At 56.6% G+C, this 115,081-nt stretch carries 115 protein-coding genes, 3 tRNA genes and 1 other annotated feature (2 of these 119 only partly in view); of the genes, 23 read left to right on the top strand and 95 right to left on the bottom strand.

All coding sequences use genetic code 11. From position 1 onward, the window contains the following. The 5 genes from GMET_RS18135 to GMET_RS19155 form a co-directional block, all read right to left on the bottom strand. Positions 1-174, bottom strand: partial view of an alpha-1,2-fucosyltransferase gene (locus tag GMET_RS18135; protein WP_004514699.1) — the 5' portion only. The gene continues 711 nt to the left of window position 1, outside the view; 174 of the gene's 885 nt are visible here — the first part of the coding sequence; the start codon lies at positions 172-174; the stop codon falls past the left edge of the window. A 202-nt stretch (positions 175-376) separates the two neighbouring features. Continuing rightward, on the bottom strand, positions 377-1,240 hold the full coding sequence (locus tag GMET_RS06690; RefSeq protein WP_238378986.1) for a glycosyltransferase: 864 nt from the start codon (positions 1,238-1,240) through the stop codon (positions 377-379). 393 nt (positions 1,241-1,633) lie between these two features. Continuing rightward, positions 1,634-2,902, bottom strand: a complete 1,269-nt coding sequence (locus tag GMET_RS06685; protein WP_004514701.1) for an O-antigen translocase — start codon at positions 2,900-2,902, stop codon at positions 1,634-1,636. Next, a complete protein-coding gene (locus GMET_RS06680; RefSeq protein ID WP_004514702.1) occupies positions 2,899-4,005 on the bottom strand; it encodes a DegT/DnrJ/EryC1/StrS family aminotransferase in 1,107 nt (368 codons plus the stop codon). The genes GMET_RS06685 and GMET_RS06680 overlap by 4 nt, the downstream gene beginning before the upstream one ends. Next, positions 4,002-4,931, bottom strand: coding sequence for a WxcM-like domain-containing protein (locus GMET_RS19155; RefSeq protein ID WP_011365808.1), 930 nt, complete (start codon positions 4,929-4,931; stop codon positions 4,002-4,004). Before GMET_RS19155 ends, GMET_RS06680 begins: the two co-directional genes overlap by 4 nt. A gap of 273 nt (positions 4,932-5,204) precedes the next feature. Here GMET_RS19155 and GMET_RS18760 point away from each other — a divergent pair, with 273 nt between their 5' ends. Beyond that, a complete protein-coding gene (locus GMET_RS18760) occupies positions 5,205-5,351 on the top strand; it encodes a hypothetical protein (RefSeq protein ID WP_187148468.1) in 147 nt (48 codons plus the stop codon). Positions 5,352-5,423: 72 nt separating this feature from the next. Here GMET_RS18760 and GMET_RS06670 read toward each other — a convergent pair whose 3' ends face one another. From GMET_RS06670 to GMET_RS06655, 4 genes are all read right to left on the bottom strand, one after another. Beyond that, positions 5,424-5,654 (bottom strand): type II toxin-antitoxin system HicA family toxin, encoded by a 231-nt coding sequence (locus GMET_RS06670; RefSeq protein ID WP_004514704.1) that lies wholly within the window; start codon positions 5,652-5,654, stop codon positions 5,424-5,426. A gap of 1 nt (position 5,655) precedes the next feature. Then, entirely contained in the window at positions 5,656-5,886 is a 231-nt protein-coding gene (locus GMET_RS06665) for a type II toxin-antitoxin system HicB family antitoxin (RefSeq protein ID WP_011365806.1), read from the bottom strand. 204 nt (positions 5,887-6,090) lie between these two features. Then, a complete protein-coding gene (locus GMET_RS06660) occupies positions 6,091-6,387 on the bottom strand; it encodes a nucleotidyltransferase family protein (RefSeq protein WP_004514705.1) in 297 nt (98 codons plus the stop codon). Between the two features lie 59 nt (positions 6,388-6,446). Beyond that, positions 6,447-6,722, bottom strand: coding sequence for a hypothetical protein (locus GMET_RS06655; RefSeq protein WP_004514706.1), 276 nt, complete (start codon positions 6,720-6,722; stop codon positions 6,447-6,449). A 70-nt stretch (positions 6,723-6,792) separates the two neighbouring features. Here GMET_RS06655 and GMET_RS18755 point away from each other — a divergent pair, with 70 nt between their 5' ends. Beyond that, on the top strand, positions 6,793-6,999 hold the full coding sequence (locus GMET_RS18755; RefSeq protein ID WP_187148467.1) for a hypothetical protein: 207 nt from the start codon (positions 6,793-6,795) through the stop codon (positions 6,997-6,999). Between the two features lie 76 nt (positions 7,000-7,075). On the opposite strand, the gene hepT (GMET_RS18265) is transcribed toward GMET_RS18755, so the two are convergent. Together hepT (GMET_RS18265) and mntA are read right to left on the bottom strand one after the other, a co-directional pair. Then, entirely contained in the window at positions 7,076-7,492 is a 417-nt protein-coding gene (gene hepT, locus GMET_RS18265; RefSeq protein WP_011365802.1) for a type VII toxin-antitoxin system HepT family RNase toxin, read from the bottom strand. Then, positions 7,492-7,881 carry a type VII toxin-antitoxin system MntA family adenylyltransferase antitoxin gene (gene mntA, locus GMET_RS06635; protein ID WP_004514710.1) on the bottom strand — a complete coding sequence of 130 codons (390 nt, stop codon included), beginning with the start codon at positions 7,879-7,881 and terminating at the stop codon, positions 7,492-7,494. Before mntA ends, hepT (GMET_RS18265) begins: the two co-directional genes overlap by 1 nt. Positions 7,882-8,113: 232 nt before the next feature. Here mntA and GMET_RS06630 point away from each other — a divergent pair, with 232 nt between their 5' ends. Next, positions 8,114-9,283: an IS4-like element ISGme2 family transposase gene (locus tag GMET_RS06630; RefSeq protein ID WP_004514806.1), complete on the top strand. Its 1,170-nt coding sequence runs from the start codon at positions 8,114-8,116 to the stop codon at positions 9,281-9,283. Positions 9,284-9,334: 51 nt separating this feature from the next. On the opposite strand, the gene hepT (GMET_RS06625) is transcribed toward GMET_RS06630, so the two are convergent. The 11 genes from hepT (GMET_RS06625) to GMET_RS06575 form a co-directional block, all read right to left on the bottom strand. Then, positions 9,335-9,763 carry a type VII toxin-antitoxin system HepT family RNase toxin gene (gene hepT / locus GMET_RS06625; protein WP_004514783.1) on the bottom strand — a complete coding sequence of 143 codons (429 nt, stop codon included), beginning with the start codon at positions 9,761-9,763 and terminating at the stop codon, positions 9,335-9,337. After that, the gene (locus GMET_RS06620) at positions 9,753-10,154 is read right to left on the bottom strand and encodes a nucleotidyltransferase family protein (protein ID WP_004514784.1); all 402 of its coding nucleotides are present in this window, start codon (positions 10,152-10,154) and stop codon (positions 9,753-9,755) included. The genes hepT (GMET_RS06625) and GMET_RS06620 overlap by 11 nt, the downstream gene beginning before the upstream one ends. 12 nt (positions 10,155-10,166) lie before the next feature. After that, a complete protein-coding gene (gene fcl / locus GMET_RS06615) occupies positions 10,167-11,132 on the bottom strand; it encodes a GDP-L-fucose synthase (protein WP_004514785.1) in 966 nt (321 codons plus the stop codon). Next, the gene (gene gmd, locus GMET_RS06610) at positions 11,125-12,207 is read right to left on the bottom strand and encodes a GDP-mannose 4,6-dehydratase (RefSeq protein WP_004514786.1); all 1,083 of its coding nucleotides are present in this window, start codon (positions 12,205-12,207) and stop codon (positions 11,125-11,127) included. The genes fcl and gmd overlap by 8 nt, the downstream gene beginning before the upstream one ends. Before the next feature lie 216 nt (positions 12,208-12,423). Then, a complete protein-coding gene (locus tag GMET_RS06605; RefSeq protein ID WP_011365652.1) occupies positions 12,424-13,647 on the bottom strand; it encodes an ISL3-like element ISGme5 family transposase in 1,224 nt (407 codons plus the stop codon). Between the two features lie 141 nt (positions 13,648-13,788). Next, positions 13,789-13,863 (bottom strand) — tRNA-Glu (locus GMET_RS06600). A gap of 61 nt (positions 13,864-13,924) precedes the next feature. Beyond that, positions 13,925-13,999, bottom strand: a tRNA-Gln gene (locus tag GMET_RS06595). A gap of 58 nt (positions 14,000-14,057) precedes the next feature. After that, positions 14,058-14,612 carry a 2-oxoacid:acceptor oxidoreductase family protein gene (locus GMET_RS06590; RefSeq protein ID WP_004512057.1) on the bottom strand — a complete coding sequence of 185 codons (555 nt, stop codon included), beginning with the start codon at positions 14,610-14,612 and terminating at the stop codon, positions 14,058-14,060. A gap of 42 nt (positions 14,613-14,654) precedes the next feature. Further along, positions 14,655-15,398 (bottom strand): thiamine pyrophosphate-dependent enzyme, encoded by a 744-nt coding sequence (locus GMET_RS06585; RefSeq protein WP_004512058.1) that lies wholly within the window; start codon positions 15,396-15,398, stop codon positions 14,655-14,657. A 77-nt stretch (positions 15,399-15,475) separates the two neighbouring features. Continuing rightward, positions 15,476-16,534: a 3-methyl-2-oxobutanoate dehydrogenase subunit VorB gene (locus GMET_RS06580; protein WP_004512059.1), complete on the bottom strand. Its 1,059-nt coding sequence runs from the start codon at positions 16,532-16,534 to the stop codon at positions 15,476-15,478. Positions 16,535-16,632: 98 nt separating this feature from the next. Next, a complete protein-coding gene (locus tag GMET_RS06575) occupies positions 16,633-16,836 on the bottom strand; it encodes a 4Fe-4S dicluster domain-containing protein (RefSeq protein ID WP_004512060.1) in 204 nt (67 codons plus the stop codon). 190 nt (positions 16,837-17,026) lie between these two features. Here GMET_RS06575 and GMET_RS06570 point away from each other — a divergent pair, with 190 nt between their 5' ends. Further along, the gene (locus GMET_RS06570; RefSeq protein WP_004512061.1) at positions 17,027-17,527 is read left to right on the top strand and encodes a MucR family transcriptional regulator; all 501 of its coding nucleotides are present in this window, start codon (positions 17,027-17,029) and stop codon (positions 17,525-17,527) included. Positions 17,528-17,580: 53 nt separating this feature from the next. On the opposite strand, the gene rsmA is transcribed toward GMET_RS06570, so the two are convergent. From rsmA to GMET_RS06535, 7 genes are all read right to left on the bottom strand, one after another. Next, positions 17,581-18,408, bottom strand: coding sequence for a 16S rRNA (adenine(1518)-N(6)/adenine(1519)-N(6))-dimethyltransferase RsmA (gene rsmA, locus GMET_RS06565; protein WP_004512062.1), 828 nt, complete (start codon positions 18,406-18,408; stop codon positions 17,581-17,583). Then, a complete protein-coding gene (gene tsaD, locus GMET_RS06560) occupies positions 18,405-19,430 on the bottom strand; it encodes a tRNA (adenosine(37)-N6)-threonylcarbamoyltransferase complex transferase subunit TsaD (protein ID WP_004512063.1) in 1,026 nt (341 codons plus the stop codon). Before tsaD ends, rsmA begins: the two co-directional genes overlap by 4 nt. Further along, positions 19,430-20,749: a PhoH family protein gene (locus GMET_RS06555; RefSeq protein ID WP_004512064.1), complete on the bottom strand. Its 1,320-nt coding sequence runs from the start codon at positions 20,747-20,749 to the stop codon at positions 19,430-19,432. The genes tsaD and GMET_RS06555 overlap by 1 nt, the downstream gene beginning before the upstream one ends. 67 nt (positions 20,750-20,816) lie before the next feature. Then, positions 20,817-21,086 carry a hypothetical protein gene (locus GMET_RS06550; RefSeq protein ID WP_004512065.1) on the bottom strand — a complete coding sequence of 90 codons (270 nt, stop codon included), beginning with the start codon at positions 21,084-21,086 and terminating at the stop codon, positions 20,817-20,819. Positions 21,087-21,162: 76 nt separating this feature from the next. Then, a complete protein-coding gene (locus GMET_RS06545) occupies positions 21,163-22,308 on the bottom strand; it encodes an aminotransferase class V-fold PLP-dependent enzyme (RefSeq protein ID WP_004512066.1) in 1,146 nt (381 codons plus the stop codon). Positions 22,309-22,333: 25 nt separating this feature from the next. Then, a complete protein-coding gene (locus tag GMET_RS06540) occupies positions 22,334-23,671 on the bottom strand; it encodes a right-handed parallel beta-helix repeat-containing protein (RefSeq protein WP_011365800.1) in 1,338 nt (445 codons plus the stop codon). After that, a complete protein-coding gene (locus tag GMET_RS06535) occupies positions 23,668-24,729 on the bottom strand; it encodes a sensor domain-containing diguanylate cyclase (protein ID WP_004512068.1) in 1,062 nt (353 codons plus the stop codon). The genes GMET_RS06540 and GMET_RS06535 overlap by 4 nt, the downstream gene beginning before the upstream one ends. Positions 24,730-24,985: 256 nt before the next feature. Here GMET_RS06535 and GMET_RS06530 point away from each other — a divergent pair, with 256 nt between their 5' ends. Continuing rightward, positions 24,986-27,214 (top strand): vitamin B12-dependent ribonucleotide reductase, encoded by a 2,229-nt coding sequence (locus GMET_RS06530; protein WP_004512069.1) that lies wholly within the window; start codon positions 24,986-24,988, stop codon positions 27,212-27,214. Positions 27,215-27,306: 92 nt separating this feature from the next. Here GMET_RS06530 and GMET_RS06525 read toward each other — a convergent pair whose 3' ends face one another. Beyond that, positions 27,307-27,579 carry a Smr/MutS family protein gene (locus GMET_RS06525; protein ID WP_004512070.1) on the bottom strand — a complete coding sequence of 91 codons (273 nt, stop codon included), beginning with the start codon at positions 27,577-27,579 and terminating at the stop codon, positions 27,307-27,309. Between the two features lie 129 nt (positions 27,580-27,708). On the opposite strand from GMET_RS06525, the gene GMET_RS06520 reads away from it, so the two are divergent. Further along, positions 27,709-29,490 (top strand): M3 family oligoendopeptidase, encoded by a 1,782-nt coding sequence (locus tag GMET_RS06520; RefSeq protein WP_004512071.1) that lies wholly within the window; start codon positions 27,709-27,711, stop codon positions 29,488-29,490. 77 nt (positions 29,491-29,567) lie between these two features. On the opposite strand, the gene ahcY is transcribed toward GMET_RS06520, so the two are convergent. Both ahcY and GMET_RS06510 read right to left on the bottom strand, forming a co-directional pair. Then, positions 29,568-30,998: an adenosylhomocysteinase gene (gene ahcY / locus GMET_RS06515; protein ID WP_004512072.1), complete on the bottom strand. Its 1,431-nt coding sequence runs from the start codon at positions 30,996-30,998 to the stop codon at positions 29,568-29,570. Between the two features lie 159 nt (positions 30,999-31,157). After that, positions 31,158-32,246 carry an NAD(P)H-dependent flavin oxidoreductase gene (locus GMET_RS06510; RefSeq protein ID WP_100206445.1) on the bottom strand — a complete coding sequence of 363 codons (1,089 nt, stop codon included), beginning with the start codon at positions 32,244-32,246 and terminating at the stop codon, positions 31,158-31,160. A gap of 127 nt (positions 32,247-32,373) precedes the next feature. Here GMET_RS06510 and GMET_RS06505 point away from each other — a divergent pair, with 127 nt between their 5' ends. Continuing rightward, the gene (locus GMET_RS06505) at positions 32,374-33,330 is read left to right on the top strand and encodes a sensor histidine kinase (RefSeq protein ID WP_004512074.1); all 957 of its coding nucleotides are present in this window, start codon (positions 32,374-32,376) and stop codon (positions 33,328-33,330) included. Then, a complete protein-coding gene (locus tag GMET_RS06500) occupies positions 33,327-34,049 on the top strand; it encodes a response regulator transcription factor (RefSeq protein ID WP_004512075.1) in 723 nt (240 codons plus the stop codon). Before GMET_RS06505 ends, GMET_RS06500 begins: the two co-directional genes overlap by 4 nt. Positions 34,050-34,138: 89 nt before the next feature. Here GMET_RS06500 and metK read toward each other — a convergent pair whose 3' ends face one another. The 16 genes from metK to kdsB form a co-directional block, all read right to left on the bottom strand. Beyond that, a complete protein-coding gene (metK, locus tag GMET_RS06495) occupies positions 34,139-35,308 on the bottom strand; it encodes a methionine adenosyltransferase (protein ID WP_004512076.1) in 1,170 nt (389 codons plus the stop codon). A gap of 108 nt (positions 35,309-35,416) precedes the next feature. Further along, positions 35,417-37,183 (bottom strand): phosphoenolpyruvate--protein phosphotransferase, encoded by a 1,767-nt coding sequence (ptsP, locus tag GMET_RS06490; protein ID WP_004512077.1) that lies wholly within the window; start codon positions 37,181-37,183, stop codon positions 35,417-35,419. Next, a complete protein-coding gene (locus GMET_RS06485; protein ID WP_004512078.1) occupies positions 37,164-37,430 on the bottom strand; it encodes an HPr family phosphocarrier protein in 267 nt (88 codons plus the stop codon). Before GMET_RS06485 ends, ptsP begins: the two co-directional genes overlap by 20 nt. A gap of 21 nt (positions 37,431-37,451) precedes the next feature. Continuing rightward, a complete protein-coding gene (locus GMET_RS06480; protein WP_011365798.1) occupies positions 37,452-37,844 on the bottom strand; it encodes a PTS sugar transporter subunit IIA in 393 nt (130 codons plus the stop codon). Positions 37,845-37,848: 4 nt separating this feature from the next. Beyond that, entirely contained in the window at positions 37,849-38,706 is an 858-nt protein-coding gene (gene rapZ, locus GMET_RS06475) for an RNase adapter RapZ (RefSeq protein WP_004512080.1), read from the bottom strand. Positions 38,707-38,709: 3 nt separating this feature from the next. Then, positions 38,710-39,669 (bottom strand): HPr(Ser) kinase/phosphatase, encoded by a 960-nt coding sequence (hprK, locus tag GMET_RS06470; RefSeq protein WP_004512081.1) that lies wholly within the window; start codon positions 39,667-39,669, stop codon positions 38,710-38,712. A gap of 82 nt (positions 39,670-39,751) precedes the next feature. Further along, positions 39,752-40,297: a ribosome hibernation-promoting factor, HPF/YfiA family gene (gene hpf / locus GMET_RS06465; protein WP_011365797.1), complete on the bottom strand. Its 546-nt coding sequence runs from the start codon at positions 40,295-40,297 to the stop codon at positions 39,752-39,754. Between the two features lie 119 nt (positions 40,298-40,416). Then, the gene (rpoN, locus tag GMET_RS06460; RefSeq protein ID WP_004512083.1) at positions 40,417-41,868 is read right to left on the bottom strand and encodes an RNA polymerase factor sigma-54; all 1,452 of its coding nucleotides are present in this window, start codon (positions 41,866-41,868) and stop codon (positions 40,417-40,419) included. A 94-nt stretch (positions 41,869-41,962) separates the two neighbouring features. Further along, positions 41,963-42,703, bottom strand: a complete 741-nt coding sequence (gene lptB / locus GMET_RS06455) for an LPS export ABC transporter ATP-binding protein (protein ID WP_004512084.1) — start codon at positions 42,701-42,703, stop codon at positions 41,963-41,965. Next, entirely contained in the window at positions 42,684-43,193 is a 510-nt protein-coding gene (gene lptA / locus GMET_RS06450; protein ID WP_004512085.1) for a lipopolysaccharide transport periplasmic protein LptA, read from the bottom strand. The genes lptB and lptA overlap by 20 nt, the downstream gene beginning before the upstream one ends. Position 43,194: 1 nt before the next feature. Continuing rightward, a complete protein-coding gene (gene lptC, locus GMET_RS06445; RefSeq protein ID WP_004512086.1) occupies positions 43,195-43,770 on the bottom strand; it encodes an LPS export ABC transporter periplasmic protein LptC in 576 nt (191 codons plus the stop codon). A gap of 355 nt (positions 43,771-44,125) precedes the next feature. Next, positions 44,126-44,641: a KdsC family phosphatase gene (locus tag GMET_RS06440; protein ID WP_004512088.1), complete on the bottom strand. Its 516-nt coding sequence runs from the start codon at positions 44,639-44,641 to the stop codon at positions 44,126-44,128. Beyond that, a complete protein-coding gene (locus GMET_RS06435) occupies positions 44,641-45,606 on the bottom strand; it encodes a KpsF/GutQ family sugar-phosphate isomerase (protein WP_004512089.1) in 966 nt (321 codons plus the stop codon). The genes GMET_RS06440 and GMET_RS06435 overlap by 1 nt, the downstream gene beginning before the upstream one ends. 78 nt (positions 45,607-45,684) lie before the next feature. After that, complete coding sequence (gene kdsA, locus GMET_RS06430) at positions 45,685-46,503, bottom strand: 3-deoxy-8-phosphooctulonate synthase (protein ID WP_004512090.1); 819 nt, start codon at positions 46,501-46,503, stop codon at positions 45,685-45,687. A gap of 27 nt (positions 46,504-46,530) precedes the next feature. Then, positions 46,531-48,147, bottom strand: a complete 1,617-nt coding sequence (locus GMET_RS06425) for a CTP synthase (RefSeq protein WP_004512091.1) — start codon at positions 48,145-48,147, stop codon at positions 46,531-46,533. 83 nt (positions 48,148-48,230) lie between these two features. After that, positions 48,231-48,995: a 3-deoxy-manno-octulosonate cytidylyltransferase gene (gene kdsB, locus GMET_RS06420; RefSeq protein ID WP_004512092.1), complete on the bottom strand. Its 765-nt coding sequence runs from the start codon at positions 48,993-48,995 to the stop codon at positions 48,231-48,233. A 246-nt stretch (positions 48,996-49,241) separates the two neighbouring features. Between kdsB and GMET_RS06415 the strand changes: the two genes are divergently transcribed. Beyond that, on the top strand, positions 49,242-50,000 hold the full coding sequence (locus GMET_RS06415; protein ID WP_011365796.1) for a phosphorylase: 759 nt from the start codon (positions 49,242-49,244) through the stop codon (positions 49,998-50,000). Positions 50,001-50,021: 21 nt separating this feature from the next. Here the strand turns inward: GMET_RS06415 and GMET_RS06410 are convergent, their stop codons facing one another. The 6 genes from GMET_RS06410 to GMET_RS06385 form a co-directional block, all read right to left on the bottom strand. Then, positions 50,022-50,891 (bottom strand): carotenoid biosynthesis protein, encoded by an 870-nt coding sequence (locus tag GMET_RS06410; protein WP_004512094.1) that lies wholly within the window; start codon positions 50,889-50,891, stop codon positions 50,022-50,024. A gap of 93 nt (positions 50,892-50,984) precedes the next feature. Continuing rightward, positions 50,985-52,028 carry an MlaD family protein gene (locus tag GMET_RS06405; protein ID WP_011365795.1) on the bottom strand — a complete coding sequence of 348 codons (1,044 nt, stop codon included), beginning with the start codon at positions 52,026-52,028 and terminating at the stop codon, positions 50,985-50,987. Positions 52,029-52,118: 90 nt separating this feature from the next. Continuing rightward, positions 52,119-52,886 carry an MlaE family ABC transporter permease gene (locus GMET_RS06400; protein ID WP_011365794.1) on the bottom strand — a complete coding sequence of 256 codons (768 nt, stop codon included), beginning with the start codon at positions 52,884-52,886 and terminating at the stop codon, positions 52,119-52,121. Between the two features lie 5 nt (positions 52,887-52,891). Continuing rightward, positions 52,892-54,409, bottom strand: a complete 1,518-nt coding sequence (locus tag GMET_RS06395; RefSeq protein WP_004512097.1) for a hypothetical protein — start codon at positions 54,407-54,409, stop codon at positions 52,892-52,894. A 161-nt stretch (positions 54,410-54,570) separates the two neighbouring features. Continuing rightward, positions 54,571-55,098: a 3-isopropylmalate dehydratase small subunit gene (locus GMET_RS06390; protein ID WP_004512098.1), complete on the bottom strand. Its 528-nt coding sequence runs from the start codon at positions 55,096-55,098 to the stop codon at positions 54,571-54,573. 75 nt (positions 55,099-55,173) lie between these two features. After that, positions 55,174-56,457, bottom strand: a complete 1,284-nt coding sequence (locus GMET_RS06385; RefSeq protein ID WP_004512099.1) for a 3-isopropylmalate dehydratase large subunit — start codon at positions 56,455-56,457, stop codon at positions 55,174-55,176. A gap of 156 nt (positions 56,458-56,613) precedes the next feature. On the opposite strand from GMET_RS06385, the gene GMET_RS06380 reads away from it, so the two are divergent. Both GMET_RS06380 and GMET_RS06375 read left to right on the top strand, forming a co-directional pair. After that, positions 56,614-57,642 carry a TIGR00730 family Rossman fold protein gene (locus GMET_RS06380; protein WP_004512100.1) on the top strand — a complete coding sequence of 343 codons (1,029 nt, stop codon included), beginning with the start codon at positions 56,614-56,616 and terminating at the stop codon, positions 57,640-57,642. 206 nt (positions 57,643-57,848) lie between these two features. Further along, the gene (locus GMET_RS06375) at positions 57,849-58,049 is read left to right on the top strand and encodes a cold-shock protein (protein ID WP_004512101.1); all 201 of its coding nucleotides are present in this window, start codon (positions 57,849-57,851) and stop codon (positions 58,047-58,049) included. Positions 58,050-58,177: 128 nt separating this feature from the next. Here GMET_RS06375 and GMET_RS06370 read toward each other — a convergent pair whose 3' ends face one another. From GMET_RS06370 to rpsB, 16 genes are all read right to left on the bottom strand, one after another. Then, positions 58,178-59,716, bottom strand: coding sequence for a 2-isopropylmalate synthase (locus tag GMET_RS06370; protein WP_004512102.1), 1,539 nt, complete (start codon positions 59,714-59,716; stop codon positions 58,178-58,180). Between the two features lie 102 nt (positions 59,717-59,818). Next, positions 59,819-60,074: a binding site (T-box leader), on the bottom strand. Between the two features lie 133 nt (positions 60,075-60,207). Continuing rightward, positions 60,208-60,987, bottom strand: coding sequence for a CDP-diacylglycerol--serine O-phosphatidyltransferase (pssA, locus tag GMET_RS06365; RefSeq protein WP_004512103.1), 780 nt, complete (start codon positions 60,985-60,987; stop codon positions 60,208-60,210). Next, on the bottom strand, positions 60,984-61,640 hold the full coding sequence (locus tag GMET_RS06360) for a phosphatidylserine decarboxylase family protein (RefSeq protein ID WP_004512104.1): 657 nt from the start codon (positions 61,638-61,640) through the stop codon (positions 60,984-60,986). The genes pssA and GMET_RS06360 overlap by 4 nt, the downstream gene beginning before the upstream one ends. Positions 61,641-61,790: 150 nt before the next feature. Further along, positions 61,791-62,807: a ketol-acid reductoisomerase gene (ilvC, locus tag GMET_RS06355; protein WP_004512105.1), complete on the bottom strand. Its 1,017-nt coding sequence runs from the start codon at positions 62,805-62,807 to the stop codon at positions 61,791-61,793. Between the two features lie 64 nt (positions 62,808-62,871). Next, complete coding sequence (gene ilvN / locus GMET_RS06350; RefSeq protein WP_004512106.1) at positions 62,872-63,363, bottom strand: acetolactate synthase small subunit; 492 nt, start codon at positions 63,361-63,363, stop codon at positions 62,872-62,874. Positions 63,364-63,420: 57 nt separating this feature from the next. Further along, the gene (gene ilvB / locus GMET_RS06345) at positions 63,421-65,121 is read right to left on the bottom strand and encodes a biosynthetic-type acetolactate synthase large subunit (protein ID WP_004512107.1); all 1,701 of its coding nucleotides are present in this window, start codon (positions 65,119-65,121) and stop codon (positions 63,421-63,423) included. 70 nt (positions 65,122-65,191) lie between these two features. Then, positions 65,192-66,853, bottom strand: a complete 1,662-nt coding sequence (ilvD, locus tag GMET_RS06340) for a dihydroxy-acid dehydratase (protein WP_004512108.1) — start codon at positions 66,851-66,853, stop codon at positions 65,192-65,194. Between the two features lie 175 nt (positions 66,854-67,028). Beyond that, on the bottom strand, positions 67,029-67,721 hold the full coding sequence (gene tsaB, locus GMET_RS06335; RefSeq protein ID WP_004512109.1) for a tRNA (adenosine(37)-N6)-threonylcarbamoyltransferase complex dimerization subunit type 1 TsaB: 693 nt from the start codon (positions 67,719-67,721) through the stop codon (positions 67,029-67,031). After that, positions 67,721-68,788 (bottom strand): RIP metalloprotease RseP, encoded by a 1,068-nt coding sequence (gene rseP, locus GMET_RS06330; protein ID WP_004512110.1) that lies wholly within the window; start codon positions 68,786-68,788, stop codon positions 67,721-67,723. The genes tsaB and rseP overlap by 1 nt, the downstream gene beginning before the upstream one ends. Positions 68,789-68,820: 32 nt before the next feature. Next, positions 68,821-69,975 carry a 1-deoxy-D-xylulose-5-phosphate reductoisomerase gene (locus GMET_RS06325; protein ID WP_004512111.1) on the bottom strand — a complete coding sequence of 385 codons (1,155 nt, stop codon included), beginning with the start codon at positions 69,973-69,975 and terminating at the stop codon, positions 68,821-68,823. A gap of 18 nt (positions 69,976-69,993) precedes the next feature. Then, complete coding sequence (locus GMET_RS06320) at positions 69,994-70,782, bottom strand: phosphatidate cytidylyltransferase (protein ID WP_004512112.1); 789 nt, start codon at positions 70,780-70,782, stop codon at positions 69,994-69,996. Between the two features lie 41 nt (positions 70,783-70,823). After that, the gene (locus GMET_RS06315) at positions 70,824-71,564 is read right to left on the bottom strand and encodes an isoprenyl transferase (RefSeq protein WP_004512113.1); all 741 of its coding nucleotides are present in this window, start codon (positions 71,562-71,564) and stop codon (positions 70,824-70,826) included. 118 nt (positions 71,565-71,682) lie between these two features. Next, positions 71,683-72,240: a ribosome recycling factor gene (frr, locus tag GMET_RS06310; protein WP_004512114.1), complete on the bottom strand. Its 558-nt coding sequence runs from the start codon at positions 72,238-72,240 to the stop codon at positions 71,683-71,685. Position 72,241: 1 nt separating this feature from the next. Beyond that, positions 72,242-72,961: a UMP kinase gene (gene pyrH / locus GMET_RS06305; protein WP_004512115.1), complete on the bottom strand. Its 720-nt coding sequence runs from the start codon at positions 72,959-72,961 to the stop codon at positions 72,242-72,244. Positions 72,962-73,056: 95 nt separating this feature from the next. Further along, positions 73,057-73,707 (bottom strand): translation elongation factor Ts, encoded by a 651-nt coding sequence (tsf, locus tag GMET_RS06300; RefSeq protein WP_011365792.1) that lies wholly within the window; start codon positions 73,705-73,707, stop codon positions 73,057-73,059. Positions 73,708-73,803: 96 nt separating this feature from the next. After that, a complete protein-coding gene (gene rpsB / locus GMET_RS06295) occupies positions 73,804-74,559 on the bottom strand; it encodes a 30S ribosomal protein S2 (protein ID WP_004512117.1) in 756 nt (251 codons plus the stop codon). Positions 74,560-74,764: 205 nt separating this feature from the next. On the opposite strand from rpsB, the gene lptF reads away from it, so the two are divergent. Genes lptF through GMET_RS06280 form a run of 3 tightly spaced genes read left to right on the top strand, consistent with a single transcriptional unit; the run spans position 74,765 to position 78,017 of the window. Continuing rightward, positions 74,765-75,934 carry an LPS export ABC transporter permease LptF gene (gene lptF / locus GMET_RS06290; RefSeq protein ID WP_011365791.1) on the top strand — a complete coding sequence of 390 codons (1,170 nt, stop codon included), beginning with the start codon at positions 74,765-74,767 and terminating at the stop codon, positions 75,932-75,934. Further along, the gene (gene lptG / locus GMET_RS06285; protein ID WP_011365790.1) at positions 75,931-77,010 is read left to right on the top strand and encodes an LPS export ABC transporter permease LptG; all 1,080 of its coding nucleotides are present in this window, start codon (positions 75,931-75,933) and stop codon (positions 77,008-77,010) included. The genes lptF and lptG overlap by 4 nt, the downstream gene beginning before the upstream one ends. Before the next feature lie 56 nt (positions 77,011-77,066). Continuing rightward, positions 77,067-78,017 (top strand): IPT/TIG domain-containing protein, encoded by a 951-nt coding sequence (locus GMET_RS06280; RefSeq protein ID WP_004512121.1) that lies wholly within the window; start codon positions 77,067-77,069, stop codon positions 78,015-78,017. 51 nt (positions 78,018-78,068) lie between these two features. Here the strand turns inward: GMET_RS06280 and gptM are convergent, their stop codons facing one another. The 3 genes from gptM to GMET_RS06270 all read right to left on the bottom strand — a co-directional run bounded on the left by gptM (position 78,069) and on the right by GMET_RS06270 (position 81,624). Then, on the bottom strand, positions 78,069-79,367 hold the full coding sequence (gene gptM, locus GMET_RS06275; RefSeq protein WP_004512122.1) for a geopeptide radical SAM maturase: 1,299 nt from the start codon (positions 79,365-79,367) through the stop codon (positions 78,069-78,071). 106 nt (positions 79,368-79,473) lie between these two features. Continuing rightward, the gene (locus GMET_RS19150) at positions 79,474-79,602 is read right to left on the bottom strand and encodes a hypothetical protein (RefSeq protein WP_004512123.1); all 129 of its coding nucleotides are present in this window, start codon (positions 79,600-79,602) and stop codon (positions 79,474-79,476) included. A 111-nt stretch (positions 79,603-79,713) separates the two neighbouring features. Continuing rightward, positions 79,714-81,624 (bottom strand): TonB-dependent receptor plug domain-containing protein, encoded by a 1,911-nt coding sequence (locus tag GMET_RS06270; RefSeq protein ID WP_004512124.1) that lies wholly within the window; start codon positions 81,622-81,624, stop codon positions 79,714-79,716. A gap of 523 nt (positions 81,625-82,147) precedes the next feature. Here GMET_RS06270 and GMET_RS06265 point away from each other — a divergent pair. Then, positions 82,148-83,065, top strand: a complete 918-nt coding sequence (locus tag GMET_RS06265; protein ID WP_238378985.1) for an ABC transporter substrate-binding protein — start codon at positions 82,148-82,150, stop codon at positions 83,063-83,065. A gap of 8 nt (positions 83,066-83,073) precedes the next feature. Further along, the gene (locus tag GMET_RS06260) at positions 83,074-85,038 is read left to right on the top strand and encodes an ATP-binding protein (RefSeq protein ID WP_004512126.1); all 1,965 of its coding nucleotides are present in this window, start codon (positions 83,074-83,076) and stop codon (positions 85,036-85,038) included. Between the two features lie 60 nt (positions 85,039-85,098). On the opposite strand, the gene GMET_RS06255 is transcribed toward GMET_RS06260, so the two are convergent. The 10 genes from GMET_RS06255 to GMET_RS06210 form a co-directional block, all read right to left on the bottom strand. Next, positions 85,099-85,800: a carbonic anhydrase gene (locus tag GMET_RS06255; RefSeq protein ID WP_004512127.1), complete on the bottom strand. Its 702-nt coding sequence runs from the start codon at positions 85,798-85,800 to the stop codon at positions 85,099-85,101. Positions 85,801-85,884: 84 nt separating this feature from the next. Beyond that, positions 85,885-86,175 carry a mercury methylation ferredoxin HgcB gene (hgcB, locus tag GMET_RS06250; RefSeq protein ID WP_004512128.1) on the bottom strand — a complete coding sequence of 97 codons (291 nt, stop codon included), beginning with the start codon at positions 86,173-86,175 and terminating at the stop codon, positions 85,885-85,887. Positions 86,176-86,196: 21 nt separating this feature from the next. Next, the gene (hgcA, locus tag GMET_RS06245; RefSeq protein WP_250697415.1) at positions 86,197-87,351 is read right to left on the bottom strand and encodes a mercury methylation corrinoid protein HgcA; all 1,155 of its coding nucleotides are present in this window, start codon (positions 87,349-87,351) and stop codon (positions 86,197-86,199) included. A 3-nt stretch (positions 87,352-87,354) separates the two neighbouring features. Continuing rightward, positions 87,355-88,245, bottom strand: a complete 891-nt coding sequence (locus tag GMET_RS06240; protein ID WP_004512130.1) for an ATP-binding protein — start codon at positions 88,243-88,245, stop codon at positions 87,355-87,357. Continuing rightward, a complete protein-coding gene (locus tag GMET_RS06235; RefSeq protein WP_004512131.1) occupies positions 88,245-89,042 on the bottom strand; it encodes a M48 family metallopeptidase in 798 nt (265 codons plus the stop codon). The genes GMET_RS06240 and GMET_RS06235 overlap by 1 nt, the downstream gene beginning before the upstream one ends. A gap of 17 nt (positions 89,043-89,059) precedes the next feature. Next, a complete protein-coding gene (locus tag GMET_RS06230) occupies positions 89,060-89,584 on the bottom strand; it encodes a hypothetical protein (protein ID WP_004512132.1) in 525 nt (174 codons plus the stop codon). Positions 89,585-89,610: 26 nt separating this feature from the next. Further along, positions 89,611-90,465, bottom strand: coding sequence for an oligopeptide ABC transporter permease (gene opp4C / locus GMET_RS06225; protein WP_004512133.1), 855 nt, complete (start codon positions 90,463-90,465; stop codon positions 89,611-89,613). 3 nt (positions 90,466-90,468) lie between these two features. After that, positions 90,469-91,449, bottom strand: a complete 981-nt coding sequence (locus GMET_RS06220) for an ABC transporter permease (RefSeq protein ID WP_011365787.1) — start codon at positions 91,447-91,449, stop codon at positions 90,469-90,471. Positions 91,450-91,529: 80 nt separating this feature from the next. Next, complete coding sequence (locus GMET_RS06215; RefSeq protein ID WP_011365786.1) at positions 91,530-93,146, bottom strand: peptide-binding protein; 1,617 nt, start codon at positions 93,144-93,146, stop codon at positions 91,530-91,532. Further along, a complete protein-coding gene (locus GMET_RS06210; protein WP_011365785.1) occupies positions 93,143-94,864 on the bottom strand; it encodes a tetratricopeptide repeat protein in 1,722 nt (573 codons plus the stop codon). The genes GMET_RS06215 and GMET_RS06210 overlap by 4 nt, the downstream gene beginning before the upstream one ends. A gap of 295 nt (positions 94,865-95,159) precedes the next feature. Between GMET_RS06210 and GMET_RS06205 the strand changes: the two genes are divergently transcribed. From GMET_RS06205 to GMET_RS06185, 5 genes are all read left to right on the top strand, one after another. Further along, positions 95,160-96,737 carry an AAA family ATPase gene (locus GMET_RS06205; RefSeq protein ID WP_004512137.1) on the top strand — a complete coding sequence of 526 codons (1,578 nt, stop codon included), beginning with the start codon at positions 95,160-95,162 and terminating at the stop codon, positions 96,735-96,737. Continuing rightward, positions 96,734-96,985, top strand: a complete 252-nt coding sequence (locus GMET_RS06200; protein WP_004512138.1) for a hypothetical protein — start codon at positions 96,734-96,736, stop codon at positions 96,983-96,985. The genes GMET_RS06205 and GMET_RS06200 overlap by 4 nt, the downstream gene beginning before the upstream one ends. Beyond that, positions 96,982-100,284: a sodium:solute symporter family transporter gene (locus tag GMET_RS06195; protein WP_004512139.1), complete on the top strand. Its 3,303-nt coding sequence runs from the start codon at positions 96,982-96,984 to the stop codon at positions 100,282-100,284. The genes GMET_RS06200 and GMET_RS06195 overlap by 4 nt, the downstream gene beginning before the upstream one ends. Before the next feature lie 96 nt (positions 100,285-100,380). Then, positions 100,381-100,686: an STAS domain-containing protein gene (locus GMET_RS06190; protein ID WP_035468551.1), complete on the top strand. Its 306-nt coding sequence runs from the start codon at positions 100,381-100,383 to the stop codon at positions 100,684-100,686. Between the two features lie 9 nt (positions 100,687-100,695). Further along, positions 100,696-101,130, top strand: a complete 435-nt coding sequence (locus tag GMET_RS06185) for an ATP-binding protein (protein ID WP_004512141.1) — start codon at positions 100,696-100,698, stop codon at positions 101,128-101,130. Between the two features lie 9 nt (positions 101,131-101,139). Here the strand turns inward: GMET_RS06185 and lgt are convergent, their stop codons facing one another. From lgt to GMET_RS06150, 7 genes are all read right to left on the bottom strand, one after another. Next, positions 101,140-101,925 (bottom strand): prolipoprotein diacylglyceryl transferase, encoded by a 786-nt coding sequence (gene lgt / locus GMET_RS06180; protein WP_004512142.1) that lies wholly within the window; start codon positions 101,923-101,925, stop codon positions 101,140-101,142. Between the two features lie 597 nt (positions 101,926-102,522). Further along, positions 102,523-103,065, bottom strand: coding sequence for a DUF4124 domain-containing protein (locus GMET_RS06175; RefSeq protein ID WP_004512143.1), 543 nt, complete (start codon positions 103,063-103,065; stop codon positions 102,523-102,525). 52 nt (positions 103,066-103,117) lie between these two features. Further along, entirely contained in the window at positions 103,118-103,462 is a 345-nt protein-coding gene (locus GMET_RS06170; protein WP_004512144.1) for a histidine triad nucleotide-binding protein, read from the bottom strand. Next, positions 103,440-105,611, bottom strand: a complete 2,172-nt coding sequence (locus GMET_RS06165) for an ATP-binding protein (RefSeq protein WP_004512145.1) — start codon at positions 105,609-105,611, stop codon at positions 103,440-103,442. The genes GMET_RS06170 and GMET_RS06165 overlap by 23 nt, the downstream gene beginning before the upstream one ends. Beyond that, positions 105,611-106,741 (bottom strand): metallophosphoesterase family protein, encoded by a 1,131-nt coding sequence (locus GMET_RS06160; RefSeq protein ID WP_004512146.1) that lies wholly within the window; start codon positions 106,739-106,741, stop codon positions 105,611-105,613. The genes GMET_RS06165 and GMET_RS06160 overlap by 1 nt, the downstream gene beginning before the upstream one ends. 22 nt (positions 106,742-106,763) lie before the next feature. Next, positions 106,764-107,546 carry a TlyA family RNA methyltransferase gene (locus GMET_RS06155; RefSeq protein WP_004512147.1) on the bottom strand — a complete coding sequence of 261 codons (783 nt, stop codon included), beginning with the start codon at positions 107,544-107,546 and terminating at the stop codon, positions 106,764-106,766. Between the two features lie 5 nt (positions 107,547-107,551). Then, on the bottom strand, positions 107,552-107,983 hold the full coding sequence (locus GMET_RS06150) for a helix-turn-helix domain-containing protein (RefSeq protein ID WP_004512148.1): 432 nt from the start codon (positions 107,981-107,983) through the stop codon (positions 107,552-107,554). Between the two features lie 225 nt (positions 107,984-108,208). On the opposite strand from GMET_RS06150, the gene GMET_RS06145 reads away from it, so the two are divergent. Continuing rightward, on the top strand, positions 108,209-108,640 hold the full coding sequence (locus GMET_RS06145) for a response regulator (RefSeq protein ID WP_004512149.1): 432 nt from the start codon (positions 108,209-108,211) through the stop codon (positions 108,638-108,640). A 90-nt stretch (positions 108,641-108,730) separates the two neighbouring features. Next, positions 108,731-108,817 (top strand) — tRNA-Leu (locus GMET_RS06140). A 133-nt stretch (positions 108,818-108,950) separates the two neighbouring features. Here the strand turns inward: GMET_RS06140 and GMET_RS06135 are convergent. From GMET_RS06135 to GMET_RS06120, 5 genes are all read right to left on the bottom strand, one after another. Then, a complete protein-coding gene (locus tag GMET_RS06135; RefSeq protein WP_004512150.1) occupies positions 108,951-110,141 on the bottom strand; it encodes a sensor histidine kinase in 1,191 nt (396 codons plus the stop codon). Position 110,142: 1 nt separating this feature from the next. Further along, positions 110,143-112,944, bottom strand: a complete 2,802-nt coding sequence (locus GMET_RS06130; RefSeq protein WP_004512151.1) for a PAS domain S-box protein — start codon at positions 112,942-112,944, stop codon at positions 110,143-110,145. A gap of 281 nt (positions 112,945-113,225) precedes the next feature. Continuing rightward, on the bottom strand, positions 113,226-113,390 hold the full coding sequence (locus GMET_RS18750; protein WP_004512152.1) for a hypothetical protein: 165 nt from the start codon (positions 113,388-113,390) through the stop codon (positions 113,226-113,228). Between the two features lie 248 nt (positions 113,391-113,638). Further along, the gene (locus GMET_RS06125; protein ID WP_004512153.1) at positions 113,639-114,415 is read right to left on the bottom strand and encodes a pseudouridine synthase; all 777 of its coding nucleotides are present in this window, start codon (positions 114,413-114,415) and stop codon (positions 113,639-113,641) included. 97 nt (positions 114,416-114,512) lie between these two features. Beyond that, positions 114,513-115,081, bottom strand: partial view of an acetyl-CoA carboxylase carboxyltransferase subunit alpha gene (locus tag GMET_RS06120; RefSeq protein WP_004512154.1) — the 3' portion only. The gene runs 388 nt beyond the window's last position; 569 of the gene's 957 nt are visible here — the last part of the coding sequence; its start codon lies beyond the right edge, outside the window — the gene reads right to left on this strand; it ends in the stop codon at positions 114,513-114,515.

Genomic DNA, 115,081 nt, shown 5'->3' with positions numbered 1-115,081 from the left:
CAAATACCAAGGCAGTCCTTCTTTAAGACCGAATATACGATCAAGCTCGTATCCGTTGTGTTGCTTAAACGCGTAAAAAGCATAAGCACGCTGCATTAGTTGTCGCCTGTTAATGAAAAAAGCGTATTGAGAAAGCTGATTGCCCAATCCGTAGGATAATACGTGAATGTCCATTTAGTAAACTCTGCACAGAATCCTTAGAGATGAGTATTATATATATGATAAAACAATAAATTCAATATAAAGTGCTAATATAGTTAAGTTATGTTGTTACGATGTTGATGAAAAAAAGGTATGCAAATCGTTCAAAATATGTAATTTAAAACTACTTAATTCAGAAATGAGCAGTTATAAATGCCAATATCATAAACCGACATTAATTACCATTCGCATTATATTCACGTTTAATAAACTTCTTAGCTATAAGCGTAATTAGGACATTTAACGCTGCTAATAATTTGACAAGTAAATATGCATTTATTGTAAATAAATATGAAGTGTTTTGCCATAGTTTTGGCGCTATGACATCAATATTATAGCATTCCTTTATTATTCTATACGTGTAATCAGAATAATATTTAAATTCATCATTATTGAAATCTAGTGCTTTATTCAATAAGTTATAAATAGAGGGGTAATTATTACTTTTATCGTATATCTCTCCAATGTTTTTATAATTATCATGGAGAAAGCCAGCTGCATGATCAGACATTTGGTATGCAATAGCAACTATGCAAATTTTACTCATCTGAGCAGCATCAAGAATGGTTGTACCCATACCCACAAAAACGTCAGATTTCAAAATATATTCATTCAACTTACTATAAGGGACTTGGTCTATAACACTAATTTTTTCTGCAACCACTGGCTGCATGTCACGGATTGCCCTAAGCACAGAATCCTTTCCCTCCCCATAACCAATGATTGTTAATGATATGTTATTGTTAACGGTATAGAGTTTTTCAAATGATTTTATCAACCCGATAACATAACCCTTAAAAGGGAATTCGAATCGTGAAACAGTTAATATATTAAATATTTTATTTCTATTTGCAATTATATTTTCACAGTTCACTGATATGGGAAGCCTGAGTACTGTTAGATCATACTCTTCAGGTATCAGTCCGTAATAATTCACACATTTTTCAATGCAAGTTTCATCCATAAAAACTATAACATTTTTTTTCAACAAATAGTCTATCAATCCTTTCCCAATAAAAGCAATTTTCTTACTAACCATATAAGTGGAATACGGATGTACAATGTAGATAGTGTGTCTAAATTTACAACTATATTTTGATTCTGTTAACATAGAAAAACATTCAAAAAACTCTGGCATAAAATGAGTTATTATCAAACAATTGTCTTTTGAATTAAATGTCAATTTGTTAGATTTGCACGAATAAAATTCTCTTTTATTGTGATTATAAACATAATGTTCTATATTAATTTTTTTTATATCTTCTAGCAATGTCATGCTTGTTATTTCGTCTAATGTAAGAAGTATTGATCTGTAATTATTTTGTCTATACCAATTTAATAGACGAATGGTCAGGGTTTCTGTCCCTCCCATATTCATACATTTACAAAATATTATTACCGTATCTCTCATGTGTTTACGACCAATATACCGTCAAATTGCTGATATGTGCCTTCGTCCATTTATGAACTTTGGTATTAAATATATCATGGTAATCCAGTACACAACATAATTGATAAAATACCCTACAGTTGCACCTTTTAGCCCAACATATTTCGTAAAAACAAAAGTAAACCCAATAAATGTAGTGCCGAATAGAATCTCAGTAAAAATAAAGGTTCTCACCAAAGCCCGGCCTAACATTACATAAGCCAGCAACCAACTGCAAATTTTAACAACATCCCCGGAAAGTTGCCATGCAAACAACTCAGTCATTGGATAAAAGTCTTTTGTAAACAATATTTCAACTATCCAGTCTCGTAATAAATAAATAATACTAGCCCCACTTACAGTAAGAGGAAGAATAAGTTTATATCCTCGCAGGATTTCTTTCTTTATCTCTGTAATATCTCTGATCTCAGACAGCTTCGGGAGATAATAAACACTAAGAGTTGTTGTTATAAGCATCAAATAAATATCGCTAATTTTTGTTACTGCCTGCCAGTGGCCTGCACTTGTCCAACCGAATTTTGTTGCCAGATGATCCCGAACGATGATTTGGCTCGTTGGGCCAACAGCAGCAGTGGTAAGCGCCATGAGCATGAATTTGCCCAAGTTACGTGCTGCTATCAGGTCTATAGGACCGATGATATGGGCAACACGAAACCAAGCCGCTCGTTGGCACATTGCAAACGTGACTATAAAAACAATTGACTGATTGATGGCTAAGGCAACCAGCGCGCCATACAATCCCCAAACTTTGGCCAAGATGCCAGTTACTATCAACGATACCAAGCTTCCAGTAATATTTACCGTTACATAACGGCGAATATCTTTCTTACCGTTCAAAATAGCTAAAAGAAGCCCATTAAAAACCATAAGAATCAGCGTAGCAGCCAGCCAGAGGAATACACCTGCGTAGGCTTCATCCTTAAGAAACATTCGGGCTAGTGAACGGTGAAAAAGTGCAATGCCGAGTGAGGCAAACAATGAACCGCAGAAAACTATAGTTCCTGCAGTGCGCCATACTGTGTGCTGCTGCTCCTCATCATCAAAATATTCGGCAGTATACTTGGTTACACCGGTAGTTATTCCAGCACTGGCGAAGGAGGTTAACATGCCCATAGCATTCTGGAATTGACCGATAACTGCATAACCTGCAGGCCCCACATATAATGCAAGAACCTTGTTCAGGCCAATAGAAGTAAACAATCTAATTACAACAGCAATACCATTGAGCAGACTTGTTTTGATGAGATTCAAGGTATTAAAATCCGATTCATTGTTTTTATAACAAATTCCGCTTGTGCTTTTGACATCGACGGTCCCATTGGAAGGCTAAGCACCTCAACATGAATGTTTTCCGAAATTGGAAATGTTCCTTCAGAGAAACCAAGCTCTGAATACGCTGGCTGAAGATGCGGAGGGATCGGATAGTGAATCATCGTGCCGATTCCTGCTTCGTTTAACTGTCTTTGCAAAACATCCCTATTTTTGCACCTTAATACAAAGAGGTGCCAGACAGGATCCGCCCATTCAGGAACATGTGGCAAAACAAGATGCTCATTCGATTTCAAACCATCCAGATAACTAGCAGCAATCTGCTTACGCCTTTCATTCCATTCGTCCAGTTTTGTCAACTTCACTCTCAAAAATGCTGCCTGCAGTTCATCAAGTCGTGAATTATAACCTTTGATCTCATTATGATATTTTATTTGTGAACCATAGTTGCGCAACACCCGTATTTTTTTTGCTAATTGATCATCATTTGTGGTGATCGCGCCGCCATCACCAAAGGCGCCCATGTTTTTCCCGGGGTAGAAACTGAACCCGGCTGCGTCACCCAATGAACCGGCGCGTCGACCCTTGTAGCGTGCGCCATGTGATTGTGCAACATCTTCTACAACCTTAAGGCCGTACCGAGCAGCAATCGCATTTATCGGATCCATATCGGCGGTTTGGCCGTAAAGGTGGACCGGAAGTATCGCCTTGGTGTTTTTAGTTATTGCTACTTCAATCAAGACCGGGTTGAGATTATATGTAATTACATCTGGTTCAACTGGTACCGGAGTGGCGCCCGTATATGAGACGGCAAGCCATGTTGCAATATAGGTGTTGGATGGAACAATGACTTCATCGCCTGGTCCGATATCCATGGCCCGCAGAATAAGATGTAGGGCTTCAAGGCCATTCCCCACACCGATACAGTGCTTAACCTGACAGTACTCTGCAAACTCTGCCTCGAACGCTTCAACCTCTTTGCCTAGTATGTACCACCCCGATTCCATGACACGCCGATAGGCATCGTCCAGCTCTGCTTGCAGTTCAAGATAGGGGGATTTTAGATCGAGGAAGGGAATAATCATTTCTTCACCAAGGCAATAAACTGGTCATAATCCCTAATGTAATCTTCAGGTTTGTAGACATCCGAAGCAAGCACCATCAGAACTGCATCTGGAGAATATTTGTACTGTACGCCCCAGACCAGAGGAGGGATATGCAAAGCCGCGCCTGGCGTATTGAGGATATATTCTTCGCGACAGTTACCGTCATCAACCATGACCGAACAGGCCCCCTTGACACAAACCAGGAACTGGTGCAGTTCCTTGTGTGCATGCTCGCCGCGCACTTCACGACTCTGCACGTCAAAGACAAGAAAATAGCGTTTAGGGATAAAAGGGAGATATTGACCGAATTCTGCAAAGGAGAGACTGCCCCGCAGGTCAGGGATGATAGGCAAACGGACAAACTGCACGCCCGGAATTGCCGACTGACCAACAGTTCCTATATTCTCACCTACTTCAATCTCGGAATGCTTTTGCTGAGCAGGAATCGTCGAAACATAACCGGTTATTCGTGCTGGGTTCCCCACCACGATGGCATTTGGCGGGACGCTTTTCGTAACCACAGCACCCGCGCCAACCATGGCATTCCTGCCAATTGTGCTACCGGCAAGGATAGTGGCATTGGCACCTATAGAAGCGCCCTTTTGAATGACTGTTTTGGCAAACTCTTTAGGGTGTTGCTTGCTCCTTGGAAACAGATCGTTGGTAAACGTGACATTGGGGCCAATGAACACGTCATCCTCAACACGCAACCCATCCCAGATCTGCACACCACACTTGATCGTGACCCGATCACCGATAACTACGGCATTTTCAATGAAACAATGTGAACAGATATTACAATCTGAACCAATCACAGCACCCGGCAACACCACTACATACTGCCAGATACTGGTGCCCTGGCCGATCTGCTTTGCCTGCACGTCGGAAAGTGGATGGATTTTCAAAAGACACTCCCACAAAGTATTATTGTCAGTTCTCATTATGCTGTCATGAGGGAAATGAGGAGGAAATGGGAGGAAATGAGGGGGGGAAACGAGGGACTCTCTCCATTTTTTCCGACAATAAAGAGGGAGATGAGGAGATGAGGGACACTCCCCATATTTCTCATTGCCACATGTCCGCTTTTGCTACGTGCTACGTCATATAGAAACGGGCAGCACGCGGAAAAACGTACCCTCAATCCACACCTGTTATCCTTCCTTCACCCAACACACCCCATGATGCGCCTCGGCGTCGCACCGGTGGGCGGAAAGATCAGCTGCAACGGCGCTGATCTTCTTGTTCAGAGTCTCGATCTTCAGGTCAACAAGATCAAAACGATCATCAGTCTGGGGGAAATGAGGGGAAATGAGGAGGGGAAATGAGGGACACTCCCCATATTTCCCGGCAAAAAAAGCTCCCACTTCGCCCTTCACTCGGAAAATAACAGCATCATCTTACTTGCCGGTTTTCAGAAAATCTTCAGGATCTATTTCAGCCTGTTTCAGTATCGCCCTAAGAGTCCCTTCAGGCATGTCGCCGGCGTGGTTCGGAATCGTCGTATACTTGTCTTTATCAGGGTTGTACCAAATCTCGTGACTCCCTGCCGCCTGTCGATCGAAAACGAATCCGAAGGCCTTGAGACGTTTGATAATCTCACGATAACGAAATCCCGACAGGCGCCCCATATCAGTTTCCGACTACCAAATCCAGATCAAAACTCTTTCTGATGGGTTTCAGCTTTATGGTTTTTTTTCGTTCCGTCTGCGCTTCAATCAAGCGTCGTGCCACGTCACGAGCAATTTCCAATGTTTCACTGACGGTACGACCTTGGACAACGAGTCCCTGAATGTCATCTGACGTCGCTAGATACACCCCTTCAGGCAATTTCTCGATATGAATCTGAATCATGCGTTCCATGATACTTGACCTTTCCGGTGCCCCTTCGTAACGGTTCTGGATCCATTTCAGAGAACTGGCAGCTGCGGAGCCCCCCCCTACCCTTCCTTCACCCGATACACTCCATGATGCGCCTCGGTGTGTCGGCCCTGTGGGCGGAAAGGTAGGCCGCAACGGCGTCGATCCCAGATGATGTTGGTGATGTCAGCTACCAGCAGCTCGCGGTCAAACATAAATAGCATCCTGTTCAATCCGCTTTTTGAGCATGCTGTTCATATGAGGACGCAGTCGTACCACATCGACCTTTCCTCCGAACTCCTCTTCAACCGCTTGTTTGATGCCGATCAGATTGTATAAGTCTGGTTTCTCAAGTTCTACGACAAGATCAATATCACTTTCATCAGTGGCCGTACCGCGGGCAAATGAGCCAAAGACACCTAGTTTCTGTATGGTAAATTCCTGGCGAAAATCTGTTTTCTTGCTCTGCAAAAAAGCTAAAAGTTCTTCTTTTGTCGGTCTCATAACATCTCCGCAACCTTTGATCAATTAGGAGAATGAGAGGCACTTCCACTCTTTCCCTATTACCCTTCCTTCACCCGATACACCCCATGATGCGCCTCGGTGTCGGCGCGGTGGGCGGCAAGGTCGGTAGCAACAGCATCGAGCTTGACCTCCAATCGGTCCATCCGTCCTTCCAATCGGTCCATCCGCCCTTCCAGGCGGTCGGCCTTTTCGTTCAGCATCTGATGTCCCTCAACGACGATGTCGAGTTTGTGCTGAAAACTCTCATTCAGTATGCCGATCTGATGCTTAAACAGCTCCTCTATCTTTTTCAGGTCAATTTCGTCAAGTGCCATTTATCATCTCCATTGTGCCAGATGCCGGTTTAAAGCCCGGGAATTACCCTTACTTCACCCGATACACCCCGTGATGGACCGCAGTGTCGGCCCGGTGGACGCAAAGATCGGCAAATACAACATCTACTTTGACATCCGACGTATCAACCTTGGTGTCAAGACGATCCATCCGGGTTCCCAGTCGGTCTACCTTCTCCACAATCATCTGCTGTCCTTCAACCACCAGATCGAGCTTGCTCTGACAATCTTCAGAAAAGAACACCAATGTGATGCTTGAACTGTTCCTCAATCCTTCTGACCGAATCGTTATCCATGATGCAATATTCTCTTCCAACTGCTCTTGAGCAATTTAATCAACCAACTAACCCCATTGACTTACGAATATGTTGCAGGAAGATATCTACATCATTCAGGCTGTTCATTATCGCGCCACAAATTACTTCCTGATCAATCTTTTCATAGTCATGGGCGAGAAAGTTACGGAAACCGGCAATACTCGCAAAACGATAAGCGAAGTCCTCATCAAGTACCTTGCTCTCACCGAGGATATCGAACGATTCCGCATAAGACTGAGGGAGTCGTAACCCTTTATGCTTTATTACCAACTCTGCCAGCACGATGCAACCATCAGAAAGCAGATAGAGATAGTGGAGCAATGCACCGCGATATATCGGATCAACAGCAAATTTGCGACTGCAATCATCCTTGATTGCGCGAATTATAGAAAGATGTTCGTTGATTCTTCCTATCTTCTGCCGTATGCGCTCCACTAAACCCCCATGGCGTATCGACGCTGAAATTTGAAATCCGTGCACCTATGGAGAACCTTGAGCTCAAAGTCGTCTCGGGCATCATGGTCGGTCACGTAGAGAAGTTTCCCATTCCGGAGAATCTCATCATTCAAGATAAGATTGCCTGAAAGCCCCATCATCATCAAATCGATATCGTTTCTGTTCAGTTTTCGGCACAGGTCTGCGTATAGATGAAATTTCAGTGTTGCTCCACTCACTTTATCCGTGTTGCGCGGCAACACTGCAATATCAATATCGCTTAAAGAGGATGTCAGCCCACTGGCAGTCGAACCGAAAAGATAGGCGGCGACAATCTCGTCATGGTATTTTGCGAAAATCGGTGCAAGCTCAGTCTTCAACTGTTCCATATCGCAATCCATCAAGTTGACCGGCGGGAATCCTTGCTCACATTTTCCACATACCACTGATACGTCCGCCCTATCCTTCTGACCGAATCGTTATCCAAAATTACTACTGTCCGGTAAACTTTGATTGTACAGCTGTAACTTGTTGAACTTTATTGCTCTTTGGCACAATTGTTCTTTTTTCGACATGAATTCGTTCTGGGTGTAGCCTTCCTCCCTTTACAGGAGGGGAGCAATGCACACCGGTCCGACCGTTTTCAAACAACTTCTGCAGTTTCTGCCCCGGTACGAATTCAATCTCTGCGTTCGCCGACACCGTGGCGAGTATCGGGAGAAGAAGTTCTCGACCTATGACCAGTTCCTCTGCCTGGCTTATGCCCAGATGGCTGGCCGTGAGAGCTTGCGGGATATCGAGACCTGCCTGAACTCCCACCAGGAGAAGCTGTACCACATCGGCTTTCGTGGTGATGTCTCCCGCACGACCCTTGCCGACGCGAACGAGCGCAGGGACTGGCGTATCTTCCAAGACTTCGGTCATGTACTGATCGGCATAGCTCAGCAGCTGTACCAGGCTGATGCCATCGCCGTTGAGCTTACGCAACCGCTCTACGCCTTTGACTCGACCACTATCGACCTGTGCCTTACGCTGTTCCCATGGGCCGAGTTCCGCAAAACCAAGGCGGCGGTCAAGATGCATACGCTCATTGATCTGCGTGGTCCCATTCCAACCTGGGTCACTATTACCACTGGCAAGGTCCACGATGTCAGGATGCTGGACCATCTGCCGGTTGCAAAGGATGCCATTTACACGATGGACAGAGGGTATGTCGATTTTGCCCGGCTCCACTCCATCCACAAGCAGGGAGCATTCTTCGTAGTTCGGGCAAAGGACAACCTGAAATGCCAGCGGTTATATTCCCATCCGAAGGACAAGGAATCAGGTGTACGGGCAGACCAGATTATCACCCTGGTGACGCAGAAGTCGAAAAAGGGGTATCCGGAGAAACTGCGCCGGGTCAGCTATGTTGACAAAGAACGGAACAAGCGACTCGTATTTCTCACGAACAACTTCGAGATTCCGGCAGCGACGGTGGCTGCGATTTACAAGCAGCGCTGGCAGGTGGAGCTGTTTTTCAAATGGATCAAACAGCACCTGCGGATCAAGTCGTTCATCGGAACGTCAGTCAATGCCGTGAAGAGCCAGATATGGGTTGCCTTGTGCATCTATCTGCTGGTGGCGATCACGAAAAAGAAGTTGGGGGTTCCGTGTTCGCTCTACACTTTTCTACAGATTCTGGAGGTCAACTTGTTCGAGAAAAAGCCCATTTCATCGCTGGTTGCGGAGGCTCTCAAGCGAAATGCTGATTATCCTGAGCGCAACCAACTGAACTTATTCAACTATTAACCGGACAGTAGTGATCCAAAATAGGAAATTCTCTCATTCTCGCAAAAGCGTTTACGCTTTATCACTCACTTCCTGCACAGGCGACATGAGGAACTCCGTCACAAACCGGTACTGTTCATTTCTGACAAGTTCTAAAATCCGGCCCATGTCGATATTCATGTAGTCATGGACTAGCCGGTTACGCAATCCTATGGTGGCATTCCACGCAGCAAGGGAGCTGACCTTGATCACCCCCAGGTCAGCCAGGGCATGAAAGCTGTCATATGCCGATACAGGCACCTGCTTTCCGCTTGCCTTGAGCAACTGCTTTGCCTTGCCGATGGCATTCTCTACAAGCACCTGTATGGCATGGAGTACACCGTTCTCTTCAAGACGTGACAGGGGCCTTTCAGAAAGCAAAATAGCACGGGCCTCATCCAGCAGCGCCGTTTGTTCCTGGGCGATATATGCCGTTTCAGCCTGGTACAGGTCAAGCCGCATAGGTCTGCTCCCAGTAGTAATCTTCAAGATCGCGCCAGGTTCGTCGGAGAAAATGCTGCCAGGGAAGTCCGTCTTCCCCTTTAAGAGGGATCCCCTCTTCTGCGACCACAGCGCGCATGGCCAAGCGGGCCGAGGGGAGGTCGATCAGGTCGACGGTGTCTTCTGTTATACCAAGGATGGACGCCAGCCGCCTTCGGAGGCTTTCGGTTCGCCCCAGGTGCCCAAGAAGGGAAACATCCCGATCCCACTGAATAGCGATGTCCCAGTCGCTTTCCAAGCCTCGGCGGCCCGTTGCCCCACTCCCGATCAGTACTGCCAGTTCTAGCAGCGGTTCATCCTCGAGCGCCGCCCTCAAGGTATCTACGACAGATGCAGAAAGATCGGATCGCAACGTTCGACTTCCTCACTTTGCGTAATTTTCCACATACCACTGATACGTGCGCCGAATCCCCTCTTCAAGCTCCACCCTGTGCCGCCATCCTAGACCGTGCATCCGTGAGATGTCTTGAAGCTTGCGGGGAGTTCCATCGGGTTTTGATGCATCGAATACCAGGTCGCCGGAAAACCCGACTACATTACGGACTGTTTCTGCCAGTTCACGGATGGTGACATCATGCCCCGTGCCGAGATTCACGAAACACGGCTTGGGGTAGCTCAACAGCTCCGAAGCAAGCTGATCATCCGTTAAATCCATGACATGAAGACACCCCTCCGCCATGTCATCAACATAGAGCAGCTCCCGGCGAGGTGTGCCGCTTCCCCAGACAACAACCGATGAAGCGTTCTGCCTCTTGGCTTCGTGGAACCGCCGGATCAGCGCGGGGAGGACATGGCTGTTCTCGGGGTGGAAGTTGTCGCCGGGACCATAGAGATTGGTAGGCATGACTGCTACAAATTTGGTGCCATATTGTCGGTTGTAGGATTCGCACATCTTGATGCCGGCAATTTTCGCTATGGCGTAGGGCTCGTTGGTGGGTTCCAGGGGACCGGTCAGGAGATGCTCCTCTTGCATGGGCTGCGGTGCGTGCTTCGGATAGATGCAGGATGAGCCGAGGAAGAGGAGCCGTTTGACGCCGTTCAGCCAGGCGTGGTGAATGACGTTGTTCTGAATCATCAGGTTGGTGTAGATGAAGTCGGCAGGATAGGTGTTATTGGCATGGATGCCGCCGACCTTGGCAGCAGCAAGGAATACGTAGTCGGGTTTTTGACTTGCAAAGAAGTCCGCCACGGCCTGCTGATGGGCCAGGTCAAGTTCCCTCTTCTCGGGAAGCAAGAGATTGACATACCCACGGGACCGCAATTGCCTGACAAGTGCGGAACCCACGAGCCCATGGGACCCGGCAACGAAGATTCGCGAATCCTTATTCATGGTGGTCAAACGCCTTGTAGCCGTGTTTCTTTACCAACTCATCACGTTCGGCGGCTCTCAGGTCCTCGCGCACCATCTCGGACACCAGTTCCCTGAAACTGATTTTTGGAGCCCACCCCAGTTTCTCCCTGGCCTTGGCCGCGTCGCCCAGGAGGGTCTCCACCTCGGTGGGGCGGAAATAGCGCGGATCGACCTTGACCATGACCTTGCCGGAGTGATCGGTTCCGGTCTCATTGACTCCCGCCCCTTGCCACGCTATCTTCATCCCCAACTCTTCGGCAGCGGCGTTGACAAAGTCACGGACGCTGTACTGGATACCGGTGGCAATGACCCAGTCTTCAGGCTCATCCTGCTGCATCAGGAGCCACTGCATTTCAACATAATCCCGGGCATGCCCCCAGTCGCGCTTTGCGTCAAGGTTGCCCAGATAGAGGCACTCCTGCAATCCCAGCTTGATGCGAGCCAAGGCGCGGGTAATCTTGCGGGTGACGAAGGTCTCCCCCCTCACCGGTGATTCGTGATTGAACAGGATGCCGTTGCAGCCATAGATACCGTATGATTCGCGGTAGTTGACGGTGATCCAGTAGGCGTAGAGCTTGGCAACGGCATAGGGAGAGCGGGGGTAGAAGGGGGTCGTCTCTTTCTGGGGGATTTCCTGAACCAGACCGTACAGTTCGGACGTTGATGCCTGGTAAAAGCGGGTCTTCTTTTCCAGGCCGAGGATGCGAATCGCTTCGAGGATCCGCAGGGGGCCGATGGCATCGGCATTGGCGGTGTATTCCGGCGTTTCAAACGATACCGCCACGTGGGATTGTGCTGCCAGATTGTATATCTCGTCGGGTTGGACCGACTGGATGATTCTGATCAGGTTGGTGGAATCGGTCATGTCGCCATAGTGAAGCACGAAACGCCGCCCTGTTTCGTGGGGGTCCTGGTAGAGGTGGTCAATCCGATCCGTGTTAAACAGAGAGGCCCTGCGCTTGACGCCGTGGACCTCGTAACCTTTTTCCAGCAACAGTTCTGCGAGGTACGATCCATCCTGTCCGGTAATACCGGTAATGAGAGCTTTTTTCATTCCGTAACCAATCTCCATTGAATTTTTCATATTCAAGTCAATCGATAAACAACGCCCTCGCCTTCTCCATGGCAGCCATTGAGGGAAGCCCGTGAAGATGCTGGGGTAAGGACCCTCCAATCACCAAATTTCAAGGTAGTAACAATAGCAAACGCCGCCGGAAAATTAAAGGGGTTTATGCCTACACAATGCAATCAATGGGGATAAAAAAAAGGTTCATCCGGGAATTCCGGGGAAAGCGGCCCTGATCTTGAGAAAGAAGTATTCGTGATCCCGGAAGCCGTAGGCCATTCTTTTGATCACCTTGATCTTGTTATTGATGCCTTCGAGGATTCCGGTGTGAAGGGGCCAGAGGCAGTGATTGAGGATTCCTTGGAGATAGCCCTTTAGCCGGCGGGCAAACAGGATGAGTGGCGGTATTCCACTCTCCATCGCCCTTTGGTGCCACTGCTCCCAGAATAGTCCCGCCTCTTCAATGCAGGTAAACTTCCACAGTTGCTTCAGATCGTCTTTGAGCAGGTAGACCGTAAGGAGGCTGCGGTTTGCCTCCAACAGTTCCTGGAGGCGAAGCATGTCGTCGCCCTTGACGTTCTCGCTGTTTCGTAGCAGCAACCACCGCGATGTTTTGACTACCTTCCGTGCCTTCTTGTCTTCCTTCAGGCGGTTTGCCTCATCGACTCGCACCCTGTCGATCACTTCCCTGCCATACTTCGCCACCACATGGAACAGGTCGTAGACTATGTCTGCCTGGGGCGAGTGCTGCTTGATTTCCTCCTCATATGATGCGTTCATATCCATCACGACCGCTTTGAGCCGTTTACAGCCATGTGGGCCAAGCTGCGTGAAGAAAGGACGGATACTCTCGCGACTCCTGCCTTTGCCGATCCATAAGACTTCCTTACGGTATGGCTCGATGATAACCGTCGCATAGCGGTGCCCCTTGTGAAGGGCGAACTCATCCATCCCGAGAACTTCGATGTTTGAGAGGTCGACGGTGCCGACCCGCTCTGTGAGTGAGCGCTTGTCGATTTCCTTCACCTGGTCCCAAGAAAGCCCCAGATACTGCGCCACGTGCTTCACAGACACGACACCACACAGTCGCGCTACGCTCTCTGCAAGCCTGCGCGTCACGCGGGCGTATTTCGCCAGCCATGACAGACGCTCCAGCGTTGGCCCACACTGAGGGCACAGCAGCCTGCGGCGGTGAACGATCAGATAAGTCTGAGCATCGAGAATCGGCAAATCTCGAATTACGCGCTTGGTCGTTTCATGGACGCTTGTGCAACGCCCACCGCACGAGCCACACACCATCTCATCCTGGGACAGGGCAATCAGTTCTACCTCGATCCGTTTGGCATCACTTGTGACGATAGTGCGTGCCCCAGCAACACGATATCCTTCCCACCCTCCCGCAATTGCGATAACATCGGAATACGACAACGGCAGCCTCCTGCGATCTTTTTTGGTTGGGGAACCATCAAGATACCGCAGTGCTGCCGTTGTTGTTTATTAATCTTCCCCGGAATTCCCTGAAGAACCTAAAAAAAGCGGCAACCCTTCAAAAAGGTTTGCCGCTTCGTATGGTGATCCCAAGGGGACTTGAACCCCTGTTACCGACGTGAAAGGCCGGTGTCCTAACCGCTAGACGATGGGACCGAAACTGTATTTCGCGTGCTGCGCCGGATTATCTTCCACCCTCGCTTGCATGTGTTGGTAGTGGCTGGGGTGCCAGGATTCGAACCTGGGAATGCCGGAATCAAAATCCGGTGCCTTACCGCTTGGCGACACCCCAAGAGCAAGGATCATCCTTATAGCAAACGATCCCGAACCCTGTCAACGGTTTTTTCAGATTATTTTAAAAAGTGACTTCCGCTCCGCTGAGCACCGGCTTCGATGGCCCTGACGTTTGCCGGGATGAATCGGTGATTGCGCTCGGGGAGCGTCTTGCGCAGGGCACCTTCAAGGGATTGCAGCGATACGGCACCGGTCTTTGCGGCGTAGGCCCCCACGGCGACCATATTGACCATCCGAAGATCTCCCAACTGCATGGCAATTTCGTTCATGGGGATGGGGATCAGTTCGATATCCGACCTCGAAAAATCGCCTATTTCCACAAGAGAGGTGTTGACGATGCAGACGCCGCCCGGCTTCACCCGGGAGGCGTATTTATCGAAGGAAGTCTGGTTAAGGATGACGGAGACCGATGGATTGCCAACAACCGGCGAGCCCACCTCGCCGTCAGCGATGACAACGGTGCACATGGCGGCACCGCCGCGCTTCTCGACCCCGTAGGAGGGGTAAAAGGAAACATTCTTCCCCTCCCCCATTGCTGCGTAACCAAGGAGGTTTCCGGCCAAAAGAACTCCCTGGCCACCGAAACCGGAAATAAAAACGTCATGACGCATGGGAACACAACTCCTTGAGAATTTCTAGATTGCCGCAGTCCGCTAGAGGTCAGCAGCGTTCTTGAATACTCCAAGCGGAAAATAGGCGCACATTTCAGTACCAACGCGCTCGTTTGCCTTGATCGGATCCATCCCCCAGTTGGTGGGGCAAGACGAGAGGGCTTCGATGAAGGAGAACCCTTTCCCCTCCGCCTGGTACCGGAACGCCTTCTTGATCTGCCGCTTGGCGTCCATGAGGTTCTTGGGATTGTTGACCGCCACCCTGGCCGAGAAGGCAACCCCCTCGAGTTGGGCAAGGAGCTCGGCCATCCTGATGGGGGCGCCATCCTTCCCCTGGTTCCTCCCGTAGGGAGAGGTTGAAGTCCTCTGCCCCACAAGGGTAGTGGGGGCCATCTGGCCACCGGTCATGCCATAGGTGGTGTTGTTGACGAAGATGACCGTCATGTCCTCGCCACGGTTGGCGGCGTGGATGATCTCGGAGGTGCCGATGGCGGCCAGGTCGCCGTCACCCTGGTAGGTGAAGACAAAGGCGTCGGGCCGGGCACGCTTGACGCCGGTGGCCACCGCCGGAGCCCGGCCATGGGGAGCTTCGACCACGTCAATATCAAAATAGCCGTAGAGAAAGACCGAACACCCAACCGACGCGACGCCGATGGTCCTCTTCTGGACGCCGAACTCGTCCATGGCCTCGGCCACGAGACGGTGAAAGGTGCCGTGATGGCAGCCGGGGCAAAAGTGGGTCTGGACATCCTTGAGACTGACCGGTTTTTTGAAGACCTGTTGCATTAAAAACCTCGGGATCGGGGATCAGGAACCGGGGACCGGTAAAAAACCATCAATCAAATCATCCCCGGTGATCCCCCCTAGACGTAATAGTTAGTGATCTGTTCCAGCAACTCCTCAGGAGTAGGGAGAGAACCAGCCCCCGGGGGCCTGCCGTAGAAGAAGACCTCTGCGTCGCGGGCTACGGAGAGACGGACGTCCTCCACCATCTGGCCGGCGTTGAGCTCGATGTCGAGCACTTTCTTGCACCGCTCCGTTGCGGCGAGGAAGGCTTTCTCCGGAAAGGGGTAAAGGGTTATCGGACGCAGCAACCCCACCTTGAGGCCCTTGTCGCGGGCGGCCATGACGGCACTCTTGGCGATACGGGCGGCCGAACCGAAGGCCGTGACAACGAGCTCGGCATCATCGAGCATGAATTCTTCCCACCGGGCTTCTTTTGCTTTCAGCTCCCCGTACCGGGCGTGAAGCTTCCAGTTGTGGGCCTCCAACTCGCCGTCCCCCAAATAGAGCGACTTCACGACCCGCTGTTCGCCGTCCCCCTTGCCGCGGACGACCCAGTCCTTAGGGGGGAGGTTCCGCTCGGGGCGTTTATTGGGAATGACCGACTCCTTCATCTGGCCGACAACGGAATCGCCGAGGATCATCGACGGCATCCGGTAGAGGTCGGCGAGGTCAAAGGCGAGCATCGTCAGGTCATACATCTCCTGGACCGACGCCGGGGCAAGGACGATGATGTGATAGCCGCCATGCCCTCCCCCCTTGACCGCTTGAAAGTAGTCGGCCTGGGAGGCGTCGATGCCGCCGAGCCCCGGGCCCGACCGGCAGATGTTGACGATCACCCCGGGCAACTCCGCGCCGGCCATATAGGAAATCCCCTCCTGTTTCAGGGAAATGCCGGGACTGGATGACGAGGTCATGGCCCGCACGCCGGTGGCCGAGGCGCCGAGAAGCATGTTGATGGAAGCGACCTCGCTCTCGGCCTGGATGAATTCGCCGCCAAGCTTGGGGAGTTCCCGCGACATGTATTCGGGGATATCGCTCTGGGGAGTGATGGGATAGCCGAAGTAGTAGCGGCACCCGGCCTCAATGGCGGCCATGGCAAGGGCTTCGTTCCCTTTCATGAACAGACGCTTTGTCAAAGCAACCTCCGTGAATGAATCAGAAAAAACGGTCTGACAGAAACCTTTCAGGACAAATCAAACTTCGCTGCAGGCGTATGCGAACAATTAGCCCGGTATCACTTGAACACCACAATGGCAACATCGGGACAGATTTCCGCACAGAGAGAACAACCGGTGCACTGATCCTGATGGGTTGCAACCGCAGTCACATACCCCTGTTTATTGGCGGTGTCGCTCATTATTACAAGCTTTCTCGAACAGGCGAGCGTGCACAGGCCACACCCCTTGCAGCGCGATTCGTCTATCTCAATGTACGCCATGGCAGGCATTCCTTTCACACAAAATCTTCGGCATTCGGGCAACGAAACAAACCTAACAGAATCCCATAAGGAGCGTCAATTGTAATTTATTCTGTAAAAATGCGATTTGCCGCTTGATTTCGATCAATGTTCACGTTACAAGATTAAATAACGTCATAAACTCTTTCATTGACAAAGGGAGGGAAACCGAATGGCTTCGACATTGTTGGAATTAACGGCAGGCATTGTCTCTTCACACGCTGCTATGTCAGAACTTTCCACCGAAGAACTGGTACAGGAAATTCAGAAAGTGTACACGACTCTGCAGCAGCTTGAAGGAGGCGCGCCCGAGGCCGCGCAGGCAGAAGAGACCAAGGCTCCCGTCATCAGTCTCAAGAAGGCTTTCCAGGCAGATCAGGTCGTCTGCATGATCTGCGGCAAAGGAGGGATGAAGACCCTCACCCGCCATCTGGCCCAGGTCCATGACATGAAGCCGAGGGAATACCGGAAGCAGTTCAACATTCCGTCTTCCCAGGCCCTGACTGCCAGGAAGTTCTCCGAAGCGCGCAAGAAAATGGCCCAAGAGCGGGGGCTTGCCGATAATCTGGCCAAGGCCCGCGCAGTAAGGGCTACCAAGATCCAGGAAAAGAAAGGGGCGCCCGCCGAGAAGCCGGCAAAGCCAAAGGGAGCGCCGCGGAAGAAAAAGGCTTAACCCGCCATTTTCCCCTCATCAACGGTGAAAGCCGTCCTCTCCGGGCGGCTTTTCTATTTTCCCCCCAATGCCATCATGGCCCGGGAAAGGGCCGCAAACTCGTCAAGGCTCAGGGTCTCACCACGCCTCCCCGGCTCTATCCCGCACACTGCAAGGGCTTCAGACAACTGCTCCCCGGAAAGCCCCAGGCCGGCATTTTTCAGACAGTTCCAGAGGGTTTTTCGCCGCATGGAGAAAGCCCCTTTCACGAGGCGGCGGAAATACTGCTCGTCTCCCACAGCCACCCGGGGCTTTTCGAGGGGGACGAAGCTCAGGACGGCCGAGTCCACCTTCGGCACGGGATGGAACGAACCTGGTCTGACGATCATTTCCCGCGTCACATCAAAATGAAGTTGGAAAAAGACCGACAGGATGCCGTAATCCTTAGTCCCCGGTGAGGCGGCGAGGCGGTCGCCCACTTCCTTCTGAAGCATGAGCACCAGACGGGAGAAGAGATCGCGGTTGTCGAGAAACGCAAAGAGAACCGGCGTGGATATGTTGTAGGGGAGATTGGCTGCCACCTTCCACCGTTCTCCCCCTTCATAAGCCAGGAGGTCGCGCAGGTCGATCTCCAGAATGTCGCCGTGGACGATCTCCACTCGCGGGTTATCCCGAAAGGCCTGGCGGAGTACCGGCACGAGCCGCGTGTCCAACTCCACCGCCACAAGGCGCGCGCATCGATGAGCCAGCATCTCGGTGAGGGCGCCCTTTCCCGGCCCCACTTCCAGAATGCGGTCGTCGGGCCGCATATCGACGATGTCCGCGATCCGTGCGAGAACATGACGGTCCACGAGAAAATTCTGCCCCAGCGCCTTGCGGGCGCGAATCCCCTCCCCTCTCACGACTCCAGCCTCGTCCGGATCGTATCCAAGGGCCAGTTTACCAAGGCGTCCAGGGAGAGGCCGTCGCTGATCCCCCGGGAGAGGTAGAAATCACCGGGAACCGCCAGCATGGCGGCGTTATCGCTACAGAGGGAAGGAGAAGGGATGGCGAGCTCGATTCCCCTGTCAGCAGCCTCCCGGGCCATGTCGCGGCGCAGGGCGCTATTGCAGGCAACGCCGCCGGCAACCACGACCCGACCGATCCCCTCGGTCTCTGCGGCAAGGAGCGTTTTCGTCACGAGCACGTCGCAGGCGGCCCGTTGAAACGAAGCGCAGAGGTCCCGGAGTTGCTGGCCATCCTCCTGGACCGGATTCTTGCGGACATGGTTCAGAACCGCAGTCTTGAGGCCGCTGAAGCTGAAGTTGAAGCTGCCGTCGTGGAGGAGCGGCCGGGGGAAGGAAATGCTGGCTGGGTCCCCCTCGGCGGCAAGGCGATCGATCTCAACCCCGCCCGGATAGGGGAGTCCCAAGAGCTTTGCGACTTTGTCGAAGGCCTCGCCGGCAGCGTCGTCGCGGGTCTGGCCGAGGGTGGTGTAGCGGCCGATGCCGTCGACCCGGTAGAGATGGGTATGCCCCCCCGAGACGGCGAGGGCCACGAAGGGAAACGCCACCTCTCGCTCCAGGAAAATGGCCGAGAGGTGCCCTTCGATATGGTTCACCCCAACGATGGGGAGCCGGCGGGCAAAGGCGATGGCCTTGGCAACGGCGGTACCCACCAGAAGTGCCCCGGCCAGTCCCGGCCCCTGGGTCACGGCGACCCCCTCGATGGCGTCGAGGGAGACCGAAGCAGTGCGGAGGGCTTCGTCGATGACGACCGGGATGCTCTCCAGATGTTTGCGGGAGGCTATCTCAGGGACAACCCCCCCGTAGACGGCATGGTCCTTCACCTGGGTCGCAACGATGCTCGACAGCACCGTGCGCCCGTCGCGGACCACCGCGGCGGCGGTTTCGTCGCAGGATGTTTCGATCGTGAGAATGAGCATTACAGCAGATTCGCCGCCAGTTCCGCCAGGTCGGAGCGCTCGCCCTTGGTCATGGTGACATGGCCGGCGATTGCCTGCTCCTTGAAGCGCTCCACCACGTAGGTAAGGCCGTTGGACGAGGCATCCACATAGGGGTTGTCAATCTGGTAGGGGTCGCCGGTGAGGACGATCTTGGTCCCCTCCCCAGCCCGGGTAATGATGGTCTTGATCTCGTGAGGCGTGAGGTTCTGGGCCTCGTCGACGATCATGAACTGGTTCGGTATGGAGCGACCCCGGATGTAGGTGAGGGGCTCAATTTCCATGATCCCCATGGCCATGAGCTCCTTATACCCCTTGCTGTGGCGCTTCTCGGCCTCATGCCCCGACAGGAGAAGTTCCACGTTGTCGAAGATGGGCTGCATCCAGGGGGCGAGCTTCTCCTCGATATCTCCGGGAAGGAACCCCAGGTCGCGCCCCATGGGAAAGACGGGCCGGGAGACGAGAAGGCGGTTGAAGACGTTCTCCTCGGCGGTCTTGTGGAGGCCCGCAGCAATGGCCAGCAGCGTCTTGCCTGTACCGGCCTTCCCCACGAGGGTCACGAGCTTGATGGAGTCGTCGAGTAGAAGATCGAAGGCAAAGGCCTGCTCGCGGTTGCGGGGGAAAATGCTCCAGACCCCCTCCTTGCCGGTCTTGATGAGGGGAGTGATTTTCCCATCCCCCACCCGGTACTTGCCGAGGGCCGTATGGGAAGGGTTCGCTTCATCCCGCAGGGTGACGCACTGGTTCGGGAAGAAGGTCTGTCCGGGCAACTCCACCCACCCCTGGCCATGGAACCGGTCAACGGTATCGGCCGCCACGTCGATCTCGGTGAAACCGGGGTAGAGCTCTTCGATGTCGACCTTATCCGATTCGTAATCCTCGGCCTTGAGGCCGATGGCGTCGGCCTTTATCCGCAAGTTCGTATCCTTGGTGACGAACACGACGGGCGCGCCACCGTTTTCTTCCAGAATCTTGACGGCCACCGCCAGTATCCGGTTGTCCCCCCGCTCCTCGCGCAACTCGGGAGGAAGCCGCTTCATGATCTTCTCCTCGTACATCTCCACCCGGAGCATCCCGCCGGTCTCGAGGGTAATGCCCGAGGAGAGGGACCCAATCTTGCGCATGTCGTCCAGATAACGGGAGACCTGGCGTGCGTTGCGTCCCGTCTCGTTCATGTCCTTTTTGAAGCGGTCCACCTCTTCGATGACCGTAATGGGGATAATGATGTTGTTTTCCTCAAACTTGAAAATGGCCTGGGGATCGTAGAGGAGGACGTTGGTATCGAGTACGAAGTTTTTCATCGAGGTTTCTCTTTTCGTGGATGGAGTTTAGAGATAATGCGCTACATGCCCGCCCGCGGGTTGGATGCTATTTTTCGATGACATGCACCTGAAGGCCCGAGGAGAGAGCGAGGATCTTGATAAAGACCGGCCTGTCACGGTACCTGGCGTCGAGGATCACCTCTCCCTCGCGGTTGATCGCCGCAAGGACGCTCTCGGGCGATTCCTTGATGGTGTAAAAGTTGTAGATACCCGTTGCGTAGAGTTCGTCCTTGGTCACCGGCTTCTCGGGGGGAAGCGAACATCCGGCGAGACATGCCACTACGAGGCAAAGTGCAACAAGGAATCGCTTATTCATACTTCCCCCTTTGACGAATCATTCATCATGAGTTGTGGGGCCATAACACGGACATAACCGTACGGAAAGGGGACTCTCACGGAGAGCTGATAATCTTCCCCATCGCCTGGAGAAAGGTACCGATCTCTTCATCTGTGGTGAAGTAGCCGGGGCTCACCCTGACCGCGCCGCCGGGATAGGTGCCGATGGTCCGGTGGGCAGCAGGGGCGCAGTGGAGCCCTACCCGCACGCAGATATCGAACTCCTGATCGAGCCGGAAACCGATGGTCTGAGGGTCGACTCCCTCCACCGTGAAACTCACGAGCCCCCCCCGCGGTTCGTCCGGCAATGGTCCGTGGCAGGTTACTCCCGGCAGCGCTCCGAGCCCATCCATGAGAAAGGCGACCAGTTCCTCTTCCCGCTTCCGGATCACTTCCAGTCCCACGGTTCGGATGAAATCGACACCTGCCCCGAGACCGGCGATGCCCGGCAGATTGTGGGTCCCGCTTTCGAACCGTTCGGGCATGGCGTCGGGCTGTTCCACGCCCGACGAGTATCCCCCTGTCCCCCCGACAAAAAGCGGTTCCAGATCCACACCTTCGGCCACACAGAGAATGCCGGTCCCCGGGGGCCCCATGAGCCCCTTGTGCCCCGGCGCTGCCAGGAGATCGATCCCCATGGCCGAAACGTCGAGGGGAATCATTCCCGCGCTCTGGGCGGCATCCACAAGGGTGAGAACTCCGGCGCGACGGGCCACGGCGGCAATTTCCGTGACCGGTTGGATGGCGCCGGTCACGTTGGAGCAGTGGGCAAGGGCAATGAGTCGCGTCGAAGGGCGGATGGCGGCAGCGATCTGGTCCGGGGAGACAAACCCGCGACGGTCGGCCTCGATCCAGGAAATCTCGACTCCCCGCTGCCCGGCCAGATGGAGCGGGCGGACGAGCGAATTGTGTTCCGCCGAGGTGGTGACCACGTGGTCGCCGGGCCGCACAAGCCCCAGCACCGCCAGATTGAGGGCCTCGGTGGCACTATGGGTGAAGACCACCCGCGACGAATCGCCGATGCCGAAGAGGGCCGCCACCGACTCCCGCGTTTCAAAGAGAAGACGGCTCGCCTCAATGCCGCGACGGTACCCTCCCCTGCCCGGGCTGACCCCCACGTCACGCATGGCCCTGTTCACCGCTTCATAGACCGGTTCAGGCTTGGGATACGACGTTGCTGCATTATCGAGATAAAGCGACATTAGGAAAAAGCTAGCATGACGTCAGCTATTTAGCAACGGAATTCAAGGTCGGGAAATACGGCCGCGCCTTGAGCACCGGGTTCACGAAAATCCTTCCCCTGGCAGGGTTCTGGGCCTGGAGGTCAAGACGCATGTCCAGCGGCGGGGAGGGATCCCCCCACCAGTTGGCAATTGCTCTAAAATCGTCACGTCCCGCGTTTTCGATATCGAAGCGGCCATTGCCCGAAAAGGCGTTCCCCCACGCGACACCCTGTCCATCCTCGACCCGCAGGCCGATGTCAGCGTTGGACACAATTTCGTTGCCATATACCCGAACCCGGGACCGGACGAGGTGAATCCCCACGTGGCGGTTCTCCGCGATCCGCGTACCCGTCACCTTTCCTTCGCAGTCGGTGAGGACAATGCCGGTGCCGTTTCCCTGGAAAAAAGAGCCGGACATGCTGAGCCGGGACGCGACCCCGGTTAACCCGGTCTCCCTGTTATCCGTTAAACCGGCCCCTTCCAGGAGGAGGGAGCCGCCACGCACCGTCATGCCAAGGCGATTGTCGCGTACCACCATGTCACGGATATCCGACTCGCTCTCGACGAGTTCCATGCCGACAGCATTGTCCGAAGCTTCTCCGCCACTGACCGTGACGATGGAGTCCTGAAACCGGGCGCCGGTTCCGCAGGCGGCAAAAAAGACCTGTTTGAGGGTCACAGAGGAAAAGGATGCATCGATGCCGGCGACCGCACCCTCGATGCGGCACTGCTCAAGGAGGTTTTTCTTCTCGCTGCCGAGCAGGATGATCCCTTGCCACTCGCCGGCCAGGGGATCGGGAAAGCTGGTCGTGAAGCGGACCGGCGCATCGGCGTTTCCGCGGACCACGAGCCTCCCCTGAACCAGGAGGAGCGGACCGGCTCCATCCCCAGGGACCGTCCGCCTGAAACGGACGACAGTCCCCGGCTCAAGGGTGAGGGTCGTCTGCGGCGCCACAGTGAGTGAGCCCTCCACAAACACCTCGCCGCTCCAGACCGTGTCCTCGGTCAGAACGGCATCGTTGTATAACCGCTCTACCGGTACGGCCATCCGAGGTGCGATGCGTGATATCCCCGGAAGCGCCGGTATCACTTGGGGAGGAACGACGGCCGGTTTGTTTTCGGGAGAGGGCGCAAGCGGAACCGGAGGAGACTCCTCATTGGCAACGGTCGCACCGGGCGCAACGACTGGCACCGACACCTGCGCGGAGGAAGGGGAAACAAGGGTCTTCCCCCGAGCGAAAAGTTCCGAAACCGTCCCGCACCCACCGAGGACTGCCGCCATCCCGAGCAAAACGGAGAGAGCCAACGGCATCCTCATGGTCGCCATTGTAGAGCGCCTCATGGTTTTTCTCCCATAGTCCGGTAGTAGACCCTGTTCTTGCCATACTCCTTGGCCCGATAGAGGAGTTCATCCACCCCATTGAGGAGGTCGTCGCTGGTCTCGCCGTCCTGGGGATAGGAGACTACGCCGACACTTACGGTTACGGCATTGAGAGCGATCCCTCGCATTTCGTCGACACTCTTCTGTTCCACGGACTCCCGGAGCCGCTCCGCAACATTAAGCGCGCTGGAAAAGTCGGTTTCCGGCAAGAGCACGATAAACTCCTCGCCCCCGTAGCGAAAGGCAAAATCGGTATTGCGCAGCGCCTCCGTGAGAATATCTCCCATGCTCCCTAGGAGCTTGTCGCCAAGGGGATGTCCATAGGTATCATTGAACTTCTTGAAGTCATCCACGTCCATCATGATCAGTGAGAGGGGGTTGCCGTAACGCTTGGCCCGGTTCAGTTCCCGACTGAACATCTGCTGAAAGTAGCGCCGGTTGTAAAGACCGGTCAGGGCGTCGGTTATGGCCATGAGCCGGGTCCGCTCATGGAGCTGAGCATTATCGATGGCCATGGCGGCAAAGGAGGCGAGGACGTCCAGAAGTTTCATTCTCTCCCGATCGAACTCCCGGGGGACAAAATCGCACAGGTAGAGAATGCCCGCAAGCCGGCTCTGCACTTTAAGGGGAATGCAGGCCTGAGATCTGATCCCCTCCCTGATGACAATGGGGTCGACAAGGAGGGGGTTATCTTCGGTGTCGTTGACGAACAGGATCTCGCCACCGGAGATAACCCGTTCAGTGACCCCTCCAGGGCGGATTTCCCACCGCTCGGCCAAGACGAATTCGGGGGTAAACCCCTGGTGGGCGTGGAGAGTCAGTCCCCCCTGAACGGTGTCGTAGAGGACAATGCTTCCGGCGGAGGCGTCGGCAAAGCGCATCGCGCTGGTCAGTATCTCCAGGAGGACCTGATCAAGTTCGAGGGTGGAAACCACCATCCTCGCCACCTCAATCAACTCCCTGAGGGCGCTGACTTCCTCTTCGAGCAGCTCAATGGTGCATTTCAAGCTATGTTCCATGGTCTGTTCCGTCCGCCAGAAAAATGAAAAAAACTAACACAAAACCTCAGGGATGTAAATTGCCAGCACCCCACCTGCACACACAGCAAATCGGCCGATGGAGTAATGCCTTGTTGAATCAACCCGTTAGGTCATTTTTTTTTACCCCTTGACAGGCCATACATATTGTGGATATTCTTTTGCGGCACCACAACATATATGGCAAACAGCCTTTATACTGCATTATTCACCAAACACTGCGCAAGGAGAGGAAATTATGGCAGAAACGAAGACGACAGTGGATATCCCCGGCCTTTCGAAGAACGCCCGCACCGTGCTCGAGAAGCGATACCTCAAGCGAGACACTGACGGGAGAGTCCTCGAAACTCCCGCCGACATGTTCCGGCGCGTGGCCGAGGCCATTGCCGTTGCTGACCGTAATTTCGACAAGAAGGCCGACACCAAGGCCCTGGCCCAGAAGTTCTACGACCTGATGACCTCCTTCGAGTTCCTCCCCAACTCCCCCACCCTCATGAACGCGGGGCGCGAGCTGGGCCAGCTCTCCGCCTGCTTCGTCCTCCCTGTGGGGGACTCCATGGAGGAGATCTTCGACGCGGTCAAGTACACGGCCCTCATCCACAAGTCCGGCGGCGGCACCGGCTTTTCCTTCTCGCGGCTGCGTCCGGCCAACGACGTGGTCCGTTCCACCTCGGGCATCTCCAGCGGCCCCATCTCGTTCATGCGGGTCTTCGACGCCGCCACCGAAACCATCAAGCAGGGGGGAACCCGGCGCGGCGCCAACATGGGGATCCTCCGCGTGGATCATCCGGATATCATGGACTTCATCATGTGCAAGGATGACCAGAAGCACCTCAACAACTTCAACATCTCCGTGGGGCTCACCGAGGCCTTCATGGAGGCGGTGGAGAGGGACGCCGATTACGATCTGCGCAACCCCCGTGACGGGAAGCCCTGCGGGACCCTCAACGCCCGCAAGGTCTTCAGCCGCATCGTGAAGCAGGCCTGGAAAAACGGCGAGCCGGGAATCATCTTCCTGGACCGCCTCAACAAGGACAACCCGACTCCCCACATCGGCGAGATCGAGTCCACCAACCCCTGCGGCGAGCAGCCGCTCCTCCCCTACGAGTCATGCAACCTGGGCTCCATCAACCTGGGGAAGATGGTGAATAACGGCGACGTGGACTGGAAGCGCCTGCGGGAGGTCATCCGCCTGGGAGTCCACTTCCTGGACAACGTCATCGAGGTGAACAACTACCCCCTCCCCCAGATCAACGACATGACCCGCTCCAACCGCAAGATCGGCCTCGGCGTCATGGGGTGGGCAGACATGCTGATCCTCCTGGGGATCCCCTACAGCTCCCCGGAGGCCATCAGCCTCGGCGAGAAGGTGATGCGTTTCATTAACGACGAGGGGCACGCCTATTCCCGCGAACTGGCCGCCGTGCGGGGAGCGTTCCCGAACTTCGTGGGTTCCACCTTTGACCGGCCGGGAGAAGGCCCCATCCGCAACGCCACGGTGACCACCATCGCCCCCACCGGCACCATCTCCATCATTGCCAACGCATCCAGCGGTGTGGAACCCCTCTTCGCAGTCTCCTTCGTGCGCCAGGTCCTCGACAAGAACATCCTCGTGGAGGTAAACCCCATTTTCGAGGAGATTGCCCGGGATCAGGGCTTCTATTCCGAGGAGCTCATGCAGAAGATCGCCCAGCACGGCACCGTCCACGACCTGGCCGAGATTCCCGAGGATATCCGCAAGGTCTTCGTGACCGCCCACGACATCACCCCGGAAGACCACATCGAGATGCAGGCCGCCTTCCAGAAATACACCGACAACGCCGTCTCCAAGACGGTCAACTTCCCCAACGCCGCCACCATCGAAGAGGTGGAGAAAGTCTACCGCCTGGCCTACAAACTGGAGTGCAAGGGGGTCACCATCTACCGCGACGGCTCCCGGGACGAGCAGGTCCTCTCCACAGGCGCCAAGGAGGAAAAGGAGAAAGTTGTCCAGACGGAGGAGAAACGGGCCGTGAAGCGGGACCGTCCCAAGGCCCTCAAGGGATGGACCTACCAGATGCAGACCGGCTGCGGCCCACTCTATGTCACCGTCAACGAGGACAAGGCCGGGCTTTTCGAGCTCTTCACCACCATGGGGAAGGCGGGCGGGTGCGCCTCCTCCCAGTGCGAGGCCATCGGCCGCATGGTGTCCCTCGCCTGGCGCAGCGGCGTCCAGGCCCGGCAGGTGATCAAGCAGCTTCTCGGCATCTCCTGCCACCTCCCCGCGGGCTTCGGCGACAACAAGGTTCTTTCCTGCGCCGACGCCGTGGCCAGGGCGATCCAGGCCCACATGCAGGCTGCCGGCTACGATGTGGGGCTCGAAACCGCGGCTCCTGAACGGGGCGCCTGCCCCGAGTGCGGCGGCATCGTGGAGCACGAAGGCGGCTGCGCCGTCTGCCGGGTCTGCGGCTATTCCGAATGCGCCTGACCGGCAACAACTGACCATGAACGACGAAAGGCCCGCATCTTGCGGGCCTTTCTCATTGACAAAACGTTCAGTATGTTCCTGCCACCGTGCCGTCAGGGACGATCCCGCCACAATTCCACCAGCGTCGCGGCATCCTCTCCCGCAAGCCGGAACGAGGCCACAACGTCAAGCCGTTCCAGGATGGCGTGGACGGTCCGGCGCAGAGTTCCGGTACCCTTGCCGTGGATGATCCGCACCGAGTAGATCCCCCGCTCGCGGCAGGCCGCCAGGTAGTCGGGGACGAGATCCTTCACCTCGCCGGGCCGGAAAGTATGGAGATCGAGAGTCCCGTCGATGGGCAGTTCAATGGTCAGGTCTTCGATCATGGATGTATTATCCTCGGAAGCCCGAAGTATCTCCCCTTCCTTTCAAAAACGCTATTGATTTCTCCCTCCCCTGTGGTAATCCAGAATGGGAGTGCAACGCAACCGCCCATTTTCCCTGAAAGGATTGCCATGACTACCGACATCACCGCCATGCTCTGGGACACCGATCCCCTCTACCATGCACACGCACCGGAACTCGAAGCCGATCTCGCCTCAGGAGCCGCCGAGACGAAAGCATTCCGGGTAGCCTACCTGGGGAAGGTCGCCTCCCTCGATGCAGCCGGACTTCTGGAAGCTCTCCGGCGTTACGAGGCCCTCACGGAGCTTCTTGTGAAACCCCAGCTTTACGCCCATCTCCTCTTCGCTGCCGACGCCGGGAACGACGAGCACAAGAAGCTCTCCCAACGGACTGCCGAGTTCGGCAACCTCATGGGGCGTGAGCTCCTCTTCTTCGATCTGGAGATCATGGAGATCCCCGACGGGGGTTTCGCGGAGATTGTCGCGGACGGTGGCTTGGCCGGCTACCGCCACTACCTGGAGAGCGTGCGCAAATTCAAGCCCCACACCCTCACGGAGCGGGAGGAGCAGCTCCTGAAGCTGAAGAACCTCACGGGGGCCGAGGCCTTCACCCGGCTCTTTGACGAGCTGTCGGCATCCTTCCGCTACCGGATGGAACTGGACGGGGAAGAACGGGAATTCACCGGCGAGGAGCTCCTGGGGCTCCTCCATCATCCAGACGCAACAGTGCGGGAGCGGGCCTTCGCCATCTTCCTCAGGCGCCACGAGGAGGAGGGGATCGCCCTCGGTGCCATCTTCAACACCGTGGCTCTCGACCACGGCCAGGAATTGGAGCTCCGCAGCTACCGCCACCCCATGGAGCCCACCAACCTGGGGAACGAAATCCCCGAAGAAGTGGTGAATCGTCTCATGGATGTCTCTGAGGCCAACTACGGCCTGGCCCGGGACTATTTCCGCCTCAAGGCGCGGCTCCTGGGGCTTCCGAAGCTCAAAAATACTGATGTCTACGCCCCGGCTGGCGAAACGGACCGCCATTACACCTTCGAGGAGGCCCGGGACTTGGTCCTGGAGGCCTATGGTGCCTTCCAGCCCCGCTTCCGCGACATCTGCGCCGCCTTTTTCGCCGAGCGGCGTATTGACGTGCTGCCACGCCCCGGCAAGGGAGGAGGCGCGTTCTGCATGGGGATGACGCCGAGCCTCTCCCCGTATGTGCTCCTGAACTTCACCGGCAACCTGCGCGACGTGGCGACCCTGGCCCACGAACTGGGGCACGGGCTCCACTTCGTCCTGGCCCAGAAGCAGACCATGCTCAACTACCACGCACCGCTTCCTCTGGCGGAAACGGCGTCGGTCTTTGGCGAGATGCTCCTGACCCGGTTCCTTCTTGAACGGGAATCCGACCCGCAAGTGAAGATCGCCCTTCTCTGCGCCAAGATCGAGGATATCATCGCCACCACCTTCCGCCAGAACGTCCTCACCCGCTTCGAGGAACGGATGCACAAGGAGCGGAAGGAGGGGCTCCTGACCTCATCACGGCTCTGTGACCTCTGGTGGGAGGAGAACGGCAAGCTCTACGGCGACGCCGTGGAGATGATCGAGCCCTACCGCTGGGGGTGGAGCTACATCTCCCACTTCATCCATGCCCGCTTCTACTGCTACTCCTACACTTTCGCGGAGCTTCTGGTCCTTTCCCTCTACCGCAAATACCTGGAGGACGGCGAAACGTTCATCCCCACCTATGTGGGAATCCTGGAAAGCGGCGGCTCCCTGTCGCCGGCAGACACGGTGAAGCCCGCGGGAATCGACCTGGCCGATCCCCACTTCTGGCAGAAGGGGTATGATTTTCTGGCGGAGCTGATCGAAGAGTTGAAGGGATTGGTGGCGAAACAGTAAGTTCGCACGATGCATGCAAAAACAGAAAGGCCGCCGGGATTCATTCCCGACGGCCTTTCTTCTTACTTCGGCACCAATCAGTACCGGTAATGATCGGTCTTGTAGGGTCCCGCCTTCGGCACGCCGATGTAGGCGGCCTGCTCTTCGGTGAGCTCCGTGAGCATGGCGCCCAGGGTCTTCAGCTGGAGCCGGGCCACCTTCTCGTCCAGCTCTTTGGGAAGCATGTAAACACCGACCGGGTATTTGCCGGGATTGCAGAAGAGCTCCATCTGGGCCAAGGTCTGGTTGGCGAAGGAGGAGGACATGACGTAGGAGGGGTGCCCCGTGGCGCACCCCAGGTTCACGAGCCGCCCCTCTGCCAGGAGGATGATCCGCTTGCCGTCGGGGAAGATGATGTGGTCCACCTGGGGCTTGATGTTCTCCCACTGGTATTGCTTGAGGGCCGCAACCTCGATCTCGTTGTCGAAGTGGCCGATGTTGCAGACAATGGCGTTGTGCTTCATGGCCTTCATGTGGTCATGGGTGATGACATTGATGTTGCCGGTGGTGGTAACGAAGATGTCGGCCTTGTCGGCGGCCCACTCCATGGTGACCACCTTGTACCCTTCCATGGCGGCCTGGAGGGCGCAGATGGGGTCGATCTCGGTGACCCATACCTGGGCCTGGAGCCCGCGCATGGCCTGGGCGCACCCCTTGCCAACCTCGCCGTAGCCGCAGATGACGGCCACCTTGCCGGCCACCATCACGTCGGTGGCCCGCTTGATGCCGTCCACCAGGGATTCGCGGCAACCGTAGATGTTGTCGAACTTGGACTTGGTGACCGAGTCATTGACGTTGATTGCCGGGAACTTGAGGCGTCCTTTCTCGTGCATCTGGTAGAGCCGGTGCACGCCAGTGGTGGTCTCTTCCGTCACCCCCTTGATGGCTGCGGCGGTCTTCGAGTACCACTCCGGTTTTTCGGCAAGGCGCTTCTTGATGGCGGCGAAGAGGAACTGCTCTTCTTCACAGGTGGGATTGGCCACAACCGACGGATCCTTCTCGGCGTCGCTCCCCAGGTGCAGGAGCAGCGTGGCGTCGCCGCCGTCGTCCAGGATCATGTTGGGAGTGCCGCCGTCGTGCCACTCGAAGATCCGGTGAGTGAACTCCCAGTACTCCTCCAGGGATTCCCCCTTGTAGGCGAAGACCGGGATGCCGGCTGCGGCAATGGCGGCAGCGGCGTGGTCCTGGGTGGAAAAGATGTTGCACGATGCCCAGCGCACCTCGGCGCCCAGCGCCGTCAGGGTCTCGATGAGCATGGCGGTCTGGATGGTCATGTGGAGCGAACCGGCAATGCGGGCACCCTTCAGGGGCTGGCTGGCGGCGTACTCCTCGCGGATGGCCATGAGGCCCGGCATCTCGGTTTCGGCAATGACCATCTCCTTGCGCCCCCAGGCGGCAAGGGAGAGATCCCTCACGTGGCAGTCAGTGAACGCGGCAGTCGTCGCGGTCGGTGTGCTGGTTGTCGACATCGTATCCTCCGTTGGTTATGGTTATTTGGTATCACAGCAACAGGCAAAGAAATTTTATAACATCTATGGCACTGCAGGGTCAAAGTCGAATTCCCGCTCCAACAAAAAAAAGGGGCACCTGCTGGTACCCCTTTTCCTCTGTGCGTCAAAGAAAACGACTTATGCGGCCTTTTCTGCCTGACCGGCCTCCTCGGCGAAGAGCTCGTCGAAGATTTCCTGAACGGTGGTGATGCGGTCGGCCTTCCAGGCGTTGGTACCGCAGAAGACGAGCCCCGACTCCACATCTCCCTGCTGGGCCCGGTCGAGGGCACTTACGATGCAAAACCGCTCGCCGCTTTCCTTGTAGGAGCATTTCTTCAGGCAAGCATTGCTGCAGGAAGTTGCGTTTGTCTCATCATAAAGAGTTATATTCTCCTGATTGCTGAGGATGGCTCGCCCCGGAAGCCCCGCCGGGCTCATGATGAGGCCGATATCCTCCTTGCGGCAATCGAGGTACATCTGCTTGTAGGCGTCTTCGGCATCGCACTCAACCGTCGGCACGAAGCGGCTCGCCATCTGAACACCGTCGGCCCCTTCGGCAATGGCGTGGAGGACGTCGGCACGGTCCCAAATACCCCCTGCGGCGATAATCGGTATCTCTTTACCGTATTCGGAGCGGAAGAATTCCTTTATGGACCGGATGGTGCCGTACTGGTCATAGTCACCGGTACCGATGTTTTCCAGCTTTTCACCCAGGTGACCGCCGGCGGTGTCGGGGTCTTCCACAACAACCGCATCGGGAAGACGGCCGTATCCTTTATCCCACTTTTTGGCGATGAGCTGGGCAGCACGAAGCGAGGACACGATCGGTACGATGGCCACATCAGGGGCGTGGGCGGTAAGGCCGGGAAGCGTCATGGGCAGACCCGCTCCGCAGACTATCACCTTGGCGCCACCCTCGATGGAAGCCTGGACGAGCTCTTCATAATCGGCGAGCGCCACCATGATGTTAACGCCGATTACCCCGTCGGGAGCAACTTCGTAAGCCTTGCGCAGCTCCTGTCGAAGCGCCTCTGGATTGGACTGGAGGTAATTAGAACCGGTGTAGAGGCCGCTGTTGAGAGTAATGCCGGCAGTGGCCACGAGCCCCACGCCGCCGCACCTGGCCACGTGCCCCGCAAGCCTCCACCCTGAGATGCGAACCCCCATCCCTCCCTGGATGAGCGGATACCTTGCCTCATGCTTGCCGATCTTCAGCGGTCCCATCAAATTCCTCCCTTACCGGTGTGTTTTACCTCGGCAACCATAGCAGAATCGTAACCACTCCATGTGTAATACTTTTGTAAAACGAAATCCTCCCTTGCAAACGAGACAGGGGGGTGCTACACAAAACACCATGAAGTGGCTGAAGAGACTCGTAAATCCCCTCATGGCCCTGATCGGCATCCAGGTTGTCTGGGGGCTCCTGGTTTTTTTCTGGATCACCTGGTTCGTGGGTCGCCACAAGGAGTTCCGGGAACTGGCCGAACGCTACCGCCCCGAACTCCTGGGCCGCGGCTTCGACTGGGCGGTGCTCGTGGAGGGGATCGTACTCCTCGTCATCATCCTGGTGGGGGTCTACGTCATCTTCATCTACTGGCGCCGCCAGTCGAACCTGAACCTGGAACAGAAGGACTTCATCTCCCAGGCGACCCACGAGCTCAAGTCGCCCTTGGCCTCCATCAAGCTCCACCTTGAGACGATCCGTCTCCGCAAGCCTCCTCCCGAGAAGCTGGAACGGTTCCTCGATACCATGCTCGTGGATATCGACCGGCTCGACAACCTCACCAGCAATATCCTGATGGTCGCCAAGCTTGAACAGCGGCGCCGTGCCTCCCAGTACCCGGTGGTGGATTTTTCCGCCCTGGTGACCCGGTACATGGACCAGCAACGCCACGTTCTCCCCGAGGGAGGGAACGTGATCCTCGACATTGAAAAAGGGATTTCGGCGGCCATCGATGTGGAGGGGATGGAAACGGTTCTGCGGAACCTGTTCGAGAACGCGATCCTGTACAGCATCGGTGCCCCGGAGATCCGCGTAACGCTGAAACGGGATGGGAACCGCTGCACCCTCTCCTTCCAGGACAACGGCAAAGGGATAGACCGGAAAGACCTCAAGAATGTCTTCCGAAAGTTCTACCGCATCCGCAGCAGTGGCGAGGCCATCCGGGGGACCGGCCTCGGTCTCTGGATCGTCAAGTCAGTGGTAAAGGAGCACGGCGGAACCGTAACCGCCACGAGCGCGGGTATCGGAGAGGGGACTAGCTTCATCATCAGCCTCCCCCTCCCCCGCCGTAAGAGGGGCTCCCCATGACCGAAGAAAAACCCCACATCCTCCTGGTTGAAGACGAGATGCACCTGGCCCGGGGGATATGTTTCAACCTCGAAATGGAAGGATACCGGGTAAGTCACGTGGAGAGCGGCGAAGAGGCCCTGGAGCGCCTTGCCTACGACCGCTTCGCCCTCATCATTCTCGATGTCATGCTCCCGGGGATGGACGGATTCGCGGTCTGCGAACGGATCCGCACCATGGACAGCCGCGTGCCGGTGCTGATCCTGACCGCCCGTTCCGATGAGGGGGCACGGGTCACGGGGCTCCAAAGCGGCGCCGACGACTACCTCACCAAGCCTTTCAGCCTGAACGAGTTTCTCTTAAGGGTCGGCGGGATGCTGCGGCGCTCCTCCTGGTACCGGCCGGAACCGGTGGAGGAAGCCTACCGGTTCGGCGACAACGAAGTATTCCTCCTCTCCTATCACGCCCGGACCGCCCAGGGCGAAATCGATCTGACGGAACTGGAGGTAAAGATGCTCTCCCTTTTCTTCCAGCGGGAGGGAGAGGCGATCAGCCGCCGGGAGATCCTGGAAAACGTCTGGGGATACACCTCCGACACCGAAACCCGGACCCTCGACAACTTCATCGTACGGCTCCGGAAATACTTCGAGCCGAACCCGGCCAGACCGATCTACTTTCACACCGTTCGGGGACTGGGCTACCGCTTTAGCAGGAAAGGGAGCGAGATAGTGAGATCGTGAAGGAGTAGGATACAAAAGGAGAAAAGGCCGGGTGACGCAAAGTCATCCGGCCTTTTTACTATCTCGCTACTTACTATCTTACTATCTCGCTAGATTCCCGCCTTCTGGCGGATCATATACACCTTGTCGGTCCGCTCCCAGGTGAACTCGGGCAGCTCACGGCCAAAGTGACCGTAAGCGGCGGTCTTGCGATAAATGGGGCGGAGAAGGTCCAGCTGCTCGATGATGGCGCGCGGCCGCAGGTCGAAGACCTCGCGGACGATCTCGGCAATCCGCTTGGAGGAGATCTTGCCGGTGCCGGCGGTATCGACCATGACCGAAACCGGCTCGGCAACGCCGATGGCGTAGGCTACCTGAACCTCGCACTTCTCGCACAGGCCGGCGGCTACCAGGTTCTTGGCAACGTAACGCCCCATGTAGGCGGCAGAGCGGTCCACTTTCGAGGGGTCCTTGCCGGAGAAGGCGCCGCCGCCATGGGCACCATGGCCGCCGTAGCTGTCGACGATGATCTTGCGCCCGGTCAGGCCGCAGTCACCCATGGGACCGCCGACGACAAAGCGGCCGGTGGGGTTGATGAGCATGCGGGTCCGTTCGTCCATGAGGTGGGCCGGGATGATCTTCTTCACGACCTCCTCGATGATCCCTTCCTTGATGGCTTCGTAGGAAACCTCCGGCGTATGCTGGGATGAGATGACGACCGTATCGACGCGCACCGGCTTGTCGTCCACATATTCGACGGAGACTTGGGACTTGGAGTCGGGACGAAGGAAGTCCAGCACACCGTTCTTGCGCACCTCGGCCAGCTTCTGGGTCAGCTTGTGGGCATAGGTGATGGACATCGGCATGAGTTCGGGGGTTTCGGTGCAGGCATAGCCGAACATGAGCCCCTGGTCGCCGGCCCCCTGCTCCTTGAACATCCCCTCGCCCTCCGTGACCCCCTGGGAGATGTCAGGGGACTGTTTGTCAATGGAAACGAGCACCGCGCAGGTTTCCCAGTCGAACCCCATGGCCGAGTCGTTGTAGCCGATCTCCCGGATGGTCTCGCGGACAACCTTCGGATAGTCCACCACGGCACTCGTGGTGATCTCGCCGGCAATAACCGCCATACCGGTAGTTACCAGGGTTTCGCAGGCAACGCGGGCCCTGGGATCCTGTGCAAGAATCGCATCAAGAATGGAATCCGACACCTGATCCGCGACCTTGTCGGGATGTCCCTCGGAAACCGATTCGGAGGTAAAAATATAGTCCTTCATCTCCATCGCTGATCGTTCCTCCTCGCTGGTGAAAATGGCCTGCTCAATGATTTGCAAAGGTGTGAATTGTATAAGCTGGCAGCAACGGATGTCAAGGAAGAAAACGGGAAGAAATCAGTCGAAACTCTCGGAAAACCGTGCGGAAATCTCGCTGTTCAGGAAGGCCTCCACTTCGGCGGCGGTGGAAAAAGTGAAGGCCCGGGAGACGAGCAACTGGGCGTCAGCCTTGACGGCCCGGCGCAGGACTTTCTTGACTCGCGGAATCGACACGCCGGTCATGGACAGTTCATCAAACCCCAAACCGAGGAGTATGGGAAGATAGCGTGACTCGCCCGCCACCTCGCCACACATGCAGGCGCGGATTCCGGCGGCATGGGCCGCATCGACCACCGTCCGGAGAGATCGGAGAACAGCGGGGTGCATCGGTTGATAGAGGTGCGCCAGGTGCTCATTGGTTCGGTCGATGGCCAACGAGTACTGGATGAGGTCATTGGTGCCGACGCTGAAGAAATCCACCTCCCGGGCAAGAATGTCGGCAACGAGCACAGCCGACGGAATCTCGATCATGATGCCAACATCAATGGCGTTGTCGAAGGGAACTCCTTCAGCACGGAGCTCATTTTTCGCTTCCTCCAGAATCGCCTTGGCGGCGCGCACTTCCTCTACCCCCGAAATCATCGGGAAGAATATCCGGACTTTTCCCCGTACGCTGGCGCGCAGAATTGCCCGCAACTGGGTCTTGAAGACCTCGGGTTTACGGAGAGACAGACGAATGGCGCGCAGTCCCAGGGCCGGGTTCATCTCGTCTTCCAGATGGAGGTCGGTGGCGAGTTTATCGCCCCCCACGTCGAGGGTGCGAATGGTTATCGGCAGAGGTGCCATTGCTTCGACGATTGCGGAGTAGGCCAAGTATTGCTCTTCTTCGTCGGGAAGTCCCTGGCGGTTCATGTAAAGCATCTCGGTCCGGTAAAGACCGATCCCCTCACCTCCGTGACCCTTGAGCGTTGGGATCTCCTCGGCAAACTCAATGTTACCCATGAGTGAAATCCGATGGCCGTCTATGGTCTCGGCAGGGAGATCCCGCAGTTTAAGAAATTCCTGCTCCAGATAGTCGTAACGTTGCTTGCGCCGCAGGTAATCGCGAAAGGTATCCTGGTCGGGATTGACGACCACCGTCCCGTCAGTGCCATCGATGATTATCGGCAGTCCGTCGATGTCTTCGCCGGTAATCGTTTCAAGACCTACGACTGCAGGAATTTCCAGTGCCCTGGCCAGTATGGCGGTGTGTGATGTTCGTCCCCCCAGATCAGTTATGAAGCCGATAACGTTGTTCTTGTCGATCTGGAGAATGTCGGTTGGAGAGAGGTCGTGGGCGACGATGACGATCTTGCCACCGTCAATGGAGCCGATGCACTCCTGTCGTTTTCCCACCATGGCGCGCATGATACGCTCGACGACGGTTTCTACATCACCGGCCCGTTCGCGCAGATACTCATCTTCAATGGCGGAAAAGAATTCTTTGAACTTTAGGAGGTTACGCTTGAGGGCAGCTTCGGCATTGATCTTCTCGCCGGCAATCAGATCAAGGGTGCCACGGGTCAGCATCCCATCTTCAAGGATCAGAAGGTGGCTATCGACAACATAGAGGTGTTCCGGACCGCGGCTTGACGCCAGATGCTCCTTGACAGCAAGGAGCTCTTCCCGGGCATCCTGAAGCGCTGCGAGGAAGCGGGCGCACTCCAGTTCCACCTCTTCATCGCCGATGGAAACCTCGGTGACCGCCACGCGACTGCGGTCGGTCAAGCGTGCCGTGCCGATGGCGATGCCGGCCGAGGCTTCTATTCCGCGAAAAATCCTCGTTTCATTCCTCGCCGAATCCATTGGTTATAAGCTCTCCGAGGGCGGCCATTGCTTCCGCCTCGTCCTCCCCCTCAATTTTCACCCTGATAAGTGTTCCCTTGGCCGCGGCCAGCATCATGATCCCCATGATGCTCTTGCCGTTCACCTCGATCCCCTCTCGCACAATCTTTATGTCAGAGCGAAAACGGCTTGCCGTCTTGACAAAAAGGGCCGAGGCCCGTGCGTGGAGACCGAGTTTGTTGATGATGGTGAATTCCTGGTCGAGCATTTCAGTCCCTGTAGTTCCCGGTTATTTCAGATAATCTCCGGCCACGGCGATACTCTCGCGGCCGCACTCCTTGAGGGACGTGGCCAGTTCGGCAACAGCTATCCGGTCCCGCTCGGCAGCAAACTTGATGACCATCGGCAGATTCACGCCGGTCAACACCTCGATGCGGTCGGCCTCGAGGAAGGAAAGACTCATATTCGACGGCGTCCCGCCAAACATGTCCGTCATGATAAGCGCACCGTCCACGGAAACACGTTTCACGGCCTCTGCAATGCGCTCCATGATCGCATCAGCCTGATCTCCCGGCCGGATTCCGATGGTTTCGGCGGACTCAATGGGTCCTACGATCATCTCGGCCCCCCTGAGGAGTTCCTCAGCAAGGCCGGCATGGGTAACGAGCACCAATCCAATCATCTTTTCATCCCTTTTCCATATCCCTGTGGCTCACCTTCACCGCAATGCCTGCGCGGTCGAAGAATCGGCGGAGCTCTTCGACAAGAGCGACGGAACGGTGTCTGCCGCCGGTGCAGCCGATGGAGATTGTAAGATACGATTTTCCTTCCCGCTGATAGGCGGGAAGAAGATATTCGAGAAGCCCCTCGAACCGGGCAAGAAACTGGGTAGTCTCGGGTTTTTCAAGAACGAAGTTCCGGACGCCGGGGTCCAGCCCCGACAAGGGTTTGAGCTCCGGCACAAAATGCGGGTTGGATAGGAAACGGACATCCATAACCAGATCTGACTCCAGGGGAATCCCGTACCGGTAGCCGAACGACTGGAGATGGATCGTCATCCTCCGGGCACCGGCCTCTCCCTTCACCCGTGCCAGCACCATCTCTTTGAGCTGATGGACGTTCAGCTCCGACGTGTCGATGACGAGGGTGGCAAGGCGTCGGAGCCCTGACAATTGCTCGCGTTCGTAACGAATGCCCTCGGGGACCGAGCCGCTCTCCAGGGCGGGATGGCGCCGGCGGGTCTCGGAGAAGCGCCGGATCAGAACTTCGTCGGTTGCATCGAAAAAGATGATCTCAATGGTGTGTCCGGCATCATCAATCTCCTGGAAGATCTTCTCGAAGCCCTTGAGAAAATCCCTCCCCCGGATGTCCATGACCAAAGCCACCCCCGGCACCGTCTCCTGGGCTTTGTTGACCAGGTCGATGATCGTCGGAAAGAGCTGAACCGGAAGATTGTCGATGCAGAAAAACCCCTCATCCTCCAGAACGCGAACCGCCGTCGACTTGCCCGAACCGGACAGACCGGAGATTACCAGAACGCGCATCGGCTACTCCACCTCATCCCCAAGAGGACGGTTTTCCATCCGAGCCAGGAGCTTCTCCTGGAACTCCCGGGCCGAGTGGTAACCCATTCCCTTGAGGAGATGGTTGCGGGCGGCCACCTCGATGATGGAGGTAAGGTTGCGTCCGGGTCTGACGGGAATCTTGATGTAGGGGAGCTCCAGATCGAGAATGGTATATACTTCGTCGTCAAGGCCGAGACGGTCATATTCTTGCTGAGGGTCCCACTCAACCAGCTCGATCACCATCTCAATGATCTTTTTTTCACGGATAGAGGAGACGCCGAAAAGGTTCTTGATGTTGAGGACGCCAAGTCCCCTGATTTCGATGTGATACTGAATTGCCTCAGCAGCCTGTCCAACAAGGGCTGCCGGCATCTTCTTCTTCACGAACACCACGTCGTCTGCCACGAGGCGGTGACCACGTATGACCAAGTCAAGAGCGCACTCACTCTTGCCGATGCCGCTTTTCCCCAGCAGCAGAACGCCCACGCCGAGAACGTCCACGAGCACACCATGGATATGGGTCGTGGGGAGAAGCCGCTCCTCAAGAAACTTTGTAATGAGCGAGATAAAAGTTGACGACTGAAGTGGCGTCACCAGCAGGGGGATTGCTTCGCGTTCGGCCGCATCCTTGAGGAACTGGGGCGGATCAAGCCCCTTGGTGACGATGATGCAGGAAATAGGGTATTCGCAGAACTTGTCGACGAAAATCGTAGCAAGTTCCTCGTGGAGCTGGCGCAAGTAGGATATTTCGGTATTCCCGAGCACCTGTACCCGGTCCGGATGGAGGTGGTCGGTGTACCCGGTGAGGGCCAGGCCCGGCTTCTGAATGCGAGAGCTGAACACACGATGGCCGACCCCTCCCCTTCCCGCAACGAGGGAGAGGTCGAGACCGTACTCCGTGTCATTGAGGAGGTCTTCGATTGAGAGGCTGATGGTGTTCAACTGCTGATCTCCCTCCACGCCGCAAGGCAAAGGGAAGGGCGCCGCGCACGCGAATCAAATCAGCGGCGCGGCGCATCCTTCTTTATTTGCGCGACGGCTCTATGAGACCGTAGTTTCCGTCCTTGCGACGGTAGACGACATTGATGACTTCGGTGGTGGAATCGGTGAAAACGAGGAAGTCCTTGTGGAGGAGATCCATCTGCATAACCGCCTCCTCGACGGACATCGGCTTGATGGTTATGGTCTTGCTGCGGACAATAACCGGCTCTTGCTGCTGGTCGATACTCTCGGCAGTAAGGATGGTCTTCTGCACTTCGAGGGCTCGATTGTCGACGGCCGGCTTGTGGTTCTTAAGGCGCTCCTTATACCGCCGGAGCTGGCGCTCGATCTTGTCCACGACAGCGTCAATGGCAGCGTACATGTCGTTAGTTTCTTCGGCGGCCTTGATGGTGACTCCCTTTGCGGTCAGGGTCACCTCGGCCATGTGGCGGATTTTCTCCACGGTGAGGAAGACCTGTGCGGTAATGGGTTCGTCAATATATTTCTTAACCCTTTCCAGTTTTTCGGCAGCGTAGCCCTTGAGGGCATCGCTCTGCTCCATGTGCCTGAACGTTGTGGTAATTTGCATAACTTCCTCCTTGCGGTAGATGCGTTTCGGGTCACCTGCCCCTTAATTCTCTTAAATCACGAAAATGCAAACCTTCAACCCGAAACGTCGAAAGAAAATAATATACGGCGCGCAACGGCTCAGAAATGCCGCTTGCGCTCCGAAGACGATCCTATTCTCAGCATCTCACGGTACTTGGTGACCGTGCGCCGGGCGATGTTAATGCTGTGGGCCGACAGAAGATCGGCGATACGCTGGTCGCTGTAAGGCTTACGGGGATCCTCGGCCTCGACGATTTCCTTGATCTTGTTCTTGACACTCTCGGAGGCGATGAAATCACCCTCTCCCGTGGAAATGCCGCTGTTGAAGAAATACTTCATTTCGAAGAGCCCCTGGGGGGTCTGCATGTACTTGTTGGTGGTGACGCGGCTGATGGTCGACTCGTGCATGCCGATATCCTCGGCCACATCGCGGAGCACCAGGGGGCGAAGATATTCAATCCCCTTGTCGAGAAAATCGCGCTGGAACTTGGAGATGCTCTTGGCCACTTTGTAAATGGTCCGCTGCCGCTGGTGAATACTCTTAATGAGCCACATGGCCGAACGGACCTTGTCGTTGATGTATTCCTCGGCCTTGGCATCAACCTGGCCGCTCGCCTTGGCTTCTCCCGCGTAGTAGGGGCTGATCCGGAGGTTGGGGAGTCCCTCGTCGTTCAGCACCACCACGTAATCCTCTCCGATCTTGTAAACGAAAATGTCGGCGGAAATATAGTGGACGTCCTCGGAGCCATAGACCCGCCCCGGCTTGGGATCAAACCCGGCAATGATCCGCGCCCCCATGAGGACATCGTTGATGTCGACCCCGAGGGCCTTGGCAATCTGCTTGTATTTGCGGGCTTCAAGATCGTGGAGGTGATGACGCAGGATCCCCTCCACGACGCTTCCCCCCATTCCAAGCTGTTCCACCTGAATAAGGAGGCACTCCCTGAGGTCCCGCGCACCAACCCCCATGGGGTCGAATTCCTGAACCTTTTTGAGACATGTCTCGACAAGGGCTTCGTCAACGCCCTGCGATCGCGCAATTTCCTCCACTGTGGCACGGAAATAGCCGTCTTCATCGATATTGCCTATAATCTCGGCACCCACCGCCGTCTCCACGTCAGAAAACCGGGTGAGGCTCAACTGCCACATGAGGTGATCACCGAGCGTGCCCTTGCGGGTCAGGACATTTTCGTAGGAGGGGCGATCTTCGTCGTCGTAATACTGCTCGCCCGCGCTGAAATTATAACCTTCGAGATAGCTGTCCCAGTCGGTTTCGCGCAGCGTTTCCTCGCCCGCTTTCACCTCCTGGAACTCCTTGTTGTCCTCACCAGAAGGTGTCTCTTCCTTTTCGGACTGCTCCAACTGGTCCTGCTCTTTGGGTTCCTCCAGTTCGAGGGTTTCCTCAAGGACCGGATTCTCCTCCATTTCCTGACGGACAAGATCCTGAAGCTCAAGCCGTGAGAGCTGGAGAAGCTTGATGGCCTGCTGCAACTGGGGAGTCATCACCAGTTGCTGGGTCAGCTTCATCTGTTGACGCATTTCAATGGCCATAGCTGGAACACCCTAGAAACAGTTTCATGCTGCAGGATCAGAAACGCCCGCCCCGTGACGCCTGAGGCGTAGCTCACCATGGATACTGAAACGATTAAAGCCTGAATTTTTCTCCCAGATAAATCTCCCGGGCCTGCTTGCTTCCGGCAATTTTGACCGGATCGCCATACTCTATCACTTCGCCGGCGCTCATGATGTAGGCGTTATCGCATACACCGAGGGTCTCCCTCACGTTGTGGTCAGAGATCAATATCCCTATTCCACGCGCCTTCAATTCAGTAATGATCCCCTGAATATCGATCACCGCAATGGGATCGATGCCGGCAAAAGGTTCGTCAAGAAGGATGAAAAGGGGATCCGTGGCCAGTGCCCGTGCTATCTCGACCCGCCGACGCTCCCCACCGGAGAGGGCGTATCCCTTGCTTTTTGCTATATGATCAATCTTGAACTCGCCGATAAGCTCCGCAGCTCGATCACGCCGTTCAGATGACGAAAGATCCATAGTCTCCAGCACGGCCAGTATGTTTTCTTCCACCGTAAGTTTACGGAAAACTGATGGTTCTTGAGGGAGATAGCTGATCCCCATGCGCGCACGCTGATACATGGGAAGAGCAGTAATCTCTTCGTCGCCGATAAAGACCTGCCCCCCATCCGGTCGGCAGAGCCCCACAACCATGTAAAACGTGGTGGTCTTTCCAGCGCCGTTGGGTCCCAGCAGCCCCACCACCTCGCCGGTGGCAACCCGCAGGTCAACCCCATTCACGACGACACGCTTGCCGAATCCCTTCCGGAGGCCATGCGCCTGCAAAACCATATCAGCGCTGTTGGCCGCCATCCTTCCCCTTTTCCTTTGGCGTAATGACCGCCTCTACCCTTGTGTCCGGACCGCCCGTGACAATGCTTTTCTCTTCGTCTACAAAGTAGGTGATGACTTTGCCGGACACCGTATTCTCACCTTGAAAAACCTTGGGGTCGCCGGTCAGAACGATCTTCTGCTCGGCACTCTGGTAGACCCCGTCGCGAGCCGTGGCGAGGCGATCTCCCTGGACGATCCGCACGTTGCCCGATGCTTCAACTCTGTCGAGATCGCCACCATCAGCCTTGTAGTGGACAACCAGCTTGTCTGCGTAGATCGTCAGATCACCTTGGCGAGCGATGACTTTGCCGGTGAATGTTGCCGTATTATGCCTGCTGTCCGTGGACAGTTCATTGGATTTAATGGTAATAGGCTGCCCTTGCCGCCCCCCCTTTGGGAGTTGTGCGGAATGCGCGGTCCCCAGTGATACCACCACGAGGAAAAGCAGCACCGTGAGCATTCGTTTCATATTATCCCTTTTTCCCCGGCGCGACAGTCGCGGTTACGTCTCTCAAAATCCTCACCTGACGCGTCTTGACGGATAGTTCCATTCCCACGCCAGAGACGCTCATCCCACCATCGGTAAACCTTACCCTGTCATCGGTCACCACGAGGGAGCGGTTCGACTGGTAGGATGCCCGCCCCGTGGTAAACTCCATGCCGGACTCACTCTTTGCCACGACGTTTCCGGTAAGCGCCACATTTTTCGCGGCATTGAAGTAATCGGCCTGATCTGAAACAAGAGTTATCTCGCCGCTCTTGCCTCTCTCATGAAGCACCAGACGCACATCTGTCAACCTCGTAACGTCCCGCGCCTTGTCGTATTCACCCTTGCCCGCGTAGAGGTCCCACTGCCTGACACCATCCTTGGTTTCAGTGTAATGAATCTTGCTGAGGGATATCTCCACATTGCGAGGAAGGGCCGGCAACCCCTCATCTTTCTTGCCACCCGCCCCAAGCTTCAACGCCAGAGAAACGGCAATATAGAGAGTAGCAAGAACAATGACAGAGGCAAGAATATGCCTGATTTTATTGGGTTTTACCATATATTTTGCCGAAGTATACCATCTCGCCCAATCACTGTAAAGGAGATTCTAGATGTCAAGGAGAAATTTGGCACGGAGATTGAAAGATTGCATTACTCTCGCCACAAACTGGGCAAATACCGTTATGTTATGGGGAAAATGGACCGAAGACGTTCCACAACTCTCTCTTCCTGAGTTGAACATGGCCATCCTCTGCATATACAGAGCTTATCGGGAAAAGTGCTATCTGCCTTAACAGAAATTTACAGAAACCTTGAGTATGGGCTGATGTAATTTTCGTAAGCCGAGAGTTGGGTGCGTAACCAGCAGGAGGGAGTTGATGGGTGGAATGAACCTTAGGCGAGAAAGCTGAAAATCAACTAAAATAACGTGCTGTTATCTCATCCCATTTCCCCTGCCCCCTGAGCAGCAGATCACAGACTTCGCGAACGGCTCCCCAGCCACCGCGATTGCGGGTAGTGAAGTGGACATGAGGAAAAACATCCTCCACGGCATCGGCCGGAGCCGCCGCAAAGCCGACCCGGCGCAACACCGGGATATCGATGACATCATCTCCCACGAAGGCAACCTGATCATCGGTGAATCCGGTTTTTCCCAGAATCTCCCGGTACGGGGTTAGTTTGTCGAGGGACTTTTGGTAGACAAGAGAAATCCCCAGTTCCGCAGCCCGGTTAGACACGACCACCGACCCGCGGCCCGAAATGATTCCCACCTCAATCCCTGCCCTCTGAACCATTTTGATGCCATGACCATCCTTGACGTTGAAGAATTTGCTCTCAATTCCGTTGGAATCGAAGATAATCCGACCGTCGGTCATGACGCCGTCCACATCGAGGAGAAGAAGCCGTATTTTGCTGAGACGCTCTTTCATCAGGCCAGCCCCGCTTTAAGGAGGTCATGCAGGTGGATGACTCCAACCGGTTGCGCATCGTCGTCACCCTCAAAGACAAACAGTGAAGTAATGGAATACTGCTCCATCCGCTGAAGGGCTTTGGCAGCCAGTTCACCACGCTTGATCCGCTTGGGGTTGCGGCTCATGAGCTCGCCGGCCGGCAACTCCAAAACCGCGAGCCCCTTGCTGAGCGCCCGGCGGAGGTCGCCGTCGGTAATTACCCCCAGAAGCGCCCCGCTCCCGTCTACTACCCCGGTGACGCCGAGCCCCTTGGAGCTGATCACGAACAGCGCATCCCGCATGGGTGTATCGGACGTAACGATCGGCACGGCATCGCCCGCGTGCATCAGATCCCCCACCGTGAGAAGGAGCTTCTTGCCGAGGGAGCCCCCGGGATGAAACAGTGCGAAATCCTCGGGACGGAATCCACGCTCGAGCAGAAGCGCCACGGCAAGGGCGTCACCCATGGCCAAGGTGGCCGTCGTGGAAGCGGTAGGCGCCAGTCCCAGGGGACATGCCTCCTCCTTGACCGATATATCGAGAAATACGTCACCGGCCTTTGCCAGGGACGACTTCGGATTACCGGACATGGAGATCAGGGAAGCACCGAGCCGCTTGATGATGGGAAGGATTCGCACCACCTCGTCGGTCTCGCCGCTGTTGGAGATGGCGATCACCACATCACCCTTCATGATCATCCCCAGGTCGCCGTGGATTCCCTCGGCGGGATGGAGAAAGAAGGCGGGAGTGCCGGTGGAGGCCATGGTGGAGGCAATCTTCTGGCCGATAAGGCCCGATTTCCCCATACCGGTCACCACCACCCTCCCCTTGGTTGAAAGGATGCGGCGAACGGCCTGCTCAAATTCGCCATTGATGGAATCCGCAAGAGCCATGAGGGCGTCCGCTTCAATGCGGATGACTTTGCGTGCTTCTTCGATAATCATCTGAAATCCGTGATCGAGGACCGAGGACCAGAAACCGGTAAATGCATCTACCTGCTCCAGGGCGCCCGCTCCAGACTCCTATTTTACTATGGCGTCTATGGCCTTGAGTTTTTTCAGCAGAACGGGAAGGTCGTCAAGGGGGACCGAATTGGGGCCGTCGCAAAGGGCCTTGTCCGGCTCCTCGTGAACCTCCAGAAATACCCCGTCAATGCCCGTTGCCACCGCGGCACGGGAAAGATACTCCACGAACTCTCGCTGTCCGCCGGACGAACCACCCTGCCCCCCCGGGAGCTGGACGCTGTGGGTTGCGTCGAAAACCACCGGAAAACCGAACCGCCGCATGATGGGGAGGCTCCGCATGTCGGACACCAGGTTGTTGTAGCCGAAGGAGGCACCGCGCTCCGTGAGGATGATCCGCTCGTTCCCACTGGCAACGATCTTGCCGACCACATTCTCCATGTCCCACGGGGCAAGAAACTGCCCCTTCTTCACGTTCACCACGCATCCCGTACGGGCTGCTTCCACCAGGAGATCGGTCTGGCGGCAGAGAAACGCCGGAATCTGAAGAATGTCGAGAACCTCTGCCGCAGGCTGCACCTGCTCGATGGAGTGGATGTCGGAGATAACCGGAAGGCCCAGAGACTCCTTGACCTTGGCGAGGATGCGCAGCCCCTCTTTAAGCCCCGGTCCCCGAAAGGCGGTGACCGAGGTGCGGTTCGCCTTGTCATAGGAAGCCTTGAAAATGAGCGGGATCGACAACCCGTTCACGATGGTCATAAGGCGTTCAGCGCAGCGGAGCGTCGCCGTCTCGTTTTCAATAACGCAGGGACCGGCGATGAGCACCAGGGGACGGCTGCCCCCCATCTTCACGTTGCCAATGGCGATTTCTCGGGTCATGGGAACCTCGGTACCTAGACAGATGAACTAAGCCTGTGATCTCTTGCCCCGGTGTTCCAGGGCAGCGGCAATGAACGTCCTGAAGAGCGGATGGGGATTGAGGGGCTTGGACTTGAACTCCGGATGGAACTGGCAGCCAAGGAACCAGGGGTGATCCGCCACCTCGACGATCTCGACGAGGTCACCCTCCTTGTAGATGCCGGAGATGACGAGCCCTTTGGAAACCAGAATCTCCCGGAAGGCGTTGTTGAATTCGTAGCGGTGGCGGTGCCGCTCGGAGACGTCAAGGGAGCCATAGGCCCGGTGGGCGAAGGTCCCCTTCGAGAGTGAACAGGGATAGGCCCCAAGCCGCATGGTTCCTCCCTTGCGCTCCACCCCCTTCTGCTCCTCCATAAGATGAATGACCGGATTCGCGCAGTCGGGTCGGAATTCGCTGGAGAAGGCGTTGTCAAGGCCACAGACGTTGCGGGCATACTCGACAACAGCCATTTGCATGCCGAGACAGATGCCGAAAAACGGAACTTTCCGGGTCCGGGCGTACTCGATGGCCTTGATCTTTCCTTCGGTCCCCCGTTCTCCGAACCCGCCTGGCACGAGAATGGCATCGACGTCGTCCAGAAGACCGCCGAGGCCTTCGCTCTCCAGCTTCTCGGAATCGAGGTAGCGGAGGTAAACGCGGCAGTCATTGGCGATCCCGCCGTGGGTTAGGGCCTCGGCAAGGGATTTGTACGATTCGGTGAGGTTCACGTACTTACCGACGATGGCAATGTGAACCTCGCCCTTGAGCGGGTTGCGGAGCTTCTCCACTACGCTTTCCCAAGGGGCCAGGTCCGGGGCCTTGGTCCAGATGTTGAGCTTGTCCACCACCTGGTCGTCGAGCCCCTGTTTGTGGAGCGCGAGGGGGACTGCGTAGATGTGCTCGGCGTCTGCGGAGGTGATGACCCCCTTTTCCTCCACGTTACAGAAGAGGGCGATCTTCGCCTTCATGTCGTGGGGCAGATCCTTCTCGCAGCGGCAAATGAGAATATCGGGCTGGATGCCAATTTCCCTCAACTCCTTGACCGAGTGTTGGGTCGGCTTGGTTTTCAACTCGCCGGCGGTCTTGATGTAGGGAACGAGCGTCACGTGGAGATAGAGAACGTTGCCTGCGCCACGGTCGGCCTTGAACTGGCGGATCGCCTCGAGGAACGGCAGCGACTCGATGTCCCCCACGGTGCCCCCGACCTCAACGATAGCCACATCGGCACCCTTGGCATTCTCGAGAATCTTATGTTTGATCTCATCGGTGATGTGGGGAATTACCTGGACGGTCCCTCCCAGGTAATCGCCGCGACGCTCCTTCTCGATGACCGAAAAGTAGACCTGGCCCGTGGTGAAGTTGCTCCGTTTGGAAAGCCGTGCCGACGTATAGCGCTCGTAGTGGCCAAGGTCCAGGTCGGTTTCGGCGCCATCATCGGTAACGAAAACCTCACCATGCTGGAAGGGGGACATGGTACCGGGATCGACGTTAATGTAGGGGTCGAGCTTCTGCATGGAAACCCGCAGGCCCCTGGCCTCCAGGAGAGCCCCGAGGGATGCCGAGGCAAGCCCCTTGCCTATGGAGGAAACAACTCCACCGGTCACAAAGATAAACTTGGTTTTCATGAATGCTCCTAAAACAAGCCAATGGTAAGGGACATCAGAAAGGGGATTGCCTGCTTTAACCGTCCCCTCGTGCCCGCGAACCTTCAGATTTGGAATCTCGACAACTTTTCGACGACCTTATCCAGATCGCTCGGCGTATCGACACCGATCGACTCGAAGGACGTTTCCACCACCCTTATGCGGAAGCCGTTCTCCAAAACCCTCAACTGCTCCAGTTTCTCCGCAAGCTCAAGGGGAGTGGGCGCCATCCGGGCGAACGCCAGGAGGAAGTCGCGTCGATAGACATAGAGCCCCACGTGTTTGTAACACAAAAGCCGTCCGGTGACGAACGCCTCGTCCTTCAGGTCGTTCCACTTGTCGCGGAAGTTGGGGAGAGGCGAACGGGAGAAGTACAGGGCATCTCCCTCGCGATCGGTTACGACCTTAACCACATTGGGACTCAGGAAATCGTGCAGCGACTTGATACGGCTCTTGAGGGTCCCCATCCGGATCGATGCGTCGGCAACCAGAGGCGCAATTGCCTCGTCGATCATGGCAGGTTCGATAAGGGGCTCATCACCCTGAACGTTCACAATGATATCTGCATCGATGCGGGCAGCAACCTCGGCAAGACGGTCGGTACCTGTTTCGTGGGTCGCGGAAGTCATTTCCACCCGGCCTCCGAAAGCACGAACGGCTTCGGCAACCCGCTCGTCATCGGTAGCGACAATAACCTCGGACACCAGACCGGCCTTGGCTGTCCGCTCGTAGACATGCTGAACCATTGGCTTGCCAATGATCTCGGCGAGAGCCTTGCCGGGGAAACGGGTCGAGGCGTATCTGGCAGGAATGATTGCTGTTATTTTCATAACAATAGTTCCGGCTCCACCCCACACAAAACACGACGGCACGCATAAACGCCACGCATCGATGATGCCCGGCACTGAGCGCTGAATAAGACAACCGACAATAGTCCTGATGGGGGCAAAAGATTTGCTGCTGCTAGGATTGTGTCCCTTCGGCAGGTGGGACGGATAACGCTACCTCAAAGGCCGTAGCGTGTCAAGGGATGAAATGCGTTGCCGCACGGGGTTCCCTTTGGTACAGTGCCGCCCATGGGTACTATCGGACTTATTGCGGCAATGCCCGACGAGATACGGCCTTTCCTCCGACTGGCAAGCCCTGCGGCACGCTTGCACGGCGGGAGATTCCCCATTTGGCGGTTGCGGGTCGGCAATGATGACATCGTTCTCGTGGAATCAGGGATGGGGATCGACAGGGCGACAGCGGCAACCGATGCGCTCGTGGCTGCAGCCTCGCCGGTCGCCATCCTTTCCTTCGGTTTTGGTGGTGCCGCGTTGCCCGGCCTCAAAGTGGGAGACCTGGCGGTGGGAATGACAAGCTGGTTTGCCGGTACGGAGGGGATTGTCCTCCGCAGGGGAATCGACCGGAACCTGGCCGAAAAGCTGGCCGAAGAGCTCAACAGGATATGCAACGGGGTCACCCGGGGTGAAATTATCACATCCGCCCGGATTCTCAAGAAGGGCGATCTGGCTCATTCACTCCCGAACGGAATATCCTCGCCGATTCTCGACATGGAAACGGCCGCAGTGGCCGAGGCAGCCCACCGGCGCGGGATACCAATCGTGGCCCTTCGCGCCATCAGCGACGACGCTGAAGAAGAGCTTTCCTTCTCCCTCGACGAATTCACCGACGATGACATGGCAATCCGCCCCCGGAAAGTGCTGGCGACCATCGCCCGAAAGCCCTGGATCATCCCCCAGCTTCTGAGGCTTGCCCGCAACTCCCGCATCGCCGGCAAACGGCTCGCCCAGGGGGTTCTGGCAACCGCAGAGTTTCTTTCCCGCGGATAAGGGGCGGGACAGTCCCTCCGTCTATCCCTTGCGGGCCGATGCGACAGACCAGGGGAAGTCCCTCAGATGTTCCGCCAGTTCCTCCTTACGGTATCGGTTAGTGCGGCGGATAATAGTCACTGTCGATATTGCCATGGCGGGGATGATGATGAAAAGGCCGGTCAGCGCCATGAGGCGCTCGCCAATCCAGAGGGTCACACTGAGGTTGAAAACAAGGACCGAGACATAGAGGATCGGCCCGTAAAGGGCGCGCAAGGGCGGATTCGCCACCCCTGCCGGTCGTTCGCTCCGACTGCTGCCGCCCCAGGCGTCGATTCGCTGCAGCGCAAAGACGAGCATGAAACTCACGAGCCACCACCCGAGATAGTTGGAAAGGGGGACTCCGAAATGGGCTCCCACCTCCCGGTAGCCGTAGATTTGCCCCAGAAACCAACGGCTCCCCTGGAGCGCCACTGGATCGATAATGATGTCGAGGAAGACCTGGAAAAGGGAGCCCAGAAAGAGAACGGCAAAGGAGTTGCGTAGGGAGCGGGTCTCCAGCGTCACCAGATCCCAGCGCCACGCTTTGATGGGCGCAACAACGAAAATGGCAGTGGCATAGCTGCAGTAGGTGAGAAAGACATAGGAGAGTGAATCGAAAAAGGGTACCCCCGCTATCCAGAGTTCCCGGTCGCGGGTCACGTCGATGTAATAGTACCATCCGTAGGGAATGCCGGTAGTTATGGAACTAAACTCGGAAAGAAATGCGGTGAGGTATCCCACAACCGTGAAGAGAGCTATCTTGCGCCACCCCAGATGGGGAACGGCTGCCACCAGATAAGCGGCGAAAAACGCGAAAACGTAGGGGCGCATCGTAACGGTCCCGGCGGCAATTCTGAAAACATCCTCCATTCATCCCTCCTGACAAACGAAGCGCGGAAGCCGCATCATGCGACCCCGCGCCCCAATAGTACCTCATGTTTTACATTTCATCCGTTCTTCGCGCTAGAACAACGTCCCCACCATGCTTCCGATGACTGAAATGGGGCCCGTGTCGGACAGCCCCTCGGTCGCCTTGTCCAGCTTCTTCATGGCTGCCGTGGTGTCGCGGTACAGGGTATCGTCATTCACGAGCTTGCCGAGGGTACCTTGCCCATTGTTGATTTTTTTGGCGACCTCTCCGACGTTCTTTGAAGCGTCCCGGAGCTCATTGTAGAGGCTCTCGTCGTTCACGAGCTTGCCAACACTCCCCTCACCCCGGTTGATCTTGGCGGCAATCTCCTTGATGTCCTTGGCTCCGTCGTTCAGATTCGCCACGGCCCCCTTGGCATCACGGTAGAAGGCATCGTCGTTGACGAACTTGCCGAGGCTCCCCTCCCCCTTCTCGATCTTCGCGGTGACGTTCTTCATGCTCGCCGCCAGCTCGTTGGTGTTGCGGTAGAGGGATTTGTCGTTGAGAAGGAGGGCCAGCGATCCTTGTCCCCGGTCCATCTTGGTGGTGATACTGTTCATGTTTTCGATGGCGCCCCGCAGGTTCCCCCGGTTTTCGTCAAGCATGGAGGAGACCTTCTGAAACACCTCCTTCTGATTGACGGTCAGGTCCTTGATCAAGACTTTTGCGTCCTTGGCGAGGTCACCTACGTTATCCACGATGACGTCGATATTGGCGGTCTCACGGCTCTTGACCGCACTGCCGGGCGGTAGCACCGGTGCGTCGGGCGACCCGAAGGAGAGACCGAGGAACTGACCTCCGAGGAGGTTGGTGAGCCGGATGGTTGCCACCGAATCGGCTTTGATGGCAGTACCGGGCTTCACCTCGAAAGCCACTTCAACCCGGCTGTCGGCAATGGCAATTTTCGTGATCTTGCCGACCTCCACTCCCGCTAGCCGGACCGGATCGCCCAACTTGAGACCTGTGGTGCTTGAAAGGTAGGTTTTGTACGGAATGGCCTTTTGAAAGGGATTCCATTTCTCCCCAAGCTCCAGCATCACCCCGAGAAGCACAAGTCCGGCTATAAAGAAAAATCCGACCTTTTTTTCAATAGACATAATACCTCGCGCCCCCTCCGCACCGGCCTGGGCGGCCGCATTGCACACCATTTTCGCAAACCATGAAATTCCCCGATTGAAATCGACTGTTCAGAGCAGAAGCCTCGTCAGAAAATAATCAGCCGCCAGAATCAGCATAAATGAGAGGACCACAGCCCTGGTGGTGGACTGGGCGATTCCCCGGGCCCCTCCGGTAGTCTTGAAACCGGTGTAACACGACACCACCCCGATGATACAGCCAAACACCGTGGCCTTGAGAAGCCCGGCACCGATCTCCTTCAATTTGAGCGCCGTATTGAGGCTGTCGTAATAGGTTGAATAGGAAATAAAAATCTTCGGATGCAGGTGACTCAGGAGCGCCCCCCCCAGAATCCCCACGAAATCGGCGTAGATGACCAGCGCCGGAACACAGATGAGACAGGCGATAAGCCGTGGCATGGCAAGGTAGCGCACGGGGTTGATATCGAGGGTCTTGAGGGCGTCGATTTCCTCATAGACCTTCATGACCCCGATCTCGGCCGCCATGGCTGATCCGGCCCGCCCGGCCACCAAAAAGCTCGTCATGACCGGCCCCAGTTCCCGAACCATGGAGAGCCCCACAATGCCGCCGATGATGTTCTGGGTACCATACTTCTGAAGCTCGGCCCCGGTCTGGAGCGCCAGGACCATCCCCACGAAGAATGCCATGACTGAAGCCATCGGCAGCGTTTCGTAACCGATGATCGACATCTGGGTAAAGATGCTCAGGATGTTGCGCGGCGCCTCACGAAAAAACCAGACGGTCTGGCAGAGGAGCATGACCATCTCTCCCACGATTTCGTTAAACGCAATCACCCGTTTCCCTACGCGCTCGAACATGCCTGTCACGGTTCAAGCCTCGCACTGTTCGTCATAGTGCTCTCCTGTCCAGCCGCAGCCTCTCCACTCGCATCCCAGGTTATGCCGAAGGGAAGCCAGAAAAGGCTCAGGGTCTTCACCCCTTTATTTTGTCGTAACCGAATGAGTCCCTTCAGCACGGAAACGTCGGCCCGTGTGCCTTCCGAGCGGTATGAAACTAACGGAAACAATTCATAAGCCAGATCATTTCCCCTCCGCTCGTGCCAGTAAAGGTTCCAGAGAAACGATACAGTGGAATCACCGGAATCGCTCCATCGCTGGATATAGACCCGCCAGAGGGGAGCCCAACTCTGCTCGATCCCTTCCTGAGGCAAAATGGGCTCCATAAGTGCCGGAAAGCTGAACTGCTTCACTCCATGAGTGCCCCGAGTGAAGACAAAGAGAGGCCAGAATGTTGTCCGTCGCCGTTCTGCGTGGTCAACGGGCCATTGCTCCCGCAAGTCCGAATACAGGAAAAAAAGAATACGGTCGCGATCACGGCAATAGGTGTCCGACGCAAGCTCGTCGTGCCGATAGAGGGGCCAGAGATACCACCGTTTGAGGGTTTCCTTGCTCCGTTCCTCGGCATAGAAGGGAAGATAGCGCTTTACGTCTCGCTTTTCGCCCGTGGCGGTCATGATCAGGGGCCAAAGGTAGCGTCGCTCCTCCTGCTTCGCCTCCCGGTCGCTGGTCCAACCCATAAAAGGCCAGAGATAGGTACGGGAAGAGAGCCGGGGGGATTCGGTAGCCGAATAAAGAGGGAAAACGGTGAGCCGCTCCGTTGGGTTGTCCGTGTCGAGCCCCTTCCGCTCATGGAAGTAGAAGGGCCAGAGGATGAAGCGACGTTCGTAGCTCCCTTCCTTGGCGGCGCTGCCGTATAGGGGCCAAAATTGGAAGCCGTTCTCCCCCACCCCTGAGGTGGTCGAGAAAAACGGATAGAGGTAGTTTCGCGTCGTGGTATCCTTCTTGACCGTGCGACTGTAAAGCGGGAAGAGGGTGAAGTGGATCTCGTCCCGCCAGAATCGCTCATAAAGCGTTCCGTAAAACGGAAATACCGAGGTATACGGTCCATAGGTTTCCGATTTGCCGCGAATATAGAACGGAAAGAGCATGGAATCGCTCTTCACCTTGTCCGGCTCATCCTTGCGGAACGTATTAACCTGTAAGAGCTGCAACACCTGAAAGGTCGACACTTCCGGAGCTTCCCGCGACGAGGCGAGCGGATAGAGATAGCTCGTTGTTGCGCTATGCTCCCGTTCATCGACGGTGCGGTAGACAAAGGGACGGACCGCAGTTGTCCTTTCTCCCCCCTGCTGCTGGACCTTGATCAGGGGACCCAGGATCGAAAGATTACTGAAGCCGTTGCCGGGACTCTCCCGATAGTCGAAGAACGGCCAGAGGGTCACTATCGTTCCCTGCTCCGCCTCATCCCCTGCCGACGCTTCAAGGGGCGCAGCCAGGAACATCGCGAGAACACAGAGGATAAACAGGATGCGAAGACGCATGGAGGGTAATTCCACCGTGTCAAAAAAATGTACAGACTGCTTACATACCCTCATGAACCGGGGTGAGTCAACAAAAAATCCCCTCTAGCGCCCGTTCATAGAGAAAGAGGCCCACGTATGACGCAGGCCTCTCGGAAATGCTCACGGGGTAGATCTACTGCTCAGTATTTCTGGTCGGCATAGTCGACCCACCCGCCCGCGAGGACGAGGGCCCTGTCGAAAGGTGAAACATCGAAAGTAATTATCTCTTTCCTTCCTCCTCCCGAAATGGTCAGGGTCTGCTTCTCAACATCGATGCCAATGGCGGTGTCAGGGCAGTTGTCAAAGGAAAAGAGGAGATCGATCTTCTCCTTCGGCAACTCGATGGCTGCCATGCCACAGTTGAACATGTTCTGTCGGAAAATCCGGGCAAAAGACTCCGCGATAACGGCGGTGATGCCGTTGACCTCGAAAACCCAGGGTGCATGCTCCCGGGAGGAACCGCACCCAAAGTTTGCCCGGGACACGATGACCCGTGCGGACCTGGTCTTCTCACCCTTCGGATCGAAGCCCGGGAGCTTCAAGTCCTCAAGAATATAGGGTTTCAGATCTTCCTTCGTGATTTCGGTCAGGTACTTGGCCGGGATGATCTCATCGGTATTGATATCGGCGCGGTCGAGAAAGAGTACGGGGCCGCCAAATTGTTTCATGGTGCATTCTCCTTGAAAAAGTCGGTCACAGGTGGCCAGTATCCAAAAGGGCTACCGTCCCATCCATTTGCATGATTACAGGTACTTCCGGGGATCGGCGATCACCCCTTCGATGGCCGTTGCTGCGCTCGTGGCCGGGGACATGAGGTGGACCATCCCCCCCTTCCCCATCCGCCCCATGAAGTTGCGGTTCGTGGTGGATGCACAGACCTCCCCTTCAGCCAAGACGCCGTTGCTCATGCCAAGGCAGGCACCGCAGGTGGGATTCGTGACGCAGAAACCCGCCTCCATGAAAATGTCGATAAGCCCCTCGGCCATGGCGTCCTTGTAAATCTTCGGCGTGGCCGGGGAGAGAATCCCTCGCACCGACGGGGCAATCTTTTTCCCTTTGAGAATCCGGGCAGCAATCCGCAGATCTTCAAGGCGGCCGTTAGTGCAGGAGCCCAGATAGACTTGATCAACAGGAGAACCGGCAATTTCGCTGATCGGCTTCACCTGATCGGGCTTGTAGCCGAAGGTGACGATCGGCTCGAGGACAGAAACGTCAAAGTCGAGCACCCGCTCGTAGACAGCGTCGTCGTCGGAGCGCCATGTGCTGAACTCGGCGAGGGCAGCCTCTTTGGACGGGTACTCGTTCTCAATGAAGGGCCAGAGGTATTCCACCGTCACCATGTCGGGCATGCAGATGCCGGAGGTGCCTCCCGCCTCGATGGCCATGTTGCAAAGTGTCATCCGCGACTCCATGGTCATGGCGTCCACCACCGGTCCCCGGAACTCCATGACCCGGTCAGTAGCGCCGTTGACGCCGAGCTGGCCGATGACGTAGAGGATGACATCCTTTGCATAAACGCCCTTGGGAAGGGTGCCGTTCAGGTTGATCCGGATGCTCTTGGGCTCACGGAAAGCGCAGACCCCTTTGAGAATACCGACCTCCAGGTCGGTAGTGCCGACACCGGCGGCAAAGGCACCGAAGGCGCCATGGGTGCAGGTATGGGAATCGCCCATGATGACTGTGTAACCGGGGCGGATGTACCCCTTCTCGGGGAAGAGTGCGTGACACACGCCGTTATGCCCCACATCGAAGAAGTCCTTGATGGCGTGTCGCCGTGCCCAGTCGCGCAACATTTTCGCCTGGGTGGCGGTCTTCGAGTCCTTGCTCGGCGTGACGTGATCAATCACCGCCTTGATCTTCGTGGGGTCAAAAACCCGGTCTTTACCTCGCGCCATCAGGTCGGCAATGGCTATGGGAGTGGTAATTTCGTGGCACATCACCACGTCGAGCCGGAGCACCTTGGTGCCGGAAAACGGCTCATCGACCAGGTGGCTTGCAAAAATTTTTTCCGCTGTAGTCTTCCCCATATGAACTACCCTTTCGCAGTGTAATGAAAGTATGGTGGCCACTCTAAACAAAGCCCCCTAATAAATCAACGTAATATTTGTTCGGTCCGGCTTAACATTTGCTTGCACGATTATGGCGTGCTATCATACCCAAATTTCAGAGGGAGTTGGCAGGCAATGGAATTGAACTTTACCCGCACTAATGGCGAAATTGACACTCTGATCGACACCCTCATGGAGAAGGTCGATGCCATCCATCACCCGGCGATGATCCGTGAGATGATCATTTCCGCCCTCAAGTCCGGCCAGGAGTGCGATTATCTGGCAGACCTGAAACTTCTCAACAACACCATGAAGGAGATGCGTTACACTACCAACGTTTTTGCCCCCTACCGGGAGAAACGGAAGGTTACCATTTTCGGGTCGGCGCGCACGGAACCCCAGGAATCTATCTATCAGACATGTGTCCGTTTCAGCCGTAAACTTGCCGAGAAAGGTTTCATGATCATCACCGGTGGCGGACCGGGGATCATGCAGGCAGGAAACGAAGGCGCCGGCAGCGAGCACTCCTTTGCCGTCAACATCCGTCTTCCCTTTGAGCAACAGCCCAATCCAGTCATGCTCAAAAACCCCCGACTCATCAACTACAAGTACTTCTTTAACCGGAAGGTTGCCTTTGTTAAGGAATCGAACGCCCTTGCCGTCTTTCCTGGCGGTTTCGGCACTCTTGACGAGGCAATGGAGGTATTCACCCTCATTCAGACCGGAAAGACCTCACCAAAACCCCTGGTGCTCATTGACGATAACACCGGCTATTGGGATCGCTGGTTCGACTTCGTGAAGAATTGCATACTTGGGAAAGGGTTTATCTCTGCGGAAGACTTCTCCATTTTCACCATAACCCGCGACGAAGACGAAGCAATCCGTGTCATCGATGATTTTTACCGCAATTACCATTCACTCCGATTCTTCGAAAGAAGGCTCATCATCCGCCTCAACAAGGAGCTGACCCCCGAACAGATCGAGGAACTGGAGAATGAGTTTCCCGAATTACGATTGCCGGGGACCCGCATCCTCCCCTGCGCTCCTCTCCCAGAAGAGGCCGATGAACCCAACCTGTTGAAACTGCCCCGCATCTCTCTGCAGTTCAATCACCAGCATTACGGCCTCCTTATCGCCTTTATCCGAAAGCTCAATATGTTCTAAATACGGAAGGGAAAAACCTTGACAACGTAATTATACGCTGTTAATTTTTTAAAGTAGCAAGTTTCGGAAGCTTTACGCAGCAAATGAAAACCAGAACAAAGACGTACATGCTTTGCGGTTTTCCTGCCCCAAGACTCCGGAAACTTTAGCAACATCCCACGAAGTTCCGGCACTGATCCGGAGGCACCAAAAAAGGAGGTAGGAAAATGGCACAGGGCAAGGTTAAGTGGTTCAACGACGCCAAAGGTTTCGGCTTCATTGAGCAGGAGAACGGGGAGGACGTGTTTGTTCACTTCTCAGCCATCCAGTCCGACGGGTTCAAGACCCTTGCTGAAGGCGAAGCTGTCACCTTCGATGTGGTCACCGGTCCCAAGGGACTCCAAGCAGCCAACGTAAAAAAAGCTTAATCGATTCATCCCCTAACAGACACGAAACCCCGCTGAATTATTCAGCGGGGTTTCGTTTTTTCAGACAAGCGCCTCATTGAAATCTCAACTGTCGGCGAGAGCCACCGAGGTCTCTCACCGACATCAGATCACAGACTTTCGTGGATTCGCTCTATCTTTGCATTGAGTCGATTGAGCGCGTTGATATAAGCCTTTGCCGACGCCTCAATTATGTCTGTGGAAGAACCTCGCCCCACAACCGTTTCGTTGCCGTCTGTCACCCGCACGGTCACTTCGCCTTGGGCATCGGTCCCGCCGGTAATGGATCCGACATTATACTGCTGAAGCTTCGCCTTGGTCTTGGTCAGCTTCTTGATTGCCTTGAGAGTCGCATCAACCGGGCCATCCCCCAGTTCGGCAGTTCGCACCGCCGTACCGTCAATCTCCATTTGCACCGTCGAAGTGGCGACCGCAAAGGAACCGCACGTGACCGTGATATGAGAGAGCCGGAACTTCTCCGCCGGACGCATCACTTCGTCTGCAACCAATGCGTCAAGATCCTCGTCGAAAACCTCTTTCTTCAGATCAGCCAAGGCCTTGAAACGCTCAAAGGCGCGGTTCAGGTCTTCATCGGAAAGCTCGTACCCAAGTTCCGCAAGCCGCTTCTTGAATGCGTGACGTCCCGAATGCTTGCCGAGCACCAAAACGTTCGTCTTGAGCCCGATTGATTCCGGAGTCATGATTTCGTAGGTCGATTTCTCCATGAGCACGCCATGCTGATGTATGCCCGACTCATGGGCAAAGGCGTTGGCCCCTACAATCGCCTTGTTGGGCTGAACTCCGATGCCGGTAATAGTGGAGAGAAGCCGACTGGCAGGGACGATCTGTTCGTGGTCAACGTTCGTCCTGAAGGGAAGGATGTCGTGGCGGGTCTTGATAGCCATGACGAACTCTTCAAGGGAGCAGTTTCCCGCCCGCTCACCAATACCGTTGATGGTACACTCCACCTGACCTGCCCCAGCCTGAACCGCTGCAATGGAGTTCGCCACGGAAAGCCCCAGGTCATTGTGGCAATGGACCGAAATGACCGCCTTTTCAATATTGGAAACGTTTTCCTTGAGGTGACGGATGATGTTGAAGTACTCGAAGGGGATCGTGTAGCCGACAGTATCGGGAATATTCACCGTCGTGACTCCGGCGTCGATTACCGCCTCCACCATTTGCACCAAGAAGGCCAGGTCGGTACGGACGGCATCCTCGCAGGAAAATTCCACATTTGGCGTGTAGGATTTCGCTCGCTTCACCGCTTTGACCGCATTCTCAAGCACCTGCTCACGAGTCATCTTCAGCTTGTACTTCATGTGGATATCAGAGGTGGCGATAAAAGTATGGATACGCCCCTTCTCACCTGCGTACTTAAGTGCCTCCCAGGCCCGGTCGATATCCTTGTCGCTGGAACGGCAAAGGCCAGCGATCTCCGGTCCCTTGATGGTCTGGGCAACCCGTTTGACCGCCTCGAAATCCCCCTCGGAAGCGATGGGAAATCCCGCTTCGATGACATCGACGTTCAGCTTCAGAAGCTGCTTGGCAACGCGCAGTTTCTCATCGATGTTCATGCTGTTGCCCGGCGACTGCTCACCGTCGCGAAGCGTTGTATCGAAAATCTTGATGGTCTTCAGTTCCGCCATGGTCTACCTCCCTTTGCGTGATGGATGTCTCATGCCACCGACGGGTTGATCAAGGCCGTCAGTGTTCACGTGAGCGCAAAAATAAAAAAAGCCTTCGCCCAGACAAGGGACGAAGACTTTGCTCCGTGGTACCACCCTTTTTATCCTCCCCAAGTGAGTAAAAATCTCACTGAAGCGGACCTCATTTTTCCCTTCACGCGGGCGACGTCTCCGGCTAGGGGACACTGGTCATGTCCGCGTTCACCGGAGCAGCTCCGAGGCGAGTTCATCCGTCCTTATACCGGTTCGCACCACCCACCGGCTCTCTGGAAACTGTACAATAAGGATGAGGACTACTACTCCTCTTCTCTGCCTTTACGATTTGTCCTGTGATAATAGGAAACAACGAGACAGCATGTCAAGACAATTCCACTTGGATTCCGCAAGGTTCCAAAGCTTCAAATCTTGTTTGTCCTAACCAAATTCAAGGCCGCTTCATATCCGTGGATAGCTCAGGGCTCTTCCTTGGTGTGTTTGTTATGGATCGCCTTCTCGAGTCTGCGCCGCCGTGGCCAGGTCATCAAGAAACCGACAATCCCCGAAAACGTGTAGCAAATGAAAATCAGAAAGAGCATGACGACCGGTTCTGCCGCAATAACCACCAGGAGAAGCACCGCAAGCACGAGAAAGGCAAAGGGCTGGCGCTTGATCAACTCAGGATCCTTGAAGGAGTAGTACCGGAAGTTGGAAACCATGAGAAAGGCGAGAAGATAAATGAGGACCAGGATCGCCAGTTTCTTGTAAGAACTGGGCCAGCCGAAGTGGTAGAAAAGAAGCACCATGGCCGACACCATACTCGCAGCCGCAGGGGTCGGTAGTCCCACGAAACGCTTGCTCTCCACCGTGTTGACCTGAACGTTAAAGCGGGCCAACCTGAGCGCCCCGCAGGCGACAAAGAGAAACGCCGCAAGCCACCCCAAGCGGCCAAAGGGTTGGAGCGCCCACTTGTATGTGAGGAGTGCCGGAGCGACACAGAAGGATACCACATCCGCGAGCGAGTCGTATTCGACCCCGAACTTGCTGGAGGTGCCGGTAAGCCGCGCAACCTTGCCGTCAAGGCCATCAAAGATGGAGGAGACAAGAATCCAGAGCGCGGCGGTCTTGAAATCGCCGTTCATGGTGGCGACCATACCGTAAAAGCCGGCAAACAGGCTTCCCGTGGTAAAGAGATTCGGAAGGATGTAAATCCCCTTCCGCATGCTCTCGCTCATGTCAATCTTTTCACCATTCATGGCAGTAACCCCAGGATAGTTTCGCCGGCAACGGTCTTGTCGCCCATCCTGACGCGTACTGCAGTTTCACTCGGGAGATACACATCGAGGCGGGAACCGAAGCGGATCAAACCGTAACGTTTTCCGCGCACGAGTTGATCTCCCTTGGCAGCGTAACAGACAATGCGGCGTGCGATGAGGCCTGCCACCTGAACAACAATCATCTTCATTCCCTTGGCAGTTTCAATGATAAGCCCCGCCTGTTCGTTCTCGAACGTTGCCCGGTCGTCGCGAACATCAAGGAACTTCCCCTTGATGTAAAAGGTGTCCAGCACTTTGCCGGTTATCGGCACCCTGTTCACATGAACATTGAAGACCGACATGAAGATGCTGATCTTGGTCATCTCCTCGCCCAAGTGCTCTTCGCGGGAAGGCCCCAGGTAGATGACCACGCCGTCAGCCGGAGCAATCACCGCGTTTTCATCCGCCGGGGTGGTGCGCTCGGGATTACGAAAGAAAAAAACGATAAAAAGGGTCAACGCTCCGAAAAACACCGCCAGAAAGAAGAATGCGGGAATTTTTGAGCCGAGGACGGCCAGCACTACGGCAATGAGCACGGCACCGGCGATAAAGGGGTATCCCTCCGCAGCTATGGGAGTATTTGAGTTGCGCATCAGAGAACCTCGGGTTTTGGACAATAATAAACCAAACGACCGCCCCGTGGCGACCGCATTTTTCGCGCAAACCACAAAGAGACCGGATACGGTTTGGGTCCTTTTCCCCTCTCCTGTACCCGGCCTCCCTGTCTCTGGTTCAGTCTATTGTTAGTTCTTCGCTTTATCGACGATCTTGGAAGCACCGATCCAGGACATCATGGAACGGAGACGAGCGCCGACTTCCTCGATCTGGTGCTCGGCCCCCTTACGGCGCAGGGCGGTGAATACCGGCTTATTGGCTTTGTTCTCGAGCATCCACTCCTTGGCGAACTGGCCGGTCTGGATCTCATCAAGAATCCTCTTCATCTCCTTCTTGGTTTCGTCGGTAACGACCCGCGGCCCGCGGGTGAGGTCACCATACTCGGCAGTATTGGAGATGGAGTAGCGCATGTTGGCGATGCCGCCTTCGTAGATCAGGTCAACGATGAGCTTCGTCTCGTGAAGACACTCGAAGTAGGCCATCTCCGGCGCATAGCCTGCTTCGACCAGGGTCTCGAAACCAGCCTGGATCAGGGCAGAGATACCGCCGCACAGCACAGCCTGCTCACCGAAGAGGTCGGTCTCGGTCTCTTCCTTGAACGAGGTCTCAATGATGCCGGCGCGACCACCACCGTTGGCCGAGGCATAGGCAAGGGCCACGTCGCGGGAATTGCCGGCAGGGTCGTGGTGGATGGCGATGAGGCTCGGCACGCCGCCCCCCTTTGTATACTCATGGCGAACCAGGTGGCCCGGACCCTTGGGAGCGATCATAATGACGTTCACATCGGGCCGCGGCACGATCTGGCCAAAGTGGATATTGAAACCATGGCTGAAGGCGAGATAGGCACCCTGTTTGAGGAACGGGCCGATCTCCTCCCGGTAGATATCCCCCTGGGTTTCATCAGGGAGGAGAATCATCACCACATCGGCGATCTTAACCGCTTCAGAAGTGGGGAGCACGGTCAGGCCGGCCTCGGTGGCCTTCTTGACCGAAGCGGAATCCGCACGGAGCCCTACCACAACATCGATGCCCGAATCCTTCAGATTATTAGCATGGGCATGTCCCTGGGAGCCGTAGCCGATGATGGCAACCTTTTTCCCTTTGAGTACGCCCATATTGCAGTCTTTGTCATAGTAAATCTTCATTCTTTCCTCCTCGAGTGTAGTGAATCAATTATTACGTTGTATTGCCAGGCACGGAAAAAACATACTAACCCTTCAACGCCTTGGCACCGCGGCCTATGGCAACCGGCCCGGTCCTAACCAACTCCTTGAGCCCCAGGGGGCGGAGGAGTTCCAGAATGGCGTCGATTTTTGCCGGGGCCCCAGTCGCCTCAATGGTAAACGATTTGGGGGTTACGTCTATGATCTTCGCCCGGAAGATATCGGCAATCCTGAGGACTTCAGCCCGTGCGGAATCCTCGGCGGTAACCTTGATGAGCGCCATCTCCCGCTCGACCACCTCGCCATCGGTAAAGTCGATTACCTTGATGACGTCGATGAGCTTATTGAGTTGCTTGGATATCTGCTCAAGAATCTGATCGTCCCCGCGGGTCACAATAGTCATCCGTGAGATGGTCTCATCGTTCGTGGGAGCCACCGAGAGAGAGTCGATATTGAAGCCGCGGCCGGAAAAAAGGCCGGCAACGCGGGATAACACACCAAATTCGTTTTCCACCAGAACGGTGATTGTATGTCTCATAAAAAAACCTCCTGAAGAGCAGGCAAGATCGGAATCCCTGGCGCGTAACGGCGCCAATCAGGCATTGAGCACCATTTCATTGAGCGACGCCCCGGCAGGAACCATGGGGAGAACCTTCTCCTCCCGGGCGATCTTGAATTCCATGATAACCGGTCCTGGCGTCTCGAAGGCCTTCTTGATGGTAGCTTCCACCTCGTCGGATTTTGTCGCCTGGAACCCCTTAGCCCCGAACGCCTCGGCAAGCTTGATGAAATCAATGGGAAGCTCCATGCAGGTCTGTGAATAGCGCTTATCGAAGAAGAGTTCCTGCCACTGGCGCACCATGCCGAGGAAGTTATTGTTGAGTATGACGATCTTCACGGGAAGCCGATTCTGGACCAGCGTTGCCACCTCCTGGAGGTTCATCTGGAAACCGCCGTCGCCGCAAACCGCGATGACCTGCCGGTTCGGGAAGGCTGCCTGGGCCCCCATGGCCGCTGGCAATCCGAATCCCATGGTTCCGAGCCCGCCGGACGACAGGAGCGTACGGGGCTCACGGAACCCGAAGAACTGGGCAGTCCACATCTGGTGCTGCCCCACGTCGGTGGCCACAATGGCGTCGGGATCAGAAAGCTCACGAAGTTTCTGGATCACGAACTGGGGTTTGATCACCGTGGATGCCTGCTTGTAGGTTATTGGATGCTTCTGCTTCCACCCCTCGATTTCCGCAAGCCACGGTTCGATCGCCGTATGGAACGCGGCTACCTTGTCACCGCTCTCATCAAGGGACTTGAGCATGCGACCAAGGACTTCCTTGACCTGACCAACAATCGGAAGGTCAACCCGGACGTTCTTCCGAATGGATGTCGGGTCCACGTCCATATGGATGATCTTTGCATGGGGAGCGAAGGTGGCGATCTTTCCGGTCACCCGGTCGTCGAAGCGCGCCCCCACGGCAACCAGCAGGTCGCAGTTGGTCACCGCCATATTGGCGAAATAGGTGCCATGCATCCCGAGAAGCTTGAGAGAGAGGGGATTGTCCTCGGGGAAGGAACCGAGTCCCATGAGGGTTGTGGTGACCGGGATGTGGAGTCTGGTGGCTAGGGCAGTGAGTTCACCGGCGGCATCACCGGAAATGGCGCCCCCTCCCACGTACATGACCGGCTTCTTAGCCGCCAGGAGCATGGACACGGCCTTCTCGATCTGCTTCGGGTGACCCTCCACGGTCGGTTTGTAGCTGCGAAGCTCAATGGCTTCGGGATACTCAAACTCGGCCGTGGCGATCTGCACATCCTTCGGCAGGTCCACGAGAACCGGCCCGGGACGCCCGGTGCGGGCAATGTAAAAGGCTTTCTTGATGATCGTGGCGATATCCTTCACGTCTTTCACGAGAAAGTTGTGCTTGGTGCAGGGGCGGGTAATGCCGATGATGTCCACCTCCTGGAAGGCATCATTGCCAATGAGGGCCGTGGGCACCTGGCCGGTTATCACCACAAGGGGGATGGAGTCCATGTAGGCGGTCGCGATACCGGTAACCGTATTGGTGGCACCGGGGCCGGAGGTGGCGATGGCGACACCGACCCTGCCGGTGGCACGGGCAAATCCATCAGCCGCATGGACACCTGCCTGTTCGTGGCGGGGCAGAATATGGCGGATATCCTTGAAGCTGAAAAGCTCGTCGTAGAGATTGATCACCGTGCCCCCGGGGTAACCGAAAACAGTATCAACTCCTTCACGCTTGAGACATTCAAGGAGGATTCGTGCACCTGTCATTTTCATAGAAAAACCTCCCAAAAGGGAAATCAGATAGTGGAGCGACTGGTCTACGGGAGCGATTGCAGAATCGTTCCTATTCGGCTGTGGTAACCGCGCCGGTGTATGCCGAAGTAACCACCTTGGCATAGCGGGCAAGCCATCCGGTCTTGATCTTGGGCTCAGGGGCTACCCAGCGGCTGCGGCGTTCCGCGAGGATCGACTCATCCACAAGGAGCTCCAGCTTCCGGTTGGGAATATCGAGACGGATCCTGTCCCCCTCTTCAACCAGGGCGATGGGGCCCCCTTCTGCCGCCTCCGGGGATATGTGGCCGATACAGGGGCCACGGGTGCCGCCGGAAAAACGGCCGTCGGTAACAAGGGCAACGGAATCGCCGAGGCCGAGTCCCATGAGGGTTGCGGTCGGTGCGAGCATCTCCCGCATCCCCGGACCACCCTTGGGCCCTTCGTAACGAATGACCACCACGTCGCCAGACGTGATCTTCCCCCCCATGAGGGCGGCCATGGCGAGTTCCTCCGAGTCGAAACAGCGGGCAGTCCCCTCGAACTGCATCATGGGAGCAGACACCCCCGACTGCTTCACCACGGCACCTTTGGGTGCGAGATTACCGAAGAGGACAGCGATTCCCCCTTCTTTCTTGACCGGGTCGGAAACGGGACGGATCACCCGCTCATCCACCGATTCCACCGTGGAGGCCAACTCGCGGGTGGTAAGCCCCAAGACGGTCGGGCTGTCCTTAATGGTGCCACCGAGTTGTTTCAACACCCCGACAACACCGCCGGCCGCGTCGAGATCCTCCATGAAATACTCTCCAGCGGGATTCATGGAGGCAATCTGCGGCGTCTCCTTGGAAAGGATATCGAAGGTTTCGAGAGGGAGATCAACCCCTGCCTCCCGGGCAATGGCCAGGAGGTGGAGGACCGTATTAGAGGAACCGCCGAGGGCGAGATCCACCCGGATGGCGTTTTCAAATGCAGCACGTGTCAGGATCTGGCGCGGGGTAACCCCATTGCGGACCAGGTCCACGATCTTCTCACCCGAGGCGAATGCTATGCGACGCTTGAGGGCGGAAACCGCCAGGGCCGTCCCACAACGAGGGAGACTCATGCCGAGGGTTTCGGTGAGAATAGCCATGGTATTGGCGGTAAAGAGCCCCTGGCACGACCCCATACCGGGACAGGCGTTGTCCTCGCAGACCTGAAGCTCCTTCGCATCGATGACACCGGCCTTGTAGCGTGCCATGGCCTCAAAAGTATCGGTCACGAAGGAAAAGCGGCGCCCTTCAACACCGCGGCCGGCCATCATGGGGCCGGCGGTTACCACGATGGTGGGGATATCAAGCCGAGCAGCCGCCATAAGCATACCAGGGGTGATCTTATCGCAGTTGGTGAGCAGCACGAGGCCATCGAGGCGATGGGCTTCGGCCACCGACTCAACCATATCGGCAATCAGTTCGCGGGTCGGGAGAGAGTAGTGCATCCCCTTGTGCCCCATGGCGATTCCGTCACAGACACCGGGAATGCCGAAGAAAAAGGCGTAACCGCCGCCGCTGTGGATTCCCTTCTCAATAAATCGCTCCAGGTCACGCATTCCTACGTGACCAGGGATAAGGTCAGTGAAGCTGGTGGCAACGCCGATGAAGGGTTTTGCCATTTCGCTTTGGGGAACCCCGGTTCCCTTGATGAGGGCTCGGTGCGGAGTCCGTTCGATCCCCTGCTTTATGGTGTCACTGCGCATCTGAAAGACCTCTGCTGTAGAATCTAATGGGGTGGTACCCAAGAAGAGCCTTCGATCCGACCAACTGTTTCGCGAGCATAATCCAAAATTCAATTATCTCAAACAGATCGAAGTACAAAAGGAAAGTGTGAAAATAATACATCCGGGTGGGACTGTCAACACCATTTAAATGGCGTTATAGCGTTTCCCGCATCATTCTTGACAGTTCGGCCTCGGATGGACGGATATAGGTGGGGTTCAGGAAAGGCAGTAGTGTAAGAGCGCCAGAACGGAACGCCTCGAGAGCAAGAACCGCACCAGCCGCCGCCCGAGGCTGATGGCAGTGGGCCGGCGCAAAGACGGCACGGTCGCCAAGGGTCTCCACGATAAGTTCGTGGTACCGGAGCGCCCCATTGCCGACAAAAAGAGCCGGACCGTCGACCAGATCCAGGAAGCGTTCCGGAGCCATGACACAGTCGGCATGGAGTGGTTCGGGAAGTGAGCCGCAACGGTAGAGCCCTGCGTAGACTTCCTTTTTCCGCGCATCAAAAAGGGTGCAGACAGGAAGTGAGTTGACCGGGAGGTTAAGTGCAAGCATGGCGAGAGAAGAAAAACCGGCAACCGGTTTTCCCGTTGCCAAAGCTAGCCCCTTGACGGTTGACACCCCGATGCGGACTCCCGTGAAGGAACCTGGCCCCAAGGCAACCCCGAAGCCATCCAGATCGGCAAGAAGGAGTCCGGCATCGCGCAGTATCGTGTCGATCGATGCAAGGAGCCTCTCGGAAAGGGTACGCTCGCTGTCGAGCAGGGACTCGGCCACGAGGCTCCCGCCAATGGTAAGGGCCACGCTGCAGGTAGAGGTAGAGGTGTCGACAGTAAGGAGCTTCACTACCCGTTCCCCACGAGGTAGCGGGCAATGTCGTTGTAGAAGGCAAGCACCATGAGCCCGATGAGAAGCGCAAGCCCCACCTGCTGGGCAATTTCCCGGGCCCTCATACTTACCGGTCTCCGGAAGATCAACTCCCAAAGGTAGAAAAAGAGGTGACCACCATCGAGAATCGGGATGGGAAGAAGATTGAGCACCCCCAGGTTGACCGAGAGGAGCGCCATGAAGGCAAGAAAACTAACCCCTCCAGCCTCAGCCTGCTGGCCGGCCATCTTGGCGATCATAATCGGCCCGCCGATAGTGTCCAGGGGAATGGCCCGCTCGATGATCCTCACCAGCGAGAGGACCGTCAGTTCGATGACGTTCCAGGTCTGGACACTCCCACGGGAGAAGGCTTCTCCGGGAGGATAGCGGTCGATAACCGTCTCTCCCGCGGCAACTACACCTATTACGGGTGAGGTCACGGTTTCGCCGAGGAGATTCTTGCCGGTTCTCATCTCGGGCTTAAGCTGGAAAGCCTTCGTTTCCCCGCCGCGCTTGATTTCAACAAGGAGGGATGGTCCTTTCGAAGCTGCGATCTCTGTGGCCATTTCCTCCCAGCGATCAACCTTCTTGCCGTTCACAGCAGTGATTCTGTCGCCCGCAACGATACCAGCCTTGGCCGCCGGCTTGTCCTTGACCACTTCGCCGATTTTAGTGGTCGCGGAGGGGACCCCTACCATGAATACTGCAATGAATACGAACCAGGCAAAAATCAGGTTGAACCCGGGACCCGCCACCACAATCCCAATACGTCTGAGGGGCGATTTTTCTCCAAAAGAACGCGCCTTTTCCTCATCAGAGAGTTCATCCCCCCCACCCTCGCCCACCATTTTTACGTATCCCCCCAAGGGGAACGCGGAAATGAGGTACTCGGTTTCACCCATCTTCTTGCCGATAAGCTTCGGCCCGAAGCCGAGGGAAAACTTTTCGACCCCGACGCCAAAGAGCTTGGCAAAGAGGAAGTGCCCAAACTCGTGAACAAAGATGAGTATGCCGAGAACAATAATTGCCGAAACGATACTGGTCATCTGGTGCCTCGATAAAGGTGACGGACATCCCGTCAGGACAACCCTATGAGCTCCCTGCTCTTCTCCCTCGCCCAGAGGTCAGAGGAAAGGACATCCTCGATGGTGGCAAGGGTATGGGGCTCGTGTGCATCCATGGTTCGAGCGATAGAAGTGGCGATACCGGTAAACCCGATTTTCCCCTTGAGGAAGGCCTCGACAGCCACCTCGTTGGCGGCGTTCATGACCGCCGGCATGCTTTCTCCAGCGGCAAGGGCATCGTAGGCCAGTTTCAAGGCGGGGAAGCGCTGATAGTCGGGAGCCAGGAAGGTGAGTCCGGACAACGCGGTCAGGTCAAGGGGCTTCACCCCCGTAGGAATCCGTTCCGGATAGGTCAAGGCATAGGCAATGGGGGCCTTCATGTCGGGAACCCCCAACTGGGCCATAACACAGCCGTCCACATACTCAACCATGGAGTGAATGATGCTCTGGGGGTGAATATTCACGGCAATCCGCTCCGCCGGCGTGTCAAAAAGCCAGCGGGCCTCGATCACCTCCAATCCCTTGTTCATCATGGTGGCCGAGTCGATGGTTATCTTTTGCCCCATGCTCCAGTTGGGGTGATTGAGGGCATCGGCGACCGAAACCCGTGAAAGGCGGTCAAGGGGAAGATTCAGAAATGGTCCCCCCGATGCGGTCAGAATAATCCGCTTCACATCCTTTCCGCTCTGCCCCTCCAGGGACTGAAAGACCGCCGAGTGCTCGCTGTCGACAGGATAGAGCCTGACCCCGTTTTCCCTGACGAGGTCCATCATGATCCGGCCGGCGGTGACAAGGGTCTCCTTATTTGCCAAGGCGACGTCCTTGCCGGCCTTGATTGCGGCGGCGGTCGGCACGAGGCCGGCAGCCCCAACAATAGCGGCAACCACGACATCGGCCTCACCGGCAGTGGCAGCGGCGATAAGACCGGGAATCCCATGATGGATTTCCGGTTTCGGATCCGAGAGCATCCGGTCCAACTGTCGGGCCAGGTCAGCGGTCAGAACGCTGACAAGCCTGGGCCGAAACACTTCAACCTGTTGTTTGAGAAGCTCCAGGTTACTCCCCGCCGTGAGGGCAATCACCTGGAATCGGTCCGGGTGCGCTGCGACGATCTCCAGAGTGCTGGTCCCGATGGAACCGGTTGAGCCAAGAATGGTGAGTTTTTTCATGTTCCCTCGTCAGGAAACCTATCGGGCCATGACCACCAGATAGGCATAGTAATACAGTGCGGGTGCGGCAAAAAGAATGCTGTCGAGCCGGTCGAGGATGCCGCCGTGTCCAGGAATGATAATGCCTGAATCCTTAACGCCGAAGCTGCGCTTGAGAAGCGATTCGAACAGGTCTCCGACCTGCCCCAACGCCCCTACGGCCAAAGCAGTGACCACACAGTCAACGACCGTTAGCTGATGCAAGAATGTGTATTTTGCAATCAAGGTACCTGCAAGACTCCCGCAGAGCCCGCCGAGAGCACCTTCGATGCTCTTGTTGGGACTGACAATAGGGTAAAGCTTCCGTCTTCCGAGAGTGCTCCCCACATAGTATGCCGCAGTGTCGCCGGACATGACTATCAAAAGCATCAGAAACACCCATGAGACTCCATCAGGGAGAGCCCTGAGAAGGACAAGGTGCGAAAGGAGTAAAGGGACATAGGCAAATCCCAACCAGATGAGGCCTGCTTCGGCCGCACTCTGACGGATATCTCTGATACTGAAGAGAAAAAAAATGGCAACGGCAGAGAATAGAAGCGTCAGAGCTAACAACACGCCGTTCCCGGCAGGGACCGGCACAAAGCGCAGTAGCAACTCAGGGCTGACTAAAACAGGCAGGACGAGCATCCCTGACAGCGACGCAACGGTCCCTACCACGGGCCGTTTCGGAAGTGCCATCCGGTAGAACTCGCCCAGACCAAGTAACACCAGGAGACCAACAAAGCAGGCAAAGACGAAAACGCTCGCTTTAAGGATGAACAATATCAACAGAGGCAGGGCAATGACCCCGGTCAGTAGACGCTTGATGGTCAGCTCCTGTTCTGCAGTTGCGCACTCGTACGGCCGAAGCGCCGCTCGCGGGACTGATAGTCGTGCAGAGCACGGTGGAGCTCCTTAGCGGTGAACTCGGGCCAGTTGACCTCGGTAAAATAGAGCTCTGTGTAAGCGAGTTGCCAGAGGAGGAAATTACTGATCCGCATCTCCCCGCTCGTTCTGATGAGGAAATCGGGATCGGGCATGCCAGACGTAAACAGGTATGAGGAGAAGGTTTTCTCGTCAATATCGCCAAGGGAGAGATGGCCTGAGGAGAGGTCGGCAGCAATGCGCTCGGCCGCCAAGAGAATTTCCTGGCGTGCACCGTAGGAAAGGGCAAGCGTCAGCACCATACCTGTATTGCGCGCTGTCCTGTCGATGGCCTCCTGCACAGCCTGGTTCACGTCCGGCGGCAGTTCCTCCCGGGCACCGATCACGTTGAACCGTATATTGCTGTCAAGCATCCGTGCTGTTTCGACCCTGATGTACTTCTTGAGAAGTGACATGAGGGCTTTCACTTCCGTCTTGGGTCGGAGCCAGTTCTCCGCGGAAAAGGCAAAGAGTGTCAGATACTTGATGCCAAGACGGGAACACTCCTCAACAATCACCCGCACCGTCTCGACCCCCTTCTGGTGGCCAATGATCCTCTTGAGCATCCGCTCCTGGGCCCAACGGCCGTTTCCGTCCATAATGACGGCCAAGTGGCGGGGAAGTTTGTCGTGTGAGAGACCGTACATGGGATACCCAGAAACAAAAAATCCCCTTTAATTGAGGGGTTAAAGGGGATTAAAGCATAAAAGCACTTGGTGCGCAAGCAAAAAGCGGAAAAATACTTTTTTCCCGCTTAGCGCGGCATCAGACCTCCAGAACCTCTTTCTCCTTGTGCGTAAGCACTTCCTCAACCTTTGCCACGAACGTGTTCGTGACATCCTGCACTTCCTTCTCGGCGCGCTTCAGATCGTCTTCGGAAATCTTCTTATCCTTCTCCAGCTTTTTGAGGCTATCAATCCCGTCACGGCGAATGTTGCGAACCGCAACCTTGGTATCCTCAGCCATTTTCTTGAGTGTTTTGACGATTTCCTTCCGGCGCTCTTCGGTGAGAGGCGGAAGGGAAATGCGGATCGTCTTACCGTCATTGGCCGGGGTAAAACCAAGATTCGCGTTCATGATCGCCTTTTCGATAACCGGGATCAACTTGGCCTCCCAAGGTTGGATGGTTATCGTCCGGGGCTCGGGGACAGAAAGGGTCGCCACCTGACTGAGGGGCGAAGGATTCCCGTAGTATTCAACCTTGATATCATCGAGAAGCCCGGTGGTGGCCCTGCCGGTGCGCACCTTCTGGTATTCGCGGCGAAGTGCGTCAACCGACTTTTCCATGTGCGCCTTCATGTCGGCAATGACTTCTTTCGTCATGCTATTCTCCTTTCACAACGGTGCCGATCTCTTCACCGCACACCACCTTTTTTATGTTGCCATATGTGGTGATGTCAAAAACGATAATGGGGAGATTGTTGTCCATACAGAGCGAGGTAGCAGTTGCATCCATTACCTGAAGCCCTTTTTTGAGGACCTCCAGATACGTGAGCCGGGGGTATTTCTGGGCGGTGGGATCTTTCTTTGGGTCGGCCGAGTAGACGCCATCCACCTTGGTTCCCTTGAGAATCACATCTGCTCCGATTTCCATGGCTCGTAGGCTTGCCGCTGTATCGGTGGTGAAATACGGGTTACCGGTACCGGCGCCGAATATGACGACCCGCCCCTTCTCCAGGTGCCGCATGGCACGTCGCCTGATGTACGGCTCTGCGACCTCCTGCATGGCAATGGCCGACTGTACCCTGGTATCGACACCTATCTTCTCAAGTGCGTCCTGCATGGCCAGTGAATTGATCATGGTGGCCAGCATCCCCATGTAGTCGGCGCTGGCACGGTCCATCCCCTTGGAGGAAGCTGCCAGACCGCGGAAAATATTCCCGCCTCCAATAACGAGGGCGAGTTGAGCCCCGGATGCCACCACCTCTTTGATCTCGGCGGCAATGGTCGTGATCGTCAGAGGATCGATGCCGTAGCCCTGGTCGCCCGCAAGGGCCTCGCCGGAAAGTTTCAATAATACTCGCTTGTAGTACGGTGTTCCCATGGTGTGTCGGCCCTCACGCCTGGTAAATGGAACTCATATTCTGCTGTGGACGTAAAAAAGGCCGGCCATGGAGCATGGCCGGCCCGTCCACCTTCTTACAGACCAGCTGCGGCAGCAACCTCTGCTGCAAAATCGGTTTCCTTCTTCGCAAGCCCCTCACCCAGCGCGTACCGTACAAAGCGGCGAATCGAAATATTCTCACCGATCGACGCGATGGTCTCGTTAAGGAACTGCTGGACGGTCTTATCCGAATCCTTCACATATTGCTGCTCAAGGAGACAGATGTCGGCATAAAACTTATTAACCTGCCCCTCGATGATCTTCTCGATAATATTCTCAGGCTTGCCGGTTTCCCGTGCCTTGGCGCGGTAGATTTCCTTCTCGCGCTCGACAACATCCGCGGTCACTTCTTCGCGGCGCACATACTGGGGAGCGGCCGCCGCAATGTGCATGGCGATATCCTTCACGAAAGCCTGGAAGTTTTCGTTACGCGCAACGAAGTCGGTCTCGCAGTTGACTTCGACGAGAACTCCGATTTTTCCGCCAGCGTGAATGTAGGAACCCACCGCGCCCTCGGAAGCCACGCGACCAGCTTTCTTGGAGGCGGCGGCAAGCCCCTTCTTCCGAAGGTAGTCAATGGCCTTCTCATGATCGCCGCCGGTCTCAGTAAGGGCCTTCTTGCAGTCCATAAGTCCTGCTCCGGTAGCTTTTCTCAGCTCGTTTACCTGTGCAGCTGTGATGCTCACTGTATCCTCCCGGACAGGGCCGACGCGCCGTGCGTCAGCCTGTTCTTTGAATTTGAATGATATACGCCCCGTGCCAAACGGACAGGGTAAAACGACTTACGCTTCTACCTGCTCCGACTCACCTTCGGCAGCAGCCATCTCTTCTTCCCCGGTCTGCAACTGCGCATCCCGGGCCTGGGCACCTTCGAGAACCGCATCGGCCATCTTAGAGGTCAGAAGACGAATGGCGCGAATTGCATCATCGTTTCCGGGAATGACATAATCGATCGGATCCGGATCGCAGTTGGTATCAACAACCGCCACGACAGGAATGCCGAGCTTTTTGGCTTCGTTGATGGCAATCGTTTCGTTCTTCGGGTCAATCACGAAAAGCGCACCGGGAACCTTTCCCATCCCCTTGATACCGCCGAGGGTCTTTTCGAGCTTCTGGCGCTCTTTTTCCAACTGGAGGGCTTCCTTCTTGGTGTAGGCTTCAACGGTACCATCGGCAAACATGGCATCAAGACGCTTGAGGCGATCAATGCTCTGCTTCACGGTGGCGAAGTTGGTAAGCATCCCGCCAAGCCAGCGTTGGTTAACATAATACATATTGCAACGCGACGCTTCCTCACCAATGGCGTCCTGGGCCTGCTTCTTGGTCCCGACAAAGAGTATCGTCTCACCGGACTGGGCACACTCGCGAACAAAGCTGTAAGCATTTTTGAACAGGCGGACGGTCTTCTGGAGATCGATGATATAAATCCCGTTCCGCGCCCCGAAAATGTACGGCTTCATCTTCGGATTCCATCTCTTGGTTTGGTGACCGAAATGTACGCCGGCCTCCAGCAGCTCCTTCATTGTTACACTGGACATACTTTTTTCTCCTTTTTGGTTGTGCCTCCGCTTCCCCGACAGCCGGAACCCGCATCAGACGCGGACACCACCGGCCGGACAGAAAGCGTGCGAATTAGAAACCGAACTCGTATAGCACATGAACAGACAATTGACAAGGGCAAACTGTGATGCACACCCCTCTGTTATTTACAACCCTCATACCTTCGTGTATCATCGCGCCTCCATGACCAGCATTCTGTTCCGTTACATTTTCAAGGAAACCGCTGTTCCGTTCGTTCTCGGCATGGCGGTTTTTACCTTTGTACTTCTCATGGGGCGCCTGCTCAAACTGGCAGAGATGGTCTTCGCCAAGGGAGTGCCATTCCTCGACGTTTGCCGACTCATCCTCTACATGCTTCCTTCCTTCTTGCTCGTTGCAATCCCCATGGCATTTCTGCTGGCGGTACTTCTTTCCTTCGGCAGACTGTCCGCGGACAGCGAAGTAACAGCCATGAAGGCGGGGGGGGTTGGCCTCGGATCGCTGCTCACGCCAGTCTTCACGTTCGCCGTCCTTGCCTATCTCGTCACGACGTTCATCACGGTCTTTGCACTCCCCTGGGGCAACACTTCCTTCAAGCGATTTCTCTACGAGGTTATTGAGTCGCGGGCTGCCACAACCATCAAGGAAAAGGTATTTATCGACGATTTCCCCGGCTTGGTTGTGTATATTGACGATTATGACCAGACGAGCCACCAGATATCGGGCATCCTGATCCATGACGAGCGCAACCCGGATGAACCAATGACCATCTTCGCCTCAACCGGAATAATCGCGGCAGCTCCCGAAGAAAAAAACGTCCGACTTCACCTTGTGAACGGGAGCATTCATCGGGGGATAGATCCTGGCGGCTACCGTCTTGTTGAGTTCCGCAGCTACGACCTCCATGTGGACCTGCGCCAGAACGCGAAAAAAAACCAGTTCGACGAACAGGATATGACCCTCAAGCAACTTATTGCCAGTCGCGGGAACCGACAGAACAACGAAAAGTTCCGCCGCGATGTCTCGATTGAGCTTCATAAACGGTTTGCGCTCCCCTTTGCCTGCATCGTATTCGCAATGGTAGGCGTTCCGCTTGGCATCCAGAACCAGCGGTCGGGAAGAGCAGGAGGTTTTTCAGCGGGCATCATCATCCTCATGCTGTACTACGTGGTCATGTCCGCCGGCAAGACCATTGCGGAGAAGGAAATTCTTCCCATCCCGCTTGCTGTCTGGCTCCCCAATGTCTTCTTTACCGCCTTTGGCGTTTATCTGCTGAGGCTCGCGGCGACTGAACGGCCCTTTCCTCTGATAGAGAGAGGGCGAACGCTTATCGGAGAGGCGCGGGAGTGGCTCCACCGGAGGAAGGCTGCGTGAGCATCCTGACTCGTTACATAGCCTCCGCCTATTTGCGGGTTTTCTGGCTCTGCCTTGCATCATTCATAGCCATCTACCTGGTGATTGATTTTCTGGAAAAGATCGGACGTTTTCTTCGCTTCGATCCCCAGTGGATACATGTTGCCCAGTTTTTCCTCTACAAGATCCCCGAAATCGCCACCCAGGTAATCCCTCTTGCGGTACTCATGGCCACCCTGCTGACGCTTGGGATGCTGTCGCGCAACAGCGAGATCATCGCCATGCGCAGTTGTGGCGTGAGCCTCCGCAAAATCAGTGCGCCAATCCTGGCCATAGCCTGTGCGGCCAGCCTTTTCGTTATCGTGTCAAACGAGCTGATTCTGCCGAAGACCTACAGCCAGATGCGCTTCATTGAGGAGGTCCTCATCAGGAAAAAAAGCTCGAATACGTTCTTGCGCCAGAACAATATCTGGCACAAGGACAACAAAGCGATACTCATGGCACGGGCCTTTGATCCCGACCATCAGACGTTGAGGGGGGTAACACTGTGGTCTTTTTCGGAGGGGATGACTCCCTCACGGAGAATAGACGCCGAACAGGGGAGTTGGGACGGTGGCCAATGGACTCTCTGGAAAGTCACCGTGCGGGATTTTCAGGGGGGCGGCGTTGCCAATACAACCCAGATCGCCAGCATGCCGGTCAACCTCAACCTCCAGATAGAAGACCTCAAAGTGGTGGACAAATACGCCGACAACATGGGATTTCTGAAGCTGAGAGAGTATATCCAAAAGCTGAAAAAGGGGGGGTACGAAACCACCCGTTACGAAGCCCAGATGCATTCAAAAATATCGCTTCCCTTTGCCTCGCTCATCATGGCCTTTCTCGGCATCCCGTTCGCACTGCGGGGAAGCCGCTCCAGCGGTGTCGCCCTCGGCATCGGCGCCAGCATCGGCTTCGGCTTCGCCTACTTCATCATCAACGCCATTCTCATCTCCTTCGGCCAGACCGGCGTCCTTCCCTCCCTGGTTTCAGCGTGGGCGGCAAACGTCATTTTTGCCCTCTCGGGCATCTGGCTCGCCATGACACTCAACCGTTGACATCGCACGACCAGGTGATTTAATTGGTGCGAAGTACGCTTCGGACGGGAGGCTCCATGAAACAACGTGTAACTGCACTGGTGGCGCTTGCGGCGCTGTTGCCTGCGGTGGCCGCCCAGGGCGCCCCCCAAACCAAGTCCAGGAAGACAAGCTCAACGGTGGCAGAGAAACCGGCCCCCGCCCCTGCTCCAAATATCCTGAGCATCATTCCGGCCCAGGGCGAGCCGAATATCACCGTTACCCTTTCGGGAACCGGCTTTACCGCGAAGACATCGGCATTTCTGGGCACAATCGAAGTGCCGACCACGGTCGTTGGTCCGGAACTGCTGACCTTCACCATACCGAAACTCCCTCCTGGACTTTACGCCCTTTTCCTCAAACGCGACGGCGCCACGAGCCGTACCTACAATTTCTCGATCCAGGCACCGAAACCCTTTGTCGAATCCATTTCTCCCGACACTATCAGCGTCTGTTCCTCTGCGGGCGAGCGTGTCCTATCCATCACCGGCCGCAATTTCCAGCCAGCAAGCCAAGTGCTTTTCGATGGGTCGGTGGTGAAGAGCAGCTTCGGTTCGGAGCAATCTCTCACCTTCACTGTCCCCCAGGCCCCTGGAGGACTCCATCAGGTCCAGGTCAAAAATCCTGACGACACCTTCACCACCCCCATGACTCTTACCATCGTGGCAACCCCGGAAATTTACAGCGTTACAAGGAGCGACGCAGCGGTCACCTATTACAAGCTGGTTATCGAAGGGAAGAATTTCCAGCCAGGAACAACAATAGTAGTGGAGGAAAACAGTCTGCAGGTGGGACTGAACGCGGGAGCCGGCAAACGACTCAGGGCGGGTGCGCCGCCATCAGGGGAACGGGAGTTTCTGACCTTTGTGGACTGCTCGAAACTGGTCTACCAGCGCTATCCCGCCGATCCGACGGATAAGGATCTGAGGATTCAGGTGATTAACCCCAATGGCGAAACAAGCTCGGTAGTGCAGGTGACAGCGCCGTAACCCCCGTCAATCGAGCAGTGCTTCACGGAATCAAATTCGTCTCCGGCAAAGTTATCGTTTACGGGACGTGTTGGCCATCTCTTGCCGGACATACCGCTCAAGGGATGCTTCGTAGTAGTCCCTTCGGCAGTCCACCCCATTAATCTCCCCCGTCTGCGCGAGCCGCGAAAGCCTGCACCCACCGTAGCAGAAGGGGAGATACTCACAGTCGAGACATTCCTCGTTATTCCAGAGATCGAGATTGTGAGATTCCCGGTACTCCGTGACGCCCGCTTCCAGCGTACCAACCGCAAGCCCCTTCCGCCCCATGAAAGCCGGGCACTTGTACAATTCCCCTTCGTGGGTAACCACGAGATCACGGGCCAATTCCACCATGCAGAGCGGCGGACGGAGCTTCGCCACTGAGTAGCCCCGCTTCAGAGCCTCCTGACGCAAAAAGAGCTGCGATTCGTAAACCCACGGCATATTGTGGGAGGCACAGCTATCGTTGAACTCGGGGGGAAGCTCCCCTGTGCCGATTCGGGAGATGGGGGCGAAATTGACAGCAGCAATCCGTTCGGGCTTCAGGCCTACTTCAAGGAGATAATCGAGCAGGGAGGGGAATCCCCAGTAATTCTCCTGGGTGTAGTTGCAGACGATGCTGATATCGAGCAGATCGCATGCTTCCAGCAGATTCCGCACTATCACATCAAAGCTTCCCTTTCCGGAGACAAAGGGTCTGTATCGATCATGGTTCTCGCGAGTGCCGTCAAGGGTAACCTGGACCCCGGTAACGCCCAGCGAGGCCAACTCGCAGGCCACATCTCCGGTCAAAAGCGTACCGTTGCTGACCATGCCGAAGGAACAGGAAAGCCCACGTCCGGCAGCACGTTCTTTCAGCCTCGTGGTGATGGAACGGATCAGATCCAGACTCAAGAGGGGCTCACCACCGTAAAAATCCAGATTGGGGGCAATGCCTTCGGCGAGGTAATGGCGGTCCAGAAAAGATACCAGTCGTTCTGCCGTTGCGTGATCCATGTACCGCTTCCCCTTCAGCCCACCCTCGAAGCAGTAAGTGCAGGCCAGGTTGCAGTCCATGTTCAGAACGGCGATGATGGTGGCAACGGTGCGCTCCCCATTGATCGTCGTGAACAACTGACGTACCTGTTCCGCCTCGACCTCGGTATCGGGGACAAGAAACCCGAGACGCGAGAGGGTTTCAGCGGTCGCCGGACTGATGGCTCCCTGTTCGATATTGGCAATGACCTTCTCGGGAACGATGGCGATGGCAGCGGTTCTGGTGGAAAAGAGAAGCAGGTGCCCCGGCCGCTCATGGCAGGAGTACCGTTTCAGATAGCGGGAAAGGTGCATGGCGGCCCTCCCTGGCGCCAAAGTAAGGAGTGCATTGCGATCCATCACCATGACACATAAAAAAAAGGGGGAATAGCTCCCCCTTCCTTCATGCTTCAGGTGATTATCATCCTCTTATGAGGAAGTACGAGCCGAAGCAGACACCAATTTGAGGACCGGAACCGATTGTCCCCTCCGACACCACCATAACCTCTTCTGTCACTTCATTCTTCACGTTCTGAACATCCTGTTGCATACGTACCTCCCTCCTGTGAGATATTTACCGATAGAACGTCATTCTACTTTCTGCACACAAGTAATCAAGAAGAAAAAAATTAATAATATTCAATTTATGAATTTCGTCAACTCAAAAGTTAAAGCGAAGCCCTCCCTCGAACCAGCGACCAGGATTCCTAAAGAAGTAATGGAGATATTGTGAACCATTGAAAAGGTTATGGGCAACGAAGAATATCTCGCCGGATACCTGCCCGGTCAGAAACCGGACCCCTCCGGTCAGGTCCCAGATCATGGCGTTTTCGCGGCTGTTAAAATCCTCTCTGGCGTTCCATTGGGTATAGCGCCCAACAAGCCCTCCCCGCAGGAGTTTCCGGTCGTCATAATTTATGGATACGTCCCACGTTTGCCGAGGGATGTTCGGCACGCGTTCATCGGCAAGCCGATCACGGGCATCGATGAATGTATAGCCGACGCCGATGGTGGTGTTGAAAAAGGGGATGGATTTCACCTCCACCTCTACCCCCTGCCGACGCTGCTTCCCCTGATTGACATAACTGTTGGTCGCACCATCATAAGCAAGGAAGTCAGAGACATCATGACGGAACACCGTATTCTTCAGCCAGAGATACCTGAGAAAGGTCGTCTCGAAGCCAAGCTGATAGGACCAGACCTTCTCCATTTCCAGATGAGGGTTAGGCTGCAATCCCTGCGCGCCGACGGTAGTCGCGGTCAAAGAAGGGACGTTAAAGCCCCGGGCCACATAAGCCCGCAGGACCGTGTGGTCACTCAGGTTATATGTCACCCCTAGGCTCGGGCTGAAGAAATCATCGCTGGTGCTGGTCCAGTCGTAACGCAGACCCGGGGTGATCGACCAGTTGTTCCAGACGATTGTGTCGTTGGCGAAAATCGCCCGCCGCTCCAGGCGGCCATGGGTCTTCGTGCGAACGGTGCCGCCATTTTCCCTTAAATCTGCGTCTATGGTACCGTTGTCGTAATCCGTTCCAATTATCACGCTGTGAATGCCCGTGCGCCAGGCGAGCTTGGCGCTTGCGCCGAGGTTGGGCTGCTCATAGCTGTTGTTGTTCAATCCCTCTCCCGCGCCCAAGGCACCGGAAACGTCACTGTAATCGCGGTGCGAGAAGCGGCCCGCGATATCCAGATCAAGGCTTTCACTCAAGGCATGGCTCATGCCGAGGGTTGCTATCAAATGCTCATAGTCCCCCTCCTGACGCAATCCATACTGGGGAAACTCCCCCAACCCCCTTTTCCCGCGGGAATAACTATACGTGGCAAACACGCGGGTATCCTCCTGGGGGTCCCATGTCATCTTGCCGTATACGCTGCCGCTGTCCACGCCCGTATGGGGAAGGAGACCGTCGGAGGTTATGCCGTCGGCAGCCAGGTAATATCCAAGAGAAGAACGGGTGCCAGAGAGTTCCAGGCGGAAGTCGCCGGTGGTACGCTCACCCATGGAGGCCGAGACCGTTCCGCCCAGTTTCCGTCCCTCGTCCGGAGACTTGGTGATGATGTTGATGATCCCCCCCAGTGAAGAACCCCATGCCGAGGACGCCGGCCCTTTGATTATCTCCACCGCCGCGATCCGCTGTACAGGGATGGCCCCCACATCCGCCAGGAAGTCGGAAACGTTGTTGATGGTCACTCCATCCATGATCACCCGGACATGGTTGCTCTCGGACCCCTGGATGGAAAGTGTGGGGGATAACCCTCCCGGCGTCACGCGGGGCTCCACATGGACCCCCGGTATGGTATTGAGAACCTCTCCCAGGGTGTGGGCATTGAGGGCCTGAATCTCCTTGGCGGTGATGACGGTGACGTTTTCCGCCACCTGGGAGATGGGCTTCGGATCCCGCGTGGGAGTGACCACAAGTTCTTTGTCCTCGTAAAACATCTCAAGGACCTTCATCTCGTCGTTTTCGGCCCAGGCCGGGACAACCGAGCCATGGAGCCACAGCACAGCCCCTGCACAGGCTATCGTGGCCACAGAAATCCGTTTCTTGATCGCTTTATCCTGAAACGACATCCATCTCCCCCAACCCTACAGAAGTTCCCGATAGTGTTATTCGCTGTCACGATGCTGCAACCATTAATGCATTTTCAAGAAACCGGATCATGCAAAAAGAGCTCCTTTCAAACCTTTCAAATCCCACAGATGTTAGAAACAATATCCCTTCCACCCTTAAATACATCGAAAAATCAGCACCATTGAATCTCCTCCGGGTTACCCGGCAAGAGAAATTTCTCTCTCGAATAATCAACTCTTCGGTATCATTACCAAAATGGCATTAAAATCGCACAACTCCCTATCTTTACCGTACGCTCCCATCAGGAGCACACCGGCAAACATCCTGTTTTTTATGGACATTCAAGGGCTTAATTACTATTGCCAGCCTATAAAGCAATTCAAATTAACGACTTAGACAAACAAAAAATTGGCAACCATTACCTCCAACATGTCAAATCGTCGACAAGACCATAGTTCGATCCAGAGCACCAGGGCTTTCGGCAAAGATCACACGATCCCGCCATTCCTGGGCGCAAGCGACGTGAACAGAGCCATCCTCTTCATGAGGCTTGTCACGTTCGTGTTTGCGTTCACTCTGGTGCTCCTTGGCGGAACAAGTCAGGCGGCCCAGAAGGTGCTCGTCCTGCAAAGCCTCAGGGTCGCCCCCTATGAGGAAGCGGCGAAGGGGGTGCGAAGCGTCGTGGCCGGGAACTTCAGGAAACTGGTCCTGTCTGATCTCGACGGTCTCGATGTGGCAAAAGCGGTTCGGGATGAACGGCCCGATGTGATTGTGGCCATCGGCACGGAGGCCATGAACAGGGTAAAGAGAATCAAGGACACTCCCATCGTCTACCTTATGGTCTTCGACCAGCATAACTCCCTCACTACTGGATCAAACATCACCGGCATCGGCATGCACGTGGCGCCGGAGCGGCAATTAGTTTCAGCACAGAAGGTAATGCCGCGGCTCAAGCGTGTGGGGACCCTGTACAACCCGGCGCGAAGCGGAGCCCTTTTCCGTAAATCGCAGGCAACGGCCCGCTCTCTCGGCATAGACCTCGTGGCGCGGGAAGTCCGCTCGTCACGCGATGTCCTGAATCTTGTCGAAGGGATGAAAGGCGACATCGAGGCATTCCTCATGCTTCCCGATGCCACGCTTTTGACACCGGAAGCGATCGAGTACCTCCTGCTCTTCTCCCTGAACAACAGGATTCCCATCATCACGTTTTCGGATAAGTATGTTCAGATGGGAGCACTCATGGCGCTCGATGTTGATCCGTACGAGGTGGGGCGGCAGGCCGGCGAAATGGTCAGAAAGATACAGTCGGGAACCTCTCCTGAAAGCATCCCGCGCAGCGAACCCCATGGCGCGGTCATCACGATAAACAGCAGGATAGCGCGCAAACTTGGCCTCTCCTTGAACGAAGAGGCTTTAAGTCGAGCCAAAGTCATACGCTAGGGGAAAGAATGGATTTTTTCGACGAGCTGAAAAACCGTCGTGACAGCGTGGGACTGAGGTTCTTCCTCCTGTTCACACTCTTTATCGCGGTAATTTCGATTTCGTTTACGGTTTTCTTCTTCCAGCAACAGCGAAGCGCCCTGAGGGATAGTCTGGTCAACGAGGGGAAACTCCTGGCGAGACTCCTGGCCCACAATACCCGTCTCGGTGTTTTTGCCGAAAATGCAGAACTTCTGCGGGACCCCATCCAGGGTATTCTGGAACACGAAGGAGTCCTTTTTGTCACCATCGTGACGGCAGAAGGTAAAGCACTCCAGGAACAGGCACACAAGAGTGTTATCAACAATTCCGGCCGGGCCTTTCCCCATTGGAGCACCCGCTTCGAACGGCTGAAAGGGACAACCGAGCCCTCGGTCTTCGAGGGAGATGACATCTTCGAGTTCTGGGCACCAGTACTGTCGAGTTCATCCTTCCCCACGGACGGATCATTGTTCCTCGACCAACCCCCACGGCCAACGCCCCGCGTTATCGGTTATGCGCGAATCATCGTCGACAAGAGCCTTCTCGGGAAAAAACTCGACACGCTCCTCTACACAAGCGTCCTCATGGCAGCGGGCTTTCTCCTCCTCGGCACCTTCTTCACCTACGTCATAACCCGTAGAATTACGCGCCCCCTCGACCGACTCACCGAAGGGATCAGGGTTCTCGAAAGTTCTGGTTCATTCGAGCCTGTCCCCGTGGAATCGAAGGATGAGATCGGCCGGCTCGCCACGGCGTTCAACCACCTGGGCACTACACTGAAAACCCGTGAGGCCGAGAAGGAACTCCTGGCCGAGGAACTCCGCCATGCCCAGAAGATGGAGGCTATCGGAACACTTGCCGGGGGGGTAGCCCACGATTTCAACAACATACTCACTGCCATCGTTGGCTTCGGAACGCTTCTGCAGCGCAGCCTCAAGACTGACAACCCCTATCGCATTTACGTGGAACAGATTCTCTCAGCCGCTGACCGGGCCACCAACCTCGTCAAACGGCTCCTCGCCTTCGGCAGGAAGCAGGTAATCTCTCCTCACCCGACGAATCTGAATGACATTGTGAAGGGTATAGAGAAACTTCTCCATCGACTGGTGAGCGAGGATATCACCTTTGTAACCTCGCTCTCCAGCGAACCCCTCGTGTGCCATGTGGATGCGGGGCAAATCGACCAGATCCTGATGAATCTCGTGACAAACGCCCGCGACGCCATGCCGGACGGCGGCACGCTTACTGTTACGACGGGGAGCGACTTCCTGGAAGAAGATTTCTTCGGTCCCCTTGAAAAGGGAAAAACCGGCTACTACGCAATTCTGACCATTGCAGATTCGGGCACCGGCATGGACTGCGAAACACAGGAACGCATCTTCGACCCCTTCTTCACCACCAAGGAGGTCGGCAAGGGAACAGGGCTCGGCCTCTCCATGGTCTACGGCATCGTCAAGCAGCACGAGGGATTCATCACCGTTGATTCAGAGATAGGGAAAGGAACTGCCGTCAGAATTTACCTTCCCATCGTGGCGCCAAAGGAGACCACGGAGCACCGCGACGCAACGGCGGCCGCCCAGGGGAACCAGGAGACCATCCTGATAGCCGAAGACGACCGGGACGTGCGCAAGCTCTCGAAGCTCGTTCTTGAACGCAACGGCTACACCGTCATCGAAGCGAGCGACGGTGCCGAGGCTGTCCGGCGGTTCATGGAGAACAGCACCCGGATAGACCTTCTGCTTCTCGATGTGGTTATGCCCAAAAGGAACGGCCAGTCCGTCTATGAAGAGATCCGGAACATCCGGCCGGAGATGAAGGCGCTCTTCATCAGCGGCTACACCCAGGACATCATCAGCCGGAAAGGGGTCCTCGACGAGGGGATCAACTTCATAGCGAAACCGGTGAAACCGGACGAACTCCTGGCAAAGATCAAAGAGGTATTACAGAACTGAAAAAGCCCGCGGAAGCGGGCTTTTCTTTACGATGCAGCACAGTGGTGCCGGCAGGTGTCGCTACTTTTTTGCCTCGAAGAGGGTTACCTTCCCGTCGTCAAGATCGTACTTGGCGGTCACGATCTTCATCTTCCCTTCCTTGACGAGCTTGGCAACGACCGGCGACTTCTTGGTGATATTGGCCGCAACGAGCTTGACGTTGGCATCGCAGGCAGCTTCCACCAACTCTGCCTTGGGCTTGCCTTTCATTGCCTTTTTAACCTTCTGGACGGCAGGAGCGATGGTCTTCACCAGAGCGCCGATATTCCCTTCAGCCTTCCCCTTGCTGTCGACGGTGGCGGTCACGGCACCGCAGCGCTCGTGTCCGAGCACCATGATGAGGGGAGAACCAATGTGCTCGGCAGCGTATTCGATGCTCCCGAGAACGACGGGATCGGGGATGTTGCCGGCAACCCGCACCACGAACAGCTCACCCATGGACTTGTCGAAAATGATCTCGGGCGGAACCCGCGAATCGGAACAGGAGAGAATGATCGCATAGGGTTTCTGCCCCTTTGCCAACCCTTCCCGTTTCGCCGTATCGCTCTCGCGGCAGGCGCCCATCTGACCTTCCACGTAATGCTTGTTTCCGTCCATGAGGCGCTGGAGCGCTTCATCGGCGCTGACCCCCACGCCCCCCTCGGAAGCAAACGCCACTGCTGCCGATGCGGCGACAGCCACACCGATGATGAGTCGTGCAATTCTTCTTCCCGTCTCGTTCATGCGCAATCCCTCCAGTGGTTCAAATTTTTGAAATTATTCATTATCACCATACAAACGGCAAGTCAATGGAAAGAGCTTTCAATGTCAGCAACAGCCACCGCCTCTTGTTTTCCTCGCGCCGATACTCGCCAGCCACTCATTTATCATCCCCGATGCACACCCGACTCCCGAATCGACCTCGATGGCACCAACGGGGCAGTTGACGGCGCAGGCGCCGCATTCCATGCAGGCGTCGAAATCCTGCATTTCGGCCTTGTTGCCCTGCAGCGCGAACACTCCATGGGGACAAACCGCCACACACATGCCACAGCCGATGCAGGCTTCGCGGTTGAGTTCAAGGGAGGCAACGTTTGTGAGGTAGGAGAAACCTTTCACGTCAGACAACTCCTTGCGGACTCAGAAGAAACGGGCCGCGATCCAGAGGGAAATGCCGGCAAGCAGTGACACTGCCATCATCGGCAGCCCAAGCCGCATCTCCTTCTTCACCCCTGAGCGGGAGGTGAAGGGGGTGCTGCCGGTGAAATTAAGGGTCAGGAAGGCGGTCACGGCCGGCACGGTGAGAAAGAGGGCCATGGCGTCAAGCCATCCCGTTGCCCCCCTCCCTACCCCAATAAACAGAACTGCCCAGCAGCAACCGGCCACTGCCCCCTTCACGGCAAAACTTTTACCCGGAAGCCAGGGAAGAAGTACCGGAGCAGCAACGGCTCCGGCCAGCACGGTCCCCACGAAGAGAACCAACGAAGAGACAAGGGTTGGGGAGGATAAAAGCCCGCCGGGAACGATCGACAGAACGACGAGTAGCGCCACGAACGGCACGACCCACTTCCCGGTCGTCACCAGTTCGATTGGGGTGAGGGCGAGCCGCTCACGGGTGGTAAAGGTAAGCTGACGCATCTCAGGTGTAGTCACCATGCCGTTATCGAGGTACTCGGGGAGGTCGGCGGCGCGGATCGTGGCGTAGTGCACCCGGAATCCGCTCCGCCGGGCAACCTGGTGGGCGGCCACGCCGGGAGCGCCGAGAATGGGGAGAATGAGCGCCCGGTGTTTCACCACCGTGGCAAGTTTGACCATTCCCACGCGACGGACCAGTTCGTCGGTGCCGAAGGTTCCCTTGCCGGCAGCGCACCAGACATTGATCCCGAAGGTTTCGAGGACGAGGAACCAGACGTTGCGCCCCGAAAGCTCCCTCCTGACCAGGTCGTAGCTCATCTTGTAGTTGGCGGTCACCACCACGGGGTCTTCGGGGCCGGGGGAGCCAATGGCGTAGAGGCCCGGTGGCACCAGGTACGACATCCGCCCGATCCCCCACCGGGCCTTCCAGGCACCGAGCCGGTCGGCAAACCGGAACTCCGTCGAAACAATCGGCACCCTGCCGGCAGGAGTTTCATGCCAGCGGATAAAGCCAGGGACATTTTCGTTGATGGTCCCGCTGACCGCGGGAGTCTTGGGGCCTCAGCACGGTTCCTTGGCCAAGTCGGCTCCTGCCTGTCCCGGACGGAATCCGCCCCTCCCCTGCTTTATCACCGTAACTTTGCGTACTCTGTAAGCCATTGTCTACTTCTCCGCCGGCAATGCCACCCGCAACCGCCCTGCAAGATCGTCGACAAACTGCCGCGCAGACCTTCCGGAGCGGCTCCCCTTGAAGATGGCCCATTGCAGAGCCTCTCTCCTGAGGGCCTCCCCGCCCATGGGCAAGGAAAACTTCTCAGCGTACCGTGCAACGATGGCGAGGTAGGTGTCCTGATCAAAGGAGTAAAAACTCAGGTTGAGGCCGAAGCGGTCGGCCAGGGAGAGCTTCTCCGACACCGCCTCCTCGGGATGGATCTCTCCCCCCAGATTGTCCTCCATCCGTTCCGGCAGGAGGTGCCGCCGGTTGGAGGTGGCGTAAAAGAGGATATTGGAAGGACGCTCCTCGATCCCCCCCTCAAGGAGGACCTTCAACTCCCGGTATCCCCCTTCCCCTTCGCCGAAAGAGAGATCATCGCAGAAGAGGATGAAGCGCTGCGGCATTTTCCTAAGAGGAGCGATGATGGCAGGCAAGGTGCAAAGATCGTCCCGGAGCACCTCCACGAGTCGGAGGCCCTCCTCGGAAAAGCGCCGGAGCAGCCCTTTCACGCAGGTGGATTTGCCGGTCCCCCGCTCCCCCCACAGGAGGACGTTGTTGGCCGGATAGCCAACCACGAATTGCCCGGTGTTGCGAACAAGCTCATCACGGACGAGGTCGATCCCCATCAGATCGTCCAAGTCGGGGAGGTGGGGATGCTCCACCGGCAGAAATGCCCCCCCTTCCCCTGTCCGCCGCCAGCGGAAGGCGAGGTGGCGCTCGAAGAGCCGGCCGTCGGGCGGTGGTGGTGGAATATGACCGTCCAGAAACCGATCAAACCGGTCCAGGAGAGTATCCAGTTTGCCGGCAATGCGGTCCCAGCGTTCGTCCCGATCGTTCATCACTTGATACGCGCCCTGATCTTCTGCAAGTCGGTATTGTCAACAGGCGGATAGGTGCGGGGAGGAAGCTGGGCTATCTCCGCCTGAACCCGCTGGATCCGTTCCGACGTAAGGGGATGCGACGAGAAGAACTTGGTGAGGGCGCTCGGATTCTGTTGTCCCATGGTATCAAGCTTCTGGAAGAAGGAAACCATCCCCTGGGGGTTGTAGCCCGCCTTGGACATGGTTTCCACCCCGAGGAAGTCGGCCTGGTTCTCATAATCCCGGCTGTAGGACATCATCCCCGCCTTGCCGAAGAGCTCTCCGGCAATCTGTGCCAGCATGTTCGAGTTCTGCCCCAGGACCAGGGAGAGGACCAGGGAATAGCCATACTGCTGGGTCATCTGGCGGGTGCCGTGCCGGGCCACCGCATGGCTGATCTCGTGGGCCATGACCGCCGCCACCTCCGTCTCGCTCTGGGCCGCCTTGAGGAGCCCGGTGTGGACATAGAGCCGGCCGCCGGGAATGGCAAAGGCGTTGACGCTGTCATCCTTCACCACCTTGAAGACGTAGTCGAAGCTCACCTCCCGGGCTCCGGTCAGGAGCCTGCGGCCGAGACGATCAACGTACTTCTGGGCTTCTGGGTCGTTATAGACCGGATACTGCTTTTCGATCTCAGCCGCGAACTTGGTGCCGAGCTCCTTTTCCTGTTCAAGGGAGATGACGTTGAAACCGTGGATGTCCGCCATGTTGACGGCGCAGCCGGACAACGTTCCGATGACGATAAGGGGCAGCAACAGCAGTCGTGCGAATCTCATGGTTCTCCTCCCTGATTTCAGTCCTGTTTCAGTGAACATTCACGTTCCCATGCAAGATACCCGTCACCCTCGATCTCCCAGAAGCTCCGGATGCGTCCTTCATAAAAAGCCCCGTCGCCGCACTCCTGCTCCATGACGGCGAGAAAATCCCCACTGACAAGCCCTTGGCCATGGAGGAAGCGGTAAAAGGAGCGCACCCCGTGCAGATGTCCGGCAAGCTCCTCAATGGAAGGTTCGATAGTGTTGACGATGTACCAGTTGCCGGCGAACTGCCGGACAATTCCCGGCCGCTCGTCGAAGAGATTGCGGTGCTTGTATCCAACGATGAAATCGCGCACGTAGTAATCGGCGCCGCTGGCCACGAGAGTTGCCTCCTGGGGATCCATCCCCCCCTCGAGGAGCGAATCATAGAAGCGCTTGAGCAGAGACTGACAGAGCCCGTCAGCCCTGATCTCGTCATCGACGGTAACAATTGCGAACTTGTCCTTGTTGACGGCGGGCTCTGTCATCTGCTGCCGCGTGGACTGGTTGTTGTCTGACATGGTACTCCTCGGATTTATCAAAAATTTCAGCGATTCAGCCGGGGGTCGAGGGCGTCGCGAATCCCCTCCCCCAGGAGGTTGTAGGCAAGGACCGTCACCAGAATGGCCAGGCCGGGGAACAGGGAGAGCCACCAACCGAACTCGATGTAATCCTTGCCCGACGTGAGGATGTTCCCCCAACTGGGCGTGGGGGGTTGCACGCCGATGCCGAGAAACGACAGGGCCGACTCCGTGAGGATGGCCCCTGCCACGCCAAGGGTAGCAGAGACGAGCACCGGTGACAGGGCGTTGGGAAGGATGTGACGGAAGATGATCCGCGCATCGGACGCCCCCAGCGCCCGGGCCGCCAGAATGAAGTCCCGCTCCCGCAGCGACAGCACCTCGGCCCGCACGAGCCGCGCCACCCCCATCCACCCCGTGAGGCCGATAATCGCCATGATATACCAGATGGACGGTTCCAGAAAAGCGATCACCGCCAGGATCAGGAAAAAGGTGGGGAAACAGAGCATGATATCCACAAACCGCATGATGACGGTATCGATGATGCCGCCGTAGAAGCCGGAAACAAGCCCCAGCACCACCCCGATGGCCACGGCGATCCCCACCGAGACGAACCCCACCTTGAGGGAAATCCGCGCCCCGTAGACCACCCGGGTAAAGACGTCGCGCCCCAGCTCGTCGGTGCCGAACCAGTGGTTCGCCGAAGGGGGAAGGAGCACATGATAGGCGTCGATGGCGTGGGGGTCCCAGGGGGTGATATACGGAGCCAGCAGCGACACCACAAAGAGAAGGAGCACGACACACCCGCCGGCCATGGCAAACCGGTTGTGCCGGAACCGCTTCCAGAAAACCGTATGGAACCAGCTTTCCCGAAAGGCCATTTCCTACCCCCTCCCGTGCCTGATACGCGGATCGGCCATGGCATAGCAGAGATCGGCCAGGAGATTGCCGACAAGGGTAAGGAACGCGCCAATCACCAGAATTCCCATGACAAGGGGATAATCCCGCCCCATGACCCCCTGGTAGAAGAGCTGCCCCATGCCGGGGATGGCGAAGATGGTCTCGAAAATGACGCTCCCCCCGATGAGGCCGGGAAGGGAGAAGCCGAGGAGCGTGATGACCGGCAGCAGCGCATTGCGCAGGGCGTGCCGGTAGATGACCGCCCGCTCCGTGAGACCCTTGGCCCGGGCCGTGGTGATGTAATCCTGTCGGATCACTTCCAGCATGGTGGAGCGCATGTAGCGGGAGAGCCCCGCCAGACTCCCGAAGGTGGCCACGGAGACCGGGAGGATCAGGTGCTTCGCCAAATCCACGAACCACGCCATAGGGGAAAGTGTCTCGCTCCCCAGAGAGTGGAGCCCCGAGATGGGGAGCCACCCCAACTTAACGCCGAAGAAGTACATGAGGAGCAGCGCCAGCCAGAAGGTCGGCACCGCGAACCCCAGGAAGACGAAGATGGTGATCCCCTTGTCGTAGAGGGTGTCCCGGTGGGTGGCCGCAAAGATGCCGATGGGTATGGCAAGGCCGAACTCCAGGATCAGGGCGATGACGTTGAGGGAAATGGTAACCGGAATCCGTTCCTTGATCTTGTCGGTCACCGGCCGATTGTCGGGGGCGAAAGAGCGGCCGAAATCGAGGGTGGCCACCTGTTTGAGCCAGGTGGCGTACTGGACGTGGAGCGGCTTGTCGAGACCATAGAACTCCCGGAGCCGCTGGCGGGTCTCGGCGGTGATTTTGGGGCTCATGGCGGTCATGGCCTCCACCGGCTCGCCGGGGGCCAGGCGGATCACCACAAAGGAGATGAGGGTAATCCCCAGGAGGAGCGGAACCATCATTATTAGTCGCTTTGCAAGATAAGTGATCATAAGTCGGAGAACGGGGACCATGAACCGTGGGCCGGTAAAGATTTAAGCCTTTACTGGTCCCCGGCACCTGGTCCCGGCAGTTAATGCACCTGCTCTTCCTTGGGCACATACCACCGGATGATGTTGTGCATGATTCCGGCCGGCGCTGGCTCGATCCCCCGGAAGCGGGCATTCACGACCGGCAGGGCATCGGGGACGAAGAGAAACGTGTAGGGCTGCTCCTGGGCGAGTATTTCCTGGATGCGCCAGTAGCAGCGCCTGCGCTTTTCCTGATCGAAGGTACTGCGCCCCTCTTCGATGAGCCGGTCCACCTCGGCGTTCTTGAACCCGATGAAGTTCAGTTCCTTGGGGCCGGTCTTGCTGGAATGCCACACATCAAAGATATCCGGATCCTGGGGAATGGTCCATCCCATGATGAGGGCGTCGAAATTCCGCTTGTCGATGAAGTTGGTGAGAAGCGACGCCCACTCCAGAACCCGGATCTTCACCTCGATCCCAACCTTTGCGAGGCGACGCTGGATGATCTGGGCGGTCTTGAGCCGCTGGTCGTTTCCCTGGTTGGTAAAAATCGTGAAACTGAAGGGCTTGCCGTCTTTCGTAAGGATACCATCGGGCCCGACCGCGTGCCACCCCGCCTCTGCCAGCAACGCCTTTGCCCGGGCCGGGTCGTAGCCGAAGTCCCTCACGGAAGGGTTGTATGGCCAGGTTCCCGGCTTGAAGGGCCCGTGGGCCACCTGCCCCAGCCCCAGAAGCACCCCGTGGACTATCTCGTCCTTGTTGATGGCGCAGGCAATGGCCTGTCGGACCCGCCGGTCGGCGAAAAGAGGGTTGCGGAGATTGTATCCCAGGTAGGTGTACGCAGAGGCCGGATAGCGGAACTTATTGAAACGGGCCAGGAAATCGGGGGTATCGGTCTGCCGGGCGTACTGGACCGGCGTAAGCCCCATCATGTCGAGGCCGCCCGCCTTCAGTTCCAGGTACATGGTGGAAGTATCGGGGATAATCCGATAGACGAACCGGTCAATGTAGGGCCGCCCCTCGAAGTAGTCGGGAAATGCCTCAAGGACGACCTTCTGCCCCGCAATCCACTCCTTGAACCGGTAGGGGCCGGTCCCCACGGGATGGCGGGAAAGTGGGCTTTTCGTGATGTCCTTCCCCTCAAGGAGGTGGGCCGGCAGGATTCCCGCCCCCCAGGAGGCCAGAGCCGGGGCAAAGGGCTTGCCGTAAGTCACGCGGAAGGTGTACCGGTCCGGCGCTTCTGCGCTCTTCACCTGCTTGAAGTCCTCGGCATAGGCAGTGGGGGTCTTGGGATCGATGGTGACGCGGTAGGTGTAGAGGGCGTCGCGGGAGGTGAACTCGGTGCCGTCGTGCCACTTCACCCCTTTGCGCAATCTGAAGGTGATGGTGAGGCCGTCGGGGGATACCTGCCACGACTCCGCCAGATCCCCCACCAGCTCAAGATTCTTGTCATACTTCACAAGGCCGTTGAAGACGTTCCCCGCCACATCGTGGGAGGCGGAATCGGAGGCAAGCAGCGGGATCAGGTTGGATGGTTCGCCAATGGTGCCAACCACCAGGGCATCGCCGTAGGCAGGGGCCCCTGCTCCACGCCGCGGCAGTTCCGCAGGAGGCGTACCGCCGCTGCACGAAACAAGGGTAACCAGTGCCGCAAGACAGCAGAACAGCCGTGCCGTCATTTTTCCAGACTTTCCGCCCTGACCTTTTTCTTCTTTTCGGCGATATCCTTGCGACCCGGGTCGGCGTCGAGGATCTTTTTGTAAAGTTTCAAGGCATTGCGGTATTCATGGTTGGCTGCATAGGCGTCGGCCAGGTGCTCCATGACCGTCAGATCGTCCTCCACGACCTTGAGCGACCGCTCCAGGAGCGGCACGGCCTCGTCATAACGCTTCATCTTGAAGTAGACCCAGCCGAGACTGTCGAGAATAAAACCGTCGTTGGGACGAAGCGCCACGGCCTTCTTGAGGTACTGGAGGGCTTCATCCAGCTTGATGCCCATCTCGGCGTAGGTATAGCCCAGATAGTTGAGGGCCTGGGCATCGTCGGGCGTAATGGCGATAACCCGCTTCATCCGGGCGATGGACTCCTCCTTGTTCCCCATTTTGTCGAGGATGGTTCCCATCCGGAAGTGGAGCCTCGGGTCCTCGGCAAATTTCCCTTCAACCCCCTTGAGAACGGCAAGTCCTTCTGAGAACTTATCCATTGATTCGTACAGACCGGCCAGATAGAGATAGAGGTCCAATTTATCGGGATTGGCAGTAATGGCATCCGTCAGGATCTGGATTCCCTTCTCAGGTTTTTCCTGATCCCGGTACATGAAAGCGATGTGCCCCAAGGCCTCAACGTAATTGGCGGTTCCCGGAGGAATCTTACTGAATTCCTCTATGGCCTTGTCGAACTCCTCTTTCTCCTCGTAAGCGCTCGCAATGTAGAAGCGAATCTGGTGGGCCTTGGGTTCCCGGGCAAGGATCTGCTCGAATTCGGCGATTGCCTCGTCATAGCGCTCCAGTTCCATATAGATGAGGCCGATCTTGCGCTGGGTTTCCAGGCCGCCGACACCCCGATCCTTCATCACGATGAGCAGTGGGAGCGCGTCCTCCAGCCGCTGCTGCTGGAGGTAAAGCTGCACCAGGTGCTGCAGCACGTTCATGTTGAACGGATTTGTCTCAAGCAGCCGCTTGTAGGTGGCGATGGCATCATCATAGAGGCCGAGCCCCTCCTGGGAAATCCCCAGGTCGATTATGGCCTGCTCGAAATCGGGCTTGATCTCGATGGCCTTCTTGTAATAGTTGGCAGCCTCCTTCTGGAGCTTCATCTGGTCGTAGGTCTTGCCCAGGTAATAGTAGCCCAGCGATGACTCGGGGTTGATCTTGATCAGGGACTTGAGGGTGTTAACCGCCTGCTCGTAATCGAAGGTTCGGACATAGGAGATGGCCAGGTGGAGATAGGCATCCTCCTTGGTCGGATCAAGCTCAATGGCCTTGCTGAGATGGACAATAGCTTCCTTGTCCCGCTTGAGGTTTGCCAGGATGGTCCCGGCAATGATCCGTGCCGGACGGAACCCGGGATCGACGCGGATGGCGTTTTCACATGCACGGAGCGCATCGTCGAGTTTGCCCGATTTCAGATAGATCTCGGCGGCTGCCGTATGAAGAAACGCGGAGTTGGGGTCAGCCTCAATGGCACCATTCAGGAGCGTGAGCGCACCCTCGAAATCCCCGTCCAGCTCGCGGAGACGCGACAATGAATAAATGTAGAGAGCCCTGGATCCGGCAATATTGACGGTCGGCTGAAATGAATGCTCGTTGGCAGGAAGAGGCTTTCCCGCGCCGTTTGTGGCGCATCCCGGAAGAAAGGAAAGAGCCAGGAATAATGCCACGACAATACGTTTTTTCATGCAGTTACCCGTGCCTACGTCTGCCTGAAGCGGGAAAGACGCCCGAAAGCCCCGCATCTACTCCGTTGTTCCGAATATGGTAAAGTGAAATAAGTGTTCAGGATGGACAGGGATGAGAAGACTTGCATTCCGTCGGAATACAAAAGCCGTTCCAGTGGAACGTGTGTCCCAAAACTCATCAAAAAAGCTAACACAATAACCCTGACCCGTCAAATGAATATAAGGAAGCGCAAACCTTGCGCGGAGCGGCGTTTATGGTACTGTGTATGGTAACTTTCCGCCCTGTGGGGACGGCATGGAAAAGCGATTCATACGGTCACTCCTGAAGCCTTCAGCCTACCCGGAACACACGGACTCCGTGGAGCTCGTCCAGACCCATGTCTCCTACATCTTTCTGACTGACCGCTTCGCCTACAAGGTCAAAAAGCCGGTGGATTTCGGCTTCCTCAATTTTTCAACCATAGATCGACGCCGCTTTTACTGCAACGAAGAAGTTCGCCTCAATCGACGCCTCTGCCCTGACATCTACCTCGGCGTGGAGGAAGTGAGGGAAACGCCTGGCGGGGCCGGATTTTCCGGCGATGGACGGGTCATCGATTACGCGGTCAAGATGAAGCGGCTCCCGGCGCAACGGATGCTCGACCGACTGCTGAGTGCGGGTGAGGTTTCCGTGGCTGATATCCGAGCCATTGCCCGGGTAATCGGCGAATTTCACCGCCGCGCCGGACGGAGCAGGGAGATCGACAGCTACGGCGGAGCCGACGTCATTCGAGCCAACTGGGAAGAAAATTTCCGTCAGACCCGCCAGTTTGCGGGAGAAACCCTGAGCGGCCGGGCTCTTCGCTTCATCGAAGAATGGGTCGAACGCTTCATGAAAGAAAATGCCGTCATCTTCGCCCAACGCGTTGCCGGCGGCTTCATCCGGGACTGCGACGGCGACATCCACCTGGAAAACATCTGCCTGGATTCCGACGGCAGTATCTGCATCTTTGACTGCATCGAATTCAATACCCGTTTCCGCTACAGCGACACGGCCGCCGACATCGCCTTCCTCCTGATGGATTTCGACGTTAACCGCAGATCTGACCTCTGCTCGCCGTTCCTGGATGAATACATACGGGCAACCGGCGATGACGGAGTCACCGACGTCCTCGATTTCTACAAGGTCTATCGGGCCTGCGTCAGGGGAAAGGTGGAGAGCATGCGGCTTCTCGACCCGCAGATTCCGCCGGCGGACAAGGCCGCAGCCAAGGAACGCTCCCGGCGCTATTTCCGTCTTGCACGCGGCTACATCGCCCGCCGGGCTTTCCCGCCGTCGCTCATCCTGACCTGTGGCCTCACGGGAACCGGCAAGAGCTACACGGCGCGGGAACTGGCCTTCGACCTTGGGCTGGAAATAGTCAGTTCCGATGTGGTAAGAAAGGAGCTGACAGGTTCAGCACCGGAAGAGCACCATTGGGACCGCTACAGAGAAGGCATCTACACGGAGTCTGTCACCGCCCGCACCTACGGAGAGCTCTTCAAGCGGGCCGAGACGGCCCTGAATGCGGGACGCAGCATCATCGTGGACGCCACCTTCCGCCGCAGAACCGATCGTGACCTCTTTCGTCAACTGGCCGATCGTCACGGTTCCCGTTTCCATCTGCTCCACGCCGTCTGCCCGGAAGAAGCCGTCAGGCAGCGTCTGGAGGCCAGGAGAAACCAGTGTGATGAACCTTCGGACGGCCGGTGGGATATCTACCTTTTACAGAAAGAGGAGTTCGAAGCCCCTGCCGACGACGAATCAGGCACGATCAGGATCGACACCTCCAAACCGGTCACCGAGCTGCTCGAAACGCTCCTTGACGCCATGGGGATACTGCCGTGTGGATGAAATTGCGGGTTGCCCTCTTCAAACGGTTGAGACTGAGCGAATCGTGGGTGATTTTCTTCATCCTGGGCTTCGTCATGATGAACTATCCGTTCATCCAGATCTTCAACAAGCCGTACCGAATCTTTTCCATCCCCCTGCTCTATCTCTATTTCGTGGGGGGATGGGCACTATCAATAGTTGTCATCTACCTCTTCACCAAGGCCATCGACCAGCCTGAAGACGAGCAGGACGAAGGAGATCACCGTTGATCCTGAGCATTGAACTGGTGGTCGGAGTATCGCTCCTCTACATCGTCCTGCTCTTCGGGGTTGCGTACTATGCCGACAGAAAGCGGGAAGAGGGAAAGAGCATTATCGCCAACCCCTATGTCTACGCTCTCTCCATCGCCGTGTACCACACCTCGTGGACGTTCTACGGCAGCGTCGGCAAGGCGGCCACCACCGGCCTCGACTTTCTTCTCGTCTATCTGGGTCCCACCCTCATGGCATTCACCTGGTGGTTTCTCCTGCGCAAGATCGTCCGGATCAGCAAGGAGAACAACATCACCTCCATCGCCGACTTCATCAGTTCCCGCTACGGCAAATCCCAATGGCTCGGGGCCGTCATCACCATCATCGCCATCTTCGGAGTAATGCCCTACATCGCCCTTCAGCTCAAGGCGGTGTCCAGCACCTTTGACATCATCTGCGGCTACCCCTACATCCAGCTCCCGCTGCTCCACAAAAACTACCCCTTCTCGCTGCACACCAACTTCTTCGCAGCTCTCATCCTGAGCATCTTCAGCATGATCTTCGGCGCCCGGCGCCAGAATTCCTCGGAACGACGCCACGAGGGTCTCGTGGCCGCAGTTGCCGTGGAGTCGGTCGTCAAACTGGCTTCATTCCTCGCCGTCGGCACGTTCATCACCTACGGGCTCTTTGGGGGATTCGGCGACATTTTCTCCCGCATCGATGCCCAGGGGGACCTTCTCAACCACCTGACCACCCTCGGTGACCCTGGCGAGACCACCTACGCCCGATGGCTGACCACCCTTTATCTTTCCATGGGCGCCATCATGTTCCTTCCCCGCCAGTTCCACATCATGGTCATCGAGAACTGCGATGAAAACCATATCAAAAAAGCCATGTGGCTGCTGCCGGCCTACATGTTTCTCATCAACCTGTTCGTGGTCCCCATCGCCCTCGGCGGCATCCTCCACACCGGCGGAGCCCTCGGGGCCGACTTCTTTGTCCTCTCCCTCCCGCTGCAGAGCGGCCACTCGTGGCTGGCGCTGCTGGCGTTTCTCGGAGGCTTCTCGGCCTCCGCCGGGATGGTGATGGTGGAGTCGGTGGCCATCTCCACCATGTTCGTCACCTACCTCCTCATGCCAATCGTGGTCCGGTTGACCCCACGCCCCTGGTTCCCGGCCATGCTCATCAACCTGAAGCGGCTCTGCATCGCCCTGGTGATTACGCTCGGCTTTCTTTACCAGACAGTAGTGGGCGAAACCTTCATGCTCGTGAACATGGGGCTCATCTCCTTCGCCGCGGCGGCCCAGTTCGGTCCGGCGCTCGTGGGGGGACTCTACTGGCGCCGGGCGAACAAGGTGGGAGCCCTGACCGGCATCATACTAGGCTTCATCCTCTGGCTCTACACCCTGCTCCTTCCCTCCTTCATCATGTCGGGCCGGTTCTCCCGGGCGATCCTCGACGAAGGCCCCTTCGGCATTGCCCTGTTGAAGCCGACAGAGCTCTTCGGCCTTGCCGGCTTCGACCTCTGGTCCCATTCCCTCTTCTGGAGCATGCTCTTCAACGTGGGGGGATACGTGGCTCTCTCCATCCTCCTCCCCCAGGGCGACAAGGAACGGGACCAGGTGCGGAAGTTCGTCGACGTCTTCACTTCAGATCGAAACGGCGTCCCCTGGGAAACCAAGCGGATGTCGAAGCCGGTCACGATCATGCAGTTCGTGAACCTCATGTCGAAGTTCATTGGCGAGAAACAGGCCAACACGGCCATTGCCGAGTATTTGGGGAACCGGGAGATCACTGCGCAGGGAGGGGTGTCGGAGTTCGAACTGCCGAAACTGAAGCGCTTCACCGAAAAGACCCTGGCGGGGTCGGTGGGTGCTGCGGCTGCAGGGGCCATTGTGGAGAGCTACCTTTCGGACCTGGGATCACGGATGGAACCGGTCTACGACATCTTCAGCACGGTCCAGGCGTCGCTCGCCGAAAGCCGCGAGGCCCTCTACGTGCGCCTCAAGGCATCGGAGCTCATCAACAGGACCCTGGACCTCCAGATCATCATGGACGATCTGCTGGCGCTTATCCTCAAAGAATTCAAGCTCGATCTGGCGGTTATCAGACTTATTGACGAAAAGGGGATCCTGCGGGTCAGGAGCTACCGGGGGAAGGGAATAGCCGCAATCATCGGCAAGGACTGGGACCCCGAAAGCGAAACATACATCGGCGAGGCATTCACGGCCAACCGGATCCAGTTCGTCAATGATACCCAATACATCACCAAACCGCTCTCACGGGACCTGATGGCACGGGAAGGGATCAAGTCCTTCGCCCACATCCCCATTGCCCGCAAAGGAGAACACCCGCTTGGTATTTTGTCGGTCTTCTCCAAGAACATCGTTGGTCTCTTCAACGAACCGTTCCTCGACCTCCTGGAGAGCCTGGCGGGGCAGTTGGCCCAGGCAGTGAAAATAGTCACGGAAATGGAAGCAAGGGAGCGGGAGCGCGAGGAAAAGGAACGCATTCTCCTGGAAAACGCCCGGGTTCTCAAGGAGATGGAGATTGCGAAGCAGATCCAGCTTTCGCTCCTCCCCTCCAGCCCTCCGGCAGTCCAGCGAGTAGAGCTTGCGGGGCGCTGCAAGCCGGCAACCCATGTGGGAGGGGACTACTACGACTTCTTCCTGCACGGCGCCAACAATATCGACATGGTCATAGCCGACGTATCAGGGCACAGCGTGGGGGCGGCCCTCATCATGGCGGAAACCAGGAGCGTGCTCCGGGCCCAGGCCCGCTCCGACAAGACGGCCGGGGCAATCCTCGCGACCCTCAATGAGCTGCTCCACGACGACCTCTCTGCCGCCGAGCTCTTCATCACCATGTTCTACGTCCGCTACGACGCCGAACGCTGCATCCTCGCCTACGCCAATGCCGGCCACAACCCTCCGCTCATCTTCCGCGAGGGTCAGCGTGCCTGCGTGGAGTTGGATGCCGAGGGGCTCATCCTTGGCGTAAAACGGGACGTTCAGTTCGAGGAAAAGATCATTTCCCTCCAGCAAGGCGACGTGGTGCTCCTCTATACCGACGGCATCACCGAAGCCCAGAACCCAGCTGGAGAATTCTTCGGCTCAGGGCGCCTCTGCGACATCCTCACCCAAAACCATGCCCGGCCCGCGGAGGCCATTATCGAAACCATCCTCGCGGAAGTTGAAAGCTTCAGTGCCACATCGGTCATCAACGACGACATTTCCATGGTCGTTTTCAAAGTATTTCCGTCCCGACAGTTAATGAAGCAAAATCAGAGCGCAGCGGAACCAATTGGTGTACAATAACAAAAGTTGAACATCATACAATGACGGTCGTTTTTTCGAGAAAGCCTGACCTCAAGGAGTGGACCATGAACCTCAAAACGGAAGAAAAAAAACGAAATCCTGATCATCTTCGTAAAGGAAGAGCGGCTCGATGCCCATAACTCCAACGACTTGAAGGGAAAGATGCAGGAACTCTTCGAGCAGGGGAAGAAGAACATCCTCGTTGACCTTACCGATATCCGCTTTATCGACAGTTCGGGCCTGGGTGCCCTGGTTTCCGGATTCAAAAACGCCATATCCCATCAGGGGAGCCTCAAGCTTTCGAGCTTGCAGCCCCAGGTCAAGTCCATGTTCGAACTGACCCGCCTGCACCGGGTCTTCGAGATATTCGGCTCAACGGCGGAAGCACTTGAAAACTTCTAGGGGTGAGGGATGGACAGGAAAGAGATCGAAGTTGATATCAAGGTGCCGAACCAGACCCGTTACCTGAGCCTCATCGGGAGGATCGGCGAAGACATCGCCAAGGAACTCGACCGCTACGACGGCGACCGGGACATGCTGGCCTACCATATCAACCTTGTCCTTACGGAGGCGATGGTAAACGCCATCAAGCACGCCAACGCCAACGACCCTGACAAGATGGTCCACGTCTACATTAATATCACTGACCAGGACCTTCTCATCCGGGTCTTCGACGATGGCCAGGGATTCAACATCAACAGCATCCCCCCGCCCGACTTCGACCAGCTTGAAGACCGAGGCCGGGGGATTTTTATCATCAAGCAGCTGATGGATACGGTGAAATACGAGAAGATTAACGGCGGGAATATGCTGGAGATGACCAAGTGTCTGCGCTGCTGCCCGTGAGTTCGCCTGTCATTCGGTGCGTTTCCCCTTCTTCGTGATGATCAGCACCATCGCGAGTCCGAGAAGAAACATGGGAAAACTGAGCAGTTGCCCCATGGAAAAGGGGCCCATGATAAAACCCAGCTGAGAGTCGGGCTCCCGGAAAAATTCGACAAAAAAACGGAACAGCCCATAACAGGAGACAAAGGTCCAGAAGGCCACCCCTGCCGGGCGCTCCTTCCTCCCTACTACCATCAGAATTATAAACAGCACCGGCCCTTCAAGAATCGCCTCGTAAAGTTGAGACGGATGCCTCGGCATCGGGCCTCCCTCACGGAATACCACCCCCCAGGGCATATCGGTGACTCGCCCGTAGAGTTCCCCATTGATGAAATTGCCCAGCCTCCCCAGACCGAGCCCCACCGGAGCGGTAAGGACACAGAGGTCTGCCAGGGTAAAGAACCCCAGCCTCTTTTTCCGTGCCACCAAAAGCCCCGCCAGCACAACGCCGATGAGCCCTCCGTGGAACGACATTCCCCCTTCCCAAACGGCGAATATCTTCAGGGGATGTTCGAGATAGTAGGGGGCATTGTAGAAAAGGATGTATCCCAGCCGACCGCCAAGAATCACCCCCACCGCCAGATAAAAGATAATATCAGCCACATCGTCCGCTGAAAGGAGAAGGGAACGCTTCCGGGCCCTCCGGAGGACGATAAAATAAGCTGCAATGAACCCCAGTATGTACATCAGACCATACCACCGGAATTCCAGGGGGCCGATGCGCAGGAAAACCGGATCTATGTGCGGAAGCTGCATGGTTGCTCCTCTCAGGGCGAAATCGGTCTACCCTAGCAATAATGCTGCCCCGTGTCAATCGACGCCCGACTGTCAGGGACAGGAGTTATCGGCAGCAAAAAAATTCTTCCTCCCCCGTTGACAGCATCATCAACGGAGATACACTTCAGTCAAAAGGTGCCGCTCTTTGAAAATTGCTCTGGGAATCAGGTAACGACCGGTTGAGGGACCTGACGGTTAACCCATGACACCAATACGGGTTCAGGTGCGGTGAGCAAGCCCGCAGCTCAGGGAAGCCTGAAGCGCCTTCCCGACAAAAAGTTTACCAATGGTCAGAGGGTCCAGCGGTTGTACGGTTATCCCGGAGCAACGTAACTAATTGACGTCCAGGGAATGGCGCAGTAAGCGTACGTCTCTTCCGTCAGGCGCGTAACAACCGCCACCAAAAGGGGAAACGACTGCGAAGACCCAGGCCCGACGGTCGCAAAAGAGCGTCCTGCCCGGTTTCACGACCGCTTCTACCGACGGATACGAGAAAGCATCCCCGCTGGGCGTCAATTACCAAAAAGCCCGGAGGATTACCCCTCCGGGCTTTTTCTTTACTGAAACTCCTTTGCCCTACTTCCGCAGTTCCAGCGGCACGCCGGCCCGTTGGGCACTCTCTTCAAGGGTGTTAAGCTTGGTATTCAGGCCGGTCAGCGTCTCCTCTATCCTCTTTGCTTCCCTCTGGACCCCCAGAAAATCGCCACGGTTCATGGTGCCGGGATTGGCCAACCGGCCACGACGCGCGGCGAGTTCTGCCTCGTTGGCTTTGATCTCACTCCTCAGCGTCCTGAACTCGGTTTTCCAGGCATCCTCATCCTTGCCGCCGTAGACCATCTTCTTTTTTTCCTGTTTCGGCGCCAGTGCGTTTTCAACTTCCTTCTGCCCGGTTTCCGGCTTCTTCTCTTTGCCTCCCCGCTCGACGACAGTTTCCGTCACCTCGGCCGCAGGCGCCCCACCTTCGGGAATAACCGTTACTTTCTTCCGGTATTTTTTGGGAACCTTGCCAAGGTCTTCAGTGTAGTTGACCGTCCCTCGCTGGTCCACCCACTTGTATATGTCGGCTTGGGCCGCCACGGCCAGAGCCAGGATCATCACGGTGCATGCAAAGCGCGTCATGGGTTACCTCCCGCATATCTCGTTGGTTCGGCACAGACAGGACACAATGAGGCTATCCCGGCGGCCACCCCAGATGCCGTCCCGCAAGGAGATGGAAGTGGATGTGAAAGACCGACTGGCCTGCATCGGCATTGGTGTTTTGAACGATGCGGAATCCCCGCTCGTCCACCCCACGCTCCCGGGCAATGGCTGCCGCGGCCCGGAAAACGCGACCGACAAGAGCGTCATCCCCGGCGGTCAGGTCAAGGGCGTTCACGATGTGCTTGCGGGGAATGAGCAGGATATGGTGCGGTGCGACCGGGTTGATGTCCTCGATGGCGACGAGGTCGTCGTCTTCGTAGACCTTCCTGGCGGGAATGGTCCCGTTGATGATCTTACAGAAGATGCAGTTGTCCATCCGGTTTTCCTTTCATGTCGATTCGGATTCGATGCCAGAGGTCTGCCCCCTTGAGCCGGAGATAGCGTTCGTCATGAACAAAGAGGATGACCTGGTGGCCTGAAGCAATGAGGTTAAGTGTAACCAGAACGGCAGTTTTTCGCTCGTCATCAAAATTTACCAAAGGGTCGTCGAGAAGAAAAGGCAATTTTCTCCCCCGAGAGAGTATCCCCCCCAGGGCAAGCCGGGAGGCAAGATAGGCCTGGTCCTGGACTCCGCAACTGTAGGCCTCTGCCGGCCTGAGCTCACCGTCGGCGCCGATAGTGAGGTTGAAATTGTCGTCGAGACGGGCCTCGCGATACCTGCCGGCCGTGAGGTTATAGAGCTTCCCGTTGATCTCCGAGGAGAGCCGTGCCAGGTACGTGGCCCGGTATTCATCGAGGGTTTCCCGCAGAAGCTCCACGGCGAGCCGCAACGCGCCGGTCCGCCGCACGAGTCGCTGCTCACGGGACTTGAGTTCTTCTCCCTCCTCGGCGATGGCCTCAAGGTCGAGCCCCCCCGTGCGAAGTACCGCCAACTCCTGCTCCTTGACGAGGGCGGCCCGCTCCTTCTCCTTCACCTCCCCGGCCAGCCGCTGCATCTTCGCCTCGGCGGCGGTGAACTCCTCGTGTGACATGACCGGAAACCCCTTGCCGACAACGCTTTCCATGGTTTCCCGCACCACGGCCAACTCCCGAGCTAGCTCCGCTCCCTGAGCCTTGAGATCGTCCAAAGGAGAGAGCACCTTGAGGGCGCTTGCCACCTGGTCGCGCTCGGCAACGATCTCCTCGACTCCTTCCATCTCCTCAAGAATCCCCCGGGCGCTGGCCGGGTCGATGTCGCCAAGATGCTCCGCAACCGCTCCCCCGTGACGGGCTGCCTCGCTGCGTAGTCGGTCGATCTCGACAGCGAGGCCGTCGATCCTCCCCTGGCGGCGGGCTGCATTGGCATTGCGCGCGCTGCTCAACCGGGCGGCATAGACAACAACGGCCAGGGTCGCCGCAAGGGCAATGCCGGTCACCACGTAGGCAGTGGCGGGCACGAGGAACCAAGCCGCAACAGCCGCCCCCCACGCGAGAATGGGTGACAGAAGCAGCCCGAGAGGCACTTTGCGAACATCATCTGCCTCCACGGTCAGCCCTGCCATCTCCTCTTCAAGCTGCTCCAGCCGCACGCTGGCGGCGCAGTAGGCCTCGATGGTCCTGTCGAAGCCATCGGGCAATTCCGTCAGATTCCCCAGGGGGGCAAGCCGTGCCTCAATGGTCCTCCGCTGCGCCTCAAGGGCCTCCACCTTTTCCCGCTCCGTCTGGATACGGTCGAACTCCTTGCTCAGCACCGCTTCACGGACCGTGGCCTCATGGTACTTTTTCACCCGTTGAAGGTACTTCTCCCCCTTCTCCAGGTCGGCCCGGCTGGCGTCGATGAAGCCCCGAAGCTCCGCCAGCTCCGCTTCCGCCTTGCAGACTTCCTCCATGGTCCGACTGGCCGAGCGCCAGGCCTCGGCCAACTCGGCCATCCGAGCGCGCACCTCTTCCAACTCACGATCCTTGGCCCTCCCGCCGGGGCGTCTGGTCAACTCGTAGAGCTCCTTTTCGAGGCTGTCCACCACCGCGTCGTAATCCATTTCGGAGAAACCCGAGAGGAGCTGTTTGATCCGGGTGGTGAGGGCGCCGTCCCCCTCGATCTTCAGGTCCCGTTGGCCCACGAAGACCGAGTTCCGAAAGATATCCCCCTCGGCAAAGCCCCAGACCTCCTCGATCTTCGCCAGGTACTCCTCCCGCTCGCTGCTCCGCCCCGCCGGAGAGACCTTTCCCTCGAACCGCCACAGGAGCCTGTCTCCGGAACGCTCCACCGCCTGGACCCGGTCGGTTAGGAAATCGCGGACGATGGTCATTTCCCGGTCGTCATAGGCGAAGCTCACCCGGGCCTCGCAACGTTCACCACCGCCCCAGGGGACGAACCGGTCCTTTTCTCTCCGGAAGCCGAAGATGGTCCCGGCAATGGCAGCCAGGAGCGTTGACTTCCCCGCCTCGTTCTTGCCGCACACCAGGTTCATACCCCGGCGGAAGGTGAACTCCTCCCCCCCGAAACGGCCAAAGGCGGGGAGTTGCACGGAGGTTATCCAGAGCATCAGTCTCCCCCCCCTCGCATGAAGCGGCCCATGACGAGCTTCAGGGCATCGCGGCAGAGTTCCTGCTCGGCCTCGGATTCCGCTTTCTCGAACCGGGCATGGACCTTCCGGATGAAGAGCCCCCGGATCGAGTCCTCCCGTTCCATCCGCTTCACATGGTCGCTGTTGTAGATCTCGGTCTCGTCCAGAAGCTCGAGCCAGGCGTACGTCCCCTGGAGCCGGCCCGCCAGATTCGCGATGTCGAGGGGGTCCTCCACGGTGCCCGCGAGCCGGATGCGGGCAATGAGATCAGGAGAGGCGAGCCGCGCAAGTTCTCCCTCCAGGGCACCCGCCTCGGGGAAGAGGGAGGCGTCAACCGTCAACTCGTCCATGATGCGGCTCTGCACCGGCACCTTCTCGACAACTGCGCTCCCCTCCCCCACCTCGACAATGAGGACGTGGCGCTCGCCGTTCTCGCCGAACTTCTTTCCCTCGGGGGAGCCGGGATAGCAGGCAACGACCCGTCCCTGATCCTCCAGGCACCCCACGTTGTGATAGTGGCCGAGGGCGATATAGTCGAGCCCCAGTGCCGCCAGTTCCGCCGTCGTAAACGGGATATCCTTCTTCCGCATTTCCCACTCGGGGCTTCCCTTGAGAGAGCCGTGGAGGAGCCCCACGTGAATCCCCCCTCCCTCGCGGCGTCGCATCGATTCCAAGGCCTCCCGGGAGCGGTCGGAGCGGTAGGCGAACCCGTAGAAATGGACCGTCGCCCCCCGAATTTCCAGCGCGAAGGGGTCCGTCACCACAGGATCTTTCAGGATATGGGCGCCGGCGAAGGTAGTACGGTTGTAGACGCTTTCGGCTGAGACCACGTTGTCGTGGGTACCGGGGATAAGAACCACGCTGATGCCACGTCCCGAGAGGCGTTCAAAGCCGTCCTGAACGCGCCCCACGGTTTCGGCGTCCACCTGTGTGGCATCAAAGAGATCGCCAGCCACCAGGAGGCAATCGACTTCGCGCTTGATGGCGAGGTTCACGATCCGGTCGAAGGTCTTGAGAAAATCGCGCCGGCGTTCCCGGGCCAATTCCCCAAAATTCTTCAGGGAAGAGCCCAAATGGAGATCGGCGGTATGGAGAATACGGATGGTCATAATCGATGTGATGGGTTTGAGGTTATGAATTAGGGGAAATGTGCCGTTTAATCAGATGGATCAGAAATTCCCGGTTCCCCTTCGGCCCGAGAATCGGCGATTCGGTTATGCCCCCCACCTGAAGATCGAGGGATTCGGCCAGGGCAACGACATTGTCAACCACCTCCCGGTGCTTCCCTTCATCCCGCACGACCCCCCCTTTCCCCACTTCGCCCTTTCCCACCTCGAACTGGGGCTTAATGAGCGCGACAACGGCGCCGCCGTCACGAATGAGGCGAAGGGTCGGGGGGAGCACCTTGTCTAGGGAGATGAACGAGGCGTCGATGACTGCCAGGTCAGGAACCTCAGGGAGTGCGTCCGGCTCCAGGTACCGGATGTTGGTCTTCTCGAGGTTCACCACGCGCGGGTCCTGACGGAGTTTCCAGGCCAGCTGGCCGTACCCCACGTCAACGGCGTAGACCTTGCGGGCCCCTCGCTGGAGCAGGCAATCGGTGAAGCCGCCGGTGGAAGCCCCCACGTCGATGGCAACCATGTCCGTCACGTCGAGGCCGAACTCGTCAAGTGCCCGGGCAAGCTTGAGCCCGCCGCGGCTCACAAAGGGGATATCCTCCCCCTTGAGGCGGATATCGGCGTCCAGGGGCACCTGGGTTCCAGCTTTGTCCGCCAGATGGTCGTTCACCACCACCTGGCCAGCCATGATGAGGGCGCGGGCACGCTCCCGGGACTGAACGAGCCCCCGGTCCACCAGGAGCTTGTCGAGGCGCTCCCTGTTGCGGATTCCGGATGGAGATGCGGGAGAGGTCATGGAGATCAGGACTTTCTGTAGGACGGACCATCCTCTGCTGCAAGAGGGAGCGCTTCGGTTGCAGGTTGATAGGCTCTTTTCCGTTCGGCCTTTCGATGGCGGTTCAGCACCCTGACAATGTCAACCACCAGGGGGATATCGTCAGGATGAAGTTGGCGCAACTCCTTGTGTAGCTCCATGGACTTCACGTCGGAGTCAGCCATGCGAAGCGGAGAGTTCGTTGCCGGCGATTCCTCCTGAAAAAAATGACTGACAGGCACTCCGAGCGCGGCGCTCAACCCCATGAGCATTTTGAGGGACGGGAGTTGCTCCCCCCGCTCGATCTTCCCGATATAGGTATAGTCGAGACCGCCATCCACCCGGGCAGCCAAATCCTTCTGCGTCAGTTCCCGGTCTTTCCTCAACCTTTTAAGTTCTCGCCCGATATCACAGCTCAACGGCAACTCCCAGGGTTTCCTTCTGCAACGCGACAAGCATCGGTAATTCCAGAGCGACGCAGGTTTGACCCAGCGCGCAAATAAGCTCATATACCCCTTTCTCCCCCCGGTGTCAACGCGATTAAAAATATGACAATATGTCATTTTTAATATTGACAAATACGATAAATAGTCACACATTGACACGGCACGCCACACCACCCCATACGACCACAAGGAATCCCCATGAACCCGACTCAAGGGCACAGGACTGCCACTATCCGGCCAACACGCATCCTCGTCGTTGACGATGACCGCGATGTCCTCTTTTTCATGAAACTGGCCCTGGAAACCGAGGGGATAGACGTCACATGCGCCGAAAGGGGCGAAGATGCCCTCGGACTGCTTGCAGAAAGGTCCTATGGAGTCCTTCTCACCGACCAGAACATGCCGGGGATGGATGGATTTGAACTGGCCCAGCACGCCAGGCGCCTCCAACCGGAGCTGATAATATTCATGGGAACCGGACACCTCTACCCGGGAATCGAAGAACGGGCAACCGCCGTCGGAATCCGTGAGGTATTTGGCAAGCCATTCAACTTCCAGCGCCTCTTTGAACAACTCCTCGAAGCGCTTTCCCACAACAAAGGCCATCAGTCTACACGTCGAGCAGAGTGACCATCACCAGAAACCCATAACCACGACGATCGGCAGCCTAAAAATTCCTTGCAATCGATTAACGACGGTGCTATAGATTTAAGTCCTAGCGCCGAAGTGGTGGAATTGGTAGACACGCAAGATTCAGGTTCTTGTGCGGGCAACCGTGTGCTGGTTCGAGTCCAGTCTTCGGCACCAGAAAATCAAGGGGTTAGCAACTGCGGTAGCTAACCCCTTTTTTCATTGCCTTAATATATCTAAATGCCCACCTCTGTCCGTTCTCCTGCCTCGATTATCACCCTCCCCCTCCTTACACAAATGCTGCATCAAGCTAACTTTCCACGAGGGCCCCGGCTGCTGGACGTCTGAGGCTGAAATAGAACGTCGCGCCCTTTCCCGGTTCGCCCTCGGCCCAAATCCTACCGCCGTGCCGTGAGATGATCCGTTGCACCGCAGCCAGGCCGACGCCGGTCCCTCCGTACTCGCCCATACCATGCAGCCTCTGAAACGGGATGAAAAGCTTATGGACGTAGGCCATATCGAAACCGATACCATTGTCGCTGACAAAATAGACCGTTTCGCCATTGGTGATACATGTCCCAAATTCGATTCTGGGACTGGAAACCCTGGTGGTGTATTTCCATGCATTGCCAAGGAGATTTTCCAGTGCCAGCCGGATGAGAATCGGGTCGCCTTCGTCCATAATGTTTTCGGCAATGATGACTTCAGCCTGGCGGTCTGGATCATGCTGTTGCAGATCCATAACGATACGGTGAGCAAGATGACTGAGGTCAATCTTCTCCCGATGCAATTCTCTGCGCGTAACCCGGGAAAGCTCGAGAAGGTCGTTGATCAACTGCCCCATCCTCTCGGCCGCCGCCCCCATCCGTTCGAGATAGCTCTTGCCCTCATCATCGAGCTTGTCGGAATACTCTTCAAGGAGGATGTTACTGTAGCCGTTTATTCCTCGCAGGGGAGTGCTCAGGTCGTGGGCGACCGAGTAGCAGAAAGCCTGGAGTTCGCGGTTTGAGGCCTCAAGCTCGGCGGTGCGATCCGCAACGCGCTGCTCCAGTTCTTCATTCAGTCGGCGAATCAACTCGTTCTGCGCCTTGACCTGACGTCCGTGAATGATTCGGGCGGCGCAGTCGTCGATAGCCTCAAAGAGCAGCTTGTGGTTAATGGGTTTCAGCACATACCTGTTGATCCCCATCTTGATGGCCTCCAGCAGGTAGTCCGTTTCACTGCAGGCAGAAATGATGATGACACTTACTGCCGGGTCCTCTTCCAGTATCCTGCGGGTCATCTGGATACCATCCATGACCGGCATGCGGATATCGGTCAGAATGATATCCGGCCGTTGTTCCCTGAACAGCTCCAATCCGGCCATGCCATTTTCTGCAGTCTGGATATCCACATTGGGGAATTTCCTTACCAACACACTCCTGAGAAGCTCCCTGATCTCGGGTTCATCCTCCACGTAAAGAAGTGACAGACGAACATCCGGGTATTGCTGGAATTCCATTTCAGACCTCTATCCTGAATTCCGCTCCTTCGCCGCTATTGCGCACGGTGAGCGTACCACCCATGTTCTTTTCGATAATGGTCTTCGCGATGAAGAGCCCGAGCCCTGTACCGCTGCTCGGGCCCTTTGAGGTGAAGTACGGATCGAATACCTTTCCAATGATCTCCCTATCAATACCACCACCATTGTCCGCAATGGTGACCACAGCGCGGTTATCTTCCGCGAACAGACGCACCAAGACACGCGGGGCCTCCACTTTCCGCTCCTGGAGGACATCCCGGGCATTCATGAGAATATTGAGGAGTGCTTGGGAAAATTCATTGGGATATCCGGCGATAGACATGTCCTGTGGGGAGTCGCACGAAACCTCTATCCCGAGACTCCTGAAGTTATCTCCCATAAGGGAAAGAGCGTTATTGATCGCCTGCTTCATTTCAAACCGGACTTTTTCCTTGTCGGGCCTGAAGAAATTCCTGAAGTCGTCGATGGTCTGGGACATGTGATAAATCAGCTGCATGGCCCGGTTAACTCTTTCATCAAGGTGGTCTTTCGTGAGCTCGCCCAACTCTTCACTCATGGAGAGCCCCTGAATGATGAGCCCCAGCGTATTCAACGGCTGCCGCCACTGATGCGCGATATTGCCGATCATCTCCCCCATGGCCGCGAGACGCCCCTGATGGATGAGAAGCCGCTCCTGTTCGCGGAGCGCCTCCAGAGCCTGGATACGGTCAGAGCTCTCTTTTCGCAAGTCATTGAGCGCGGTAGCAAGCTCCCAGGTTCGCTCCGCAACCTTCTGCTCCAGTTCGTTGCGGATAGACTGCAAAGCTTCCACGGCCCTCTTGGCTTCGGTGATGTCTTTGGCAATACCGGTCGTGCCGATGACCGTGCCGTTCTGGTCAAACCGGGGTGCCTTGAACGTTTCAAACCACCTCTCCTCTCCATGCTCAACAACCTGTTCTTCGATTAATTTTCTCTGGCCGCTCCTCATGACGTCCTGATCGTCGGCGCAATATGCCTCGGCCATGTGCATAGGCCAGAGGTCCATGTCCGTTTTCCCGACAACCTCTTTCGGCGATGTGTAGCCGCAGAATGTAGCGAACTGCCAATTCACCTTCACATAGCGACCTTCCGTGTCCTTGAGCCAGGCATTAAAGGGGATGTTGTCAAGGATGGCATAGGTGTCGAGCTGGCTCTTGATGACAACATCCTCCAACTCCTTGCGTTCGGTTATATCCATAAAGGCACCGACGGCCCCGCATGGCTTTCCTTCATTATCCCGCAGCGTTGCTGCGGAACAGTACAGATTCAGACCGGTCCCATCCTCCCGTACGATGTCGAGGGTTTCTCCGGAAACGGGTTCACCGCGGGCAGCCCGTTGCATGGGCAATTGCGATGGAGCAATCGCCTCCCCATTCTTGAAAACCCGATAACCTGCCGAGTTGAACGCATTTTTGGAAAGTTCGCTGCCGGCCGTTACTCCAAGCAACTTTTCCAGGGCCGGATTCCCCCGAATCATGACGCCTTGGGGATCGTTGGCAATAGCCAGGCCGATGGGCGAGGTGTCGAGGATAAGCTGCGACTCGGCTGCCCGCTGTTCCAATTGCTGGTTTAACAGTAAAATCTTTTCCTCTGCCTTCTTACTCTCGGTGATGTCTTCGGAGAAAATAACAATTCCAGCCACTTGATCCGACGAATCGTGCCAGGGATGAATCTCCCACCGTATCCACTGCAGCGAGCCGTCGGCCCGCATGAAACGGTCTCCTTCCGCCCGTAGTTCCTCCCCGGCCAGCCCGCGGCGTTGGGCTTCCTTCCACTCTTCGGGAATCTCCGGGAAAACCTCGTAGTGGCTTAATCCGCGCAGATCACGGTCGCCGAGCCTGTAGTCGGTCAGCCAGCGCCGGCTGACGTTCAGGTAACGCATATCGCGATCAAACATCGCGAGTCCTGCGGGAGCGTGCTCGATGAAGAGCCGGAGCCGTTCCTCGTTTTCTCGCAGCGACTTCTCGGCATTTCTGATATCGGTGATATCGTGGACATAGATGCGCACGACAGGAAACTGGGGAGTAAAAAAAATGGTCTCGCGGAAGACCCTCGTGCCGATGGAAAGCTCGCAGATAGTGCTTGCTTCGCTTTTTCCGTCCCACTCATGGAGAATAGTGCCCAGATCCGCGGGGACAAACAGGCCGGGATCGGCCCCCGCGCCGATGCTCTCAAGAACCTTGTGCGTGGCCGGATTACAGACAGTTACCCTGCCGGCGTAATCGGTCTCGACTATCGGATTCGGGTTGAACTGTGGGAAATAGGAAAGACGTTGTATTTGATTATCGAGCCTCTTGCGCTCGGTTATATCGGTTATGAAGGAGTAGTAATAGAGGGGGCTGCCTGCTTCATCCTTTTTGACATGGACGAGAAGTTCGACCGGAATCCGAGCGCCATCTTTCCGGATATATTCCTTCTCATACCTAACGGACTCGCCAGTGCGGCAAATCTCCTCCCGTATCGCCCGTTCCCTGTCCAGCCATTCGGGCGGGGTGAGAGAGCTGTTCCAGTTCATGGCCCGCAATTCTTCCCTGCTGTAGCCGGTAAGCCGCTCGAAAGCGCCGTTCACGTGGCCGATTCTTCCGTCCGGGTAACCGATACCAAAGGGCTGATCGGAGCCTTCAAGCAAATCGGCAAGAAAGGAAATTTCCTCTTCGCTCCCCTTTACCCTGCTGCTGTGCTGTTTGTTCCGGCCCGTCGACCGGGTATCTTCACCTATCCGTAACTTTTTGCCTTCCCCCTTCAACGGCTCCCCCCTCTTCATCCGCTTATGACGTCACTAAACAGTATCGTGTAATCATTAATATTCAAGCGGAACTTATGCGGAACGGAGAGCGTTCCTGGACTATCTGATTCGAACCCCGAAAGCGGCATGCCATCGCCACGACCTGCGATCCTTAACAAAAAAAAGGACACCCATTGGGATGCCCTTTCTCTTCATCGGTCTTAGCGGCAGACGCCCCGTTCACGCCGAAGGTCAGCCTGTCATTTACAGAAAGCCGGTGTCCTGCCACTTCCGCCCTCAATGGGGCAGAAGGGGCCGCGTCAATATTTCACCACCGCCCCTTCGGGGCAGGTGGTAACACTCCAGTGGTCCACAAGGTCATGCTGGCTATAGATGTGATTTCCGAGCCTCTTGGCCTCGACGCCTTCCTTGAGCGTCACTGAAAACAGGCAGATTCCATACCCATCGTAGCAGTTCACAAACATTGGCAACCTCCTTCTTCCCTTCCTGGAAAACATCTCGAAGAGCCAGCCTCTTATCAACTATTATGCAATGAACTTGCCAATGATCAAATTATAAAATTTTCTTTCAGAACCTCTCCGGATGCCTGATTTGTCGCCCGCAGGGCCTCCCTGCGTGCCGAAGCACTCTTCGTCACAGCCATGTAATAATGCCCACAAAATGTGCACCCCTGTCCGCGAATCGTTACACTGGTTACGACGGCGCTACACAGTTATCCTTTCCGTGGCGGAGCAGAAGGCCCCCGGCGCCGCGGCGCCCCACCGCGTGCGCCGATCTTCCCGTCCGACAGCGCAGCCACTTCTCCGGACGTGAGATGCCGATACGCGCCGATCTTCAGGTCTCCCATGGAGAGGGCGCCGTAGCGCACCCGCCGGAGCCGCACCACGGAGAGGCTGACTGCCTCGCACATCCGGCGGACCTGCCGGTAGCGCCCCTCGTGGATGGTGATGGAAACCCAGGTATTGTTGTCGCTCTGCTTGGTCACCGAAACCCGTGCCGGCGCGGCCTTGCCGTCCTCCAACTCAATCCCCTGCTCCAGGCGGGTGATCTGCTCCCGGGCGACCGTCCCCCTCACCCGGACGAGATACTCCTTGTCCACCTCGTGGCGGGGATGGGCAAGGCGGTTGGCCCATTCCCCGTCGTTGGTGAGGAGAAGGAGCCCCTCCGTGTTGTAGTCGAGCCGTCCCACGGGGAAAACCCGAACGCCGAGTCCCTTCAGGAGCTCGGTGACAATGGGACGTCCCTCGGGGTCCTTGAGGGTGGTCACATACCCCACCGGCTTGTTGAGAAGGATGTAGACCCGCTTCTCGTCCACGGTGACCGGCTTGCCGTCAACAGTGATAGCGTCGCGGGAGGAGTCAGCCTTGGCGCCAAGCTCGATGACCGGCTTGCCGTTCACCGCCACGCGCCCGTCGGTGATCATCCGTTCAGCCTCCCGGCGGGAGGCGATGCCGGCCTGGGAGAGTATTTTCTGCAGCCGTTCTTCCATGCATGTCTCCTGAAAAAGGCGAAAGGCCAGGGGCGAGGGATCTGAGTATTTTCTCCCCTCACCGCTAGCCTTTGCCCAGTCGATCTGCCTGAGGTGCCTACTCTGCGAAGCGGCTCATCTTCCTAAACTTCTGGTACCGCCCCTCAACGAGCTGCTCCACGGAAAGTGCCTTCAGCTCCTTCAGGTGCCGGGCAAGGGCCTCGTGGAGGTTCTTGGCCATGGTCTCGTGGTCCCGGTGGGCACCCCCCAGGGGCTCCTTCACGATCTCGTCGATGACGTCCAACTCCTTGAGGTCGGGGGCAGTGAGCTTCAGGGCTTCGGCGGCCTGGGCCCCCTTGGTGCCGTCGGACCAGAGGATGGCGGCGCACCCCTCGGGGGAAATGACGGCGTAGATGGAGTATTCGAGCATCAGGACCCGGTCTCCCACGGCAATGGCCAGGGCTCCGCCGGAGCCCCCTTCGCCGGTGATGACCACGATGATCGGCACGGTCAGCGCCGCCATCTCCCGCAGGTTGCGGGCAATGGCCTCAGCCTGGCCCCGCTCCTCGGCTCCGATGCCAGGGTATGCGCCGGGGGTATCCACGAAGGTGATGATCGGCATCCGGAACCGCTCGGCCATCTCCATGAGGCGCAGGGCCTTGCGGTACCCCTCGGGGTTGGGCATGC

Origin of the sequence: Geobacter metallireducens GS-15 (assembly GCF_000012925.1) — a bacterium.
Lineage (GTDB): Bacteria > Desulfobacterota > Desulfuromonadia > Geobacterales > Geobacteraceae > Geobacter > Geobacter metallireducens.
This window is presented reverse-complemented; position numbering and strand designations above follow the sequence as displayed.

Coding starts and splice junctions, on each gene's coding strand:
- GMET_RS06240 (WP_004512130.1), bottom strand. CDS start 88,245: ATGAACGATCGGGACGAACGCTGGGACCGCATTGCCGGCAAACTGGAT.
- GMET_RS06375 (WP_004512101.1), top strand. CDS start 57,849: ATGGCACAGGGCAAGGTTAAGTGGTTCAACGACGCCAAAGGTTTCGGC.
- frr (WP_004512114.1), bottom strand. CDS start 72,240: ATGACGAAAGAAGTCATTGCCGACATGAAGGCGCACATGGAAAAGTCG.
- GMET_RS06440 (WP_004512088.1), bottom strand. CDS start 44,641: ATGAAAGAGCGTCTCAGCAAAATACGGCTTCTTCTCCTCGATGTGGAC.
- GMET_RS06555 (WP_004512064.1), bottom strand. CDS start 20,749: ATGAAAAACTTCGTACTCGATACCAACGTCCTCCTCTACGATCCCCAG.
- GMET_RS06205 (WP_004512137.1), top strand. CDS start 95,160: ATGGAAAAGCGATTCATACGGTCACTCCTGAAGCCTTCAGCCTACCCG.
- GMET_RS06155 (WP_004512147.1), bottom strand. CDS start 107,546: ATGACCTCTCCCGCATCTCCATCCGGAATCCGCAACAGGGAGCGCCTC.
- GMET_RS06530 (WP_004512069.1), top strand. CDS start 24,986: ATGGCAGAAACGAAGACGACAGTGGATATCCCCGGCCTTTCGAAGAAC.
- GMET_RS06660 (WP_004514705.1), bottom strand. CDS start 6,387: ATGAGACCGACAAAAGAAGAACTTTTAGCTTTTTTGCAGAGCAAGAAA.
- GMET_RS06670 (WP_004514704.1), bottom strand. CDS start 5,654: ATGGGGCGCCTGTCGGGATTTCGTTATCGTGAGATTATCAAACGTCTC.
- GMET_RS06385 (WP_004512099.1), bottom strand. CDS start 56,457: ATGGGGAAGACTACAGCGGAAAAAATTTTTGCAAGCCACCTGGTCGAT.
- GMET_RS06400 (WP_011365794.1), bottom strand. CDS start 52,886: ATGTTCGAGCGCGTAGGGAAACGGGTGATTGCGTTTAACGAAATCGTG.
- GMET_RS06370 (WP_004512102.1), bottom strand. CDS start 59,716: ATGGCGGAACTGAAGACCATCAAGATTTTCGATACAACGCTTCGCGAC.
- kdsB (WP_004512092.1), bottom strand. CDS start 48,995: ATGAAAATAACAGCAATCATTCCTGCCAGATACGCCTCGACCCGTTTC.
- GMET_RS06165 (WP_004512145.1), bottom strand. CDS start 105,611: ATGCTCTGGATAACCTCCGTGCAACTCCCCGCCTTTGGCCGTTTCGGG.
- GMET_RS06550 (WP_004512065.1), bottom strand. CDS start 21,086: ATGAATAAGCGATTCCTTGTTGCACTTTGCCTCGTAGTGGCATGTCTC.
- GMET_RS18760 (WP_187148468.1), top strand. CDS start 5,205: ATGATGCGCCTCGGCGTCGCACCGGTGGGCGGAAAGATCAGCTGCAAC.
- GMET_RS06425 (WP_004512091.1), bottom strand. CDS start 48,147: ATGAAAACCAAGTTTATCTTTGTGACCGGTGGAGTTGTTTCCTCCATA.
- GMET_RS06130 (WP_004512151.1), bottom strand. CDS start 112,944: ATGAAGAGGGGGGAGCCGTTGAAGGGGGAAGGCAAAAAGTTACGGATA.
- GMET_RS06255 (WP_004512127.1), bottom strand. CDS start 85,800: ATGAACGAGACGGGAAGAAGAATTGCACGACTCATCATCGGTGTGGCT.
- GMET_RS06505 (WP_004512074.1), top strand. CDS start 32,374: ATGAAGTGGCTGAAGAGACTCGTAAATCCCCTCATGGCCCTGATCGGC.
- opp4C (WP_004512133.1), bottom strand. CDS start 90,465: ATGGCCTTTCGGGAAAGCTGGTTCCATACGGTTTTCTGGAAGCGGTTC.
- GMET_RS06570 (WP_004512061.1), top strand. CDS start 17,027: ATGGCTTCGACATTGTTGGAATTAACGGCAGGCATTGTCTCTTCACAC.
- GMET_RS06200 (WP_004512138.1), top strand. CDS start 96,734: ATGAAATTGCGGGTTGCCCTCTTCAAACGGTTGAGACTGAGCGAATCG.
- GMET_RS06435 (WP_004512089.1), bottom strand. CDS start 45,606: ATGATTATCGAAGAAGCACGCAAAGTCATCCGCATTGAAGCGGACGCC.
- rpoN (WP_004512083.1), bottom strand. CDS start 41,868: ATGGCCATTGAAATGCGTCAACAGATGAAGCTGACCCAGCAACTGGTG.
- GMET_RS06315 (WP_004512113.1), bottom strand. CDS start 71,564: ATGTACGGTCTCTCACACGACAAACTTCCCCGCCACTTGGCCGTCATT.
- GMET_RS06160 (WP_004512146.1), bottom strand. CDS start 106,741: ATGACCATCCGTATTCTCCATACCGCCGATCTCCATTTGGGCTCTTCC.
- GMET_RS19150 (WP_004512123.1), bottom strand. CDS start 79,602: ATGCAACAGGATGTTCAGAACGTGAAGAATGAAGTGACAGAAGAGGTT.
- metK (WP_004512076.1), bottom strand. CDS start 35,308: ATGGAGATGAAGGACTATATTTTTACCTCCGAATCGGTTTCCGAGGGA.
- GMET_RS06545 (WP_004512066.1), bottom strand. CDS start 22,308: ATGTCGCTTTATCTCGATAATGCAGCAACGTCGTATCCCAAGCCTGAA.
- gptM (WP_004512122.1), bottom strand. CDS start 79,367: ATGCACCTTTCCCGCTATCTGAAACGGTACTCCTGCCATGAGCGGCCG.
- mntA (WP_004514710.1), bottom strand. CDS start 7,881: ATGGAACAGTTGAAGACTGAGCTTGCACCGATTTTCGCAAAATACCAT.
- ilvB (WP_004512107.1), bottom strand. CDS start 65,121: ATGAAAATGACAGGTGCACGAATCCTCCTTGAATGTCTCAAGCGTGAA.
- ahcY (WP_004512072.1), bottom strand. CDS start 30,998: ATGTCGACAACCAGCACACCGACCGCGACGACTGCCGCGTTCACTGAC.
- lgt (WP_004512142.1), bottom strand. CDS start 101,925: ATGCAGCTTCCGCACATAGATCCGGTTTTCCTGCGCATCGGCCCCCTG.
- ilvC (WP_004512105.1), bottom strand. CDS start 62,807: ATGAAGATTTACTATGACAAAGACTGCAATATGGGCGTACTCAAAGGG.
- ilvN (WP_004512106.1), bottom strand. CDS start 63,363: ATGAGACATACAATCACCGTTCTGGTGGAAAACGAATTTGGTGTGTTA.
- GMET_RS06325 (WP_004512111.1), bottom strand. CDS start 69,975: ATGAAAAAACTCACCATTCTTGGCTCAACCGGTTCCATCGGGACCAGC.
- GMET_RS06680 (WP_004514702.1), bottom strand. CDS start 4,005: ATGATTATTCCCTTCCTCGATCTAAAATCCCCCTATCTTGAACTGCAA.
- GMET_RS06210 (WP_011365785.1), bottom strand. CDS start 94,864: ATGAAAAAACGTATTGTCGTGGCATTATTCCTGGCTCTTTCCTTTCTT.
- GMET_RS06520 (WP_004512071.1), top strand. CDS start 27,709: ATGACTACCGACATCACCGCCATGCTCTGGGACACCGATCCCCTCTAC.
- GMET_RS06175 (WP_004512143.1), bottom strand. CDS start 103,065: ATGACGCGCTTTGCATGCACCGTGATGATCCTGGCTCTGGCCGTGGCG.
- GMET_RS06170 (WP_004512144.1), bottom strand. CDS start 103,462: ATGGACAACTGCATCTTCTGTAAGATCATCAACGGGACCATTCCCGCC.
- GMET_RS06405 (WP_011365795.1), bottom strand. CDS start 52,028: ATGTCTATTGAAAAAAAGGTCGGATTTTTCTTTATAGCCGGACTTGTG.
- GMET_RS06260 (WP_004512126.1), top strand. CDS start 83,074: ATGGATTTTTTCGACGAGCTGAAAAACCGTCGTGACAGCGTGGGACTG.
- GMET_RS06535 (WP_004512068.1), bottom strand. CDS start 24,729: ATGGAACATAGCTTGAAATGCACCATTGAGCTGCTCGAAGAGGAAGTC.
- lptF (WP_011365791.1), top strand. CDS start 74,765: ATGACCAGCATTCTGTTCCGTTACATTTTCAAGGAAACCGCTGTTCCG.
- GMET_RS06690 (WP_238378986.1), bottom strand. CDS start 1,240: ATGGTTAGTAAGAAAATTGCTTTTATTGGGAAAGGATTGATAGACTAT.
- rpsB (WP_004512117.1), bottom strand. CDS start 74,559: ATGTCCAGTGTAACAATGAAGGAGCTGCTGGAGGCCGGCGTACATTTC.
- GMET_RS06280 (WP_004512121.1), top strand. CDS start 77,067: ATGAAACAACGTGTAACTGCACTGGTGGCGCTTGCGGCGCTGTTGCCT.
- GMET_RS06665 (WP_011365806.1), bottom strand. CDS start 5,886: ATGGAACGCATGATTCAGATTCATATCGAGAAATTGCCTGAAGGGGTG.
- GMET_RS06630 (WP_004514806.1), top strand. CDS start 8,114: ATGCACACCGGTCCGACCGTTTTCAAACAACTTCTGCAGTTTCTGCCC.
- GMET_RS06410 (WP_004512094.1), bottom strand. CDS start 50,891: ATGGAGGATGTTTTCAGAATTGCCGCCGGGACCGTTACGATGCGCCCC.
- GMET_RS06215 (WP_011365786.1), bottom strand. CDS start 93,146: ATGACGGCACGGCTGTTCTGCTGTCTTGCGGCACTGGTTACCCTTGTT.
- GMET_RS06585 (WP_004512058.1), bottom strand. CDS start 15,398: ATGCAACAGGTCTTCAAAAAACCGGTCAGTCTCAAGGATGTCCAGACC.
- GMET_RS06125 (WP_004512153.1), bottom strand. CDS start 114,415: ATGGAAGAACGGCTGCAGAAAATACTCTCCCAGGCCGGCATCGCCTCC.
- pssA (WP_004512103.1), bottom strand. CDS start 60,987: ATGAATGGTGAAAAGATTGACATGAGCGAGAGCATGCGGAAGGGGATT.
- lptA (WP_004512085.1), bottom strand. CDS start 43,193: ATGAAACGAATGCTCACGGTGCTGCTTTTCCTCGTGGTGGTATCACTG.
- gmd (WP_004514786.1), bottom strand. CDS start 12,207: ATGAAAAAAGCTCTCATTACCGGTATTACCGGACAGGATGGATCGTAC.
- lptC (WP_004512086.1), bottom strand. CDS start 43,770: ATGGTAAAACCCAATAAAATCAGGCATATTCTTGCCTCTGTCATTGTT.
- GMET_RS18750 (WP_004512152.1), bottom strand. CDS start 113,390: ATGTTTGTGAACTGCTACGATGGGTATGGAATCTGCCTGTTTTCAGTG.
- hpf (WP_011365797.1), bottom strand. CDS start 40,297: ATGCAAATTACCACAACGTTCAGGCACATGGAGCAGAGCGATGCCCTC.
- GMET_RS06270 (WP_004512124.1), bottom strand. CDS start 81,624: ATGTCGTTTCAGGATAAAGCGATCAAGAAACGGATTTCTGTGGCCACG.
- GMET_RS06390 (WP_004512098.1), bottom strand. CDS start 55,098: ATGAAACAATTTGGCGGCCCCGTACTCTTTCTCGACCGCGCCGATATC.
- rseP (WP_004512110.1), bottom strand. CDS start 68,788: ATGACCAGTATCGTTTCGGCAATTATTGTTCTCGGCATACTCATCTTT.
- GMET_RS06185 (WP_004512141.1), top strand. CDS start 100,696: ATGGACAGGAAAGAGATCGAAGTTGATATCAAGGTGCCGAACCAGACC.
- GMET_RS06540 (WP_011365800.1), bottom strand. CDS start 23,671: ATGAGGCGCTCTACAATGGCGACCATGAGGATGCCGTTGGCTCTCTCC.
- GMET_RS06360 (WP_004512104.1), bottom strand. CDS start 61,640: ATGCGCAACTCAAATACTCCCATAGCTGCGGAGGGATACCCCTTTATC.
- GMET_RS06395 (WP_004512097.1), bottom strand. CDS start 54,409: ATGCGTCTTCGCATCCTGTTTATCCTCTGTGTTCTCGCGATGTTCCTG.
- GMET_RS06485 (WP_004512078.1), bottom strand. CDS start 37,430: ATGCTCGACCAGGAATTCACCATCATCAACAAACTCGGTCTCCACGCA.
- rapZ (WP_004512080.1), bottom strand. CDS start 38,706: ATGCGCGTTCTGGTAATCTCCGGTCTGTCCGGTTCGGGCAAGTCGACG.
- GMET_RS06220 (WP_011365787.1), bottom strand. CDS start 91,449: ATGATCACTTATCTTGCAAAGCGACTAATAATGATGGTTCCGCTCCTC.
- tsaD (WP_004512063.1), bottom strand. CDS start 19,430: ATGCTCATTCTCACGATCGAAACATCCTGCGACGAAACCGCCGCCGCG.
- ptsP (WP_004512077.1), bottom strand. CDS start 37,183: ATGGATTCGGCGAGGAATGAAACGAGGATTTTTCGCGGAATAGAAGCC.
- GMET_RS06480 (WP_011365798.1), bottom strand. CDS start 37,844: ATGATTGGATTGGTGCTCGTTACCCATGCCGGCCTTGCTGAGGAACTC.
- GMET_RS06145 (WP_004512149.1), top strand. CDS start 108,209: ATGAACCCGACTCAAGGGCACAGGACTGCCACTATCCGGCCAACACGC.
- GMET_RS06135 (WP_004512150.1), bottom strand. CDS start 110,141: ATGGAATTCCAGCAATACCCGGATGTTCGTCTGTCACTTCTTTACGTG.
- GMET_RS06590 (WP_004512057.1), bottom strand. CDS start 14,612: ATGCGTCATGACGTTTTTATTTCCGGTTTCGGTGGCCAGGGAGTTCTT.
- ilvD (WP_004512108.1), bottom strand. CDS start 66,853: ATGCGCAGTGACACCATAAAGCAGGGGATCGAACGGACTCCGCACCGA.
- GMET_RS06230 (WP_004512132.1), bottom strand. CDS start 89,584: ATGTCAGACAACAACCAGTCCACGCGGCAGCAGATGACAGAGCCCGCC.
- GMET_RS06235 (WP_004512131.1), bottom strand. CDS start 89,042: ATGAGATTCGCACGACTGCTGTTGCTGCCCCTTATCGTCATCGGAACG.
- pyrH (WP_004512115.1), bottom strand. CDS start 72,961: ATGGGAACACCGTACTACAAGCGAGTATTATTGAAACTTTCCGGCGAG.
- kdsA (WP_004512090.1), bottom strand. CDS start 46,503: ATGACCCGAGAAATCGCCATTGGCAACGTGAAGATGGGGGGCAGCCGT.
- GMET_RS06525 (WP_004512070.1), bottom strand. CDS start 27,579: ATGATCGAAGACCTGACCATTGAACTGCCCATCGACGGGACTCTCGAT.
- GMET_RS06655 (WP_004514706.1), bottom strand. CDS start 6,722: ATGGCACTTGACGAAATTGACCTGAAAAAGATAGAGGAGCTGTTTAAG.
- GMET_RS06575 (WP_004512060.1), bottom strand. CDS start 16,836: ATGGCGTACATTGAGATAGACGAATCGCGCTGCAAGGGGTGTGGCCTG.
- hepT (WP_004514783.1), bottom strand. CDS start 9,763: ATGCGGCTTGACCTGTACCAGGCTGAAACGGCATATATCGCCCAGGAA.
- GMET_RS06380 (WP_004512100.1), top strand. CDS start 56,614: ATGGAATTGAACTTTACCCGCACTAATGGCGAAATTGACACTCTGATC.
- GMET_RS06500 (WP_004512075.1), top strand. CDS start 33,327: ATGACCGAAGAAAAACCCCACATCCTCCTGGTTGAAGACGAGATGCAC.
- GMET_RS06415 (WP_011365796.1), top strand. CDS start 49,242: ATGGGTACTATCGGACTTATTGCGGCAATGCCCGACGAGATACGGCCT.
- fcl (WP_004514785.1), bottom strand. CDS start 11,132: ATGAATAAGGATTCGCGAATCTTCGTTGCCGGGTCCCATGGGCTCGTG.
- lptB (WP_004512084.1), bottom strand. CDS start 42,703: ATGGCGGCCAACAGCGCTGATATGGTTTTGCAGGCGCATGGCCTCCGG.